74 protein-coding genes, 1 tRNA gene, 1 pseudogene and 2 riboswitches (1 of these 78 only partly in view) are annotated in these 84,762 nt (G+C 66.3%); of the genes and pseudogenes, 46 read left to right on the forward strand and 30 right to left on the reverse strand.

What is annotated here, in order from left to right; all coding sequences use genetic code 11:
• The 3 genes from gltB to pyk all read left to right on the forward strand — a co-directional run.
• A protein-coding gene (gene gltB, locus LOC59_RS06645) for a glutamate synthase large subunit (RefSeq protein WP_229971115.1) crosses the window boundary here: on the forward strand, positions 1-2,751 show its 3' portion. It extends 1,836 nt beyond the left edge of the window; 2,751 of the gene's 4,587 nt are visible here — the last part of the coding sequence; its start codon lies beyond the left edge, outside the window; its stop codon occupies positions 2,749-2,751.
• Positions 2,744-4,201 carry a glutamate synthase subunit beta gene (locus tag LOC59_RS06650; RefSeq protein ID WP_227896864.1) on the forward strand — a complete coding sequence of 486 codons (1,458 nt, stop codon included), beginning with the start codon at positions 2,744-2,746 and terminating at the stop codon, positions 4,199-4,201. Before gltB ends, LOC59_RS06650 begins: the two co-directional genes overlap by 8 nt.
• A 112-nt stretch (positions 4,202-4,313) precedes the next feature.
• Positions 4,314-5,816, forward strand: a complete 1,503-nt coding sequence (gene pyk / locus LOC59_RS06655) for a pyruvate kinase (RefSeq protein WP_227896863.1) — start codon at positions 4,314-4,316, stop codon at positions 5,814-5,816.
• Between the two features lie 70 nt (positions 5,817-5,886).
• Here the strand turns inward: pyk and LOC59_RS06660 are convergent, their stop codons facing one another.
• Positions 5,887-6,492 carry an ANTAR domain-containing response regulator gene (locus tag LOC59_RS06660; RefSeq protein WP_227896862.1) on the reverse strand — a complete coding sequence of 202 codons (606 nt, stop codon included), beginning with the start codon at positions 6,490-6,492 and terminating at the stop codon, positions 5,887-5,889.
• Between the two features lie 128 nt (positions 6,493-6,620).
• Here LOC59_RS06660 and LOC59_RS06665 point away from each other — a divergent pair.
• Positions 6,621-6,705: transfer RNA gene (locus LOC59_RS06665), tRNA-Leu, on the forward strand.
• Between the two features lie 68 nt (positions 6,706-6,773).
• On the opposite strand, the pseudogene LOC59_RS06670 reads toward LOC59_RS06665, so the two are convergent.
• Positions 6,774-7,988, reverse strand: a pseudogene (locus LOC59_RS06670) (MFS transporter); the annotation flags it as partial.
• Between the two features lie 51 nt (positions 7,989-8,039).
• Entirely contained in the window at positions 8,040-8,978 is a 939-nt protein-coding gene (locus tag LOC59_RS06675; protein WP_227896861.1) for a 5'-3' exonuclease, read from the reverse strand.
• A 130-nt stretch (positions 8,979-9,108) separates the two neighbouring features.
• On the opposite strand from LOC59_RS06675, the gene LOC59_RS06680 reads away from it, so the two are divergent.
• From LOC59_RS06680 to LOC59_RS06690, 3 genes are read left to right on the forward strand one after another with little or no spacing between them, the layout of a single operon-like run.
• Complete coding sequence (locus LOC59_RS06680) at positions 9,109-9,933, forward strand: SDR family NAD(P)-dependent oxidoreductase (protein WP_229971116.1); 825 nt, start codon at positions 9,109-9,111, stop codon at positions 9,931-9,933.
• 47 nt (positions 9,934-9,980) lie between these two features.
• On the forward strand, positions 9,981-11,030 hold the full coding sequence (locus tag LOC59_RS06685; RefSeq protein ID WP_229971118.1) for an NAD(P)/FAD-dependent oxidoreductase: 1,050 nt from the start codon (positions 9,981-9,983) through the stop codon (positions 11,028-11,030).
• 13 nt (positions 11,031-11,043) lie between these two features.
• Complete coding sequence (locus LOC59_RS06690) at positions 11,044-11,544, forward strand: NUDIX domain-containing protein (RefSeq protein WP_229971120.1); 501 nt, start codon at positions 11,044-11,046, stop codon at positions 11,542-11,544.
• Here LOC59_RS06690 and LOC59_RS06695 read toward each other — a convergent pair.
• Positions 11,480-12,646, reverse strand: coding sequence for a winged helix DNA-binding domain-containing protein (locus LOC59_RS06695; protein WP_229971122.1), 1,167 nt, complete (start codon positions 12,644-12,646; stop codon positions 11,480-11,482). The two genes, LOC59_RS06690 and LOC59_RS06695, sit on opposite strands and share 65 nt — an antisense overlap.
• Positions 12,647-12,697: 51 nt before the next feature.
• A complete protein-coding gene (locus LOC59_RS06700) occupies positions 12,698-13,930 on the reverse strand; it encodes an ROK family protein (protein WP_229971123.1) in 1,233 nt (410 codons plus the stop codon).
• Positions 13,931-14,030: 100 nt separating this feature from the next.
• On the opposite strand from LOC59_RS06700, the gene gap reads away from it, so the two are divergent.
• A complete protein-coding gene (gene gap, locus LOC59_RS06705; protein ID WP_229971125.1) occupies positions 14,031-15,041 on the forward strand; it encodes a type I glyceraldehyde-3-phosphate dehydrogenase in 1,011 nt (336 codons plus the stop codon).
• 82 nt (positions 15,042-15,123) lie between these two features.
• On the opposite strand, the gene LOC59_RS06710 is transcribed toward gap, so the two are convergent.
• Entirely contained in the window at positions 15,124-16,752 is a 1,629-nt protein-coding gene (locus LOC59_RS06710; RefSeq protein ID WP_229971128.1) for an SLC13 family permease, read from the reverse strand.
• Positions 16,753-16,943: 191 nt separating this feature from the next.
• Between LOC59_RS06710 and LOC59_RS06715 the strand changes: the two genes are divergently transcribed.
• Complete coding sequence (locus tag LOC59_RS06715) at positions 16,944-18,014, forward strand: tartrate dehydrogenase (RefSeq protein WP_229971129.1); 1,071 nt, start codon at positions 16,944-16,946, stop codon at positions 18,012-18,014.
• 1 nt (position 18,015) lies between these two features.
• Here the strand turns inward: LOC59_RS06715 and LOC59_RS06720 are convergent, their stop codons facing one another.
• The 4 genes from LOC59_RS06720 to LOC59_RS06735 form a co-directional block, all read right to left on the reverse strand.
• Positions 18,016-19,437, reverse strand: coding sequence for a cryptochrome/photolyase family protein (locus LOC59_RS06720; protein ID WP_229971131.1), 1,422 nt, complete (start codon positions 19,435-19,437; stop codon positions 18,016-18,018).
• Positions 19,438-19,520: 83 nt separating this feature from the next.
• Positions 19,521-21,443, reverse strand: a complete 1,923-nt coding sequence (locus LOC59_RS06725; RefSeq protein WP_229971133.1) for an FAD-binding monooxygenase — start codon at positions 21,441-21,443, stop codon at positions 19,521-19,523.
• Between the two features lie 179 nt (positions 21,444-21,622).
• Positions 21,623-22,393 carry an IclR family transcriptional regulator gene (locus LOC59_RS06730; RefSeq protein WP_229971135.1) on the reverse strand — a complete coding sequence of 257 codons (771 nt, stop codon included), beginning with the start codon at positions 22,391-22,393 and terminating at the stop codon, positions 21,623-21,625.
• A 9-nt stretch (positions 22,394-22,402) separates the two neighbouring features.
• Positions 22,403-24,307 carry an ABC transporter ATP-binding protein gene (locus tag LOC59_RS06735; RefSeq protein WP_229971215.1) on the reverse strand — a complete coding sequence of 635 codons (1,905 nt, stop codon included), beginning with the start codon at positions 24,305-24,307 and terminating at the stop codon, positions 22,403-22,405.
• Positions 24,308-24,496: 189 nt separating this feature from the next.
• Between LOC59_RS06735 and LOC59_RS06740 the strand changes: the two genes are divergently transcribed.
• From LOC59_RS06740 to LOC59_RS06755, 4 genes are all read left to right on the forward strand, one after another.
• Positions 24,497-24,991, forward strand: a complete 495-nt coding sequence (locus LOC59_RS06740; RefSeq protein ID WP_229971137.1) for a GNAT family N-acetyltransferase — start codon at positions 24,497-24,499, stop codon at positions 24,989-24,991.
• Positions 24,992-25,083: 92 nt separating this feature from the next.
• Positions 25,084-25,542: a MarR family winged helix-turn-helix transcriptional regulator gene (locus LOC59_RS06745; protein ID WP_227917092.1), complete on the forward strand. Its 459-nt coding sequence runs from the start codon at positions 25,084-25,086 to the stop codon at positions 25,540-25,542.
• A 168-nt stretch (positions 25,543-25,710) separates the two neighbouring features.
• Complete coding sequence (locus LOC59_RS06750; RefSeq protein ID WP_227917091.1) at positions 25,711-27,138, forward strand: ABC transporter permease; 1,428 nt, start codon at positions 25,711-25,713, stop codon at positions 27,136-27,138.
• A gap of 88 nt (positions 27,139-27,226) precedes the next feature.
• Positions 27,227-28,465: a pyridoxal phosphate-dependent aminotransferase gene (locus LOC59_RS06755; protein WP_229971139.1), complete on the forward strand. Its 1,239-nt coding sequence runs from the start codon at positions 27,227-27,229 to the stop codon at positions 28,463-28,465.
• Here the strand turns inward: LOC59_RS06755 and LOC59_RS06760 are convergent.
• Positions 28,462-29,253, reverse strand: a complete 792-nt coding sequence (locus LOC59_RS06760) for a putative protein N(5)-glutamine methyltransferase (protein ID WP_229971141.1) — start codon at positions 29,251-29,253, stop codon at positions 28,462-28,464. The two genes, LOC59_RS06755 and LOC59_RS06760, sit on opposite strands and share 4 nt — an antisense overlap.
• A gap of 96 nt (positions 29,254-29,349) precedes the next feature.
• Between LOC59_RS06760 and LOC59_RS06765 the strand changes: the two genes are divergently transcribed.
• From LOC59_RS06765 to LOC59_RS06795, 7 genes are all read left to right on the forward strand, one after another.
• Positions 29,350-29,760 carry a TOBE domain-containing protein gene (locus tag LOC59_RS06765; protein ID WP_227896846.1) on the forward strand — a complete coding sequence of 137 codons (411 nt, stop codon included), beginning with the start codon at positions 29,350-29,352 and terminating at the stop codon, positions 29,758-29,760.
• Positions 29,760-30,545 carry a molybdate ABC transporter substrate-binding protein gene (gene modA / locus LOC59_RS06770; protein ID WP_229971143.1) on the forward strand — a complete coding sequence of 262 codons (786 nt, stop codon included), beginning with the start codon at positions 29,760-29,762 and terminating at the stop codon, positions 30,543-30,545. The genes LOC59_RS06765 and modA overlap by 1 nt, the downstream gene beginning before the upstream one ends.
• A 4-nt stretch (positions 30,546-30,549) precedes the next feature.
• The gene (locus tag LOC59_RS06775) at positions 30,550-31,377 is read left to right on the forward strand and encodes an ABC transporter permease (protein ID WP_229971217.1); all 828 of its coding nucleotides are present in this window, start codon (positions 30,550-30,552) and stop codon (positions 31,375-31,377) included.
• On the forward strand, positions 31,374-32,459 hold the full coding sequence (locus LOC59_RS06780) for a sulfate/molybdate ABC transporter ATP-binding protein (RefSeq protein ID WP_229971144.1): 1,086 nt from the start codon (positions 31,374-31,376) through the stop codon (positions 32,457-32,459). The genes LOC59_RS06775 and LOC59_RS06780 overlap by 4 nt, the downstream gene beginning before the upstream one ends.
• A gap of 84 nt (positions 32,460-32,543) precedes the next feature.
• Positions 32,544-33,212: a response regulator transcription factor gene (locus LOC59_RS06785; RefSeq protein ID WP_229971146.1), complete on the forward strand. Its 669-nt coding sequence runs from the start codon at positions 32,544-32,546 to the stop codon at positions 33,210-33,212.
• 7 nt (positions 33,213-33,219) lie between these two features.
• Positions 33,220-34,461, forward strand: a complete 1,242-nt coding sequence (locus tag LOC59_RS16745) for a sensor histidine kinase (protein WP_229971148.1) — start codon at positions 33,220-33,222, stop codon at positions 34,459-34,461.
• Positions 34,462-34,533: 72 nt separating this feature from the next.
• On the forward strand, positions 34,534-35,019 hold the full coding sequence (locus LOC59_RS06795) for a hypothetical protein (protein WP_227896841.1): 486 nt from the start codon (positions 34,534-34,536) through the stop codon (positions 35,017-35,019).
• Position 35,020: 1 nt separating this feature from the next.
• Here LOC59_RS06795 and LOC59_RS06800 read toward each other — a convergent pair whose 3' ends face one another.
• Positions 35,021-35,920: a macrolide 2'-phosphotransferase gene (locus LOC59_RS06800; protein ID WP_229971150.1), complete on the reverse strand. Its 900-nt coding sequence runs from the start codon at positions 35,918-35,920 to the stop codon at positions 35,021-35,023.
• A 156-nt stretch (positions 35,921-36,076) separates the two neighbouring features.
• Positions 36,077-36,194: riboswitch (SAM riboswitch) on the forward strand.
• Between the two features lie 78 nt (positions 36,195-36,272).
• Here LOC59_RS06800 and LOC59_RS06805 point away from each other — a divergent pair.
• The 4 genes from LOC59_RS06805 to hrpB all read left to right on the forward strand — a co-directional run bounded on the left by LOC59_RS06805 (position 36,273) and on the right by hrpB (position 41,625).
• Entirely contained in the window at positions 36,273-37,148 is an 876-nt protein-coding gene (locus tag LOC59_RS06805) for a MetQ/NlpA family ABC transporter substrate-binding protein (RefSeq protein WP_442860572.1), read from the forward strand.
• 96 nt (positions 37,149-37,244) lie between these two features.
• The gene (locus tag LOC59_RS06810; RefSeq protein ID WP_229971152.1) at positions 37,245-38,249 is read left to right on the forward strand and encodes a methionine ABC transporter ATP-binding protein; all 1,005 of its coding nucleotides are present in this window, start codon (positions 37,245-37,247) and stop codon (positions 38,247-38,249) included.
• Position 38,250: 1 nt separating this feature from the next.
• Entirely contained in the window at positions 38,251-38,910 is a 660-nt protein-coding gene (locus tag LOC59_RS06815; protein ID WP_227896838.1) for a methionine ABC transporter permease, read from the forward strand.
• Positions 38,911-38,985: 75 nt separating this feature from the next.
• Positions 38,986-41,625 (forward strand): ATP-dependent helicase HrpB, encoded by a 2,640-nt coding sequence (gene hrpB / locus LOC59_RS06820; protein ID WP_229971154.1) that lies wholly within the window; start codon positions 38,986-38,988, stop codon positions 41,623-41,625.
• Positions 41,626-41,640: 15 nt separating this feature from the next.
• Here hrpB and LOC59_RS06825 read toward each other — a convergent pair whose 3' ends face one another.
• Both LOC59_RS06825 and LOC59_RS06830 read right to left on the reverse strand, forming a co-directional pair.
• The gene (locus LOC59_RS06825; RefSeq protein WP_227896836.1) at positions 41,641-42,153 is read right to left on the reverse strand and encodes a CarD family transcriptional regulator; all 513 of its coding nucleotides are present in this window, start codon (positions 42,151-42,153) and stop codon (positions 41,641-41,643) included.
• 258 nt (positions 42,154-42,411) lie between these two features.
• Positions 42,412-43,314 carry a LysM peptidoglycan-binding domain-containing protein gene (locus LOC59_RS06830; protein ID WP_229971156.1) on the reverse strand — a complete coding sequence of 301 codons (903 nt, stop codon included), beginning with the start codon at positions 43,312-43,314 and terminating at the stop codon, positions 42,412-42,414.
• Positions 43,315-43,317: 3 nt separating this feature from the next.
• Positions 43,318-43,492: riboswitch (cyclic di-AMP (ydaO/yuaA leader) on the reverse strand.
• A gap of 307 nt (positions 43,493-43,799) precedes the next feature.
• Here LOC59_RS06830 and LOC59_RS06835 point away from each other — a divergent pair.
• Entirely contained in the window at positions 43,800-44,471 is a 672-nt protein-coding gene (locus LOC59_RS06835; RefSeq protein WP_227896834.1) for an MBL fold metallo-hydrolase, read from the forward strand.
• Between the two features lie 43 nt (positions 44,472-44,514).
• On the opposite strand, the gene LOC59_RS06840 is transcribed toward LOC59_RS06835, so the two are convergent.
• The 6 genes from LOC59_RS06840 to LOC59_RS06865 form a co-directional block, all read right to left on the reverse strand.
• On the reverse strand, positions 44,515-44,949 hold the full coding sequence (locus tag LOC59_RS06840) for a hypothetical protein (protein WP_227917082.1): 435 nt from the start codon (positions 44,947-44,949) through the stop codon (positions 44,515-44,517).
• 118 nt (positions 44,950-45,067) lie between these two features.
• Positions 45,068-45,709 carry a hypothetical protein gene (locus tag LOC59_RS06845; protein ID WP_227896832.1) on the reverse strand — a complete coding sequence of 214 codons (642 nt, stop codon included), beginning with the start codon at positions 45,707-45,709 and terminating at the stop codon, positions 45,068-45,070.
• The gene (locus LOC59_RS06850; protein ID WP_227917080.1) at positions 45,706-46,392 is read right to left on the reverse strand and encodes a hypothetical protein; all 687 of its coding nucleotides are present in this window, start codon (positions 46,390-46,392) and stop codon (positions 45,706-45,708) included. The genes LOC59_RS06845 and LOC59_RS06850 overlap by 4 nt, the downstream gene beginning before the upstream one ends.
• Positions 46,389-47,237 (reverse strand): ABC transporter ATP-binding protein, encoded by an 849-nt coding sequence (locus LOC59_RS06855; RefSeq protein WP_227896830.1) that lies wholly within the window; start codon positions 47,235-47,237, stop codon positions 46,389-46,391. Before LOC59_RS06855 ends, LOC59_RS06850 begins: the two co-directional genes overlap by 4 nt.
• A complete protein-coding gene (locus LOC59_RS06860) occupies positions 47,227-48,222 on the reverse strand; it encodes a FecCD family ABC transporter permease (protein WP_227917078.1) in 996 nt (331 codons plus the stop codon). Before LOC59_RS06860 ends, LOC59_RS06855 begins: the two co-directional genes overlap by 11 nt.
• A 122-nt stretch (positions 48,223-48,344) precedes the next feature.
• Positions 48,345-49,499, reverse strand: coding sequence for an ABC transporter substrate-binding protein (locus tag LOC59_RS06865; protein WP_229971158.1), 1,155 nt, complete (start codon positions 49,497-49,499; stop codon positions 48,345-48,347).
• A gap of 358 nt (positions 49,500-49,857) precedes the next feature.
• On the opposite strand from LOC59_RS06865, the gene LOC59_RS06870 reads away from it, so the two are divergent.
• From LOC59_RS06870 to LOC59_RS06880, 3 genes are all read left to right on the forward strand, one after another.
• A complete protein-coding gene (locus LOC59_RS06870; RefSeq protein WP_227896827.1) occupies positions 49,858-50,106 on the forward strand; it encodes a hypothetical protein in 249 nt (82 codons plus the stop codon).
• A 294-nt stretch (positions 50,107-50,400) separates the two neighbouring features.
• Positions 50,401-51,756 (forward strand): TrkH family potassium uptake protein, encoded by a 1,356-nt coding sequence (locus tag LOC59_RS06875; RefSeq protein WP_229971160.1) that lies wholly within the window; start codon positions 50,401-50,403, stop codon positions 51,754-51,756.
• A gap of 13 nt (positions 51,757-51,769) precedes the next feature.
• Positions 51,770-52,444, forward strand: coding sequence for a potassium channel family protein (locus LOC59_RS06880; RefSeq protein WP_423722196.1), 675 nt, complete (start codon positions 51,770-51,772; stop codon positions 52,442-52,444).
• Positions 52,445-52,482: 38 nt separating this feature from the next.
• On the opposite strand, the gene LOC59_RS06885 is transcribed toward LOC59_RS06880, so the two are convergent.
• From LOC59_RS06885 to LOC59_RS06900, 4 genes are all read right to left on the reverse strand, one after another.
• A complete protein-coding gene (locus tag LOC59_RS06885; RefSeq protein WP_227896824.1) occupies positions 52,483-52,740 on the reverse strand; it encodes a metal-sensitive transcriptional regulator in 258 nt (85 codons plus the stop codon).
• Between the two features lie 304 nt (positions 52,741-53,044).
• Positions 53,045-53,701 (reverse strand): hypothetical protein, encoded by a 657-nt coding sequence (locus LOC59_RS06890; RefSeq protein WP_229971162.1) that lies wholly within the window; start codon positions 53,699-53,701, stop codon positions 53,045-53,047.
• A 127-nt stretch (positions 53,702-53,828) separates the two neighbouring features.
• Positions 53,829-56,114 (reverse strand): alkaline phosphatase, encoded by a 2,286-nt coding sequence (locus LOC59_RS06895; protein WP_229971164.1) that lies wholly within the window; start codon positions 56,112-56,114, stop codon positions 53,829-53,831.
• Positions 56,115-56,263: 149 nt separating this feature from the next.
• Positions 56,264-56,884, reverse strand: a complete 621-nt coding sequence (locus LOC59_RS06900; RefSeq protein ID WP_227896821.1) for an L-threonylcarbamoyladenylate synthase — start codon at positions 56,882-56,884, stop codon at positions 56,264-56,266.
• Between the two features lie 99 nt (positions 56,885-56,983).
• On the opposite strand from LOC59_RS06900, the gene LOC59_RS06905 reads away from it, so the two are divergent.
• Positions 56,984-57,379, forward strand: coding sequence for a hypothetical protein (locus tag LOC59_RS06905; protein WP_227896820.1), 396 nt, complete (start codon positions 56,984-56,986; stop codon positions 57,377-57,379).
• Here LOC59_RS06905 and LOC59_RS06910 read toward each other — a convergent pair.
• Positions 57,376-57,795 carry a VOC family protein gene (locus LOC59_RS06910; protein WP_227896819.1) on the reverse strand — a complete coding sequence of 140 codons (420 nt, stop codon included), beginning with the start codon at positions 57,793-57,795 and terminating at the stop codon, positions 57,376-57,378. The two genes, LOC59_RS06905 and LOC59_RS06910, sit on opposite strands and share 4 nt — an antisense overlap.
• Before the next feature lie 232 nt (positions 57,796-58,027).
• Between LOC59_RS06910 and LOC59_RS06915 the strand changes: the two genes are divergently transcribed.
• From LOC59_RS06915 to LOC59_RS06930, 4 genes are all read left to right on the forward strand, one after another.
• Entirely contained in the window at positions 58,028-59,245 is a 1,218-nt protein-coding gene (locus LOC59_RS06915) for an MFS transporter (RefSeq protein ID WP_227896818.1), read from the forward strand.
• A gap of 53 nt (positions 59,246-59,298) precedes the next feature.
• Positions 59,299-60,318, forward strand: coding sequence for a non-homologous end-joining DNA ligase (gene ligD / locus LOC59_RS06920; protein ID WP_229971166.1), 1,020 nt, complete (start codon positions 59,299-59,301; stop codon positions 60,316-60,318).
• 95 nt (positions 60,319-60,413) lie between these two features.
• A complete protein-coding gene (locus tag LOC59_RS06925) occupies positions 60,414-61,034 on the forward strand; it encodes a malonic semialdehyde reductase (protein WP_229971169.1) in 621 nt (206 codons plus the stop codon).
• 147 nt (positions 61,035-61,181) lie between these two features.
• Complete coding sequence (locus LOC59_RS06930; RefSeq protein WP_227917062.1) at positions 61,182-61,946, forward strand: glycosyltransferase family A protein; 765 nt, start codon at positions 61,182-61,184, stop codon at positions 61,944-61,946.
• A gap of 50 nt (positions 61,947-61,996) precedes the next feature.
• Here LOC59_RS06930 and LOC59_RS06935 read toward each other — a convergent pair whose 3' ends face one another.
• On the reverse strand, positions 61,997-62,941 hold the full coding sequence (locus LOC59_RS06935) for an alpha/beta fold hydrolase (RefSeq protein ID WP_227917061.1): 945 nt from the start codon (positions 62,939-62,941) through the stop codon (positions 61,997-61,999).
• Between the two features lie 131 nt (positions 62,942-63,072).
• On the opposite strand from LOC59_RS06935, the gene LOC59_RS06940 reads away from it, so the two are divergent.
• The 4 genes from LOC59_RS06940 to galK all read left to right on the forward strand — a co-directional run bounded on the left by LOC59_RS06940 (position 63,073) and on the right by galK (position 67,119).
• A complete protein-coding gene (locus tag LOC59_RS06940; RefSeq protein WP_227917058.1) occupies positions 63,073-63,918 on the forward strand; it encodes a class I SAM-dependent methyltransferase in 846 nt (281 codons plus the stop codon).
• 77 nt (positions 63,919-63,995) lie between these two features.
• Positions 63,996-64,808, forward strand: a complete 813-nt coding sequence (locus LOC59_RS06945; RefSeq protein ID WP_227896812.1) for a lysophospholipid acyltransferase family protein — start codon at positions 63,996-63,998, stop codon at positions 64,806-64,808.
• 11 nt (positions 64,809-64,819) lie between these two features.
• On the forward strand, positions 64,820-65,968 hold the full coding sequence (gene galT / locus LOC59_RS06950) for a galactose-1-phosphate uridylyltransferase (RefSeq protein ID WP_229971170.1): 1,149 nt from the start codon (positions 64,820-64,822) through the stop codon (positions 65,966-65,968).
• Positions 65,965-67,119, forward strand: a complete 1,155-nt coding sequence (gene galK, locus LOC59_RS06955) for a galactokinase (RefSeq protein ID WP_227896810.1) — start codon at positions 65,965-65,967, stop codon at positions 67,117-67,119. The genes galT and galK overlap by 4 nt, the downstream gene beginning before the upstream one ends.
• 29 nt (positions 67,120-67,148) lie before the next feature.
• Here the strand turns inward: galK and LOC59_RS06960 are convergent, their stop codons facing one another.
• On the reverse strand, positions 67,149-67,790 hold the full coding sequence (locus LOC59_RS06960) for an SDR family oxidoreductase (RefSeq protein ID WP_227896809.1): 642 nt from the start codon (positions 67,788-67,790) through the stop codon (positions 67,149-67,151).
• A gap of 231 nt (positions 67,791-68,021) precedes the next feature.
• Between LOC59_RS06960 and LOC59_RS06965 the strand changes: the two genes are divergently transcribed.
• The 5 genes from LOC59_RS06965 to lpdA all read left to right on the forward strand — a co-directional run bounded on the left by LOC59_RS06965 (position 68,022) and on the right by lpdA (position 75,608).
• Entirely contained in the window at positions 68,022-69,545 is a 1,524-nt protein-coding gene (locus tag LOC59_RS06965; RefSeq protein WP_227896808.1) for a carboxylesterase/lipase family protein, read from the forward strand.
• A 46-nt stretch (positions 69,546-69,591) separates the two neighbouring features.
• Positions 69,592-71,229 carry an ABC-F family ATP-binding cassette domain-containing protein gene (locus LOC59_RS06970; protein WP_229971172.1) on the forward strand — a complete coding sequence of 546 codons (1,638 nt, stop codon included), beginning with the start codon at positions 69,592-69,594 and terminating at the stop codon, positions 71,227-71,229.
• 877 nt (positions 71,230-72,106) lie between these two features.
• Positions 72,107-72,379 (forward strand): hypothetical protein, encoded by a 273-nt coding sequence (locus tag LOC59_RS06975; protein ID WP_227896806.1) that lies wholly within the window; start codon positions 72,107-72,109, stop codon positions 72,377-72,379.
• A 221-nt stretch (positions 72,380-72,600) separates the two neighbouring features.
• Positions 72,601-74,118: a carboxylesterase/lipase family protein gene (locus LOC59_RS06980; protein ID WP_227917052.1), complete on the forward strand. Its 1,518-nt coding sequence runs from the start codon at positions 72,601-72,603 to the stop codon at positions 74,116-74,118.
• 89 nt (positions 74,119-74,207) lie between these two features.
• Entirely contained in the window at positions 74,208-75,608 is a 1,401-nt protein-coding gene (gene lpdA, locus LOC59_RS06985; protein ID WP_227917051.1) for a dihydrolipoyl dehydrogenase, read from the forward strand.
• Positions 75,609-75,620: 12 nt separating this feature from the next.
• Here the strand turns inward: lpdA and LOC59_RS06990 are convergent, their stop codons facing one another.
• The gene (locus tag LOC59_RS06990; RefSeq protein WP_229971174.1) at positions 75,621-76,382 is read right to left on the reverse strand and encodes a pyrimidine reductase family protein; all 762 of its coding nucleotides are present in this window, start codon (positions 76,380-76,382) and stop codon (positions 75,621-75,623) included.
• Positions 76,379-77,320: a dihydropteroate synthase gene (gene folP, locus LOC59_RS06995; protein WP_229971228.1), complete on the reverse strand. Its 942-nt coding sequence runs from the start codon at positions 77,318-77,320 to the stop codon at positions 76,379-76,381. The genes LOC59_RS06990 and folP overlap by 4 nt, the downstream gene beginning before the upstream one ends.
• Before the next feature lie 97 nt (positions 77,321-77,417).
• Here folP and LOC59_RS07000 point away from each other — a divergent pair, with 97 nt between their 5' ends.
• The 3 genes from LOC59_RS07000 to LOC59_RS07010 all read left to right on the forward strand — a co-directional run bounded on the left by LOC59_RS07000 (position 77,418) and on the right by LOC59_RS07010 (position 80,523).
• Positions 77,418-78,494, forward strand: a complete 1,077-nt coding sequence (locus LOC59_RS07000) for an ATP-dependent DNA ligase (protein WP_227896802.1) — start codon at positions 77,418-77,420, stop codon at positions 78,492-78,494.
• 169 nt (positions 78,495-78,663) lie between these two features.
• Positions 78,664-79,098 (forward strand): acyl-CoA thioesterase, encoded by a 435-nt coding sequence (locus tag LOC59_RS07005; protein ID WP_227896801.1) that lies wholly within the window; start codon positions 78,664-78,666, stop codon positions 79,096-79,098.
• 129 nt (positions 79,099-79,227) lie between these two features.
• On the forward strand, positions 79,228-80,523 hold the full coding sequence (locus LOC59_RS07010) for an MFS transporter (RefSeq protein ID WP_229971176.1): 1,296 nt from the start codon (positions 79,228-79,230) through the stop codon (positions 80,521-80,523).
• A 39-nt stretch (positions 80,524-80,562) separates the two neighbouring features.
• Here LOC59_RS07010 and LOC59_RS07015 read toward each other — a convergent pair whose 3' ends face one another.
• On the reverse strand, positions 80,563-82,824 hold the full coding sequence (locus tag LOC59_RS07015; protein ID WP_229971178.1) for a glycoside hydrolase family 3 C-terminal domain-containing protein: 2,262 nt from the start codon (positions 82,822-82,824) through the stop codon (positions 80,563-80,565).
• Between the two features lie 202 nt (positions 82,825-83,026).
• Here LOC59_RS07015 and LOC59_RS07020 point away from each other — a divergent pair, with 202 nt between their 5' ends.
• Entirely contained in the window at positions 83,027-84,682 is a 1,656-nt protein-coding gene (locus LOC59_RS07020; RefSeq protein WP_229971180.1) for an ABC1 kinase family protein, read from the forward strand.
• Positions 84,683-84,762 lie beyond the last annotated feature (80 nt).

Consider the following 84,762-nt stretch of genomic DNA (forward strand, 5'->3'; position numbering starts at 1 on the left):
ATCAGCGAAATCTGCGAGAAGGTCTCCGGCGCAGTCAACCGCGGCGTGGAGTACATCGTGCTCTCCGACCGCGACTCGAGCGCCCAGTGGGCACCGATTCCGTCCCTGCTCCTGCTCTCCGCCGTGCACCACCACCTGCTCAAGAGCGCCAACCGCACCAAGATCTCCCTGCTGGTGGAGGCCGGAGATGTCCGCGAGGTCCACCACGTGGCGGTCCTGATCGGTTACGGCGCTTCGGCGGTGAACCCGTACCTGGCCATGGAAAGCTGCGAGGAACTGGTCCGCAACGGGGACATCACCGGTGTCACCCGGGAACAGGCCGTTACCAACCTGATCAAGGGCCTGGGCAAGGGCGTCCTCAAGATCATGTCCAAGATGGGTATCTCCACGGTGGCCTCCTACTGCGGCGCCCAGACGTTCGAAGCGATTGGCCTCGGCCAGGAGCTCGTGGACGAATTCTTCCACGGCACCCAGACCCAGCTCGGCGGCGTCGGGCTGGATGTGATTGCTGCGGAGAATGCGGCACGCCACACCAGTGCCTACCCGTCTGACGAGATCGAGGAACCGCACCGCAGCCTGGATAACGGCGGCGAATACCAGTGGCGCCGTGAAGGCCCGCCGCACCTGTTCAATCCGGAAACTGTTTTCCGCCTGCAGCACTCCACGCGCGAACGGCGCTACGACGTGTTCAAGGCCTACACCCGCGGCGTGGATGACCAGGCCAAGGACCTGATGACGCTGCGCGGCCTGCTGGACTTCAAGACGGGGGAGCGTCCGCCTGTTCCGCTGGAGGAAGTCGAACCGGTTTCCTCGATCGTGAAGCGGTTCTCCACCGGCGCGATGAGCTACGGCTCCATCTCGCAGGAAGCGCACGAGACCCTGGCGATCGCCATGAACCGGCTGGGCGCCAAGTCCAACACCGGTGAAGGCGGCGAGGACGTGGACCGCCTCCTGGATCCCGAGCGCCGCTCCGCCATCAAGCAGGTTGCCTCCGGCCGTTTCGGCGTGACCAGCCTGTACCTGACCAATGCCGATGATCTGCAGATCAAGATGGCGCAGGGCGCCAAGCCCGGCGAAGGCGGCCAGCTGATGGCGCAGAAGGTCTACCCGTGGGTGGCCAGCACGCGCCACTCCACTCCCGGCGTCGGCCTGATCTCCCCGCCCCCGCACCACGACATCTACTCGATCGAGGACCTGGCGCAGCTGATCTACGACCTGAAGCGGGCCAACCCGTCCGCCCGGGTCCACGTGAAGCTTGTCTCCGAAGCCGGAATCGGCACCGTGGCAGCCGGCGTGACCAAGGCGAAGGCCGACGTCGTGCTGGTGTCCGGGCACGATGGCGGCACCGGTGCCTCGCCGCTGAACTCGCTGAAGCACGCCGGTGCTCCCTGGGAGCTCGGCCTCGCCGAAACCCAGCAGACCCTGATGCTCAACGGCCTGCGCGACCGCGTGGTGGTGCAGGTGGACGGCCAGCTCAAGACCGGGCGCGACGTCGTTATCGCCGCCCTGCTGGGCGGCGAGGAATTCGGATTCGCGACCGCCCCGCTGGTGGTCTCGGGATGCATCATGATGCGCGTCTGTCACTTGGACACCTGCCCGGTGGGCGTGGCAACCCAGAATCCCGAGCTGCGCGCCCGCTTCTCCGGCAAGCCGGAGTTCGTGGTGAACTTCTTCGAGTTCCTGGCTGAGGAAGTGCGTGAACTGCTGGCCGAACTCGGATTCCGTTCCCTTGAGGAAGCAATCGGCCACACCGAAATGCTGGACACCAAGGCAGCAGTGGACCATTGGAAGGCCGACGGCCTGGACCTGGAGCCGATCCTGCGCGGCCACGAAGTGGACCCCGGTGCACCGCTGCGCAACCTGGTGACCCAGAACCACGAACTGGATGCGCACTTCGACAACAAACTGATCGAGATGAGCGCCGACGCACTGCAGAACCGGCAGCCGGTGCGGATCACGCTGGACGTGGTCAACACCGACCGGTCTGTGGGCACCATGCTCGGCCACACGGTCACCAAGACCTTCGGAACCGACGTGCTGGCAACAGACACGATCGACATCACGCTGACCGGCCAGGCCGGCCAGTCGCTGGGAGCGTTCCTTCCGGCCGGCATCACGCTGCGCCTGTTCGGTGACTCCAACGACTACGTGGGCAAGGGGCTTTCCGGCGGACGGATCATCGTCCGCCCGGACCGTGCCAACGTCTTCCCTGCCGAGCGCAACGTCGTGGCCGGAAACGTGATCGGTTACGGCGCCACCAGCGGCGAGATGTTCCTTAGCGGCCAGGTCGGCGAACGCTTCCTGGTCCGGAACTCCGGTGCCACCGCCGTCGTCGAGGGAATCGGCGACCATGGCTGCGAATACATGACCGGCGGCCAGGCACTGGTCCTGGGCTCCACGGGACGGAACTTCGGTGCCGGCATGTCCGGCGGCACCGCGTTCGTGGTGGACCTCGACCGCGCCCGGGTCAACAAGGACGCCATGGAGTCCGGCGAACTGCTGCTTCTGCAGCCCGACGCCGAGGACGTGGACATTGTCCGCGGCCTGCTGCTCAAGCATGTCGAGGAAACCGGCTCCGCGCTGGCGTCCTCGCTGCTGGAGGACTTCGAAACGACTGTTTCCCGCATAACCAAGGTGCTGCCGCGCGACTACGCGGCAGTTCTCGATGCCCGCGCCTCCGCGGCTGAAGCAGGGCTGGACCCTGACGGCGCCGAAGCATGGACCAAGATTCTGGAGGTAACCGGTGGCTGACCCACGCGGATTTCTGAAAGTGCGCGAGCGCCAAACCCAGCCGCGCCGGCCCGTACCTGTACGCATCATGGACTTCAAGGAAGTCTACGAACGGCAGGAAAAGGGTGTACTGAAGGAGCAGGCCGGACGCTGCATGGACTGCGGCATCCCGTTCTGCCACCAGGGCTGCCCGCTGGGCAACCTCATTCCGGAATGGAACGACCTCACCTGGCGGGACAAAGGCCAGGAAGCGATCGAGCGCCTGCACGCGACGAACAACTTCCCCGAGTTCACCGGCCGGCTCTGCCCGGCGCCCTGCGAGGCCTCCTGCGTGCTGGGAATCAACCAGCCCGCCGTGACGATCAAGCAGGTGGAAGTTTCCATCATCGACCAGGCCTTTGACGAGAACTGGGTTGTTCCGCATGCTCCGGAGCGGCTGACCGACAAGACCATCGCCGTCGTCGGCTCCGGACCTGCGGGCCTGGCTGTGGCCCAACAGCTCACCCGGGCAGGCCACACCGTGGCCGTGTACGAACGCGATGACAAGATCGGCGGCCTGCTGCGTTACGGCATCCCCGACTTCAAGATGGAGAAGGACCAGATCGACCGCCGGCTGGACCAGATGCGCGCCGAAGGCACGCGCTTCCGCACCGGCGTCGAAGTGGGCAAGGATATTTCGTGGGAGCAGCTGCGCCGCCGGTACGACGCCGTAGTGGTTGCCACCGGTGCCACAGTTCCGCGCGACCTGCCCATTCCCGGGCGTGAACTCTCCGGCGTGCACTTCGCGATGGACTACCTGGTGCAGTCCAACCGTGCCGTTGCGGGGGAGAAGGTCAAGAACCAGATCCACGCCGAGGGCAAGCATGTGGTGATCCTGGGCGGCGGAGACACCGGTGCTGACTGCATCGGCACCGCGCACCGGCACCAGGCAGCGTCGGTAACCACGCTGGCGATTGGCCAGCAGCCGCCGGCGGAGCGGGCGGCGCACCAGCCGTGGCCGATGTACCCGACCCTGTTCGAGGTTGCCAGTGCCCACGAAGAAGGCGGTGAGCGGACCTATCTTGCCTCGACAGTCGAGTTTGTGGGCGAGAACGGCAAGCTCACGGGCGTAAAGGTCGCGGAGACCGAGTTCGTGGACGGAAAGCGCCTGCCGAAGGCGGGAACCGAGCGGATCATCCCCGCGGACCTTGTGTTCCTCTCCCTGGGCTTCACCGGACCGGAACCGGCAGGGCTGGCCGAACAGGTGAACGCCGAGTTCGACGAGCGGACCAACGTGAAGCGCGACGGGTACTACATGACGAACACGCCCGGCGTCTTCGCCGCCGGTGACGCGGGCAGGGGACAGTCCCTGATCGTCTGGGCCATTGCCGAAGGGCGGGCCTGTGCGGCCGCCGTCGACAAATGGCTCGAGGGCTCCACCCGGCTTCCCGCGCCGGTTGCACCGACGGACCGGGCCATCGCCCCGCTGTAAAGATAGAGACGGACGCCAAAGGCGCCGGACCCCGGTCCGGCGCCTTTGCCGCAGCCACGGGGGAGTGCTCCCATGACTGCGTAAAAGGAATCGGACGACTAGGGTAGGACATATGAGACGCGCAAAGATTGTTGCAACCTTCGGACCCGCTATTGCCAGTTACGAAAACACCGTGGCCGTGCTGCGTGCGGGGGTGGACGTAGCTCGCATGAACATGAGCCACGGCGATCATTCCGTCCACAACACCACGTACGAAAACGTCCGCCGGGCCTCCGCTGAGCTCGGGAAGCCGGTGGGTATTTTTGCGGACCTCCAAGGCCCCAAGATCCGGCTCGGCCGGTTTACGGACGGTCCGCATTTCCTGAACCGCGGCGATGTCTTCACCATCACCGTTGAGGACGTGCCCGGCACCGCCGAGCTTTGCTCCACTACGTACAAGGGCCTTCCGGGTGACGTGAACGTTGGCGACATCCTGCTGATTGACGACGGCAAGGTCGCGCTGCGCGCCACGTCGGTGGACGACAAGCAGGTGGTCACCGAGGTGACCGTTCCCGGACCGGTGTCCAACAACAAGGGCATCAACCTGCCCGGCGTGGCAGTCAACGTGCCCGCCATGAGCGAGAAGGACGAGGCAGACCTCCGCTGGGCGATCCGCCGCGGCGTGGATATGGTTGCGCTCTCCTTCGTCCGCAATGCAGCCGATGTGGTGCGGGTCCACGAGATCATGGACGAAGAAGGCCGGCGCGTTCCGGTTATCGCCAAAATCGAGAAGCCGCAGGCCGTCGCGGCGATCGAAGAGATCATCGACGCCTTTGATGCCATCATGGTCGCCCGCGGGGACCTCGGCGTCGAGCTGCCGCTGGAAGATGTTCCGATGGTCCAGAAGAACGCCATTGAGCTGGCCCGGCGCTGGGCCAAGCCCGTGATCGTGGCGACCCAGGTCCTGGAATCAATGATCGAAAGCCCGCGGCCGACCCGCGCCGAGGCTTCCGACTGCGCCAACGCAGTGCTGGACGGCGCGGACGCCGTCATGCTCTCGGGCGAAACCTCCGTGGGTAAGTACCCGATCGACACGGTCAAGACGATGGCACGGATCATCGAATCCACCGAAGAGCACGGCCTGAACCGTGTCCCCCCGCTGGGCAGCAAGCCGCGCACCCGGGGCGGTGCAATCACCCGCGCCGCAGTGGAAATCGCCGACCAGCTGGACGCCGCATGCATCTGCACGTTCACCCAGTCCGGCGACTCGGCGCGCCGGCTTTCCCGCCTGCGGCCGAAGAAGCCGGTGTTTGCCTTCACCCCGGTGGAATCCACCCTGAACTACATGTCGCTGTTCTGGGGAATCCGCCCGCTGCTGGTCGAATTCGCCGAACACACTGACACGATGACCGCGCAGGTGGACCGCAAGCTGCTGGAGAACGGAATCGTGGAGGAGGACGCCATGGTGGTTATTGCTGCCGGATCGCCTCCCGGACAGGCCGGCTCCACCAACCTGCTGAAGGTCCACCGGGTTGGTGACGCCGCGGATGCCGGTGAAAGCCGCCGCCGCGAGAAGGAAAAGGTCGGCCCCTGGCCGGTCAAGGAAGCCAACAAGGGCAAGGCCAAGCCCATCTAGGCGCCAGGCCCACGCAAAAGTCCCCGTCCGGAACCATCCGGACGGGGACTTTTGCGTTGCCGCTTTGGCCTTAGTTGACCTGGTTGATGATGGTCTCAGCAACCTCGCGCATGCTGAGGCGGCGGTCCATGGAGGTTTTCTGGATCCAGCGGAAGGCTTCCGGTTCGGTCAGCCCCATCTTGGTGGTGAGCAGGCTCTTGGCCCGTTCCACGAGCTTGCGGGTGGCAAACTGTTCCTTGAGGTCGGTGACCTCATCCTCCAGCGCCTTGATTTCCTCATGCCGGGAGAGGGCGATCTCGATGGCGGGAATCAGGTCCGCAGGGGTGAAGGGCTTGACCACGTAGGCCATGGCACCGGCCTCACGCGCCCGCTCCACCAGTTCCTTCTGGCTGAACGCCGTGAGCAGCACAACGGGCGCGATGCGGGCCTTGACGATGGCCTCAGCAGCGGTGATGCCGTCCATGACGGGCATCTTCACGTCCATGAGCACCAGGTCCGGCTTGAGCTCGTTGGCCATCTGCACGGCCTTCTCGCCGTTGTCTGCTTCACCGACTACGTCATAGCCTTCGCCGGTCAGGATCTCCACGATGTCGAGGCGGATCAGCGTCTCGTCTTCAGCAACGAGGACGCGCCGCGCGGGGGTATTGGACGGTACGGGCTCGGATGACTCAGACACAGATGCTCCTCTAAAGACGACAGCACTACCGGTGGCGCCGGCAGTTCACGAAATCAGACTATCTGCATGTAGAGTAGTTTCGCGCCCAACACGGTAGATCAGAACGTTTGATCAACATCACAGGGCCTGCCCGAATGGCGGAATTGGCAGACGCGCTGCACTCAAAATGCAGTATCGAAAGGTGTGTGGGTTCGAGTCCCACTTCGGGCACCAACGGCAGTCCAGGCAATGACGACGGCGACCAGCAGCACAGCCGCGTAGCCCAGGCCGGAGTACCCCGCCGCGGCAAGCACCGGCCCGGCCAGCGCCCCGCCGAGCGCCCCCGCGACGTTCATCCCCAGATCCGAAATGCCCTGGACCGCCGTGCGGTCGGGAACGGCCACCGACTCGGATACCAGGGCCGATGCCGACACCACCGAGGCAGACCAGCCCAGCCCCAGCAGGACCAGGCTGACGGTCACCACCGCGGAGGACTCTGACCCGGTTCCAGCGAGGATCAAGGCAGACAGCAGCAGGAGCTGTCCTCCCAGGATGACCTTCCGGCGTCCGGTTCTGTCCGAGAGCCAGCCAAAGACGGGGGAGAGCGCGTACATTCCGGCGATGTGCAGGCTGATGGTGAAGCCGATGATGCTGATGGCCGCACCATGGCTGGCCAGGTGGACCGGGGTCATCGACATCAGCGCGACCATCACTGCGTGGCTGAGGGCAATGACCGCGACGGCATACCGTGCCGCCGGGGCATGCCGGAGGACCGAGAGTCCGCCGCGCCTGGGCCGGGAGGGGCCCGGGTCCGGAACCCCGCCGCCGGTGCCGTCGTCGTCGCCCCCGGCGTCGTCCCCTGACTGCCGCTTTACGGCCAGCAGCGGATCCGGGCGAAGCCCGGAGAGGTAGACCGCCGCCGCGGCCAGCTGGGCTGAGAGCGAAAAGACGAAGGCACCCGTCAGCGGAGGCAGTCCCAGGGCAGCGCCGACGACCTCGCCCGGGCCAAAAAGATTCGGTCCGAGGACTGCGCCGATGGTGGTGGACCACAGCACCACGGACAAGTCTTTGCCCCGGGTCGCTTCCGTGGCCAGGTCACCAGCGGCGAACCGGGCCTGCAGGCTGACGGCGCTTCCGGCACCAAGCAGCGCCAGCCCTGCGAGCAGCAGGGGGAAGAAGCCGGTGACGGCCGAGCCGATGGCGGTGATGGAACCAGCCGCCGCGATCAGGACTCCGGTGGAGAGCGAGACCCGGCGGCCGGACGTCTGCGCCAGCCGGGCCAGGGGAACCGCTGCCGCTGCCGCCCCCAGTGTGCTCATGGTGGCCGCCATGCCGGAGAAGGCGGGGGAGCCGGAGAGCTCTGCGGCAAGGAGGGCGCCCAGCGACAGGGTCGCGCCCATGCCGACCCCGCCCAGGATCTGGCCCGCCACGAGCACGGACAGTACCCGCCGCCGCGTGGGGAGGGCGGGCGCCGCCGTCGTCTTGTTCCTGCGTGCAGCCACCGTCAAACCGTTCATCTGTGCCGTTGTTGTCTTCGGCAGGATATCCCGGACTTGCCGCCGGATCGGTTAGCCCGTCGAGTCCAGGGACTCGATCAACCGGCGGACCGAACCGCCGAGGTTCCATTCCCCGGCGAGTGACTCGAGTTCGGTTCGCCGGTCTCCGGTCACCGGCGAAAGCCGGGCGCCGGCGTCTTCCGGGGACGGAACGTCAAGGTCCCGGACAATCCGCACGACGCTCGGCGCGGAGGCGAGGTAGTCCGCTGCAGCGGTCAGCTTCGCGCGCATGGCCGAGGACAGTTCACTGCTTCGGTCTTCCACTGCGGCCAGCAGGGACTCCAGCGTGCCAAACTCAGCAAGCAGGGACGCCGCGGTCTTCTCGCCGATGCCGGCTACGCCGGGAAGGCCGTCGGAACTGTCGCCGCGCAGCGTCGCGTAGTCGGCGTACTGCTCCGGCAGCACGCGGTATTTGGCGACGACGGCGGCGTCGTCCATGTCCTTGAGGTTCTTCATTCCGCCCGCGGTGTAGAGCACCCGCACCTGGCGTGCGTCGTCAATGACCTGGAACAGGTCCCGGTCGCCGGTGACGGCGTGGACCGGCATCGTGGCCTGCGCGGCGTAGCTGCCGATCACGTCATCAGCCTCGTAGCCGGGAACGCCGACCACGGGTATACCCGCCAGGGCGAGCATCCTGCGGATCAGCGGGATCTGGGCCTCGAGCGCGTCCGGAACCACCTCGACGTCGGATCCGCCGTCAACCACGCGCGCCACCCGGTGCTCCTTGTAAGAGGGGAGCAGGTCCACCCGCCACTGCGGCCGCCAGTCATCATCCCAGCACGCCACCAGGTGTGTGGGGGAAAATTCAGCAGTGAGCCTGGCGATCATGTCCGCCAGTCCGCGCACGGCGTTGACCGGCGTTCCGTCTCCGCGGCGGATCGAATCGGGCACTCCGTAGAACGCGCGGAAGTACAGCGAGGCGGTGTCCAGAAGCATCAGGCGATCAGGCATAGCCCGATCCTGCCACGGAAGCGCGCCGTCGTGGGCGCTTCCCGGGTGCCTTGTGCGAATGGATACCGTTCCCGCCAAGGCGCCGCTAGTGTGGGACCGTCTCGCCCGGTTCCCAGGAAAGCAGGCCTGCATGGCTCCCAAGACCATCGTGATCACCGGCGCGTCCGACGGCGTAGGCGCGGCCGCAGCGCGCCGGCTCGCCAAGGACGGGCAGCACGTCGTGATCGTCGGGCGTTCGCTGGAGAAGACGGCCGCCGTCGCTGCGGACACCGGCGGTGAGTACTTCACTGCCGATTTCGCCGACCTGGGCCAGGTCCGCAGCCTTGCCTCCGACCTGCTGCAGCGCTACCCGCGGATCGACGTCCTGGCGAACAACGCAGGCGCCATCTTCGGAAAGGAACGTCAGGTCACAGTCGACGGACACGAAATGACGTTCCAGGTGAACTACCTGGCGCCGTTCCTGCTCACCCGCCTCCTGACCGACCGGCTGCTGGAGTCCAAGGGCACGGTGATCAACACCTCCAGCCTGGGCAACCGGCTGTTCGGCCACGTGGACCTCGACGACCTGGAACAGGAACGCGGCTACAGGCCACACAAGGCGTATGGCGACAGCAAGCTGGAGCAGATCCTCTTCACCGAGGAATTCGACCGGCGCTACCGTGCCGCCGGAGCCACGTCCACCTCCTTCCACCCGGGCACCATTGCCTCCAGCTTCTCCAATGCGCCGGGCACTGCGATGCACGCCGCCTATGCTTCGCCGCTCAAGAGGTTCCTGGGGACACCGGAGAAAGGCGCCCGCACCCTCGTGTATTTGGCGGAAGGGACCCCGGGAGAGGACTATCCGACCGGAAAGTACTTTGTCCGCTGCAAGGTGGCCCGGCCGAATAAGCAGGCCGGCGATGCTCTCCTTGCCCTCGGTCTGTGGAACAAGTCCGTGGCCATGCTGGAGGGGTAAAGCCCGAAAGCTGCCCGGGTGCGTGGCGGGCCAGCAGGTGAAGCGTCATGCAGCGCACAGGTGAAGGATTGGAGTTCGGAATGGAATCTGCGGGGCAGGACAGCACGGGCACTGGAAACGGCAGGCCGGCAGCCGGGGAATACGACGTCGTCGTCATCGGCGGCGGAGCAGCCGGACTCAGCGGTGCCCTGGCGCTGGCACGTGCCCGCCGCACGGTCCTGGTGGTCGACGCCGGCGAACCCCGCAATGCTCCCGCCTCCCACGTTCATAACTACCTGGGTCAAGAGGGCGCACCGCCGGCCGAACTGTATGCGGCCGGCCGGCAGGAGGTCCTGCAGTACGGGGCGGAATTCGTCCAGGGCCGGGTGGAGACCGTAGGACGGATCGACGGCGGCGGATTCAGTGTCCGGCTCGGCACCGGGGACACGGTGCGGGCACGCCGAATCCTCGCGGCTACCGGCGGGGCGGACCGGCTGCCGGACGTCGAAGGGGTCCGGGAGCACTGGGGCACAGGCGTGCTGCACTGTCCGTACTGCCATGGCTGGGAGGTCCGGGACAAGGAGATCGGGATCCTGGCCGTTGACATGGCCACGGCCGTGCACCAGGCGCTGATGTGGCGGCAGTGGAGCGAGCACGTCGCACTGTTTTTGCACACCGCCGGGACGCCTGACGCAGAGCAGGCCGAGCAGCTGGCCGCCCGCGGGATCCGTGTGGTTGAAGGAGAAGTAATCCGGGTCGAAGGGCCGAAGAAGGTCACCGGGCTGCGCCTGGCCTCGGGGGCGCTGGAACCCTGCGACGCCGTCGTGGTCTTTACCCGGGTGCAGGCCCGCGCCGGCTACCTGGCAGGTGTGGGGCTGGAGGTCGTCGAACAGTTCGCCGGGGAGATCCCGACCGGCACCGCCGTGCCGGTCAAACCGAACGGCGCTACCGAGGTGCCCGGCGTGTATGCCGCCGGAAACGTCGCCGAACCCATGGTCCAGGTCATCGCATCAGCCGCTGCGGGAATGTCCGCCGGGGCCGCGATCAACATGGATCTCATCACCGAGGATATCCAGCAGGCGGTTGAGTCCGCGGCACGGTCTGTCCGGAGCGGTTAGCAGGGGGACATCCGTGATTTCCAGTGCGGGGATCCTGCTGTACCGGCGCGTCAAGCCCGGCGAAGAAGCCGGGCGGGACAGTGCCGCCCTGCAGGTGTGGATCGCGCACATGGGCGGGCCGTTCTGGGCGCGGAAGGACGATCATGCCTGGTCAGTTCCCAAGGGCGAGTTCGTTCCGCCCGAAGATGCCCTGGCGGCCGCGAAGCGGGAGTTCGGCGAAGAGATGGGCTGGCCGGCTCCCGACGTCGAATACCGGCTTCTCGGTACCTTCCGCCAGTCATCGGCCAAGACCATAACGGTCTTCGTTGCCGAAGCGGATATCCCTGACCGGCAGACCAGCAGCAACACCTTTGAACTTGAATGGCCGCCACGGTCCGGGGCGCTGCGGAGCTTCCCCGAAGTCGACCGGGCCGGCTGGTTCACGGTGGCCGAGGCGCGGACCAAGCTCGTCAAGGGGCAGGTGCAGCTCCTGGATGCCCTGGCCGGGCAGTTGCCAGGTGGTGCTGAACGGTGACCGGGGTGCCGAGGTACTGCCCGTAACGGGCGGCCGCCCGGCCGACGGCGTTCCAGTCATGGTCGCTCACGGGGGAGAAGGGCTGCACGGTAAGCGCCGTACCGGCACGTGTGGCCTTGCGGGACCACAGCCCGGCGACCCGGCCGCGCAGCACGAGGGTGGGCTTGAAGACGCCGTTGTTGCCCGGGACGGTCAGCGGAGCATGCTCGGGCTCAAGGGCTGCGCTGCGGTCCTGGTAACCCAGCAGGTATTCGTCGAAACCGGGCAGCAGGAGGGCGGTTTCCCGGCGGGAGCGTTCCCGGCCGGCCGCGGCGGGCGTCCCAGTGTGCAGCTGCCAGTGCACGGTCCCGCAGTACTCAACTTCCTCGAGTTCACCGGACACCTCAGCGATCCCGGAGCGGATCGACGTCAGGGGCAGTTTGCTCCACCACGCGATGTCCGCGGCTGTTGCCGGGGAACGGCCCGTAAGGTACCGGCGCACCAGCTCACCCAGGGCATCCGGACCGCTCAGGTCCCGGCGCCGGGTAACCCAGTCGTCAAGCAGGACGAAGAGCTGCTCCTTGCCCTCCATCGGACCCAGTACCGTGGTTCCGGAAATGCTGAGGTGCCACAGCAGGTGGTAGCCGCGCTGGCCGGCAGTTGAAATGCCGGCGGACTCGAACAGGAGCAGCAGATCCCCGCGTCCCAGCCGGTTCCCGCCGGCAAGCGCCCGCTCGGTGAGCTTCCGCGCCTGTTCCAGTGTGCCGTCGTCGAGCTCCAGTTCCTCCCGGCGCCGGGCGGCGGAGCGCAGCGTGCGTTCAGCGGTGAGCTTGAGGATCCAGTGAACGTCCGCGGCGCGGAGCATATGGAGTGTCCCGCGGAAGGGCCAGCTGCGGACCAGCGTGCCGTCGTCAAAGGCAGCCATAACGTCGGGAAGGGACGCGCCGGAACGCAGCCCGAGGGACCAGAGCGCCCCGGGGAGGTCCTGGCCCTGCAGGGCGAACAGGCGGTCCACGGCACCGGCGGGTCCGCCCAGGTCGGCAGGCGGTCTGCCCAGGGCATGGCTGGCAGCGCGACGGCGCAGCATTTCAGCGCGTCCGATGGTCTCCAATCGGCTCTCCATGCTGCTCTCCGTCCTATGCGGCGCAGGGAAGTCCCCGCAGGCGTGGAAAGTCTAGGCCAGCGAACCGTCCTGGGGGGCCGTTCCCCGGACGGATCCGGGGCGGAGGTCCAGGAGGCGGGACTCCACGTGGTCGAGCGCCAGCCGGACAGCACCGGTGGCGACCAGCATTTCACCCAGTTCCGAGACCGCCAGGCGCGGAGGATCCGGTACGTATTTGGCCAGCTCCTCGGTCATGACCGGAAGCAGTGCTGTAGCCGAAGCGGCAACGGCACCGCCGAGGACAATGATGCGGGGGTCAAAGAAGGTGGACACCAGCGCCAGTACCCGGGCCATCCGCCGGCCGATCCGGTCGAGGATCTCCGCTGCGGTGCCGTCCCCGGCTGCCGCTGCCTCGAAGACATAGCGGGCCGACACACGGTTGGTCTGCGTTCCCACCAACCGGCGAATCATCCCGTCGTGCCCGGCATCCAGGGCAGCTGTGCCCCAGAGGCGCGCCAGCTTGGCGATGCCGTCCTGGTTCCCGACGCCGTCGACCAGTTCCAGGCCTCCCATGGTTCCGGCACGTCCGCGCGCTCCGTGGACCAGCCGCCCGGACTCGATGACCCCGGTACCCAGGCGTTCACCGGCCAGCACCACGGCCAGGTTGGCCTCGCCGGCGCCCGTGCCTCGCCAGCGTTCGGCGAGGGCGGCAAGCTTTGCATCGTTCTCCACCAGGACCGGCCAGCCGAAGCCGTCGCGGAACTCCTGCGTGAGTCCGAGGTCGAACATGGGAGCCAGTTCCTGCCCCGGTGCGATGCTGCCCTCCGGTGTGACCTGGGCGGCGATACCCAGAGCCGTGCCCAGCACGGCGGAGGCCGGCACTCCGGCTTCCTCCAGGGCCTGCCCCACGGCGGCGATCACATCGGAACGGCGGTCGGCTGGTGTTCCGCCGTGGCGCGGGAACCGGGACTCGGTACCGCCGACGACGGTTCCGGCAAGGTCGGCCACCACAACTCGCACGGTGGCCAGGCCGACGTCGAGTCCCAGGACATATCCGGCGCTCTCGTTGAATTCAAAGCGGCGCGCCGGACGGCCCTTTTGCCCGCCCGCGCGGGGAGAAGGTGTCTCCCGGGCCCAGCCCCGGGCGATGAGGTCGTCACAGACTGCCATCACCGTGGCACGTGTAAGGCCGGTTGCGTCGATGAGGTCGGTTCCGGTGGCCGAAGGCACCGAGCGCAGCACGTCCAGGACGGAGCGCAGGTTGGTGCGGCGCAGAAGCTGTGGGGTGCTGGCGGCGGTGTCCAAAGTTAGGGCCCCTTTGACGAGTGGCGGGAATAACAGCATAATTGTACTAGTTTATATATTTAGTCTCTAAATATAATCCTCAAGCCTTCAGGAGGCACTTGTGAGTATTCGAGTCGGAATCAACGGTTTTGGCCGCATCGGGCGCAATTTCCTCCGCGCCGCCCTGCACAGCGAGAACGGTTTCCAGATCGTTGCCGTCAATGACCTGGCAGATCCGGAACTGCTGGCGCACCTGCTCAAGTACGACTCGGTTGCCGGCCGCCTCCCTGAAGACGTGCGCGTCGTCGACGGTGATCTCCAGGTGGGGAACCAGACCATCAAGGTTCTGGCTGAGCGCGATCCGGGCAGTCTGCCCTGGCGTGACCTCGGTGTGGACATCGTGATCGAATCCACCGGCCTGTTCACCAAGGCCGCCGACGCCGAAAAGCACATTGCGGCCGGCGCCCGCAAGGTCTTGATCTCCGCTCCGGCCAAGGATGAGGACTTCACCGTGGTAATGGGCGTAAACGACGGCGACTACGATCCCGAGAAGCACAACATCATCTCCAACGCGTCCTGCACTACCAACTGCCTGGCTCCGATGGCGGATGTACTGAACCGTGAATTCGGCATTGAGCAGGGCCTGATGACCACCATCCACGCCTACACGGCAGACCAGAACCTGCAGGATTCCCCGCACCGCGACCTTCGCCGGGCCCGTGCCGCCGCCGTGAATGTGATTCCCACGTCCACCGGCGCAGCCAAGGCCATTGGCAAGGTTCTTCCGGAACTCAAGGGCAAGCTGGACGGCTACGCCATGCGCGTTCCGGTGCCCACCGGTTCCGCCACGGATCTGACGGTCACAGTCAGCCGGGAAACCACGGCCGCAGAAGTGAACGAGGCCTTCCGCGCCGCTGCCGCTTCGGACCGCTGGTCCGGCATCCTCACCTACACCGAAGATCCGATCGTCTCCTCGGACATCGTCGGGGATCCGGCGTCCTGCATCCTTGACGCCGGCTTGACCAAGGTCCAGGGCAACCAGGTGAAGATCGTGGGCTGGTACGACAACGAGTGGGGTTACTCCTCCCGCCTGGTGGACCTCACCGCGCTGGTGGCCTCCAAGCTCAGCTAAGGCCTTTCCCCTCAAGCGAGATAACAGAAACTGCCCGTTAGAGCGCTCTAACGGGCAGTTTTTGCTATCTCATTGGGGTGGCTCAGGCACCGATCCCGACCAGGCCAACCATCAGCGGGAGCAGCGCGATGATCAGCGCCGCTCCAAGGATGTCGAAGACCAGGCCGGTGCGGATCATCCGGATGATCGGTACGGCGCCGGAGCCGTAAACGATGGCGTTCTGCGGGGTGGACACCGGAAGCATGAAGCCAAACGACGCAGCGAACGTTGCCGCCAGGGCAGGGACAAACGGGTCCAGGCCCATTGCTGTGCACAGAGGTATGACAATGGGAACCACGACGGCGGCGGAGGCGGTATTGCTGGTGGTCTCCGATATCAGGATGGCCAGCAGCGTGGAGAATGCGGTGATGGCGAAGAGGCTGGTGATGCCCAGGCTGTCCGAGGCGGCGTTGCCGATGGTTTCCGCGAGGCCTGTCTCGGCCAGCAGGGCACCGAAGATGATGCCGGTACCGAAGAGCAGGATGGTTCCCCAGTCGATCCTGGCTGCATCAGTCCAGGTGAGTGTGGCTTTGCGTTCCTTCCAATTGGTGGGAAGGATAAACAGCAGCGAAGCTCCGAGTACAGCGACGATTCCTTCATCCAGCCGGTCATCCAGGAAGGCGTAGGCTTCGGACTCGGTGCCGGCAATCAGGGACGCCACAGCCGGGGTCAGCCAGAGGAGAACCGTGGTGCCGAAGGCTATCAGTGTGTTGATTTCCGCCCGGCTCATTTTCCCGTGCTCGGCCTTCTGCTCCCGGATGTAATCCTCCACACCCTCGATCCGGCGCACCTCGGGACGGTTCAGCAGGAACATGACCAGCGCCAGGATCACGAACATCCCCAGGCACAGCGGTGCGGCGGCCGCCATCCACTGCGCGAAGGAAATCCGTTCCCCGGTTGCCTCCTCGATCAGGCCGCGTCCGATCAGGTTCGGCGGGGAACCAACCGGAGTCAGAAGCCCTCCCACGCTCGCTCCGTAGGCGAGCATAAGCATCAGCGCGGCACCCACCCGCAGCCGCAGCGGATCGAAGTCGGGTTTCACCTCGCCGCGGTCCTGCATCAGCTTGGCGATGACCACCAGGATGCCCAGCGCAGTCGGCAGCAGCATGGCAACCGTGGCGGTATTGGAAACGAACGCCGACAGCAGGCACGTGATTGCACCGAAGGCGATGATCACCCGGTAGGTCGAACGCCCGACGCCGGGCAGCGAGAGCACCGCAAACGCCAGGCGCTGCGCCAGGCCGTGTTTCAGCATCGCCTGCGCCAGGATGAACGCGCCGATAAACGTAAAGATAGTGGTGGAACCGAACGGAGCCAGTACGGCCGTTGACGGCGCAACGCCCAGAATGACGACGGCGGCGACCCCGATCAGCCCGCCCACCGGAATCGGGACCGGCTCGCAGATCCACAGCACAATGACACCGAGCAGGATGGCGGCCAGCAGCTGCTGGGTGGAGTCCATGTCCGAGGGCCAGAGGGCAAAGATGATGGTGGCCGCCGGGGCAAGGAAGAACCCGAGCGTTTGCCGGGCCCGCTCGAACCGTTCTTCGCGCGGGGACAGAGTCTGTTCGCTCAGGCTTCGGAAGGTGCGTCCGCCGAGCAGTGCCGCTTCGACGTCGGTGCGGGCCGGCTGCCCGCCGCCCGTCCGCGAGGGGGAGAGATCCTGGGACATCCTTGCCTCCATTGGCTGGCGCGGGTGATGTGCAGCCAAAGGTAGTCCCGTCCCCGCTCAGGCCGGAAGGGCAGCGGCAGACATACCGGCCTGGACATGGGAACTTCCGTGCCTGGTTGAGGATTGGGTTAGGCTCCCGGGTCCAGAGGCTGGTCTTCGGGGCATGGCCGCTGGCGGAGGGGAGAGGGCAGATGGAAAGCTGTTTTCGGATCGCGGTGATTCCGGGGGACGGAATCGGGGCCGAGGTAATCGCTGCCGGGCAGCAGGTGCTGGAGGCGCTGGCTAAACGTTCGGGCAGCTACGGGTTTGAGTGGATCCCGTATCCGTGGGGCAGCGCGTACTATGCCGAGCACGGTGTCATGATGGACGCCAAGGGCCTGGAATTGCTGCAGGACTCAGACGCGATCTACTTTGGGGCTGTCGGCTGGGAGAACGTGCCGGACCACACCAGTCTTTGGGGCCTGCGCTTGAACATCACGCAGAACTTCGACCAGTGGGCGAACATCCGCCCGGTGAAATTCCTGCCGGGCATCGACTCCCCGCTGCGCACGGACACTTCGGGCCTGGACTGGATTGTGGTGCGGGAGAACTCGGAGGGGGAGTACGCCGGGCTGGGCGGACGCAATCTCTCCGGCCGCGGACCCGGCAATGAGGTGGCGGTCCAGACGGCGCTGTTTACCGAAACCGGCTGTGAGCGGATCATCCGGTTTGCCTTTGACCTGGCACTGACCCGGGCTGTTCCGAAAGTCTCCTCCGTGACCAAATCAAATGCGCAGCAGTACGGCATGGTGCTCTGGGATGAAGTGTTCCGCCGGGTCGCCGCCGACTATCCGGGCGTCGAAACCGAGAGTGTGCTGGTCGACGCCATGAGTGCCAGGTTTGTGCTGGCCCCGCAGAGCCTGTCCGTGGTGGTCGCATCGAACCTGTTCGCGGACATCCTCTCCGATCTGGGCTCAGCGCTGGCAGGCAGCCTGGGCCTGGCCGCCAGCGCCAACCTGAACCCGGAGCAGCGGTTTCCGTCCATGTTCGAGCCGGTTCACGGGTCCGCTCCGGACATCGCCGGACGCGGCATCAGCAACCCGGTCGGGGCGATCGCCAGCGCGGCGCTGATGCTGGACCACCTGGGGCTGCCCGGGGAGGCCGGCAAACTGGAGGCGGCTATAGAGGCGGTGGCGGCGTCGGGCATTAAGACGCGCGACGTCGGCGGCACGGCCGGCACGCAGGAAGTCACCGACGCCATTATCGCCGCTCTGGGGCAGTGAGTCAGCGGATGCTCTCGTATGCGTCAAGGGCGTGCCGGCGGGATTCCCTCAGATCCACGAGAGGTTCGGGATAGGCCGGGGTCATCGCGTCGGGCACCCAGCGGGAGATGTAGGCGCCGTCGGGATCAAAGCGCTTCGCCTGGGTTTCCGGATTGAAGATCCGGAAAAACGGTGCTGCGTCCGCACCGGATCCGGCGACCCACTGCCAGTTGGCGGGGTTGCTCGCAGGATCCGCATCCACCAGGGTTTCCCAGAACCATTCCTCGCCCACCCGCCAGTGCACGCCGAGGTTCTTGACCAGGAAGCTGGCCGCGACCATTCGCACGCGGTTGTGCATCCAGCCCATGCTCCAGAGCTGGCGCTGGCCGGCGTCGACCAGCGGGATGCCCGTGAGCCCGGCCTTCCAGGCATCCAGCGGGTCGAGTCCATCCGGGCGTGATGCTTGCCCAGGACTGTCCCCGGAGTGGCCGCGCAAAACCGGCGGGGTCACCGGGCCTGATCCTTCCGGCCATTCCCAGGGGAAGGCATCAAAGGCAGGGCGCAGGTTCTTCACGGCGAGGTCCGGGTTGTGGAAGAGCTGGTGCCAGCAGAATTCGCGCCAGCCGATCTCCGTGCCGAACACCTCCGGCCCCGCCCCCGTCCCGCGCACCGTGGACAGTGCGTGCCAGACCTGGAACGGACTCACATGCCCCCACCTCAAATAGGGGGAGAGCCTGCTGGTTCCGGGCTTCGCCGGCCGGTCCCGGCCGTCGTCGTAGTCCTGCACCGGACCGTCGAGGAAGTCACTCAGGGCCGCGAGTCCTGCCGCTTCCCCCGGCGTCCAGGCCGCGGCGAGGCCGGCAGACCAGTCGGGGTGCCGGGGCAGAAGGCCCCAGTCCTCCAGATCTTCACCGGAGGGGAACCCCGACGGCGGTGCGGCGGCTTTCGCCGGGGCGTCGAGGGGACCGCGGAAATCCAGCGCGCTGACGGCCCGCCAGAACGGCGTGAAGACACGGTACGGCCCGCCCTGCCCGGTGCGCACTGTCCACGGTTCGTGCAGCAGCGAGGCCTGGAAGCTTTCCGCGTGCAGGTCAGCTCCGGCGGCCCAGTCCTTGACCGCGGTGTCCACCGTGCGTTCCGGCCCGCCGTAGCGCCGGTTCCAGAAAATCCGCTCGGCGCCGGCCGCCCGCGCAAAAGCGGGGACGACCTCGGCTGCCGGCCCCCGCAGCAGGACCAGCGGGATGCCCAGCGCGCCGAGATCCTCGCGCAGTACCTGCAATGCGTGGTGCAGCCACCACTTGGCGGCCGAACCGAGCGGACGGATGCCCGGTGATTCCTGGTCCAGGACGTAGAGGGCTATGGTGCCGCCCTCGTGTGCTGCAGCCAGGAGTGCAGGATTATCCGCGGTGCGCAGGTCGTCACGGAGCCAGGCGAGGGAGACCACGTGCAGGTTTCCTTTCACTGGGCAGTTCGGCGGGGCTAGTACGACCCTACGCGCGGAAAGGACCGGCGCGCCGGTCCCGATTGTTAGTCCCGTGCCTCCAGCAGGATTCCGGCAAAGAAGTCCACCACCTCCTGGTACCCGTCCAGGGGAAGGACATGCGCGACGTACTGGTCCGGGCGGACCACCACAAGGGCACCGGCGCTGCGGTCGATGCCCCGCGCGTCGAAGATATCCGCAGCGCGGGGATTCGGAGTGAACACACGCTCGTAGTCGATCAGGCCATACGGAGCCCTGCGGGGCAGCAGGAGCGCCGGCAGGTCGGCCACGCTGATATCACGGTGGCCCTGCTGGTACACGGCCCGCACGTCGAAGACTGCATCTGAATCTGAGCCTGCAGGTGTGTAGCGCAGGAGCGGGGACGCCGAATCCTCAGCCAGGAAGCGGCACAGGCCGGCGAGGCGGGAGTCCGGATCCGTTGGCGCAGCGGCGTCGGCAAAGGCGTAGAGCCGCCACCGTCCGTCAGCCTGTGCCTGGTGGCCGAGTTCCAGCGGCTTTGCGTCCGCCAGCCGGATGACCGGAGCCGAGTGGAAGCGCTCCCCAACCGGGAAGCCGGTGGCCAGCTGCTGGTAGGTGCCCGCGCCGGTGATCAGGTTCTGCGGATACTCCGTGGCGAAGCCGGCCGTGAAGCGTCCGCCCTGGGTGAAGATGGCCTGCCGCTCGGCGGCGTCCATTCCTCCGGCCTCCGGGTTGGCGGGGTCCTTGGGCTTGGCAGCCATGGCGGTGGACCACAGCAGATCGAAATCGATCAGCTTCTGCGCGATCTCCTGCCGTTCGCCGGAGTAGGTGTCGAGAAGGGATTCCGGGCTGCGGCCCTGGAGCACGGCTCCGAGCTTCCAGCCGAGGTTGAAGCCGTCCTGCATGGAGACGTTCATACCCTGGCCGGCTTTGGCCGAGTGGGTGTGGCAGGCATCCCCGGCGATGAACACGCGCGGGGAGCGGCTGCCGCGTTCCTGCGGAGCGACGTCGTCGAACCGGTCTGCCACGCGCTGGCCAACCTCGTACACCGACCACCAGGCAATGTCCTTGACCTCCAGCGTGTACGGGTCCAGGATCTTGCGGGCTGCTTCGATGATGCTGTCGGCGGTAAAGCGGCTGCGCGCCCCGCGGTCGGCGGGGTCAAGGTCACCCAGGTCCACGTACAGCCGCACCAGGTATCCGCCTTCGCGGGGAATGATGAGGATGCTGCCTCCGGAGGCGGACTGGATGGCGGACTTCATCCGGATGTCCGGGAAGTCCGTCACCGCCAGGACATCCATGACGCCCCAGGCATGGTTCCGGGCATCGCCGCGCAGTTCGATGCCCAGGGACTTCCGGACCGCAGAGCGGGCGCCGTCGCAGCCGACGACGTACTTGGCCCGCACTTCGACTTCCTCGCCCGCGTCCGGCCCCTCGGTGCGGCGCAGCGTCACCGTGACGGGATACTCGCCGTCAGTGCCAACGACGACGTCGGCTGCTTCCAGCCCGTAGTCCGGCTCGAGGCGGGTGGGGGAGTTGCGCATGTACTCGAGCAGGTAGTCCTGCATGCGTGCCTGGTTCACGATGACGTGCGGGTATTCGGAGAGGCCGTCGGCAACATCCTGGACCCTGCCGGTGCGCTCAATCCCGCTCCCGGTGCCTGCCGGTCCCCAGAAGGTGGTCTCATTGACCCAGTACGCTTCCCGGACCAGCTTGTCGGCCAGCCCGAACGCCTCGAACATTTCCACCGTGCGGCAGGCAACGCCGTCGGCCTGTCCCTTCGCCAGCGGACCGCCCCGGCGCTCGACGACGCGGGTGGTGATGCCGGGGAACGCGGCGAGCTGGGCGGCCAGGACCACGCCGGCAGGTCCGGTTCCGACAATGAGGACGTCGACTTCGGCGGGAAGCGGACCCTGGCCGTTTTCCCGGCCGGGTGCGGCCGGCCGTACATCGGGATCGCCGGGACGGTAGCCGTCGGAATAGAACTGCACTGTTGCTCCTGAGCGTGGGCGGATCCACTGTGGATCCGAAAACGTGAACGCCCGCCCCGGGCGCGCTGGAACAACGTTAGTGACCCATGCAACAACCCTGCACTTAGATTCTGCTGAGCAGAATTTATGCGGACAGCTGGATGCGACCGCAGGCCGATGCCTTAGGGCCGCGCCGCAGCTTAGGGAAGCGCCGCGTGCAGCTCCCGGCACGCCTTTGCGAGCGCTCCGGTTACTGCCGGGTCCTGGAGCTGCGCAGCCCGGGACAGCGGTGCGCTGATGGAGAGGGCAAGGGTGGCCGGCTGATGCGGCGCACGCACCGGTGCTCCCACGGCGGCGAGGTCCGGTTCGGTCCGGCCGAGGTTGGCGGCATAGCCCTGCCGGCGGATGGCCTCCAGCTCGTTCAGCAGCTGGTCCAGCTCGCCCGGTGCCATCGCAGTGCCGCCTCTTTGGGCCTGGCGCGTGCAGACCGCCGCGGCCATCTGGTCCGGGAGGGTGGAGAGCATGGCCTTCCCGGCGGAAGAGAGGTGGACCGGCAGGACAGTTCCGGCCCGGTTGCCAACCCGGAGCAGCTGGGGTCCTTCGACTGTTGCCAGGTAGCGGGCGGTGGCACCGACCCGCTCCACGAGGTTCACGGTCTCGCGGACCTCGGCTGCCAGGGCTTCGAGATAGGGACGCGCGGCGGCAATCAGGGCGCGCTCCTGGCCGGCCGCAGGATCCGGGCGGAGGGCCGGACCGGCGCAGTAGCGGTGCTGGTCATCCTGCAGGGCAAACCCGCGGTAAACGAGAGTCGACATCAGCCGGTGCGCCGTCGAGGGTGCCACGGCCAGGGCCTTGGCGGCATCGGCGATCCGCAGCCACTCCCGCTCCTGCAGCAGCAGGATCAGCTGCAGGGCCCGATCCACGGAGTCGACGGCGTAGCCGGGTTTCTTGACGATTCGTATGTTCTGCACAGCAGAATCCTAACTGCCCGGCACTGCGGCGCCCGGGTTCTTCTCCGAGAGCTGCCCGCCCGTGTGTGCCTGGTCAGACCGGGCGGCCAGCCGGGCGAATGCGCCGCCGGCAGCGCGCAGTTGGGCCGCTGTTCCCCGCTCCACGATGCGTCCGGCTTCCAGCACCACCACCTGGTCGGCAGACTCGACGGTGGAGAGGCGGTGGGCGATGGTCAGGGTGGTCCGCCCGGCGGAGAGCTGCTCCAGCGCCAGCTGCACCTGGGCTTCGGTGGTGTTGTCCAGTGCCGAGGTGGCTTCGTCCAGGACCAGTACCGGCGGATTGCGGAGAATCGTCCGGGCAATGGCCAGCCGCTGCTGCTCCCCGCCGGAGAACCGGTGTCCGCGTGCGCCCACCAGGGTGTCCAGCCCGTCGGGAAGGGCGCCGATGGCGTCGGCGATCCGGGCTGCCCCGAGTGCCTGCCAGAGCTGCTGGTCCGTGGACCCGGGTGCGGCGAGCAGCAGGTTTTCCCGGACCGATGCATGGATCAGGTAGGTCTCCTGCGACACCACTCCGACAATCCGGGAAAGGTCCTGGGCGTCCAGTTCCCGGACGTCGATGCCGTCGATCGTCACACGCCCGCCCACGGGATCGTTCAGGCGCGGAACCAGTGACGCAAGAGTGCTTTTGCCGGAACCGGTGGACCCGACGACGGCGGTGGCAGAGCCGGCGGGAAGCGTGAGACTGATGCCGTGCAGGACGGGCGTTCCGCCGTCGTACGCGAAGTCAACGTTCTCGAACCGGACGTCGCCGCGCACTGCGGCGGCGTCCACGTGCACAGGATGGGCGGGGGCCTTCAGCTGCGGCTCAAGGTCCAGGTATTCGAAGATGCGGCTGAAGAACGCCAGCGCGGTAACCCACTGGACACCGATGTCCAGCAGTCCCATCACCGGCCGGAAGATTGCGGCCTGCAGGCCGGTGAACGCAACCAGCGTGCCGATGGTCATGCCGCCGTTGGCGGCCGGAAATCCTGCGGCCAGGTAGATGACGGCAGGGATCGCGGCGAAAACTACCTGCATGGTTGCCATCCGCCAGCGTCCGGCGAGCTGGCTGCGCAGCTCCAGCCCCACCAGGTTCTGGGAGCGGGCGGTAAAGCGTTCGGCATCACGGGGGATGGTTCCCAGCGTTTTGGCCAGCCGGACGCCGGAGACCGAAAGTCCTTCTTCGACCTGGGTGTGCAGGTCGGCGAGTTCGCGCTGGCGTTCATCGGTGACGGTTCGGCGGAGCTTGGCGACCTTGCGGGAGAGCCAGGTGGCCGGCGGCAGGACCACCAGGGAGATGAGGCTCAGTCCGGGGGAGAGGGCAACCATGGCCGCCGCGGTGGCGACCGTGGTGGTGAGGTTTGAAGCTACGCCGGTCGCCGTCGTGGTCACCACGGACTGCATGCCCGAAATGTCGTGCGTGAGGCGGGACTGGACTTCGCCGCCGCGTGTGCGGGTGAAGAAGCCAAGGGATTGTGCCTGCAGGTGGATAAAAAGATTGACGCGCAGGGTGTGCATGACCTGCTGGCCCATTTTCGTGGCCAGCCAGGTCTGCACCACGCCAATGGCGGACGTGAGTGCGGCGACGCCGATCATTGAGGCTGTGAGGATGCCCAGCAGCCGGATGTCCTGGTGTGGCAGGGCGTCGTCGATCACGGCGCGGACCAGGAAGGGCTGGGCCAGGTTGACCACGGAGGCTACGGAAATCAAGGCCACAACGACGGCGATGGTCTTCTTGTGCGGGGCGAACATCGCGGCGATGCGCCGCAGGCTGACGGGGTGCCGCTTCAGTTGCTTCTTATCTGCGGGGTTCAGCCGGGCCGGGCCGCGTCCGCCGCCTCCGCCTCCGCCTCCGGGACCGGAGGTTCCGGGCACGGCGCCGGGTCCGTCGGGCATTCCGGCGCCTGGGCGTTCACGGGTGTTGTTGTGCAGGGCCAAAGGTTCCTCCTAGTGCGAATCCGGGCGTCCGCGCGCTGGCGTCGTTCGGCCGAATATGTAGAGGTTACCTCATTATGTGGTTGAGGGATAGAAGTGAGGGTCGTGTCACAGATGGTGGCAACGCGCAGCTGTCCGTAAGTTGTACGCATGACGCTTGCGCTGCGCCGCGCGGACTTCTCCGATCCGCGCCTGCCTGTCTTCCTGCAGTCCCACCTGGATGAACTGCGTCCCACTGCGCCTGCCGAAAGCCGGCACGCCCTGGACCTCACAGGTCTCCGCCAGCCCTCCGTTCGCCTGTGGGTGGCCTGGGACGGAGAGGCCATTGCCGCCACGGGGGCCCTTGCGGTCCTGGAATCGGGGCACGAGGAACTCAAGTCCATGCGTACTGCGCCCGGGATGCGCGGCCGCGGACTCGGGCGCCTGATGCTGGGGCATCTGCTGGAGGACGCGGCTGCCCGGTCCGTCGAGCGGGTTTCGCTGGAGACCGGAAGCATGGAGTTCTTCGCGCCGGCACGCCGGCTTTATGAGAGCGCCGGTTTCGTTCCCTGCGATCCGTTTGGAGGATACAAGGAGGATCCCAACAGCGTCTTTATGAGCCTGACCCTTTCTGCGCCGGCCAGTCCGAAGGTCCTCAGGCGCTGAAGGCGGGGGGCGTTTAACCGTAAGCCCATCGGACTCGAGGTACCGCGGCTACCTCACAGTGTGGCTGCTCACCGAATGGCTAGACTGGGGGAATGCCGAACTCCGATGCCGATTCCGCTGCCCTGGGCGAGCTGATGCACGCCGCCTTCCGCGGCCTGCGGGGCCGCTGGATCCAGCAGCTGGCACCTTTTGAGCTGACTCCGCACCAGTACCGGGCGCTCAACGCCATGGGGCGCAACGCGGACGACGGCGGGATGCGGCTGAAGGATCTCGCTGACCGGCTGCGCATCGCGCCGCGCTCGGCCACCGAAGTCGTGGACCAGCTCGAGGCCAAAGGCCTGGTGGAGCGCGGACCCGATCCGTCCGACCGCCGGGCCACGCTGATTGCCCTGACGCCGGCAGGGACCCGGATGCGCGAAGGAGTCCGCAGGGACCGCGCCCGCGAAGCAGATGAGTACTTCGCCGCGCTCTCGGCCGATGACCGCTCGGAACTGGCACGGATCCTCGGGCAGCTGGCCGGGGATATGCCGCGGCGGCACCCAAAGCCGTAATACCTGCCTGGTAACCCGGGTTCCCGGAGGATCCGAAGAAATATCCGGGCGCGGGGCGTCGGCCGCCCACGGCATCTGTTCCTTCGGGTTCCGGCTCCCGTACCGTCGATAGGGACAGTGCTCCGGCCGCCTGCGCGGTGCATGTTAGCCAACTGGGAGGTAGTTCCCATGCCCTCATCCGTTCCCGGCGATTCCGGCGGAAGCAAAGCAGCCCATAGTCCGTCCGGCGCCACAGGCAGCAGGATCGGGACGTACCTGTCTCCGCGGACGTGGCTGCTTCCACTGTTTGTCCTGCTGCTCCTCGGCGGCACAGGTTCAGCCTTGTACATTGGCGGACTCGGAAGTCCCTCAGGCCATCTGGAACATGTCCCGGTTGCCCTGGTGAACCGCGACGGCGGTACTGATGCCGGCGGAACCCAGGAGGACTTCGGCCAGGACCTGGCCGGGACGCTGAAGGAAAACTTCGACAAGACGGACGACTTCGATATGCGTCCCCTGAGCTGGGACGAGGCCCAGGCCCAGCTGCGGTCCGGGCAGGTTTATGCGGCAGTCGTGCTGGAGGAGGACTTTTCTGCCGACGCCGTCGGCCTGGTCTCTTCGAGCCTCACGGACACGGAAGCAACACGGCCGCACATCACGTTCTACACCAACCCGCTCGCCAGCCCGCTGGGCAGCCAGCTGGCAGCCGACGCCATCGTACCGGCACTGGACGAAGCCAGCCGGAACCTCGGCGAACAGCTGGAGGATTCAGCCGAGCAGGCCCGCGCTGTTGCCCAGGAACGGCAGGGAGCGGAACTTACGGAAGCCGGCGTTCCGGAAGAGGTGCAAAGCCAGCTGGCGCCGCAGCTGAACGGAACATCAGCGGCAGTGCTGAGCGATCCCATCGAGATCACTGAGCGGCCTTTCGAGAAGCCGCAGGAAGGATCTGCACTGGGCATGGGCGCGTTCTTCTACTCGGTGCTCCTGATGGTGGTGGGGATCAGCGGATCGGTGGCGCTGCACTTCCTCCTCGATTCCCGCCTCGGGGTCCTGCCCATTGAGCTGGGACCGCGGTTCCGCCGCGGACCCCTCCTCCGGCCCGCACGCTGGGCAACATTCCTGCTCAAATGGGGAATCGTGCTGGTGGCGGGACTGCCCACCGCGGGACTGATGATGTGGATTGCCTCCGCCGTCGGCATGCCCATTCCGCACGGCGGCTGGTTCTTCTTCAGCACCTGGCTGTGCCTGGCAACCGTTTCGGCCGTGACGTTCGGACTCATCACCCTCTTCGGCAGCGCCGGAATGATCCTGTCCATGATCTACATCGTGTTCATGGGCCTGCCTGCCGCCACCGGTGTGGTTCCGCTGGAGATGCTCCCGGGGTTCTTCAAGTTCATTGCCCGCGGGGAGCCGCTGTACCAGATGACCATCGCGAACAAGGCCATCCTCTACTTCGACGCCCAGGCAGGCGCCGGCCTGCAGGCAGGACTGATCGGCATGGGCGTCATCATCCTGGTGTTCGTTGTGGCCGCATTGGTTGCCGGTGTGGTCTATGACCGCCTGCTGGGCACCCGTGCCGCGGACCTGGAGCTGGATAAGCGGGCGGCCCGTCACTGATGCCCGGAGCAGGGGCGTCCAGGCACGGATGTCCGTCATGGAACCGGACGGGTTTGGCCCAAGGTGCCCGCAGTGGGAAAATCCGAAGATGCGCCCCATGCAGAACTCCAGCCGTTTGCAGAACATCCGCTACGACCTCCGTGGACCCGTGCAGCACGTGGCCAAACAGATGGAAGCTGCGGGCCAGAGAATCCTGAAGATGAATCTCGGAGACCCGGCACCGTTTGGACTGGAAGCGCCGGAATCGATTGTGGTGGACATGATCCACCACCTGCGCGGCGCCCAGGGGTACAGCGACTCCAAGGGGATTTTCTCCGCCCGGACTGCTATTTCGCAGTATTACCAGACGCGCGGACTCATGCAGATCGGTGTGGAGGACATCTACATCGGCAACGGCGTGAGCGAGCTGATCTCCATGACGCTGCAGGCCTTCCTGGAACCGGGGGACCAGATCCTGATCCCGTCCCCGGATTATCCGCTGTGGACAGCCTCCGTGATGCTCTCCGGCGGGGAGGCTGTGCACTACGCCTGCGATGAAGAGAACAACTGGTGGCCGGACATGGCTGATCTAGAATCCAAGATCACGGACCGCACCCGGGGCATCGTGATCATCAACCCCAATAACCCCACCGGAGCCGTCTACCCCCGCGAGATCCTTGAACAGTTCGTGGACCTGGCCCGCCGCCATGAGCTGGTGCTCTTCTCCGACGAAATCTACGAGAAGATCCTCTACCGCGGCGCCGAGCACATCCACACCGCCTCAGTAGCGGGGGACCTGCCCGTGCTGACCTTCTCCGGCCTTTCCAAGGCGTACCGGATGCCCGGCTATCGTGCCGGCTGGGTAGCAATCACCGGAAAGCGGTCCGACACCGCGGACTACCGGGAATCCCTGGAACTCCTGGCGTCCCTGCGCCTGTGCCCCAACGTTCCGGCACAGCATGCGATCCAGACATCCCTGGGCGGGTACCAGAGCATCGACGACCTCGTGAAGCCCGGTGGCCGGTTGGCCGAACAGGGTGAGCTGGCGTGCCGTCTGCTGAACGAGATCCCGGGAGTCAGCTGCGTTCCCGCAGCCGGAGCGATGTACCTGTTCCCGAAGCTGGACCCGGCCATGTACCCGTTCGACGACGATGAGAGGTTTGTCCTGGACCTCCTCGAAGAGCAGAAGATCCTGGTCTCCCAGGGCACCGCGTTCCATTGGCCCGAGCCCGACCATTTCCGCTTCGTGATCCTGCCTGCGGAAGATGACATCCGCGATGCCGTGAACCGGATCGCGGAGTTCCTCGCCGGCCGGCGCCGCACCCTGGACGCGCAGGGTGCTGCCTAGCCCAGGACTCCGCAGAGAATCGTCGCCCCGGCATCCTCGTTCCGCCGGATCGCGGCGGTGAAGCCGGCCGCAGCCAGCTCAGGCGAAAGCCGCGGAGCCTGCTCTTCGCTGCATTCCAGCAGCAGCTGCCCGCCGGCTGCCAGCCATGCCGGAGCTGCCGCCGCGATGGCCCGCAGGACAGCCAGCCCGCCGGCTCCGCCGTCCAGGGACAGCCGCGGTTCGTAGCGGCGGGCTTCCTGAGGCAGGAAACCCATTTCTTCCGTCGGGACGTACGGCGCATTGGCGACGACCACGTTAAGGTGTCCGCGAAGCCTGTCCGGGAGTGCCGAGAACAGGTCGCCCTCCCAGACAGCTGCCCGTCCGGCCAGGTTCCCCCGGGCACAGGCCACCGCCTCAGGGCTCCGGTCGGCAGCGTGGAGTTCGGCCTCCGGCATGGCAGCGGCCAGGACAGCGCTGATGGCCCCCGAGCCGCAGCAGAGGTCCAGGACCACGGGGGAGGGCAGGGTGCGGGCTGCCGTAACCGCCGCACCGGCGAGGAACTCCGTCCGCCGCCGGGGGATAAATACCCCCGGAACGACGGCGATCCGGAGGCCGCAGAACCCTGCCCAGCCCAGGACGTATTCCAGCGGCTGCCCGGCCAGGCGCCGCCGAAGAAGCTCCTCCGCCTCCGGGGGTGAGGCGGCAGCACCGGCAATCAGGGCCGCCTCTTCCTCTGCGTACACACAACCGGCCGCGCGGAGCTGCGGCGAGTACAGGTCCGCCAGTGCCTGCTCCTCCGCTTTCTCCATCCGGTGCCCTCTTCCTGCGCCGTCACGGTTACAAAACACCGCACTTATCTTTCCAATCTCTGGAATACGACGCATCTGCGGAGTTATGGTCTATTCATGCCTAGCTTGAGAGTTGCCGAAGCAGCCCGGTTCCTCGGTGTCAGCGACGATACCGTGCGCCGCTGGATTGAGAACGGTACCTTGACCGGTATCCGCGATGCCAGCGGGCGCCAGGCCGTCCAGAGTTTGGAACTGGCACGGCTGGCACGCAGCCAGGCACAGCTGCCGGCTGATCCGGCGGAGAGTGTCTCCTCGGCCCGAAACCGCTTTGTTGGCCTGGTGACCGACATCGTCATGGACAAGGTCATGGCCCAGGTTGAGCTGCAGTGCGGGCCCTTCCGGGTGGTTTCACTCATGAGTGCCGAAGCTGTCCGGGAACTGGGGCTGGAACCCGGATCCACGGCCACCGCGGTGGTCAAGGCAACGAACGTGATTGTGGAAGTCCCGCCGGGAAAGAAGCAGGTGTAATGCCCGAACGGTTCAGCCGCGCCGGGTTCCTTGTTCCGGCCCTGGCGGCGGTGCTTGCACTGGGTGCCTGCGCGGACACGACGCCGGCCGCCGGGCGCGGAGGCGAGCTCACGGTCTTCGCAGCGGCGTCGCTGTCCCGTCCCTTCACCGAGCTTGCGCAGGATTTTGAAGCCGCCCATCCCGGAACCACGGTGCGGCTGAATTTCGCCGGCTCCTCCGACCTGGCCGCGCAGCTCGTGGCCGGAGCCCCGGCGGACGTGTTCGCGGCCGCCGACGAAACGAACATGGCCAGGGTCCTGGAGGCGGACCTGGCAGCCGGCGAGCCTGCGGACTTTGCCGCCAACACGCTGACCATAGCGGTGCCGCCCGGCAATCCGGCGGGGATCACCGGGTTCGGCGACCTGGCAGCTCCGGGAGTCCAGGTGGTGATGTGCGCCGTTCAGGTGCCGTGCGGCGCTGCCGCAGAACGGATCGAAGCGGCTTCCGGAACTGCCCTGTCCCCGGTGAGCGAGGAATCGTCGGTGGCCGGCGTGCTGGGCAAGGTCAGTTCAGGTGAAGCCGACGCCGGCCTGGTCTATGTCACGGACGTCAAAGCGGCCGGGAGCAGCGTTGAGGAAGTACCTCTTCCCGAGGCCGCGGATGCGGTCAACAGGTACCCGATCGTCCGCCTTTCCGGATCCGGCAAAAGTGACGGCAACAGTGACGCTGCCGATGCCTTCATCCAGTACGTAGTGGGCAGCCAGGGACAGTCTGTGCTGCGAGGGGCCGGTTTTGGTGCTCCGTAACAGCATGGCGCCGCTGCCGCCCTGGATTCCGGGGGTAGCCGCCGTCGGGGCCTTGTTCCTGCTGCTTCCCCTCGCCGCGCTCACCGCGGCCGTGAACTGGTCAGAGTTCCTTCCGCTGATCACCTCCGAGTCCTCGCTGGCCGCCCTGTCCCTGAGCCTGCGGACCGCGGTGGTGAGTACGCTGCTGTGCATCCTCCTGGGCGTTCCGCTGGCCCTGGTCCTGGCCCGGACGCAGTTCCCGGGAAAAAGGCTGGTCCGGGCGCTGGTGCTGCTGCCGCTGGTGCTGCCTCCGGTGGTAGGCGGCATCGCACTGCTGTACACCTTCGGCAGGCAGGGGCTGCTGGGCGGGGTGCTGGAGGTCTTCGGTATCCAGGTTGCCTTCTCCACCGCTGCTGTCGTGCTGGCGCAGACCTTCGTGGCCCTGCCGTTCCTGGTCCTGAGCCTCGAAGGTGCTCTGCGGACCGCGGGTACACGCTATGAAGCAGTCGCAGCCACGCTCGGCGCGGCGCCGTCGACCGTACTGCGCAGGGTCACCGTGCCGCTGGTGGTTCCCGGCCTGGTCTCCGGGGCGGTCCTCTCCTTTGCCCGCTGCCTCGGTGAATTCGGCGCAACCCTCGCCTTTGCCGGCAGCCTGCAGGGGGTCACGCGAACGCTGCCGCTGGAGGTCTACCTGCAGCGGGAGAGCGACGCCGATGCCGCCGTGGCTCTCTCACTCGTCCTGGTGGCGGTCGCCGTGACAGTGGTGGGGCTGACCTACCCCGGCGCCGGCCGGGCAGGGCAGCGGCGGACGTCCCGGCCTGCCGGAACTGCTCCGGCGGAGGTCCGGAAATGAGCCTGCACCTGAGTGCAACCGTTCCGCAGCGGGGGGTTGACGTCGACCTGCGCCTGGCGGAGGGCGAGACGGTGGCGCTGCTTGGCCCCAACGGCGCCGGGAAATCCACGGTGGTCTCCCTGATCGCCGGGCTGGTGCATCCGGAGGCCGGCCGGGCCGAACTGGGCGGCCGGACGCTCTTCAACCTCGCCGGGTCCCGGGGTACCTGGGTCCCCGCACACCGCCGCGGAACGGCACTGCTGGCCCAGGAACCGCTGCTTTTTCCACACCTCAATGTCCGGGAGAACGTGGCGTTCGGACCGCGCAGCACCGGATCGTCAAGGAAGACCGCCCTGGCCGCCGCGGACCGCTGGCTGGCCGAAGTGGACGCCGCGGACCTCGCCCGGCGCCGTCCCTCCGAACTCTCCGGCGGGCAGGCCCAGCGCGTGGCCCTGGCACGCGCCCTCGCCGCCGAACCCGCACTGCTGCTGCTCGACGAACCCATGGCGGCGCTGGACGTGGAAGCGGTGCCCCTGATGAGGCGGCTGCTGAAACGGACCCTGGCCGGCCGGAGCGCGCTGATCGTGACGCACGACGTGCTGGACGCGCTGACCCTCGCGGACCGGGTGCTGGTGATGCAGGAGGGCAGGATCGTCGAGTCCGGCCCCGCCGCCGTGGTGCTCCGCCGGCCCCGAAGCCAGTTCACCGCGAGCCTGGCGGGATTGAACCTTGTGGCGGGAATCCGGAAGTCCGGCGGGTTCGTGGCCGGGGATTTTACCCTTCCGGGCGTCCTGGCCGAGCCGGCGGCCGGGGGCGAAGGAGCGCGCTGGCTGGCGGCGTTTTCGCCGACGTCCGTGGCGGTGCATCCTGCCGGTCCGGTGCATCCCGGCGTTGTGCATCCTGCCGGGCCGGGCGGAGGGGTGCACTTCCTTTTCCGTGCCCGCGTCACGGACCTGGAGCCGCAGGGGGACCGGATCCGGGTGCGCGCAGGAGGGCTCGCTGCTGACATTTCACCGGGGCGGGCGGCTGAACTGGGACTCGACCCGGGGCAGGACGTGGTCCTGGCCCTGAATCCCGAAGCCATGGAGCTCTACCCGGAATAGCACTCGCGCAGGTATTGGTCCGCGGCAGCCGGTTCCTGCCTGGTCCCTGAACATCTGCCCTCCCGCGGCCCTATACTCGCGAAGATGGAGGACCAACCGAGGATCCTTGTGGTGGAAGATGACCGGGCCCTTTCCCGGATGCTGGTAGAGATCCTCGAATCCGTTGGCTATGCCGTCACAACGGCCTTCGACGGTCAGCGTGCCCTGCATCTTGGGCTGACCCGGGAGTTCGATGTGCTGCTGCTTGACCGCGGGCTGCCCGCCATCGAAGGCCTGGATGTCCTGGCACGCCTGCGCAGCCGGGGCGTTGGCGTTCCCGCGCTGGTGCTTTCCGCCCTGGGCAACCCGTCGGACCGTGTGGAGGGCCTGGACAGGGGTGCCGAAGACTACCTGGCCAAGCCGTTCGACGTCGATGAACTGCTGGCGCGGCTGCGCGTCCTGCGGCGCCGGACCATCCGCGAGGTGCCTGTCCTGCCGGTGCCCGGCGGAATGTTCGACGCCGCCGGGCGGACCGTGACCACGGGAGCCGGGGCGGTGGTGGTCCTGTCGGAACGCGAAGCTGCGCTCCTGGAGCAGCTGGCCAGGCGCCCCGGACAGGTTTTCCCCCGCGAGGACCTGCACGCCCTCGTGTTCCCGGACGCCGACGACGACGGCGTCGTCGACACGTATGTGCACTATCTGCGCCGGAAACTGGGCAGGAACGCGGTCCTGACCGTCCGGGGGATCGGCTACCGCCTGGGCCGGCAGGAATAGGTCTGCCGTGGCAAGGGCACTGCGCGGGGAACGGAGTGAACTCCGCCGGGCCTCGGTACGGCTGGCGGTCCAGTTCACCGCGCTCATCGTGGTGCTGCTCTCGCTGGCCGGCGCCGTCGTCTACTACCTCGCCGCCGCCGGGAGCGAGGAAGCCCTCCAGCAGCGGCTGGAGGCCGCCGTCGAACTGGATAACCCGCGTGATGCTCCGCTGGACGTTTTCCTGGCGGTCTTGAACCGCGGCAGGCTGGAAGTCTCCCGGGACGTGCCTTCGGGCCTGCCGGTGGCCAGCTCGCTGTCGGCCGTTGCGGCAGGAGCAGGCAGCATCGAAGAAACCGTGGAGGCAGACGGCACAACCTACCGCGTGCTGACGGCGCAGGAGAGGCGCGGCCGGGTTGTCCAGGCCGCCGTGGATACACAGGAAACACGGAACCAGCTGAACCGCCTGTTATTCGCGCTGACAGCGGCCGTGGTGGGTTCGGCAGCGGTGGCGGCACTGTTTTCAGTTCTGGCCGCGCGGGCTGCCATGCGCCCGCTGGCCCGCGCCCTCGAGCTGCAGCGCAGGTTCGTCTCTGACGCCAGCCATGAACTGCGCACGCCGCTGACCCTGCTGAGCACCCGGGCCCAGCTGCTGCGCCGGCGCGCCGCGGGGCAGGCAGGCGGAGCGTCTCCCGGGGAGCTGGACCGCCTCATTCAGGGGCTGGATGAGGTGGTGGCAGACGCAGGGGTCCTCACCGGAATCCTGGACGACCTGCTTGTTGCCGCGGATCCGCGAAAGCCCGGGACGCTGGAAGAGGTGGATCTGGCAGCCGTTGCCCGGCAGACAGCCGCCGCCTTCGGCCCCGCCTTTTCCGACCGGGGCCTTGCCCTGCACACCCAACTGCCGGACGTGCCGGTGCTTGTCCTGGGCAACGAAGCGGCACTTCAACGGGTCTTCACCGCGCTGTTGTCCAACGCTCTGGATTTCGGGCGGACGGAAGTTACCGTCTCCGTAGCCGCGCGGAACCGCGACGCCGTGGTCACGGTGGCAGACGACGGCCCGGGGCTGCCGCCGGAGCTCGCCGGAGCACTGTTCGACCGCTTCTCCTCGGTACGCCCGGCCCCGGCAGGGCACACCCGGCACTACGGCCTGGGCCTTGCGCTGGTCGCAGAAATCGCCGCACGGTTCGGCGGATCAGTCAGCGCTGAACCGGAAACAGGCCAGGGCGCCGTCCTGGTGGTGCGGCTGCCCCTATCCGCACGGGGCTTCTAAGAATCCTCGAAGAATCGCGGCGTTGGATAGATGGCGTAGGAATATCCAAACTCAAGGGAGGTGTCACCAATCGTGGCGATTGGGAGCAAAGCGAAGAAGGTCATCATCTGGACCGCCAGCGGTCTGGCCGCCGCCGGCCTGCTCGCCGGAACGTTCTTCACGGGTATGGCCGTTGGGGACAATATGGAGACTGCATCGGTGACGTCCGAACAGGAGCAGGGCCAGGACCAGGGCCGCGGCGGCGACCGGGAACGGCGCGGGCCCGAAGACGCCCAGGAGCGCGACGGCGGCAGTGACGAAGCCCGGCCGGATCGGCAGGACACCCAGGACGGGGATGATCCGAAGCCCGGCAAGGAGAATGCTGACGGCCAGGCCGACGAAGGCCGGGAAGACGGACAGCACGACGACGGGGCCGATGGCGGTGACCGCGGTGATCGGGAAGATCGGGACGGCGACCGCGGCAAGGGCGGAGGCCACGGCCGCGGCGGCCACCACGGCGACGCCCCCGAGGACGGCGACGCGCCTGAGGAATCAGAGACTCCGGCGGAACAGTCCTGACTTAGGACGGCAGCAGTTGCGCGGAGGCTGTCTCGCGGTGCGCGGGTTCGCCGGAGGCGAGGGCAAACAGCGCGTAGTTCAACGGGCCGGCCGCTATCAGCGCCGTGCACCGTTCGGCAAGGTGCGGCTCGGTGAGCCCTGTCGCGTCCTGGTACCAGCGGACCACGTCGTCGAGGGAACCCGGCGAGATGAGGTGCACGTACATAAACTCCAGGGCCGGGTCACTCACCTTCGCCGTGGTCCAGTCCAATACGGAGACGATCCGTTTGGCGTCATCGAGCAGCAGATGCGCGGGATACAGCTCCCCATGGGTCAGCACCGTCCGCTGCGGCCAGAGCCGGTCATCGGCCAGCCACTGTTCCCAGCCGGCCAGCAGCTCCGGGGCGATGCGGAACTCGGCGCGCACCTGTTCCAGTCCCTTCGACCAGTGCCGGCGGACGCCGTCGGGAGTCTCGGCCGGGATGCCCGCGGCGGCCGCGGCCGCCGCGTCCATCCCGTGCAGCGACGCGATCAATCCGGCCAGGGAGTGGAGGTACGTCGGATCCGACGGGTCAAAGTGCCATTCGGGCTGGTTGTCCGGGTCCACCGTGAGCCCCGGGCTGCCCGGAAGCAGGGGATAGGCAATGAGGTCCGAACTCTGGATCTTCCATTCCGGAACCGCTGCAGGAAGGCGCGGACGCACGAAATCCAGGATCGCCTGCTCGCGTTCCTGGCCGGCGGCAACGTCCGCGCGCCGTGGGATCCGAAGTACCCAGTCCCCGCCGTCCGGTGCGGAGGCGAAAGCGACCCGGTAATCCAGTCCGGCTTCGTTGAAACGGACGGTGCCTGGTTCCAGGGCGAGTCCGTGCCGTGCTGCCAGAGTGCATATATCGGCTGCCGTCAGATCCCGCGCTTCGCTCATGGCTTCCTTTTCTCCCTTTCTCCCGGTTTCCAAGGCCCCGCCCGGGGCTGGTTCCGTGACGTCCTGTTACGCAGGATGTCATGTGCCACTGCATAAGTCGTCATAAAGCAGGCGCGTTTTGGTTACGTGGCCCAGATGTTCCTAGCCTAGGGACGGAATCAAGAGTTCCAGCCAATGGCCCTGGCCGGCTGGACAGCAACCCTCTCGTCGTAGCGGGGTGCTCCAGGTGATGATTCGGCCTCGGCGGAGACTTTCCGCGAGGCAAGTACGGCGCCGGCACTGCCCTCCAGCGGCCTGCGCCTCCACCTTGTCCGCGGAGCGCCGCGGACCCTTTTGGGAGAAGAGCCACACCATGAAACTCAGCAGAATCCTGGCGATTGCAGCCGCCCCGCTCCTGGCACTGACGATGGCCGCCTGCGGCTCAGCCTCCGGGGACGAAGGCACTGTGAAGATCGGCGTGGTTGGAGCCAGCGATCCGTACTGGGCCACCTACAGCGAGGCCGCGAAGGCGGAAGGCATCGACGTCGAAATCGTTGACTTTGCCGAGTACACGCAGCCGAACCCGGCACTGACCGAGGGCGAACTGGACCTGAACCAGTTCCAGCACATCATCTACCTGGCCCGCTACAACGTTGCCAGCGGCGGAGACCTCACACCGATTGGCTCCACGGCCATCTACCCGCTGGGCCTGTACTCCACCCAGTACGATTCGGTGGAAGACATCCCCGAGGGCTCGACGGTGGCGGTGCCCAACGACGAAAGCAACCTGGCCCGCGGCTTGCTGGTGCTGCAGTCAGCCGGGCTGGTCAGCCTCAAGGACGGCGGCAGCGTCTTCGCGACCCTTGACGACCTCGACGAAGCCAAGTCAAAGGTCAAGGTGACCACCCTCGAGGCTTCCCTGACCCCCACGTCGCTTCCCGACGTCGCAGCAGCGATCGTCAACAACGACTTCGTCGAAGACGCGGGCCTCAAGGCCGAAGACGCCATTGCCCAGGACGATCCGTCGGATCCCAAGGCCATCCCGTACGTCAACATCTTCGCAGCGCGTGCCGGCGAGGAGGAGAACGAGACCTACCTCAAGCTCGTGCAGATCTACCAGGAAACGCAGGCTGTCCAGGACGGTGTCCAGGAGGCTTCAGGCAACACCGCCGAATTCCTGAAGGTCCCGGTCCAGGACCTGCGCGATTCGCTCGCCGAGGTCCAGCAGGACATCGAAAACCTGGACTAGTTCCTGCCCGTTCCACCGCGTCCCGGGGGGGGGGGGGGGGGGGGGCGGGGGGGGGGGGGGGGCTCGGGAAACCACGCCCGCAACTCCCAGCGCGACGTGTCCAAGACCTACCCGCCCGCCCGCCGGGGCGAAGAGCCGGTCACGGCGCTGCGGGACATCAACCTGGAGATCGAAGCCGGCGAAATCTACGGAATCATCGGCTACTCCGGAGCGGGAAAAAGCACCCTGGTCCGGTTGATCAACGCGCTGGAGACTGCAACCTCCGGCGACATCACGGTCGACGGCCGGCAGGTCACGGGCGTCCCGGAGCGGCAGCTGCGGCAGCTGCGCCTGGACATCGGGATGATCTTCCAGCAGTTCAACCTCTTTAACTCCAAAACCGTCCGCAACAACGTGGCCTATCCGCTGCGGGTAGCGGGCCGGAGCAGGGCTGAAATTGCCGCACGGACCGCCGAGCTCCTGGACTTCGTGGGACTCACGGACAAGGCGGACAACTTCCCGGAGCAGCTCTCCGGCGGGCAAAAGCAGCGCGTGGGCATTGCCCGCGCCCTGGCAGCGTCGCCCAAGATCCTCCTCGCAGACGAAGCCACGTCGGCCCTTGACCCGGAGACCACGCATGAGGTCTTGGAACTGCTGCGCCGGGTGAATCGCGAGCTGGGCATCACGATCGTGGTGATTACCCACGAAATGGACGTCATCAAGAACCTGGCCACCAAGGTCGCCGTCATGGACGGAGGACGGATCGTGGAACAGGGTGAAGTGTTCGAGGTGTTTTCCAACCCCCGCGAGGAATCCTCACGGAAGTTCGTTTCCACTGTGGTCCGGGGCGTTCCTTCAGCGGCCGACCTGGCGACGCTGCGAAACAGGCACGAGGGAAGAATGGTCACCCTGTCCTTCCGGGACGGCGGCGCGTCCCAGTCGGACGTGTTCGTTGAACTGGCAGCCGCCGGAGTGGAGTTCGAACTGGTCTACGGCGGCATCAATGACATTTCCGGCCGCGCGTTCGGCCACCTGACGCTGGCGCTCAAGGGCGCCGACCAGGCGATCGACGGCGCCCTTGCCGCCGTCGGGCACGGCATCAAAGTGACGGAGCTGAACTGACATGGAAGACCTCATACCCCTGACCCCGCAGCTGTGGACTGCTATCGGAGAGACCCTCTACATCGTGGGCCTGAGCCTCCTGTTCGGCGGAATCGGCGGACTGCTGATCGGCATGGGCCTCTACACGACGCGCCAGGGAGCGCTGCTGGCCAACCGTGCGGTGTTCGGCACGCTGAACGTCCTCGTGAACATCTTCCGGCCCATCCCCTTCATCATTTTCCTGGCCGCGGCCCAGCCGCTGGCCCGCTCCGTTACCGGCAGCGGGATCGGCAACAACGCGATCATCTTCACGCTGTCGCTTGCCGCAGCATTCGGCATCAGCCGCATCGTGGAGCAGAACCTGCTCACCGTGCAGCCCGGAGTCATCGAGGCAGCGCGGTCCATCGGTGCCGGGCGGCGGCGGATCATCTTCACGATCCTCATTCCGGAGGCACTTGGTCCGCTGATCCTGGGCTACACCTACATCTTCGTGGCCCTCGTGGACATGTCCGCAGTGGCCGGCTACGTCGGCGGCGGGGGACTGGGCAACTTCGCCATCCAGTACGGCTACCGGCAGTTCAATCCGGTGGTCACCTGGGCCGCCGTCGCAGTCATCATCGTCCTGGTGCAGCTCGTGCAGTTCCTGGGCAATCAGGCGGCCCGAAAGGCGCTCCGCAGGTAGCAGCTCACCTCAGATCACCGTCCCGCCGTGGCGGAGGTGCACGGGACGGTACGCACGGGAGGGGAGAATGGTGGGGTGAGTGTTCCTGGACCGTCTGCCGCCGGCTATCAGAGCGGGCCTTTTGACCTGGACCGCATCGGTGCCGGGCTGGTCTTCGCGCGTTCGCTTTCCGAGCTGGCCGCTGCGCTGCGGGAGAGCGGGAACGCCGTCGTCCAGGCGCCCCCGGGTACCGGTAAAACCACCCTGGTGCCCCCGCTGGCTGCCAACCTGGCAGCACGGACTGAGGGCCCCCGCCGGGTAGTGGTGACCCAGCCGCGGCGGGTTGCGGCCAGGGCGGCAGCCCGGCGGCTGGCGGCGCTCGACGGCGGGGCCGCAGGCGGTGCCGTCGGCTACACCGTCAGGGGCGAAAGCCTCGCCGGCCCGGACAACGTGGTGGAATTCGTGACCCCGGGCATCCTGCTTCGCCGGCTCCTGGCTGATCCTTCGCTCCAAGACACCGCTGCCGTCGTCCTGGATGAGGTCCATGAGCGCGGCCTGGAGTCCGATCTGCTGGTGGGCATGCTGGCCGAAGTACGGGAACTCCGTGAAGACCTGATGCTCATCGCCATGTCAGCGACGCTGGAAACCTCTCGCTTCGCCGAGATCATAGCCGCTGAAAGCTCAGTTTCCCCGGCGCCGGTGATCGACTGTCCCTCGGTCCTTCATCCCCTGGACGTCCGCTGGCAGCCCACCAGGGCCGCCCGCCTGGACGAGCGCGGAGTGACGCGCGGATTCCTGGACGAACTTGCCGGAATAGCGGCAGACGCCCATGCCCGCGCGCTGGCAGCGGACCCGGAAACTGACGCACTGGTCTTTGTTCCCGGTGCCCGCGAAGTCTCGCACGTGGCCTCCCGGCTGAAGCACCTGGCCGGAAACGCTGCCGACGTGGTGGAACTGCATGGACAGGTACGCCCGGCAGAACAGGACCGCGCAGTTTCCGGACGCCTGCCGCACGGTCGGCCGCGGATTATCGTGGCAACCTCACTGGCCGAGTCCTCCCTGACTGTGCCGGGAGTACGGCTGGTGGTGGACTCCGGGCTGGCCCGTGAGCCGCGGCGCGATGCAGTCCGGGGAATGTCCGGCCTGGTCACCGTCAGCTGTTCCCGGGCCTCGGCGCAGCAGCGTGCCGGCCGTGCAGCGCGCCAGGGCCCCGGAACAGTGGTCCGCGCCTATCCGGAGGCCGCGTACGCCGCCGCTCCGGCGCAGGCCACGCCGGAAGCCGCCGCCGCGGACCTTACGACGGCTGCCCTTCTCCTGGCCTGCTGGGGAACTCCCGGCGGGCGCGGATTGAGGCTTCCCGACCCGCTGCCGCCGGCTGCCGTCGCAGACGCGGAGAAGGTGCTGCGCGGCATCGGAGCAATCGACAGTCAAGGACTGGCGACGCCCGCCGGCCGGAAGCTGGCGCGCATCCCTGCAGACCCGCAGCTTGCCCGCGCCCTGCTGGACGGAACGCGCGTGATTGGTGACCGGGCCGCGGCGGAAATCACCGCCATGGTTGCCGGCGACTACCGGCCGGCGGGCTCTGACCTTGGGCGGCTCCTCTCCGGCCTGCGGGCAGGAACCGAACCCGGAGCCAGTGCCTGGTCCATTGAAGTGCGGCGCATGGAACGCCTGGCCCGTACACACGCCCTGGATTCAGGGACCGGCAGCGACAGCCGGACCGGGCATCAGCGTGAACCTTGGGAATCCGTGGGCTACATGGTGGCGCTGGCGTTTCCGGCGCGGGTGGCCCGCCGGGTGGCGGGGAGCGCGGGGGACCAGTACCTGCTGGCGTCAGGAACGCGTGCGGGCCTGCCTCCGCAGAGTTCGCTGGCTGGCCGTGAATGGCTGGCGATCGCCGACGTCACGCGTGCCCAGGGGAGGGCCGCTGCCGGCACCGGCGCCGTCATCCGGGCCGCTGCTCCGCTGGAGGCGGGCACGGCGGAGGCCGCGGCGTCGCATTTGCTCAGCGAATCCGTGACCGCTGTCTTTACGAACGGGAAGGTTGCCGCACGACGGCAGCGGCGGCTGGGCAGCATCGAGCTGGAGTCCACGCCGGTCCGGCCGACACCCGCGGAGGGCCGCACCGCCGTCGCCCAGGCACTGCAGCGCGAAGGGCTGGGGATCCTGGGATTCTCGCCTTCAGCTGATGCCCTGCGGCGCCGGCTGGGGCTGCTGCACCGGCTGGTGGGTGCGCCCTGGCCCGATGTTTCCGAATCTGCCCTGCTCGAGCGCGTCCAGGAATGGCTGGGCCCGGAACTGGAGGATCTGTCCCAGGGGGCACGCGCCTCCGGGGTGGACCTGCTGGATCCGCTCCGGCGCCTGCTGCCGTGGCCCGAGGCCGCACGGCTGGAGGAACTCGCCCCGGAGCGCCTCTTGGTTCCCAGCGGCTCCAAAGTGCAGATCACCTATCCGGAAGTGGACGACGACGGCGGCAGGCCGGTGGTGGCGGTGAAGCTTCAGGAATGCTTCGGCTGGGCAGAGTCTCCGCGCTTGGCCGGCGGCAGGGCGAGGATCCTCTTTCACCTGCTGTCCCCGGCAGGCCGGCCGCTGGCCGTCACCGATGACCTGGCGTCCTTCTGGGCCGGGCCGTACAGCCAGGTGCGTGCCGAAATGCGCGGACGCTACCCCCGGCATCCGTGGCCTGAGGACCCCTGGTCCGCCGTGGCGACGGCCCGGACGAAGGCCCGGATGTAGAAAAGGACGGACGGCCTACGTGACAGGCTCCGCCAGGGAGCTGCCGGCCGGGGCCCATACGCCGTCAAGCACCGCGGAGGCTTCCTCTTCGGATACGGCCAGGGAGAGCGAAATCTCGGTCAGCAGCGGCCGCCGGGCATGGCGGAGCATGTCCCGCTCTGCGTGGGAAAGCCCTTTGTCGAGCGACCGGAGCGTGAGGTTGCGGACCACCCGCGCCACGTCATTGATGCTGCCGCTGGCCAGCAGTTCAGTGTTTTCCTTGAACCGCCGGGACCACTGTGCTTCTTCTGCATCGGCTGCACCTTTGAGGATTTCCATCAACTGCTGCAGTTGGGTTCCGTTCAGGACACGGCGCAGGCCGACGTCGCCCGCCTTGTCCTTGGGCACCCATACCTGAAGCTTGTTGGCGTGGATTTCCAGGACAAGGTACTCAGTCTCGACTCCGCGCACCTTGCGCGTGGCGACCCTGAGGATCGTTGCGGGGCCGTGATGGGGATGGACTACTGTCTGTCCTTCGTTAAACGTCAATGTGTTTCCCTTTGGCTGCATCGAAGCCGGTCTTGTGGGGGCGGCTGCCTGTCAGGCAGGAGCGTTCAGGGGACGCCTGCAACGCGAGTCTCACCGCTTTATTATTTCATGCTTCGGCCGAGTGGTCGCGGGTAGGACGGGAGGCGGGGTGCGCTTTCCGGCTTTTCGCCGCAGGCTGCTCAGCAAACGCGGAACGCCCCTTCCCTTGGCAGGGACGGGGCGTTCCGCGGGGCGGCAGCGAAGGCGCTGCACGCCTCCTTAGGCGCGGTAGTACACCGGGCCGGAGCCAACGTTGGCGGACTGGACAACCGTCTGGCTGCCGTTCCAGCCGCTGTGGATGGCCTGGCCGTTGCCGATGTAGATGGCGATGTGGGCCAGGCCCATGCCGCCGTCGGCGTAGTAGATCATGTCACCGGGCTCGGGGGTCGAAACCGGGGTGCCGTAGGCAGCCAGCTGGGCGGGTGCCAGATCGCCGACAGTGTGGCCAATGGATCGGAGTGCCTGCTCCACCAGGACGGTGCAGTCCTGTGCGGCGCCGAGCTGGGCGTAGGCGGAGCTCAGCATGCTGGCGTTGCCGCCGATGGATGCAGCGGGCGCTACGGAGGTGGCCTGCGTGCTGACCGCGTAGTCCGTGTAGGTTGCCGGCGCCGGTGCAGCGAAGGTTTCCACCGGTGCGGTGTAAGTCTGGACCGGAGCGTAGGCCGCGGCTGGTTCAACAGCAACAGCAGGGGCTGCGGCTTCACCGGCGACGGTGATGACGTCGCCCGGGTAGATGATGGACGCCATGGACAGGCCGTTCAGGGCGAACACGCTGTCGAGGGAAACGCCGTAGTTGGCGGCGATCTGGCTCAGTGTGTCCCCGGCGACAACGGTGTGCGTGGTGGCTGCCACAGCTGCGGGAGCTTCGGTTACCGGCGCTGCAACGGGCTCTGCCACGGGTGCGGCCTGGACCGGTGCGGCTACGGGTGCTGCAGGGGCGGAGTCGTTCACAACGACGCCGGCCTGGGCAGGGGCTGCCATGCCGAACATGAGGCCGGAGCCTGCTACGACGGCTGCGGCGGTTCCGCCGATAGTCCGGGCTTTGCCCGGAGCGACCTTTGCGATGGTGGTCCAGACGCTGGTCTGGGCACAGTGGCGTCCGCGATTGGTTTTGATGAACAAGGAATTACCTCTCCCTATACCTGCGAGGTGAGCTGTCGGGTTCGGATGGGAGTCACCCGGCGAACGGTTCTCAACCGTCCGGCTTAACCCCAAGGATTCGAAAGGACCCAAAAAATTGGTTCCCCCGCCCCTGCCGTCGTGGTGCAAAAGGGTCCTTGGCTAGCGGCAGAGTTAGGTAACAAGCCAAGGCGCCGCATCAGGTTCTGCGGCATGCCAAGGACACTAACAGGCATTCCATTTGTATTGCAATTCGGTAACGACGGCGTGTTGCCATTGTGTTCTGTAGATCACGCAGGTATTAGAGCAGCGAGCTTATCTTTCCTGTCACTGCAGCCACTTGGGCACTGGGCTCCCAACCCAGGTGCCAACTCCAAACAGCCCCGGAGAATGTCCGCTTTCCATGGGTCATTTTGGGTTTAGGGGGTCCGCGCCGGGCTGGCGGGAATACGCTTGAAGGCCCGGAACTGCAACGAAGGAGGCGCGCGATGAGCGAACAATCCGGTGAGGGCGGGACGCACCTGCCCGTTGAAGAGGTGGTGCGGGAAGTGGTCATCCCCGCCGGGGTTGCCGGTGCTGCCGAACTGGTTATGGACGTGCGGTGCTATGCCGTGGCACAACCAGCCGGCATCGTGATCATTGACACAGGATTGCCCGGAACGGAGGACGGCATCGCGGCTGCCGTCGAGGCGTTGGGGGGAACGTTCGCGGACGTAAGGGATATCGTGCTAACCCACCTCCATATGGATCACGTGGGATCACTCTTTGCGGTTGCTGAGCGGGCGCCGCACGCTGCGATCTACGCCGGCGGTCCGGACTCCATGGATATACGTGCCCCGAGACGGGTGACGCCGATAAGCGAGGGGGCTGTCATCCAGGACTTTGGGGTGCTAGCCACTCCGGGCCACACGAAGGGCCACGTGAGTCTCTTCCACGAGCCAACCGGAACCCTGTTCATGGGTGATGCCGCGGGTACGGAGAGTGGCGAAGTGATCCGGGGGCCGGAGGCCTTTACGGCGGATGCCGCACTGGCTGAAGAGTCGCTGGAGCGGATTGCGGACCTGGGGCCGGATCGGATTCTCTTCGCGCACGGCGCCGAGGTGGCTTCCCCGGCTGATGCCCTGGCCCGGATGGTCGGCGGACCGTACCGCCAGGGCTAGACTTCCGAGACCTGCCTGGCGAGACTCACCTGAGCGGAAGAACTCACCGGGGGTCTGGCCCGGTTCCGCCGTGCAGTGAGCCAGACCGTGCAGTGAGCCAGACGAAGACTGCGCCGGCGGCGGTGGTTAGCACAGCTGCAGCCAACAGCAGGCCCGTGGGTGCAGTGCCGGACGAGACTCCGGCATACAGCAACCAGCACACGGCCAGCGCGAGACCGGCAGCGATTGCGCAGAATCGTGCGGATTTTCCCGCGCCCGCGCTGAGGAAGGCGGCCACACTGGCCGGGCATGCGAAAGAACCGCCCAGCACTGCACCGCCAATCAGGGTCCAGAGGATAAAGCGGGCCTCCTCGCCCGGCTCAACCGCGGAGGCGAAGCGCTGCTGGTAGTTCAGCAGGGCCAATGCCATGCCTGCGAGGGCGCCAAGCGGGATCAGGAAAAAGACAGACTTGCGGGCCCGGGCGGGCGTGTTGCTCATGTGTCAACTCTAGCCGGGTCAACCACTCCCGCCCGGGCAGCAACGCTTCCCAAGGTTTCCCTTCCGGTGCCGGGGCGTCCAAAGCTCCCGGCACCGGAAGCGGATCCAGACAGCGGACCTAGGCAGCGGCGGACGGCCGGTGGGTGGCGGAAACCCAGCGCAGCAGCGAGTAAAGCAGCTGGGTGGCACCGGGCATAAAGCCCGAACCGTGGTGGTAAACCGGGTCCATGGTGGTAACCAGCAGGCGGGCGGGCTGGTTCACCTCATCCAGGTACAGGAGGGCCCCGCTATCCGTGCCGTCCTCTTCCATGGTGACCAGCGAGCGGGCACCCTCCGGGGGGTGCAGCAGCCCGTGGTGGTGCCAGTCCACTGCGCGCCGGGTGAAGAACTCCCACAGGGGGTCCTCGGGCAGGCGCATCCTGGTGCCGGTATCCGTACCGGTCCGCCAGGCCCAGAAGACGGTGGGGCGGAAGGTATAACCGACGCCGGGAAGCCAGTCCTCGACGTTGTTTTCGCCAAGTATGATCACGGTTTTGCCCGCGTCCTGGAGCGCTGCGCGGACAGCGGGTTCAAAGCGTGCCCGCTGCCCGGGGTGCAGCCGGTCGGCAACCAGTACAACGTCCAGTTCCGCCAGATCCTCGGGGGCGGAACCGGGCAGATAGACCGATTCGATCCGGTACGGCTGCAGCGCCGGGTCTTCAAGCGTGCGCAGCGCCGGGAAGGTTCCGCAGTGCAGCAGGCCGATGCGTGGAGTGTTCATGCTGATACTTCCTCGGGAGTGCGGGAGCCGATGGTGCCGGTCCCGGCACTCAGCCATGTGACCAGGTTCGGGCCGAGCCTGCTGGAGCTGTAGCGCTCGTCCGCAAAGCCCTCGAGATCCAGGCCGCCATGGACCAGCACCTCGCCCTTGCCCAGCGGATAGGTGTAATCCAGGGGAAGGGAGTTCGGGCCGATGCCCGTGACGGCCGCTGCGCCTTCGGGCAGCGGGGAATGGTAGCCGCGGCCGTAAAAGCCGGCCACCCCGATTTCCTGGAGCTGTTCATACGTGTGGACCCCGGGGACACCCGTGCGGAAATGCAGGTCCCGGTAGTCCACGCCGTTCCAGACGGGGTGATCGGAAAGGGCATGCGGGCGCAGGTCCCAGGGGCTGCGGTAGTCCAGCTTCAGCCACCGGCACAGGCCGTCGATGAAAGGCAGGACCACTTGGCCGTTGACCAGCACGCGTCCGCCGTCACGGACAAACCCGGTCAGGTGTTCGCGGTGCCGGTGCAGCATGACGTGGTCGGCAGCGCCGCTGATGATCAGTGCGCCGGCGGAGAGGATTTTGATGCGCCTGGCCGGATCGGCGAGGTCGTAGGCGTCGGTGTCCTCAATGGCGCCGCGCCATCCGGGTTCAGCGAGCCCGCGCATGGGGGTTGATCCGGTCAGCCGGATGATGGTCATGGGAGGTCCTTTCGGAGGTCGACGGCGCAGGTGCGCCGGCAGGAGGGACCGAAGTCGGGAACCGCAATGGTGCGGTTCCCCGAGACAGTGTCAACGGTCGGAGTGCAGATGGGCAGCCCGTAAACATCGGACAGCGCCGGCCCGGTCAGGAGGTCCTCCACCGGTCCCCAGCGGGTGTCGTGTGCACCGACGAAGAGCAGGGCATTGCGGGAAACATGCAGGGCGTGGTCCGGGTGGTGCGTGGTCATGATGACACCCATGCCCTCAGCTGCCAGGGAATCCAGCACGGTGAGCACCCTGGACTGGTTGCGGAGGTCCAGCGCCGAGGCCGGCTCGTCGAGCACCAGCAGCTCCGACCCGGACGCCAGTGCGCGTGCGATCAGGACCAGCTGGCGCTGTCCGCCGGAGAGTTCAGAGTAGTGCCGGTGCGCCCAGTCAGCTGCGCCCACGCGTTCCATGGCGGCGCCGGCCGCTTCCCGGTCCTCGCTGCGCGGCACCTGATAAGCGCGGAGGTGGCGGGTGCGGCCCATCAGCACCATGTCCTCGACGGTAAAGTCGACGCCGGAGCCGTGGTCCTGCGGTACGTAGCCGATCGCAGGTCCGGCTGAGAGAGTCCCCTCCACCGGTTTGAGCAGCCCGGAAAGGCATTTGAGCAGGGTGGTCTTGCCGCGGGCATTCGGTCCCAGGATGGAGAGGATTTCTCCGCGTTCCATGCTGAAGCCCAACCCGCGGAAGAGCCAGGGGCGCAGTTTGGAGTAACGGAACCCCAGGTCGTGGACCTGCAGCAGTGCAGATCCGGCGCCGGCAGCGGATACTGCCTTCGGGAGCAGCGACTTAGTTTCCATCGAACATTGCCTTCTTCTGTGAGCGGGCGAGCAGGGCCACGAAAACGGGTGCACCGATGATGGCCGTCAGGATGCCCAGTGGAATTTCGCTGCTGGTGATCGACCGGCTCAACGTGTCGATCAGGATCAGGTAGGTTCCGCCGAGCAGCAGCGACACAGGGAGCAGCACGCGGTGGTCCGAACCCACCCAGAGCCTGGCCAGGTGCGGAACCACCAGCCCAACCCAGCCCACGGCACCGGCGACGGCGACTGTTCCGGCGGTCATGAGTGCCACCGCACAGAGCAGGAGAAGCCGCGAGCGGTGCGGATTGACGCCCAGGGCCGCGGCGTCGTCGTCCCCCAGGGAGAGGACGTTGAGGCGCCAGCGCAGTGCCAGGACCACAATGGCACCGACTCCGATCGGAACCAGTGCGATCAGTACCTTCTCGTAGCTGGCCGCTGCAATCGAGCCCAGCAGCCAGTGGACGATCGAGGGGAGCTCCGAATAGGGGTCCGCGATGTACGTCATGAAGGAGACGAGGGCATTAAAGAAGGCGGCGACGACGATCCCGCCAAGGACGATCATGAGCATGCGCCCGCCCTGCCCGAGCCGGGCGAGGAAGAGCACAAACGCCAGGGCCGCGAGGCCGAAGCCAAACGCACCGCCCACCATCCAGCCGCCCGACAGGCCCAGCGTCAGGACAAGCACGCCGCCGAACGAGGCGCCGGACGTGACTCCGATAATGTCTGGACTCACCAGCGGGTTGCGGAACAGGGCTTGGAGGCAGGCTCCGCCCAGGGCCAGCGCCCCGCCGACCAGGAAGGCCAGCAGCACCCGCGGCAGGCGCACATCCATGATGACGGTGGCCTCCTGGTCGGTCCACGTCCGCCGGAGCAGGCCTTCGCCGCCGGGGAACAGTCCAGTGGCTTCACCGGCAAGGATCCGCAGGATCTCGTTCGGCGGAACCCAGTACCGGCCCACGGCCATGGAAACGACGCCAACCATTACCAGCAGTAAGGCGCTGATGAGAACCGGATGGCGGCGCAGCAGTCCGTTCGGCCGTGCAGACCCGGCGGGCCCGGGGGTCCCGGACGTTGACGCCGGAGCGTTTTCCCTGAGGCGCACGGTTACGCTTCGAAAACGTTGTAGCCGGCGCTGGCGCGGTTCATGTCCAGCCGCAGGGCGGCGTCGATCTGCTTCTCGGAAACGTCGTAGTTGTAGAGGTAGCTGATTTTCTCCCGCATCGTTGCGCGCAGGTTGTGGTCCGTGAGTTCGGGGTGGTACAGCTCGGCGGCCCACTGCCACATCAGCGGCGACTCGGCACAGGGCACCTCCCAGCGGTATCCGCCCAGCGGTGCCTTGTAGACGCGCTTGTTGCGGACAGCGGAGACGGAAGCCAGGGAAGAATCCGTGTAGACGTCGGCCGGGGTACGGGCGTCGAAGCCGCCCAGCGTGATGACCTCCGGATCCCACTCGATCAGCTGTTCGGCGCTCACGGTGTTGTCCGTGGACACATTGTCCGCCGCCATGTTCTGCCCGCCGGCCAGTTCCATCCAGTAGTGCATGTAGGAGGCCTTGTTCGAAGCGGAGTAACCCTCACCGGACTGTCCCAGATGGACAACCCGTACCGGCGCGGAGACGGAGGCCAGTTCGGTCTCCAGCCGCTCGATTTCCGCGTGCATCCAGTCGGTGATTTCCGTTCCGCGCCCGGGCTTGCCGAGGATGTCTGCGAAGAGGTGAACCCAGGTCTCGAGGTACTCCTGAGTTCCATAGAGCAGGCAGACGGTCTTGAAGCCGGCGTTCTCGAGCGGCTCCACGAGTCCGTCGCCCTGGTCCGCCCACTGGAAGACGACGTCGGGGGCCAGTTCGGTGATGGTCTCAATGTTGGGTGTGAAGCTGGAGGGGGAGATGGTGGTGGTCGCCTTGGCTTCAGGGAAGATCTCACCGAACAGCCCCTGCTGGTTGGCCTGCAGGGTGGACTCGTTGATGCCCACGATCCTGCCGTACCCGCCGTCAACGGCCGCGATCATGGACGGTGACGGAATGACCGTGGTGGCGATCCGCTGAACGGGTGCATCGAACGTGATCGTCTTCCCCCGCATGTCGGTGACCGAGAACCCCGTGCCCGACGCCGCTGGGGAACCTGTGCCGGATGCAACGGTTTCCCGGGTGGAGCAGGCGCCGAGGGCGAGGGTGAGCAGTCCCAGGCCCGCCCCGCCCAGCAGGGTTCGGCGGGACGTGAGGGACTGCGTGGGGGTAGGGCGAGACAACTTGGACTCCATTCGGACAACATACGTTGGTGAGGCTTACCTAACGGAAAGACAGAAATCCATATTAGCCAACAAAAGTGTGACGTTATCCAATGTGATGCCTGCGCCCAGGAAGTGAGAGGGAGCTAACAGGCTCGCTTTTTATGAATTACTCAGAATAACTGGTACGGTCGTATCAACGTTGCAGCACCTGGTGCGGTCCTCCAAGACCAGCAACACTCCCAGGCGCTTTCCCGATGGCCTATGCCGCAGCGGGATCTTCGCGCCGTACTTTTCGCCGGACCACCCCCGCTTTGCCGGGACGGCTGTCCGCCCCCAATTCCCACACACCGGGCAGCGTTGCCAACGCCACGCCCCAAGGAGATACCCCATGTTCAAAACCAAAAACCAGGCCCCGGATTCCGCCCGCTGCGCAGGGTTCACCAGCCCCTTCGGCGGCAGCTACGTGGCTGCCTTCGACCGGCCGCAGGCGGTACCGGGGACCAGCGGAGGCAGCTACACGGGCGCCCTCTCCCGGGAGGCCCAGGGGTACGGCGTCGACAACTATGTAGCGCGTTTTGATGCCCCGGCATTCTCTGCCGGCGGCCGCCGGGGCAGCTACGTCGACGTCGAGTCCTAACCTCCCGGCCTACCGGCGGTGCGCAGGTTGGCCAGTGACGGGACCCGCCCCTGTATGCCCTGGGCCATCCGCGTTCCTGCCCTGATGGAACGGCCCGGGCCACACGGCCAATCCTCGACGCGCTTCACGATGATATGTGCTGCATTTCGTGAAGGCCAACGGCAAGACCCGCCGAAAGTCTTCAAGCTGTCCGAGCTGGAGCTGGCGCCCGGCCCCGGCTGCTTTGAGACCGCGCCCGCGTTCCTGGTGCGTGCGCCTTGACCCCGCCGGAACAACGGGGCGTACTGTCGATGTGTGGCTGAGAGCCCAAAGCCTGGACCCGCCGGGAGGATGTCCCGGCCCTCACAGGTGGTCTTCCTGGGGTTCGTTGTAGCTGCGCTGTGCGGAACGGGACTGCTGATGCTGCCGGCGTCCGTTGCTGGTCCGGGGGTGGTTTCCTTTTCCGACGCGCTCTTCACCTCTGTTTCCGCACTGTGCGTGACGGGTCTTTCGGTTGTGGAAACTCCCGTCTACTGGTCGGGCTTCGGGCACGCCGTCATCCTGGCGCTCATTCAGGTCGGCGGGCTCGGCGTCATGACCTTTGCCTCCATCGTCGGACTGGCTGTGATGGGCAGGTTCCGGTTCCGGTCACGTCTCCAGGCCATAGCGGAGAGCCGAAGCCCCGAGCTGGACAGCGCCCCCAGGGTGATTGCCGGCGTCGTCCGCATCTCCCTAATCACCGAAGGCGCCGTGGCTCTTCTGCTCGCGCTCCGCTTCTGGCTGGGTTACGGCAAAGGGCCGGGGGAAGCGGCGTGGCTGGGGATCTTCCACGCCGTTTCGGCCTTCAACAACGCCGGTTTCGCGCTGTTCAGCGGCAACCTGGAGGACTTTGCCTCGGACCCGTGGGTCTGCCTGCCCATCGCGGCAGCCGTCATCATCGGAGGATTGGGGTTTCCTGTCCTGGTCCAGCTTCGCCGCGCCTGGGGCCGGCCGCTGGCGTGGACCATTAATACCCGCATGGTGCTCTGGGGAACGCTGATCCTGCTTCCGGCCGGCACCCTCTACATAGCTGTCTGCGAGTGGAGCAATCCCGCCACCCTGGGAGCCCTGGACTGGCCGTCACGCATCCTTGCCGCGTTCTTCATGTCAGTCCAGACCCGCACCGCGGGTTTCAGCAGCATTGACGTTGCTGACATGGACCCGCTCTCCTGGGCGGGGATGGACGTGCTGATGTTCATTGGGGCGGCGCCCGCCGGAACCGGGGGAGGGATCAAGATCACCACCTTTGCCGTACTGGTGTTCATGGTCGCCGCCGAGCTTCGGGGGAATGCCGAGCTCACCGCCCTGGGCAAGGCGCTCCCCGCGTATGCCACACGCCAGGCACTCGCCGTCGTCCTTCTCGCTGGCGCATTGGTTGGTGTTTCCACCCTGGTGCTGATGGCGATCAGCGACTACACCCTGGACCGGGTGCTCTTCGAGACGATTTCCGCCTTTGGCACCGTTGGCCTCTCGACGGGCGTGTCTGCGGACCTTCCGGTGCCGGGAGAGCTGATTCTGGTCATACTGATGTTTGTGGGCAGGCTCGGCCCCCTCCTGCTGGCATCAGCGCTGGCATTCCAGGAGCGGAAGCTGCAGTACCGCCTCCCGGAGGAAAGGCCGATCATTGGCTAGGCTCAAGATCTTTATGGGACGGGACCTGGACCGGGTTACCGATACCGACGCTGTTGCCGTCATCGGACTGGGGCGGTTCGGGCAGTCCCTTGCCCTGGAACTCATGGCCAGCGGTGTGGACGTGCTGGGCATCGATGGCCAGCAGGACGTAGTGCAGCGCCTGGACGGCAGGCTCACCCATGTAGTCGCTGCCGACGCGACCAGGGCAGAAGTGCTGCGGCAGCTTTCCGTTCCCGAATTCGACCGCGTTGTGGTTGCCATCGGCGGGGATGTCGCAGCCAGCATCCTGACCGTATCCCTGCTGCTGAGCTTCGATATCCCGCAGATCTGGGCTGAGGCAGTCAGCGAACCGCACGGCACGGTCCTGCAGCAGCTCGGAGTGCATCACGTGATTTACCCCGAGAAGGACATGGGGCGGAGGGTGGCCCACCTGGTGCAGGGAAGCATGCAGGACTACATTCCGGTGGGCGGGGACTTCGCCGTCGTTGAGACATCGCCGCGCCGGGCCGTGGCGGGCTCGGCGATCTCCGAAGCGCAGACGCGGCGGCGTTTTGGCGTGGAGATCGTCGCCATCCGCAAGAACGGCGGCGGCTGGATGTTCGCGGATCCGGATTTGTACATCGAAGAGGGCGACGAACTGCTGATTGCCGGGCCAACCCGCAAGGCGGAGGCCTTCAGCCGCTTGTAAGCCCGGCGCCGCACCCGGATCATCATGCCGGTGCAGCCTCAGGCGAGGGACATAAAGAGCTTCTGCATTTCCTTGCGGTCCATCGACGGGTTCTCACTCGTGAGGCACTGCTCAAGCCCGGAAGCGATGATGGCGAAACCGGCCCGGTCGATCGCTTTGGAGACAGCGGAGAGCTGCGTAACGATGTCCTTGCAGTCACGGCCCTCTTCGAGCATGCGGGTTACGGCCGCGAGCTGGCCCTGGGCGCGCTTGAGCCGGTTGATGATGGGGGCGGTGTCGTCGGTTTCGAGCTGCATATGTGTACTCCTGGTTCTGTTCCGGTCCATCGTATACCCCCTCGGGTAATTTGCATACCCCAGGGGGTATGCGTACCGTTGTCGGCATCCGGGACAAACGTCCGGGTTTGTGTTTTATGAAGGAGAACATCATGTGCCGTGCAGTCAATTGCCGCAGCTGCGGAAAGTCCACCTGGGCCGGATGCGGCAACCATGTCCAAGAGGTCATGAGGCACATCCCCAAGGCTGAACGCTGCACCTGCGATCCCAACGCACCCAAGCAAAAGGATGCCGGATCGGGCTGGTTGGCGAAGCTGTTCGGCCGCTAGAGTCCGCGGACGCCGTCGGGCAGATCAGGCGCGTCGAATTTCTGGCGGTCGCACTCCGCCTGCAGCGCGGGATACGTCTGCGCTATGAGGTCCAGGATGCGGTTGCGAACCACGAGGTAAGCCTCGCCGACACCCACCACTCCCTTGAACCCCTTGAGCTCTTCCTCGTAGGAAGTCTGCCTGTGCCTGAGGTAGTTCACGCTCATACGGTCCCGACGGGCCTGGGACGTGCGCGGACCCGCGGGTGACTGGTTCCGGCGCAGCCGGGCGTTGTAGTGTTCCAGCGCCTTCGCCTGCACCTCGTCCCAAGGCTCGGGGACAATCCGGAGTTCCAGGCTGTGCGCCAGCGCCACGGCTTCCTTCTTCTTTTCCAGGGCCCGTTCCCGGGCGGCCACCTGCCGATTGCGGGACGCTTCCCGGGCCCGGCGGAACTCCTCGGTTTCCTCGACAGACTCCACTCGCTCCATGGCATAGAGCTTCATGGGGGCAGCCTTGCGGGAGAAAGGATTGCGGGCCGTCCGGTCGGGTTCAGGAAGAAACGCCTTGATCTGGGTGTCGGTCCACCCGCGGTCCTTCTTCAGGTCCGCCGCAATGAGGAACCCTTCGCTCCCGGCGGGCTTTGGTCGGGGCGGATGGTGCTTTCCTCGGGACATTGCGGCTTCTTACATCTGGTGCGGAACAGGGCGTCCTCCAGTCTAGTGAGGGTGCAGGCAGCCGGCGAAAAGCGCCGCACCCGTTGCCTGCCCGGGTGCGGCGCCGTCGTTCGTTGGCCTGCCGTGGCTAGGAACCTCCGTAGGCCCGCGGCAGCTTAATGCCGCGTTCCTCCATGACCAGCCGCAGCCGGGTCGGGTAGTCAGTGATGATGCCGTCCACGCCGAGGTCGATGAGGTAATTCATGACGGCCGGGTCGTTGACGGTCCAGGGGACAATCTTCAGGCCGAGCTCATGCGCCTCGGCGACCATCTGCCTCGTCACCGAGGTGTAGATGGGGGAAATGACGTCGTATCCCTGTGCTGCCGCGGCCTTGGCGATCGAGCCGTCATAGTCATCGATGTCGATTCCGCCGAGGATCGGCGCTGCACCTGGCTGCCCGATTTCCAGCGTCTCCGGCGCGGCTGCGAGCGCCACCCGGGGCAGGTTGGGAGCAAGCCGCCCCACCAGGTTCAGTGCAGACCAGTCGAACGACTGGACCGTAACCCGGTCCGACATGCCCGAGCGCCGGATTTCGCGAACCACCGCACGGGTCAGTGCGGCCATTTCCGGGCCGCCGGCGCGTCCATCCTCCACCTTGGTTTCGATGTTGAAGCCGACGCCGCGGGCCCTCATCTCCCGCACGAGGGCAAAGACGTCCCTGAGCTCGGCGATCCTGTTGCCTTCCACGACCTGCTGCTCCGGATAGCCCGGAAGCTGCTGGAAACCGCAGTCCAGGGTCTTCAGCTGCGCCAGTGTCAGTTCCGCCACCCGGTCACCCACATAGGGGAACTCCGGGTCGTTTGCGGTGGCCGGTGCGGTGTCGCGGCATTTGGTGTCCAGGATGACGTCGTCATGCCAGACGATGACGGCTCCGTCCTGGGAGAGGTGCGTATCCAGTTCCAGGGTGCTGACGCCCAGCTCCAGGGAGTGCCGGAAGGCGGCCAGCGATTCCTCCGTATATTCGCCCCGGCCTCCGCGGTGGGACTGGAGGTCCAGGGTGGAGCGTTCGACGCCGGCCCGCATCTGCCCGACCATGACGTCGAAAATGTGCGTGTCCTCGTAGAACCCGCCCAGCTGGGAGGAACCGGGACCCATCGCGGTCAGGGGGACGTCGAGTGCGGTGTGCCCGTCGGTCGTCCAGTCCACCGAGAAGACCTGATCCGAGTTGGCCACCGGCAGCGGACCGTCCTCAGCGGAAATGCCGTCGCCGGACTCATCTTCCTCGTCGTTGAAGGCTTCGATGGTCATGCCGCCGGTCTGGTGGTCGCCGACGACGATCAGCAGGGTGTTGCCGTCGGCTTCTGCGAAGTTGCGTGCCACCTCGACTGACTGTTCAAAGGCGATGCCGGCCTTAATCGTCAGTTCGGCGTCGTTGACGTGTGCCATTGAATCGATGCCCTCGTCCTCCACCATGAGGAAGAACCCGGCGTCGTCGTTCCCGCCGCCGCCTCCGCCGCCGTGGCGGGCTGCGGCAGCCCCGGTGTCCGGTGCCGTCAGCAGCTCAAGTGCCTTTTGGGTCATGGTGGTCAGGGGGATGGTGGGCTCGTAGATTTCCTCGACGTCGTCGCCGTACTGGAACATCTCTTCATTGGCGAACAGGCCCAGGACCTTGGGCCCCTGCGCCTGCAGCAGTCCCGCTTCGTCCCAGACGTACTCGTAGCCGTCTGCCTGGGCCTGTTCCACCAGGTTTACTGTTCCAGTGCTTTCCTCCGCGGGGTCTTCGGGCGGGTTGTCCGGATACTTGCCCGGGTTGCCCACCGGGTACCAGTGGTCCTCGCCGCCGCCCAGAATGACGTCCGGCCGGCTCGACTCGAGGAACTGGCGGGCAATTTCGCTCTGTTCGCCGCGGTCAGCAACATGGGCCCCGAAAGCTGCAGGCGTGGCGTCGGTGACCTGAGCCGTAGTCACCAGCCCGGTGGACTTGCCCAGTGCCGCCGCGATTTCCAGTGCGGTGGGAACGGGAACGCCGTTCAGGTCGACGCCGATCGCACCGTTGTAGGTCTTCACTCCGGTGGACATGGTGGTTGCCGCCGCGGCCGAGTCGGTCACGAACGTCTCCGGGTCTGCCGAGTTGGTGTGGACCAGGCCCAGCTCGGGCAGCGAGTCCATGACGAGTTCACCGGTAAGGCCAACATGGGAGAGCCGGATGGCGTTGCGCTGCGCAGTTCCCATTCCGTCGCCGACCATCAGGATGATGTTCTTCGCGGCCTGCGGTTCCTGCGGGGTTTTATCCTTCCGGTGCCCGGCCTGTTCCAGTCCGGCACCTGCCGACGGATCGTCCGGCGGAGCAGTGGCAACGGTGCCTCCGCTGCAGCCGGAGAGTATGAGACCGCCCAGTATCGCCGTCGTTACGGTCAGTTTTCTCTTGTTCATTTGTGTTTTCCCGTCTCAGAGTGCGCGAGTGGTGACGCCTTCCCCCCCTGTACAAGTGGGTCAACACTCAATACGCAAGACAGGACTGTCAACAGCAGGACACAAATCCAGCGGGTCCGTCCGGACAGATTTCCGGCCGGCTTCAGGGCCTACTCGAACCGGGACGGATCCCCGGTGCCGACGCGCACTACTTCTGCGATGCCGGAGGAATAGTCGATCACGGTTGTCGGGTCGGGGCCGCAGTGGCCGGAATCCACAACGCCGTCCACCTCGTGTTCCAGCCGGTCCTGGATTTCCCATCCCTCCGTCAGGGCTTCCTCCTGGCCAGGCAGCAGCAGCGTGCTGGACAGCAGCGGCTCACCGAGATCTTCCAGGATCGCCTGCACCACCTTGTGGTCCGGAATCCTGACGCCCACGGTCTTTTTCTTGGGATGCAGCAGCCGCTTGGGCACTTCCTTGGTGGCGGGCAGGATGAACGTGTAGCTGCCCGGCGTCACCGACTTGATGGCCCGGAAAACATCGTTGTCCAGCTGGACAAACTGTCCCAGCTGGGCAAAGTCGCGGCAGACCAGCGTGAAGTGGTGCTTGGCATCCAGCTGGCGGATAGTGCGGATCCTGTCCAGCGCGTCCCGGTTACCCACCTGTGCACCCAGGGCATAGCAGGAGTCCGTGGGATAGGCGATGAGCCCTCCGTCGCGCAGCATAGCCGTGATCTGGCTAACGGTGCGCGGCTGGGGATTGTCCGGATGAAGATCGAAATAGCGGGCCATCCCATGAGCTTACGCGGCGAGGCCAGCGTATGGGTGCTGTGCGGGGCCAGCCGCGCTGTGGGGCTGGACTGCCCGGAGAGCCGGAACCATACTTCCGGCATGAGAACACCAGAGCCGGTGCGGTCCACCCGGGAGAAAAGCCTCATTCTCCTGGAGGCAGCTGTTGGAGCAGCGTCGCTGGGCTCCGGAACGCTCCTCGCCCTGCGCCCGGACGGAGCCTTCCTCCATTCCGGTCCTTCGGCACTCCGGCGCACCCCGTTCCACAGCTGGCGGGTGCCGGGACTGCTCCTTGCTTCCGGGTTCGGCGGGGGATACCTCCTGGCAGCCCTCCTGCAGCTGCGCCGGCACCGCTATGCGCGGGCAGTTGGCGTGGCAGCCGGGTCGGCTCTGGTGGTGCTTGAGGCCTGGGAGGCCGTGTGGATCGAGTATCAGCCGCTGCTTGCCCTCTATGCGGCCGCCGGAGGGGCTGTGGCGGCGCTGGCCTGGAAAGGCTAGGAGTCCTCGGGTGTTTCGATGGACACCATCCAGCTCGTGCCGAACCGGTCCGTCAGCATGCCGAAGAGGTCACCCCACGGGGCCCGCTCGAGGGGCACCTGCATGGTGCCGCCGTCAAGCAGCCGGTCCCAATAGCCCCTCAGCTCGTCTGCGTCTGTGCCGCTGAGGGAGATGGAGTAGCTGCTGCCTTCATCAAGCTCCATGCTGTTTGGTGTATCCGAACCCATCAGGACAAACCCGTTGTCCGTGGTGAGGGAGGCATGCATGATCTTCTCGGCCTCTGAAGGATCTTCACTGGCCTGCATTTCCCCGTACGAGGTCATCTCCAGTGTTCCGCCAAAGACATGCTGGTAGAAGGACATCGCTTCGGCGGCGTTATCCCGGAAACTCAAATAGGGGTTCATGAGGCTGGACATAGCGAGGTCCCTTCAGGTTGGTCCTGACTCGACGGGTGGGGCTCTGATGGATCAAAAGTATGCACTTGGACACACCGCGGCGGAAGGGGGACCCAAAAAACCGTCTCCGACAGGGGGTTCGGCTGCGGTGCCTTCGTCCCGGAGGCACTTCCCGGTCCCGGCCGGGGCGTAACGTGGAAAAGTTGGGTTAGGCAACCTAATTCATTTCTGCGGGACGTGAGACGGAGTGCAAGTGGCAGCAGGCCAGACGGAAGAGAACCGGCAAGGGGTGCAGGGGAGGCTGTGGAGTAAGCCGTTCAGCCTCGCCATAGGAGTGAACTTCTTTATCTCCCTGGTGTTCTACCTGCTTATGACCTCTATGGCCCTCTATGCGGTCCAGCGGTTCTCCGCCTCCGACACGGCTGCCGGGCTGACGGCCGGCACGTTTGTGCTCGGTGCCCTGGCCGCGAGGATCTTCGCAGGGAAGTTCCTGGATTTCATGGGCAGGCGCCGCATGCTGCTCACGGGACTCTTTTTCTATACTGCGGCCTCGCTGCTCTATATCCCCGCTGACAGCCTGGCACTCCTGATCGCTATCCGGGTTATTCACGGCGCAGCGTTCGGGATGGCCAGCACGGCTATCAGCGCATCCGTCATGGCGCTCATTCCGGCAGGGCGCCGGGGCGAGGGAACGGGGTACTTCAGCATTTCCAATACCCTGGCGACCGCCGTCGGGCCCTTCCTGGCGGTGCTCCTGGTGGACCGCACAAGTTACGACGTCCTGTTTATGGTCACCACAGGCTGCGCAGGCGCAGCCCTGGCGGTGGCTTTGCTGCTCCGGCTGCCCGAACGCACCCTGACACCGCATGAACTGGCAGCCAAGTGGCGGATGCGTCCCTCGGACATCTTCGAGCCGCGGGCGGCAGCCATCGCCTCGGTAATGCTCGTGGCCGGGGTGGCCTACTCCGGAGTGCTCACGTTCCTGAATTCCTATGCCCAGCACCGGGACATGGTGGCAGCCGCCTCGGCCTTCTTCCTGATCTATGCCGGAATCGTCCTGGTCTCACGGTTCGTGGTGGGCAGGATCCAGGACTCGCGGGGCGATAACGCCGTCGTGTATCCGATCCTGGCGTCCTTCGCTCTCGGGCTGGGCCTGCTTGCGTGGGCTCCGAACGGCGCGGTGCTTGCCGTGGCCGGCGCCTTTGTGGGGTTGGGTTTCGGTGCGCTCATGCCCACCGCACAGGCAATTGCGGTCACGGTGGCTCCCGACCACCGGATTGGGATCGCAACCTCCACGTTCTTCCTGGTCCTGGATGCCGGCATCGGCCTCGGGCCGTTCCTGCTGGGGCTGCTCATTCCGCTGACCGGCTTTACCGGCATGTACGCCGTCCTGGCCGGGGTGGTTGTCGTTTCCATGGTGCTCTACCACTTCGTCCACGGCCGCAGCCAGCAGCCCGGGGGAGCGCGATAGCCCAGCGGCTGCACAACGCTGACAAGGCGGCACCGGCAGGATAGCCTGCCTGAATGGCAGCGAAGGCGACAACCATTTCCGTGCCCGGGCCCGACGGCGAGCGCGAAGTCAGGATCTCCAGTCCGGACCGCGTCCTGTGGCCGGAGCTTGGGTTCACCAAACTCGATTTGGCCGAATACATCAAGGCGGTTGGTCCGGCGTTCGTTGCCGCCAACGGGGACCGGCCGCTTTCGCTGCAGCGGTTTCCGGAAGGAATCGACGGGGAGCAGTTCTTCTCCAAGAATCCGCCCAAGGGTGCCCCGGCCTACGTACGGGATGTCATGGTGGTCTACCCAAGCGCCCGTTCCCACCCCCAGCTGGTCATCGACGAGCCCGCCGCGGCTGTCTGGGCGGTGCAGATGAACACCGTCGTCTTCCATCCGTGGCCCTCCCGTGCCGGCAACTCCGATAACCCCGACCAGCTGCGGATCGATCTTGACCCCCAGCCCGGGACCGATTTCGACGACGCAGTCCCTGCCGCCCTGGCGCTGCGGGAGGTGCTCTCCGAAGCCGGCCTGGATGCCTTCGTCAAAACATCGGGCAACCGCGGACTCCACGTCTTCGCACCCATCGAGCCTGTCCGTGAGTTCCAGGATGTCCGGCACGCAGTGATCGCCGCAGCCCGGGAACTGGAACGGCGAATGCCCCAGCAGGTGACGACGTCGTGGTGGAAGGAAGAACGCGGCGAAAAAGTGTTTGTCGATTTCAACCAGGCGAACCGGGACCGGACCATGGCGGGTGCCTACAGTCCGCGCGCGCTGGCGCACGCACCTGTTTCCACGCCGGTCACCTGGGATGAACTGGAAAGCGTGGATCCCACAGCGTTCACCGTCCTGACCGCGCCTGGGCGCCTTGCTTCAGTGGGGGACCCCTGGGCAGCAATGTATGAGGAGCCGGGGGCAATCGACGTCCTGCTCCGGTGGTGGCAGCGCGACCTCGACGCCGGGTTGGGAGAACTGCCGTTCCCGCCGGACTACCCCAAGATGCCGGGGGAGCCGCCGCGGGTCCAGCCAAGCCGCCGCAGGATGGAGTAACACCGGTGACTTAAATCACACTGGCAACGGGAAGCCCCGGGCATGGCTGACTGTTAACAATGAGTGGCAATTGCACCAGACAGAAAGCAGCACTCATGAGCATCAGCAGCACCGACTTCCAGAACGAGTTCGTCGTGGACAACGCAGCCCTGGACACTCTCTTCCTGGAGGCCCGCACAGCAAACACCTTCAGTGCCGAAGAGGTTACCGATGAGCATCTGCGCGCGATCTATGAGCTGACCAAGATGGGTCCGACGTCGATGAACATCCAGCCGATGCGGATCACCTGGGTGCGTTCCGGGGAAGCACGGGAGCGGCTCGTGAAGCACATGGCCGAGGGCAACCAGGCAAAGACTGCAGCAGCCCCGGTGGCAGCGGTGCTCAGCTTCGACACCGAATGGCATGAAGGCTTCCCGACCTTCTTCCCGCACGCTGCGGACCGTAAGGCCATGTTCGACGGCAACGAGGAACTGCGCACCGTCATGGGCAACAACAACGCTCACATGCAGGCTGCCTACTTCATCATGGCCGTCCGCTCCGTTGGCCTGGCCGCCGGCCCGATGGGCGCTTTCGATGCCGCGGGCATCGATGCCGAGTTCCATTCCGGCACCAGCCAGCGCACCTTCATGGTCGTCAACATTGGCAAGCCGGGCGAGAATGCCTGGTTCGACCGCCTTCCCCGTTACGACTTCGATGCCGTAACCACCACCGTCTAGTTTTTTCCAGACGGGAAAGGACCGGCTTCGGCCGGTCCTTTCTGCGTTTCCGGCACGCATTCCGCCCGCTGCGGCCCCGGACCCCTGTGCCGCCTTCTCCGCCAAGGGCAGGGGTGGGAGGATGGCAATGCCTGAAAGGCAGGACACATGGCGACAATCACCGTGGTAATCCCTTCCCGAAATGATGCACCGTTCCTGGCCCGTTGCCTGGAAGCGCTCAGCCACCAGACCAGGCCGCCGGATGAAACCCTCGTTGTGGACAACGGATCCACTGACAACACTGCCGCTGTCTGCGAAGCAGCCGGCGTCCGGAGAATCACCGAAGACGTGCCGGGGATAGCGGCGGCCACTGCGTGCGGTTTCGATGCCGCCAGCGGTGATGTCCTTGCCCGGCTCGACGCCGATTCGGTACCCCCGGCTGACTGGCTTGAGCGGATGGAAATCCTGCTGGGGGCCACAGGCGAGCTCACGGCCGTCACCGGACCCGGGGATTTTTACGGCGGTAACCGGCTGACCCGGTGGATCGCCGAGCATCTGTACATTGCAGGCTACCGCTGGTCCATGAACCTGCTGCTCGGCCACCCTCCGCTCTTTGGATCGAACTTTGCCATGCGCGCCTCGATGTGGAAGCGGCTGAGCGAGTCAGTCAAGCGCAGTGACGAACGCATCCACGACGACCTTGACATCAGTTACCACGTCGCACCGGATATGGATGTGGTGTGGGACGACTCCCTCCGTGTGGGAGTGAGTGCCCGTCCGCTGGAAAGCTGGAAGGGACTTGGGCGGCGCCTGTCCATGGCATGGCATACCTTCCGCGCTGAATTCGCGGAGGAAGCTCCGCTGAAACGGCTGCGGACGCGGCGGCAGCGGGCTGCGGCCAACGACGGCGCTGCGGCGCCGGAAACGGACTGATCCGCGCTGATCCGCACGCCGGCATGGACGTTAGGCCGCCGGCATGGACGTTAGGCCGCCGGCTTGGAGGCCCGTTCATACAGCGAGAGCAGATCCTGGGTGAGCTGGTGCGGATTCGTCTCGCACGGACTGTGCCCTCCCCGGTAGACGGCCAGCCGGGCGCCGACGGCGGACGCAAAGTCAGCATGTTCCTGGTTTGGCCAGATGTCATGCTCACCCACCGCCACGAGCTTGGGAACGGCGGACTGGGCCAGCTGGGCGCCAAAGTCTGGAACATCGCGCAGCAACCCCATAATGTCCTGGATCGACCGGCGGCGGGTAAGGGCAAAACGCTGGTGGACGAAGCGCATCCTGGCCGGCGGGACCCGGACAAAATTCCGCTTGACGCCCCAAACGATCAGCGAGGCGCTCAATTTCGCCGGCACCAGCCGAGCGAACGGACCCAGGACCGGAACTGCCCGGAACGACAGGCCGGCGACCGGCGGTGTGCTCATCAGAACGAGGCTGCGGAAAGCGTCTGGCGAGCGGAGCAGTCCCAGTGCCGAGACGACACCGGAAAACGAATGTCCCAGCACGTGTGCGGGGCCGTTCAGCCCGGCGAGGATAGTCAGCAGATCCTCTACGTAGAGCCGGTAGTCGTAGTGCCTGCCGGGCGGATCCAGGTGCTCGGGGCCGGCCGCTGCGGACTCATACTGTCCGGCAATGTCGTAGGACAGGACGTAGTAACCGCTCGCCGCCAGCAGCGGCATGACCAGCGAAAAGTCTTCCTTGGACCCCATCACGCCGGGCACGAGCACGACGGCGGGAGCGGCAGGGTTCCCCATCGCCAGGGCAGCAAGTGATCCGCTGGGAGCCGGGAGCTGAAGGCGGCGGGAACCGGCGGGCGGCACCGACCAGTCGATATCGGGGAGACGGGAGTCCAGCACGGCAGCAGGTGGGGAAACACCCCAGGAACCGCCGTCGGACGCGTTCCAGCGGTCCTCCAGGGAAGCCATACCTAACGATAGCCAGCACCGTGCCGGGCCGGGACTACGGGAGAGCCTTTACACCTCCAGAAGCGAAGATCAGAATGACGGCATCCAACTGCAGCCGCAGCGGAGACACTTCCCACCCCAGGAGGGTAATCATGGAACTCCCTACGCCCCGGCCCGTTCCGGACCAGGGCATCAAAGACAAGCACCGCAAGCTGTGGGCCCTGGGTGACTACGGTGCAGTTGCCCGTGAGGTTATTCCTTCCCTGGGTCCCATCCTGGTCAACGAGGCCGGAATCGGACCGGGGGACTACGTCCTGGACGTTGCTGCGGGCACAGGCAACGCCGCCATACCGGCTGTTGCCACCGGCGCCTCAGCGGTGGCCCTGGACCTCACGCCCGAACTTATCGAGCTGGGCAAGCTCAATGCACCCCAGGGCGGAGAGGAACTTCAATGGGTAGTGGGCGACGCCGAGGATATTCCCTTTGAATCAGGAACATTCGACGCCGTGATTTCATGCGTTGGCGTCATGTTTGCCCCGAACCACGGGCAGGCTGCCGCTGAACTGGCCCGGGTCACCCGTGAAGGCGGGACCGTGGCGCTGCTGAATTGGACCCCGGAGGGCTTCATCGGGGAGATGTTCAAGATCATGCGTGAATACCAGGTGCCGGCCCCGCCCGCATCACCCGGACCGCCCATGTGGGGCCATGAGGACTATGTTGCCTCGCTCATGGACGGGCTGTTGGAAGGGCTGGTCAGCCGGCGGGAGGTCCTGACAGTGAAGAGGTTCGCTGAGCCGGACCACTTCCGCGAATTCTTCAAATTGAACTACGGTCCCGCCGTCGGGGTGTACCGGGGCCTGGGCCAGGATGAGGAGCGGAGCGCTGCGCTGGACCGCGAACTCTCCGGGCTGGCCGAACGGTACGCGCGGAGCACGGAGGACGGAATGGAGATGGACTGGGAGTATCTCCTCCTGCGCGGCAGTGCGCTTGGATCCTGACCTGCTGACGTTTTTCTACGCGCTGGGCCGGGGATAGACTCTGACGTGCACCTCTCGTCCGAGCTTAGGAGTCGACCTTGTCCCGGAAACGCCGGCCCAATAAGTACGTTTACCGCTCGATCGTGATGGCTGGCGTGGCAGCGGTCAAGCTTTTCCGTGTCCCGGTCATCGCTTCGGGAGTTGAGCACTTTCCGGCCGATGAGGTCATCAAGGGCCTGGACCGCAAAGTGGTGCCCGGCAAGGGTGCCGTTGTTGCCATCACGCATTTCGGGTACCTCGACTTCGTGTTTGCCGAATACCTGATCTGGAAGCAGATCAAGGTGCACATGCGCTACCTGGTCACCAAGAAGGCAGCCCGGAAGAAGTTTGTCGGTGCGGTTTGTGAATGGTGCGAACACATTGTGGTTGACCGTTCAGACGGCGCAGCCGCTTACGTCGAGTCGGTGGAGAAACTGCACCGCGGGGACTACCTCGCAGTGCTTCCGGAGGCAGGCGTGAGCCGGAGCTTTACGGTCCGGCAGCTGAAGACAGGCGCCGTCCGGATGGCGGCCGAAGCAGGCGTGCCCATCATTCCGGTGTCGGTGTGGGGCGGACACCGCATGCTGACACGGGGCCATGGCCTGAGCCTGAAGGCAGTGTGGAAGACCCCTGTCCGGATCCATGTGGGCGAACCGCTCCGGGTAGATCCGAACGCCTCAGTTGCCGAGGAAACCGCACGGCTGCAGAAGGTGCTGCAGGCCGGAATCGACGAATGCATTGACACGTATCCGGAAGAGGCGCCGGCCGGTGCCTGGTGGATGCCGGTCAGCCGGGGCGGCTCGGCCATGACTCCGGAAGAGCAGATCATCCTGGACGAGGCGGACCGCGCCAAGTACAAGATCACCGGCTAGCGGGTTCGGCGATGTCCTCTGACCGCCGGGCATCGGTCCCTGTCCGCACCCGCCTTGCTGACGGCCGGGAGCTGCTCTACTTTTTTGACGGCGACGGCGGGCGGCCACACGCGTCCCTCCCGCAGGACAGCCGGGAGCTGCCCGCGAGGCCTGCGACACCCGAGCTGCGCTATGACCGGCTGCTCGGGGAGTGGGTTTCCTACGCGGCGCACCGCCAGTCCCGCACGCACCTGCCGCCGGCCCGGGAATGTCCGCTCTGCCCGTCCTCGGATACACGTGCCACGGAAATTCCGGCGCCGGACTATGACGTGGCAGTCTTCGAGAACAGGTTCCCGGCCTTCGGCCCGGAGACCGGCGGTGCACTGCGCCCTCCGGATTGGGCTTTCGAGGAGTTTCCCGCCGTCGGGCGCTGCGAAGTGGTTGCTTTTTCCGCCGACCATGCAGCGTCCTTTCCCGGCCTGACGCGCCAACGGGTCCGGACCGTGATCGATGCCTGGACGCACCGGACGGCCGAGCTTTCCAGGCTTGCGGGGGTTGGACAGGTCTTCATCTTCGAGAACCGCGGTGCCGAAATCGGCGTCACCCTGCACCACCCGCATGGGCAGATCTATGCGTATCCGTTCCCCACGCCGCGGACGCTCACCCAACTGGAGAGCGCCCGACGGTACCGGGCTGAGGGGCGGGGCGAGCTGTTTGCGGACCTCCTCGCAGACGAGCTGGCCGACGGCCGGCGGATCGTGGCACGCGGCCGCTACTGGACCGCCTATGTTCCCTATGCGGCGCGGATGCCCCTTGAGGTCCACGTAGTCCCGCACCGTTCCGTCCCCGACCTGCCGGCCCTGAGCCATGAGGAGCGCGAAGAGCTCTCGGGGCTCTACCTGGATGTCCTGCAGCGGATCGAAGCGCTGTATCCCACACCCACCCCGTACATTGCGGCCTGGTACCAGGCTCCGGTGAACCATCCGCTGCGCGGGCAGTACCGTGTCCACCTCCAGGTCACGTCGCCTCGCCGGGCTGCCGGCAAGCTGAAATACCTGGCCGGGTCCGAAGCCGCCATGGGGGCCTTCATCGGTGACGTCATCCCGGAAGACACCGCTGAACGCCTGCGCGGAGCACTGCCGCCGTTCGCGGCCTCCCGGGCCGCGGAGGATGAGGCATGACGACGCCGGTGCAGGCAACAGCCGAGCGGTTCCGGAAGCTCTACGGCAGGGCGTCGGCCGGCCTCTTCTCCGCGCCGGGACGGGTGAACGTGATCGGGGAACACACCGACTACAACCTCGGGTTCGTCCTGCCGGCCGGCATCAACCGGCGGGCCCGGATTGCCGTTCTGCCGCGGGGGGACGGTGTCCTGCGGATGGCCACCACCGGCACCGGGGACCCGGCCGAGAGCACAGTTGCGGAGCTTGGTCCCGGGATGCTGCAGGGGTGGAGCCGCTATGTTGCCGGCGTGCACTGGGCGTTTGGACTTCGCGGGGTTGCGGTGCCGGGCATGGACATCCTGCTGGACTCCGACGTCCCGGCCGGGGCTGGGCTTTCCTCATCCGCGGCGATCGAATGCGCGGTGGCGCTGGCCGTCAACGAATTTTCCGGGGCAGGGCTTCCGGCGGAGGACCTGGTGCTGCTGTGCCAGCAGGCTGAGAACGACTTCGCGGGCGCACCCACCGGCATCCTGGACCAGTCCGCATCGCTGCTGTCCACGTCGGGGCATGCTCTCTTCCTTGACTGCCGGACCCGCGAATCGCGCCACGTCCCGCTCGACCTGGCGGGGGAAGGGATGGCCCTGCTGGTCATCGACACCAAAGTGAGCCATGCGCATGACTCCGGCGGGTACGCGGACAGGCGGGCGGATTGCGAACGGGCCGCCGCAACACTTGGGCTGGGGTCCCTCCGTGAGATCAGCCTGCCCGACCTGGTGCTGGCTGCACCGTCCCTGGATGCCCTTGCCTACCGCAGGGCACGGCATGTGGTGAGCGAGAACGCGAGGGTACTCTCCGTCGTCGAACATCTTGAAGCCGGCAGGCGGGCAGCGGGGCTGGGCCCGTGGCTTGCCGCCAGCCACGAATCCCTCCGGGACGACTTCGAGGTTTCCTGTCCGGAACTGGACCTTGCAGTGGAAGCCGCCATGGCGGCGGGAGCAGCCGGAGCGCGGATGACCGGTGGCGGCTTCGGCGGATCGGCGATCGCCCTGGTGCCGGCGTCCGACGCCGCGAGGATCGGATCAGAGGTCTGCCGTGCCTTTGCCCGGGCGGATTTTCTCGTCCCCGAAGTTTTCGAGGTGGTACCGGAAGACGGAGCGCGGCGCGAGTTCTAAGAACCGCCGCCGGCTCCGCGTCGGTCCGGCTAGCCGATGGCCTCGCGGATGGGGGTATCCCCGTTGATGAACTCAATGAACTGCCCGATGGTGCCCGGACGTTCCAGTACCTGCGCGGCAACTGCCGCAACATCCGTGCGGGAGACACTTCCGTCCTGTCCGGGGCCAACGCTGATTGCTCCGGTACCGGGATCGTTGGTCAGGGCGCTGGGTCCCAGGATGGTCCAGTCCAGCCCGCTGCGCCGCAGGTAGTCGTCCGCAGCTGCCTTTGACTCGGCATAGGCGTAGAAGGGGTTGTCCTCGGGAACGCCGTGATCCTTGCCGGCACCCATGTAGGAGACCATGACGTAGCGGTTCACCCCTGCCTGTTTGGCGGCGTCGATCGACCGGATCGCAGCATCACGGTCCACCGCGTACGTCCGTTCCGGCGAGCCGCCGCCGGCACCGGCGGACCACACCACCGCATCATGGCCGACAAGCTTCTCAGCGATCGCGCCGGAGTCCAGCTGCTCCACGTCGGCCACAACGGGAGCCGCTCCGGTGGACTGCACTTCGGCCACATGGTCGGGATTGCGGAACAGTGAGGTGACCTGGTGTCCGTTCGAAGCCAGGTCCTTGGCCAGCTGAAGGGCCACCTTGCCGTGTCCGCCGATAATTGCCACTCGTGCCATGTTGTTCCTCTCGTAGGGACGTCCTCAATCGCCCAGGGGCGTCCCCAAAAGCATAAGCATACTTATGGTTGCTTTGTCGAAACCCATGCCTGCAGCTGCCCCAAAGGGCACCTTAGCCACATCAGAGCCTTTCCGGCCGGGAGGTATGGTGCCGGTCCGGTGTGCTGGCTAGTATCCGAAATGGCTCCGCGGCACCCAGCGGCCAGCCGACGCCGGGCCGAAAGGATGCCTATGTCTACTGCAACCGCGGAAGCAGACCTCACCGTCCAGACCGCCGAGGGGCCTGTCCGCGGCAAAACAGCCGGCGGTACCCGGACCTGGCGCGGAATTCCCTACGCAGCACCTCCCATCGGTGAGCTCAGGCTGCGCCTGCCCCGCCCGCCGGCACCGTGGCGGGACGTCCTGGATGCAACGGACTTTGGGCCCTGGGCTCCCCAGCGGACACGCCGTCTGCTGGGAGGGGCGTCCCCCGGAACGCCGAGGAGCGAGAACTGCCTCACCATTAACGTCACCGCTCCCATGCAGCCCTCCGGGGACCCGTTGCCGGTGCTGGTTTTTTTCCATGGCGGGGCCTTCACCTCGGGTTCCGGCGCGATGGGCATCGCTGACGGGTCCGGGCTGTCTGCTGGCGGCAACGTCGTCCTCGTGTCCATGAATTACCGGCTGGGTGCCCTCGGCTTCATGGATTTCCGTCCCTATTCCACACCGGAGCGGACGTTTGACGTGAACGTGGGACTGGCCGACCAGATCGCCGCCCTGGAGTGGGTGCGGCGCAATATTGCGGCGTTCGGCGGAGACCCGGGAAACGTCACGATCTTCGGCGAATCGGCAGGAGCCATGTCCGCGCTGACGCTGATGTGCATCCCGTCTGCCGCTGGCCTCTTCCACCGGGCGTTCCTGCAGAGCCCTGCACCGTCGTCGGCCTACGGTCCGGAACTGGCATCCGGATTCGCCTCGGAACTGCTGGGCCTGCTTGGCGTTGGATCCGGAGGTGCAGCCGAAGCCCTGGCGGAAATCCCCGCTAATGCACTGGTTGACGCGGCAACGCAGCTCTCGAAGAAAATCATCCCTGATGCCTATCCCGGAGCGCTGAGCTTTGCGCCCGTCGTTGACGGATCGTTCCTGCCGCTTCACCCCATCGATGCCTTCGAGCAGGGCCGGGCAGCAGCTGTTCCCATGGTGATCGGAACGATGGAAAACGAAGGAACCCTGTTCGAGAAATTGGACGACGTCCTTCCGACCAACCAGGCGCGCATTGAGAAAATGTTCGAGTTGACTGCACCCGGGCTGCGGGACCAGGTCATTGCCGGCTACCGCGGCTACCCGCATAAGAAGCAGGCAGTTGAAATTGGGGGAGACGCCGTGTTCTGGCACCCGTCCATCCAGGTAGCCCAGGCGCATGCAGAACACGCGGCGACCTGGTCCTACCGGTTTGACTACGCTCCACGCACGGCCAGGGTGGCGGGACTGGGGGCTACCCACGGGCTGGACCTTGCCGCGGTGTTCGGCACCTACGATTCCGGCCCCGGCAAGAACCTGGTGAGGCTCGGGAACAAACGGACCGCGGCCAATGTCGCCCACCGATTCCAATCCGCGCTGCTCCGCTTTGCGCGGACCGGTGCTCCGGGGCCAATGTGGCCGAAGTACGACCAGACATCACGCCGGACCAAGATCTTTGACCGGTATGACCGGATTGAACTTGACCCCCGCGCCAGCAGGCGGAAAGCCTGGGACGGTTACCGCGGCTGGCGCTGATTTCCTCTGTGCCGGGGCCTCCCCGCCGGGCACATAAGATTAACCAATGACCGCTACACTCGTCGCCCGGGAACTTTCCGGCGGCCACGCCCACCGCGTCCTCTTTTCACATCTCTCCCTCACGGTGGGACCGGGCGACGTCGTCGGGGTGGTAGGTGCCAACGGCGCCGGAAAGTCCACGCTGCTTCGAATCCTGGCAGGCGCGGCCGAGCCGATGGCTGGCACCGTTGAACGGCATCCAGTGGATGCCTTCGTTGGCTGGCTTCCACAGGAACACGAGCGGGTCGAGGGTGAAACCGTGGCCGGCTACATCGCCCGCCGCACCGGGGCAGCCGCTGCCACCGCTGCCATGGAGGCCGCAGCAGACGAACTTGGCGCAGAAACCGCGGGCAGCGGGGACCGGTACGCGGCGGCACTGGAGACCTGGCTCGCCTCCGGCGCCCCCGACCTGGACGAACGGATGCCTGCCGTGCTGGCCGAGCTGGGCCTGGATGTTGGTCCGGAGGCCCGAATGACGGGGCTTTCCGGCGGACAGGCAGCCAGGGTATCCCTGGCTGCCCTGCTGCTCAGCCGCTTCGATATCGTCCTGCTCGACGAGCCCACCAATGACCTGGACCTGGACGGACTGGCCAAGCTGGAGGAGTTCGTCCGCGGGCTGCGCGGCGGCGTCGTCCTGGTGTCGCATGACCGTGAGTTCCTGGCCCGCTGTGTGACCACTGTGGTGGAGCTGGACCTCACCCAAAACCAGGTAGCAGTGTACGACGGCGGCTACGATGCCTTCCTGGAGGAACGTGCCGTGGCCAAGCGGCACGCGAGGGAAGCGTACGACGAGTTTGCCGGCCGCAAGGCAGACCTTGTGGCCAGGGCCCGGACGACGCGGGAATGGAGCTCCCAGGGTGTGCGGAATGCCATGCGGAAATCCCCGGACAATGACAAGATCCGGCGCAAAGCAAGTACTGAGTCCTCCGAGAAGCAGGCCCAGAAAGTTCGGCAGATGGAGTCGAGGATCGCTCGGCTGGAGGAGGTGGAGGAGCCGCGGAAGGAATGGCAGCTCCAGTTCAGCATTGCTCCGGCGCCGCGGTCCAGTTCTGTGGTGGCGACCCTGAACGAAGCTGTGGCCCGAAAGGGCGATTTCACGCTCGGGCCGGTGTCCCTGCAGGTCAACGCCGGGGAGAGGATCGGCATCACGGGCCCCAATGGAGCAGGAAAGTCGACCCTGCTGGCGTTGCTGCGCGGCATCCTGGAGCCTGAGGCAGGAACGGCGTCGCTCGGTGCATCCGTGGCGGTGGGGGAGATCGACCAGCTGCGCGGACAGCTTCCCGCCGGAGAGCGGCTCGCTGATGCTTTCGAAGCATGCGTTCCCGAGATGACTGCCGCGGAAGTGCGGACCCTCCTGGCGAAGTTCGGGCTGAAGGCAGATCAGTCGGGCAGCCTCGTGGGAGCGCTTTCCCCCGGGGAGCGGACCCGGGCCGCGCTGGCACTCCTCCAGGCCCGCGGGGTGAACCTGCTGATCCTCGATGAACCCACCAACCACCTCGACCTTCCCGCCATCGAGCAGCTGGAGGAAGCGCTGGAGAGTTACGAGGGCGCGCTGCTGCTGGTCACCCACGACCGCCGGATGCTGGAGAACGTGCGTCTGGACCGGCTCTGGAATGTTGAGGCCGGGCGCGTCAGCGAAAGCTAGCCGGCCCTCCTGTTGCCACATCCGTCTCACCCGTAACGTCGGCTGGGAATCCGTGCACGGCCGCTCTCCGGCTACACCCTGCTATGGGAACAGTGGCGACGCGGAGACAGCACCACGCCGGCGCTGCAGTTTGGGTAAACGCTGCTTTGGGTGCGGAAACACTGCGCTTTGGGTTCGGAAATAATGCGTTCCGGGATTTCGCTGCACCCTGTGACACGGATTCGCTGCGTTTCGGGACAAACCGGTCGTTCGGGGAAAATCTGGCCAAGGCGCCGCGCAGCAAATTCCCACAGCAACCGAATCATCCCTAAACGCAGCAAAACCGGACGGGCGCCAGAATGACTGACATGAGTCACGGGAACACTGGTTCCCATGCCCGCAGTGACAGGACCCAGCAGCGGTTCGCGGCGTTCGGTGGAACCTGGCGGTGTTCGGCGGAATAGGGGACGATCCGCGAACAACGGCCCGATCAGGTGAGCGCTTTGACTGTACGGCGCCCGGAATCCGGTTCCTCACTGCGACGCCTGGCGGGAGCCGAACTGACCTGGGCGGTTGCACTGAGGGATCCTCTGCTGCACAAACGCTGTTATGGCTCCGCCGCAGATTCCTTTGCCGCAATGACGTCCCGCTGACCGGCCCAAAACGACATCATTGCAGCAACAAATGGAAAACGACCGCTCTAAACTGCGTTACTGCGTCAACGGATGCGAATCTGGCCCCGGCTACGGTCTCGCCACTGAAAGCGGCCCTTCACAGTGGGACTTTTTGTCCGGGGGCTGTGGCGGATGTTAAAGATGTGATAATAGTTTCCTAAAGGGCGTTCACTGTCTCATGGATGATCAACAGTGACGCCGTCTCTCAGGGGAAAGAAGTTGTTATGGCTTCGATGAGCGCATGGATGACAGCTCAGCCAAGGTCGAATTACCAGCGTGCCACCAACAGGACGCCGGCAGCACTGCGCATCATTGACGCGCCGGTCCTGCTTACTGTCTGGATGCTCTGCGTCCTGACAGACTGGTCGACGCCGGCAAAGGTGGCGCTGAACGCCGCAGCAGTTGCGCTGCTCTGCCTCAAGGAAGTTGCCGTCCACCGGCATCTCCGCCACCAGGCTCCGGCCCGCAACCTAGTCCTGGTCCCCGCTCCGGCGTAGTCACGTCCCCGCTCCGGCGTAGTCACGTGGCTTTCCGGCCACCGGCTCTGGCCCTCATCGGCCAAGAAGCCTATCGTTGATAAGCGCGGTACGGTTCCCGGGTTGCCTGTACGGCATCCGGTTATTGCTCCGGAGTTCGCTTTTGCTCCCTCAGTACTTTCCTTCGGGTTCCGTCCAAGACGGCGCAGTGATGCGTTCTCCCCGGCGGAAGCAGGCGAAGCATGTCCCTGGACATATCAGCCCTGGAAGTTGAGACGGCAAACGGATGGGTCCGCGGAATCGTGGACGACGGCGTACGCACCTGGCGGGGGATCCCCTACGCCGTGCCGCCCCTGGGCAGCCTGAGGCTGCGGGCACCGCAGCCGCCGGAGAGCTGGCCGGGAGTGCGGGACGGCTCCCAGTTCGGTCCAATCCCGCCCCAGTGGCGGGGAATCGCGCTGACCGGCTCGCGCCGCCGTCCGCTGATGAGCGAGGACTGCCTGACGGTCAACGTGAGTGCACCGCTGGAGCCGCCGTCGAAGCTGCTTCCGGTTCTCGTGTACTTCTACGGGGGAGCGTTCAGCTCCGGTTCCTCGGCAGTGCGCACCTACCGCGGCGCCAACCTGGTCCGGACCGGCGACGTCGTCTACGTCTGCCTCAACTACCGGATCGGCGCCCTCGGTTTCATGGACTTCACGTCCTTTTCCACCCCCGAGCGTCCCTTCGACGCCAACGTCGGCCTGCGGGACCAGGTCGCTGGCCTCGCCTGGGTCAACCAGAATATTGCCGCGTTCGGCGGCGACCCGGACAACGTCACGATCTTCGGCGAGTCCGCCGGGGGGATCTCGGTGACCGCCCTGATGTGCATACCGTCCGCGGCACCCTATTTCCACAAGGCGTTCGCGCAGAGTCCAGCCCCGTCCGGAGTGTACTACCCAGACATGCATGAGCAGTGGGCACTGGACCTGCTGGAGATCCTCCGGATTGACGAGGCACACGCAGCGCAGGCCCTGGACAGTATTTCCGCGGCGAAGCTGGTAAACGCCACCCGGGAAATGACTTCGAAGATTGGGCCGGTGCAAATGCCGGGCTCGCTCAGTGTTTCTCCCGTGGTCGACGGGAACTTCCTGCCGCGCCATCCCATAGACACTTTCCTGGAGGGAGAGTCCTCACCGAAACCGCTTGTCCTGGGAACCATGGCACAGGAGGGCGCGCTGTTCGCGAAACTGGACAACATCCTGCCCTCCACCCCGGCCCGGCTCGAGCGCATGTTTGCCGGAACCGATCCGGCCGCCAGGGACCGGATTGTTGCGGCCTACCCCGGATACCCGTCCAAGGAGCGGTCCATTCAAATCAGCGGTGACCTCGTCTTCTGGTATCCCAGCCAGATGGTGGCCGAAGGCCATTCCCGGGTAGCGCCCACCTGGACCTACCGCTACGACTTCGCCACAAGGCTCATGAACCTTCTGGGTTTTGGGGCAACACACGCTTTTGACGTTCCCGTCATGTTTGGCGAGACGAATAAGCGGACGATGCGTGCGCTTTCGCTGCTGGGCGGCATGGATGCCCTTAGGGAACTTTCCGCACGGTTCCAGGGATCGCTGATCAGCCTCGCCAAGGACGATTTGCCGGGCGAGGACTGGCCGGAATACGAGGAACTCAACCGGCATACCCGCATCTTCGACACGGAGGACAGGATCGAATCGGATCCGTTCCCCGAGCGCCGCGAAGCGTGGAAGGGGTACAGGGGGTATGTATGAGCCGTCTCCATCCATGGAGTAGCGGGCCTGCCCGTGAGAGTGTTAAGCAGACTTATGGTTATGTCCTTCAGACCTGACGAGGAGCCAGCATGAGTTCACATTACGACGTCGTTGTCCTGGGAGCGGGGCCCGGCGGCTACGTAGCGGCGATCCGGGCGGCCCAGCTGGGCCTGAGTGTTGCCATAGTCGAAGAGAAATACTGGGGTGGAGTGTGTCTGAACGTGGGCTGCATTCCGTCCAAGGCCCTGCTGCGGAACGCTGAACTGGCCCAGATCTTCACACGCCAGGCTGGCGAGTTCGGGATGCACGGAGAGGTGAGCTTCGACTATGGGGCCGCTTACGACCGCAGCCGGCAGGTGGCGGACGGACGGGTCAAGGGCGTCCACTTCCTGATGAAGAAAAACAAGATCACGGAATACGACGGACGCGGCGTGTTCAAGGACGACCACAGCATGGAAGTCACGCTGTCCTCCGGAGGCACTGAGGAAATCACGTTCGACAACGCCATCATCGCCACCGGAGCCACGGTCAAACTCCTTCCGGGTGTGGAACTGAGCGAAAACGTGGTCACCTACGAAACCCAGATCCTCAGCCGTGACCTGCCCCGGAAGATGGTGATTGTGGGTGCCGGCGCCATCGGCATGGAGTTCGGCTATGTCCTGCGCAGCTACGGTGTCGATGTAACCATTCTCGAGTTCATGGACCGTGCCCTGCCGAACGAGGACGCGGACGTTTCCAAGGAGATCACCAAGCAGTACAAGAAGATCGGGATCCCCATCCATACCTCGGCGAAGGTGGAGACGGTCACGGACAACGGATCGTCCGTTACGGTCAAGTACACGGACAAAAGCGGCGCCGAACAGAGCATCGATGCCGACCGGGTGATGATGTCTGTGGGCTTTGCTCCGCGATTGGAAGGCTTCGGCCTGGAAACCACCGGAGTGGAAGCCACTGACCGGGGCGCAATCGGCATCGACGACTACATGCGCACGAACGTGCCCCACATCTTCGCGATCGGAGATGTAACCGGGAAGCTCCAGCTGGCGCACGTCGCCGAGGCCCAGGGCGTTGTTGCGGCGGAAACGATCGCGGATGCCGAGACCATGCCGCTGGGCGATTACCGGATGATGCCGCGGGCGACGTTCTGCCAGCCGCAGGTTGCCAGCTTTGGATTGACGGAAGCGCAGGCACGCGACGAGGGCCACGACATCAAAGTCGCAGTTTTCCCTTTTACCGCCAACGGCAAGGCCCACGGCCTCGGCGAACCCGTCGGTTTCGTGAAGCTGATCGCGGACACCGCCTACGGAGAGCTGCTGGGCGGGCACATGATCGGCCCGGACGTCTCTGAACTGCTGCCGGAACTGACACTGGCGCAGAAGTGGGACCTCACGGCGGCGGAGCTGGCGCGGAATGTCCATACGCATCCAACGCTGAGCGAGGCCCTTCAGGAAGCCTTCCACGGACTCACGGGCCACATGATCAATTTCTGAGCCCTCAGCAGCTTAGGACCCGGGCCGGCGGTACCGCAGCAGGAGGGTGTCGCCGCCCTGGAGAACATGTACCAGCGCGAAGTGCTGCAGCGGGGTTTCCGGCGCTCCGGATGTGATCCTCGGAGCGCTGCCGGCGGTCATCCCGGGGCTGAGCGTGAGGCAGAGTTCATCGACCAGTCCGGCAGCCTGGAACGTGCCGAACAGCCTGGGACCGCCTTCGCACAGGATGCGGGAAAACCCCCGGTTCTCCAGCTCCCGCACCGCGAGCGCCGGCTGAACATCCCTGGCGCCCGCCGCGATGACGTCGGCAACTTCCGCCAGCGCCGTCCGCCGGTCCGCGGGGGCACCCGCGGAGGTGAGCAGGAGCGGGCGCACCGGGGCCTGGCTGAACAGCGGTCCGTCCGGATCAAGGTCCAGGCTCCCGGAGACGATCGCTGTTGCGGGGTGCGGCGCCATTCCGCGGGCTGCGCGCCAGGCCTGTCCCTGCCGGTCCAGGAGTTCCCCGGCATACCCTTCGGCCCGCACGGTTCCGGCGCCCACCAGGATGACATCAGCGCTCCGTCGAAGCAGGTTGAAGACCCGATGGTCCACACTGTTGCCCAAACCGCCGGACCGGCCTGCCACAGCGGCGGCACCGTCCAGTGAAGCCACAAAGTTGAAGCGCACCAGGGGCTGGCCGGGCGCTTCCCCGTGGCTGTCCCACGCATAGGCCGCCAGCAGGTCTTCGTCGCTAAGCTCCGCGGCGGATCCGGCCGCAGTGACCGGTGCGCTCACGCTCCGCGGTCCGGTTCATTGGTGTCGCCCATGTTGTGCCGCAGGTAGGCCGGCTGACGCCATCCGAGGATCGCCTCAGTCATTCTGATGGTCCTGGCCGCAGCAGGCACGTCGTGCATGCGCAGGATCCTGGCTCCGTTCATGATGCTCGCCACGGCTGCCGCGAGGGTTCCTTCGGTCCGCTCGGACTTGGGTGCATCCAGCGTCTCTCCGATGAAGTCCTTGTTGGAGACGGCCGCCAGCACCGGGAAGCCCAGCTCCGCGATCCGTGCGAGGCCGCGGGTGATCTCCAGTGAGTGCAGCGTGTTCTTGTTCAGGTCATGGCCGGGATCAATGATGATCTTCTCTGCAGGAACACCGAGTTCCTGGGCGTATGCGGCGCGTCGGCGCAGGAACTGCGCGACCTCGGCTGCGACGTCCTGGTACTGCGGCCGGGGATACGGTGTGCGGGGCACGGCAAGGCTGTGGGTTATCACCAAGTGGACCCCTGCGGCAGCTGCCACCCGGGCAAGGTCCGGATGGTGCAGCCCGCTGGTGTCGTTGATGACCGTGGCGCCTGCCTCAATGGCGGCCTCGGCGACTGCCGGGAGGAACGTGTCTGCCGAGATCACGGCGTCGGTCTGTTCCCTGACAGCGCGGATTACGGGTACCACCCGGGCGGCTTCTTCCGCCGCACCGAGGGCCGGCCCCGGAGCGAACGGGACACCGCCGATGTCGACCCAGTCGGCGCCGTCGTCGACAGCCTTGAGCGCGGCCTGCAGCGCAGCGCCCAGGGCGAACGTCCGTCCGCCGTCGAAAAAGGAATCCGGGGTCCGGTTGATGATCGCCATCAGCGCCACACGTCGGCTGAAATCGAGTGTCCGTGCCCCGATCCGGTGGACGGGGTGGAGCAGCGGCGGTTCATAGGGCCGGGTTGGAACGGCCGATGCGCCGCCCATATTGGCGGCAGGCACCTCTGCCGCGCTTTTCAGACTCATATTTGCATCCTACGGTGGAGCACACCAGGACATGGCCCGCCCCGAAGGAAGGTACCCGATGGAACTGCCGCTGCAGCCCCCCGTGGAGCCCATGCTGGCCAAGGCCGTAGACCGGATTCCCGAGGGCAGGTACGCGTATGAGCCGAAATGGGACGGTTTCCGCGCCATCGTCTTCCGTGACGGCGGCGAGGTGGAGATCACCAGCAGGAACGGCCGGGCCATGAACCGCTACTTTCCAGAGCTGGTGGAAGCGTTCCGGAAGGGCCTGCCGGAGAAGTCCGTCGTGGACGGCGAGATCATCCTGGTCAGCGACGGGGGCACACGCCTGGACTTCGACCTCCTGCAGCAGCGTATCCATCCAGCGGCCAGCCGAGTGGAACTCCTCGCGCAGCAGACCCCGGCTTCCTTTGTGGCCTTCGACCTCCTGGCCCTGGGGAACACGAACCTGGCCGATGCTCCCTTCCGGGAGCGGCGCGCCGCACTCGAGCAGGCCCTCGGCGCCGCCGGCGGCAGGCTGCACCTGACCCGCCAGACCCTGGATCCGCAGACGGCTGCCGAATGGTTTGAGCTGTTTGAAGGCGCCGGCCTGGACGGTGTGGTGGCGAAGGACCTGGCCGGCCCGTATGAGCCCGGGAAACGGTCCATGTATAAGATCAAGCACCGGCGGACGGCTGATTGCGTGCTTGCCGGCTACCGGTTGCACAAAAGCGGCGATGACCGGATCGGCTCACTGCTGCTTGGGCTCTACGACGACGACGGCGTGCTCGCCAACGTGGGTGTGGTGGGGGCCCTGCCGATGCAGCGCAGGAAAGAACTCTTCGAAGAACTGCAGCCCCTGGTCACCTGGGACAGCTCCCATCCCTGGACCCAGGCCGGGCAGGACGCCGGAACGCGCACACCCAGGAACGCCGAAGGCAGCCGGTGGAGCGGCACCAAAGACCTTTCCTTTACGCCGCTTCGCCCCGAACGGGTGATCGAGGTTGCCTACGACCATATGGAGGGCGACCGCTTCCGGCACCCGCCGAGCTTCGTCCGCTGGCGTCCCGACCGGGAGCCTGAATCGTGCGGTTATGCCCAGCTGGATGAACCGGTCCGCTTCGACCTGGCAGACGTTCTGCAGGCGCCGCCGGGGTAGCGGCTGCTTCTTGACATGGTTGGACCGGCTGGACCACCCCAGCGGCAGGGTTCCGTGGCGGGTACGCGTGCGATGCTTTGCGATGCATCTGCGATGCATGAGACAACGGGCTGTGGCCGTGCTCTCCCGTGGCCATGAGCGGTCACGGAGCGGAGATACGCTGGGAAATATGCAAGAAGGCAACATTAATTTCCATACCCGCAAGTGGGTTCGGCCGGAGGACCTAAACGCGAACGGCACGCTTTTCGGCGGCTCGCTGCTCCGCTGGATCGATGAGGAAGCAACCATCTATGCGATCCTCCAAATGGGTAACGGCAGGGTCGTGACGAAGCTGATGTCCGAAATCAATTTCGTCAGCTCAGCCCAGCAGGGCGACCTGATCGAAATGGGGCTGCGCGCCGTAAAATTCGGCACCACGTCCCTGACCATGCAGGCCGAAGTACGGAACATGATCACCCGATCGAGCATCCTCACGATCGAACGGATCGTGTTCGTCAACCTTGACGAACATGGACGGCCGGCGCCCCATGGTTACACGGACATCACCTACGACCGCGACCGGCTCCCCACTCATCACCTGCCCTCCGTGCCGCCCGTACCCTAGGACCGGTCCCAGGAACCGCCACGGGACGTAACACGGCGCGTTAGGCGTGCCGGCGGGCCCCGCAGCTGAAAGAATCCGAGCAGGCCGGTCGAGTTCGGCCGGTACGGTTCTTGAGCGAAACGGGTAAGGATGCACAGCAACAGCCCCGCTGCCACCGGGCGGGACGGAAGACAGCGGACTCCCCGCCTCATGTTTTGGGGCGCCCTGACCGGGATGGTGCTCATTGCCCTAAACCTGCGGGGACCGATTGTTGCGCCCGCGCCAATTCTCGGCATCCTCCAGGATCAGCTGGGCATGTCAGTGCAGACCTCGGGGCTGCTGACGGCCCTGCCCATCGCGTGTTTTGGTGTGGTGTCCTTCTTGGCGCTGCCCCTGCTGCGCCGCGGAGGGCCGGACCAGGCCATAGCCCTGTGCCTGGCAGGGATCCTGTTTGGAACGCTGCTGCGTTCCTCAGGCGGAACCGGGCTGGCGCTGGCCGGGACGGTTGTCATTGGTGCGTCTATCGCCGTCGGGAACGTCCTGGTTCCGGTGATCATCAGGCGTGACTTTGCGCCCGCGCGCGTGCCGCTCGTAACCGGGGTCTACACCGCCGCAATGAATATCGGTTCCATGATCACGCTCATCCTCACAGCTCCGCTTGCCGAGGCAGTTGGCTGGAGGACAGCCATGGTGGTGTGGAGCGCGCTGGCCCTTGCCGCAGCACTGGCGTGGCTCTCACTCGTCGGCTGGCGGGTTTTTCTCCTCGGCACGCAGAAGGAAGACCCGCCAGGAGGTACCGGCAGCACCGGAGAGGCCGGAGGCCCGGCCGGAACCGAGCCGGACGCGCCGCCGCAGGACACCCAACGGTCTGCCTGGCGAACACCCCAGGCCTGGGTCATGCTGATTGCGTTCAGCGGGCAGGCCTTTTCGTTCTATGCCGTCTCGACCTGGCTGCCCACGATGCTGACAGATCTGCTCGGTCTGGATACCGCGGGTGCCGGGGCCGGATCCTCCCTGTTCCAGGGACCGGCGATTGTCGGAGCCCTGGCCGTTCCGCTGCTCTCCCGCCGGTTGAGGATCCGGACCCTGCTGTGGCTGACCTGCGCGGCCTGGGCGGCGCTTCCAGCTGGCCTGCTGCTGGCACCCGCGGCCTGGCCCGTCTGGGTCACCCTGGGCGGTGTCGCGCAAGGTGCCGGAATCACCGTCCTGCTGCTGATCCTCGTGCGGATGGGCGGCTCGGGCCGGCAGGCGGGACAGCTCTCCGCCATGGTGCAGGGCGGCGGCTACCTGGTCGCTGCCACCGGTCCCGTGGTCCTGGGCACACTGCACAGCGCGTCTGGCAGCTGGATCCTTCCCCTGGCGGTCGTGGGGATCAGTATCGCTGCGCTGTTCTTTGCGGGCTCTGCCGCCGCCAAGGTGTCCGACGGCGCCCGTCGCCCGGCGTAGGCCCGACCGCGCGGGCCGGCTCCGGAGCACGTCCGTTCTTCAGTCCGCGGCGCCCTCTGCGAGTTCCCGCGCCAGCCGCGCTGCCTGCTCGGCGCCCAGCGGAGCGCCGGGAAACCTCCCCAGCCGATCCAGCGGAAGGCTGCCCATCAGACTGAGGGCCGCTGAGAGTGAAGCGGCTGCCGCCGGGTCACCGTTCCCGCCGCTGGAGCCTGTGAGCGACTCCAGGAGAACGCGGGCAGCCCGGGGGTCCGCCAGCCACTGGTTGACCGGCGAAGAGGCGGTTGGAAGGGGAGATGGCCCGCTGCCTTCCACCTCGATCATTTCGCTCAACCTGATGTCGCGCGAGGATGATCCCACTTTCAGGAGGTAGGCGCCGCTGTCCGTTACCCATGACCGGGTACCGGCATCGAAGCGGTCCAGGCTTCCGGCAGCCAGGTCGAAGGTGACGCGGGTGCTTTCTCCGGGATCAAGCTCCACCCGGGAGAAACCACGCAGTTCCTGGGCGGGCCGCGGGACGCCGTTTGGTGGCCCGCCCACATAGAGCTGCACCACTTCCGCGCCCGCCCGGCCGCCGGTGTTGGTGACGGTGACGGTGACACAGACCCGCACCGCGGCTCCGGTTCCAGTTCCCTCGGCCGTGGCTTCCAGGCCGGTGTAGTCAAAGGAGGTGTAGGAAAGCCCGTGGCCGAAGGGAAAGGCAACCGGCATCTGCCGGGTGTCGTACCACCGGTACCCAACCAGCAGGCCCTCGCCGTACCGGACCTCGCCGTCCTCACCGGGGAAGTTGCCGAAGGCAGGGGTGTCCTCGATAGAGAGCGGAAACGTCTCAGCCAGCTTTCCCGAAGGGTTGACGTCGCCGAGGAGGATGTCCGCCACGGCCTCTCCGCACCCCTGCCCGCCCAGCCAGCCTTCCAGTACAGCCGGCACCTGAAGCGCCCAGGCCGTGGTCACGGCGGAGCCGTTGAAGAGGACGACTGCCAGGTCTTCCCGCTCCGCCGCAAGGGACGAGAGGAGCTTGAGCTGGTTTTCCGGCAGGTCCAGGGATACCCGGTCAGCGCCCTCCGTTTCAGCCGAATCCGGCAGTCCCAGGAACACGACAACCTGGTCGCCGTCCGCTGCCGCTGCTACAGCCTCCGCCGCCAGCGCGTCACCGTCCGTCCCGCCACCTTCCTCCAACACATAGCCTGCCGTGAAGCGTGCCTCCGGAACCCGCGCCGCCAAGGCGTTCCACGGGGTGCTGGGCCGTACGGGGTTAACCCGCGATGATCCGCTGCCCTGGTACCTGGGCGTCCTCGCCAGCTCACCGATCACCACCAGGCGCCGCTGCGCGCTGAACGGCAGGACGCCGCCGTCGTTTTTCAGGAGCACCATGGACTGCACCGCAGCACGCCTCGCCAGCCGGTCATGGGCAGCGTAGCCGGCCGGGCCGGACACCTTGTCCGCAGTGCGCTCGCCCAGGACCCGGAGGCGCTCCACCGCGGCGTCCACATCACCGGGTGAGACCAGTCCGGCATCCAGCCCCGCAAGGACTTCGCGGGGCCCGATCCCGTTGGAGGCGGGCATCTCCAAGTCCAGTCCGGCCGCGAGCGCAGCGGCCAGGTCTGTCACGGCACCCCAGTCGGAGACAACGACGCCGTCAAAGCCCCATTCGTTCCGCAGGACCTGTGTGAGCAGCCAGGGGTCCTGGGCTGCGTGGAAGCCGTTCAGCTTGTTGTATGCCGCCATGATCGTCCAGGGCCGGGCCTGCCGCACGACCATTTCGAAGGCCCGCAGATAGAGCTCCCTGAGAGTCCGCTGGTCCACGATGACGTCGACAGTCATCCGGTCCGTCTCCTGGTTGTTGGCAGCGAAGTGCTTCGGGCAGGCAGCGACTCCCTGGGACTGGACACCACGGACCCACGCGGTCCCGAGCAGCCCGCTGAGCAGCGGATCCTCGGAAAAATACTCAAAGTTGCGCCCGCCCAGCGGGGTGCGTTTCAGGTTCAGGCCGGGTCCCAGCAGGACATCCACCCCCTGTGCGGCAGCTTCCAGTCCCGCGGCCCGGCCAAGTTCAGCCAGCAGCTCGGGGTTCCAGGAGCTGGCGGTGGCACACTCGGAGGGAAAACACGTTGCCGGCGCGGATTCACCCAGGCCCAGGTCCGGACTGTCCACGGAGCGGCGTACTCCGTGGGGGCCGTCGGTCAGCACCAGGGGCCGCACCCCGGCACCGGCCGATCCCCGGGTGTTCCAGAAGCCCTCACCGGAGAGCAGCCCAGCCTTCTCTGCGGGGGTCAGGCCGTTCCGCGGATCGTGGGTTGGCATGGAAGAGCCTCCTGCATGGATTCCGTACTGCCGGCGTGGCCCGAGTCTAGGCGCGGGGCCGTCCGTGGCGGAAGGGCTTTACGGTGATGCACCGCCGGTTCCGCCGGTGGGCAGTCCTGACCTGTTGCTGGCCTGCGGGCAGGGCTATCGTTCGAATAGATCCGTGGAACGTCCTGTTCCGCCTCGAGGGGAGAAGAGGGCGATGAAATCCCAGTTTGACCGGTACCGGCAGATCGCCGAGATTCTCTACCGCAACGGATTGGGCTATCTGGTTTCGGTGTCCGGCCTGGAAGCCAGGATCCCGTTCCGCCGGCAGTCCGCGCAGGAGGCTGCCCGCGTTGACAGCCCCGAATACCTGCGCCGGGCCCTCGAAGAGCTCGGGCCCACCTTCGTCAAGCTGGGCCAGTTGCTTTCCACGCGCGCAGACCTGCTTCCGCCCGAGTACATGGAACAGCTGGCCAAACTGCAGGACAGGGCCGCACCTGCCGCGTGGGCGGATGTCCACGCCGAGCTGGAGCGGGAATTCGGAAAGGATCCGCTCAGGATGTTTTCGGCGTTCAACACGACGCCGATTGCCAGCGCTTCCATTGGCCAGGCCTACGCGGCCACGCTGCCGGACGGAACCGACGTCGTCGTCAAGGTTCGCCGGCCCGGCATCGGCCCGACGGTGGAATCAGACCTGGCGATCCTGCAGTCGCTGGCGGGGCACGCCAGCAGGCGATGGGAAGCAGCCAGGGACTACGACGTCAAGGGATTCATCGACGAGTTCGCCGATACCCTGCGCCAGGAAATGGACTATGCCCAGGAGGGAAGGAACGCCGACCGTTTTGCGGTCAACTTCGAGAACGACGCGGCAGTGCTCATCCCGCATATTTACTGGGAGCACAGCACCCACAACGTCCTGACCATGCAGCGGATGTACGGGATGAAGGTGACGGACACCAGGGCGCTGGACGCAGCAGGAATCGACCGCAAGGCGCTTGCCGCCACGGCCGCCAATGCGGAAATGAAAATGGTCTTCGAGGACGGTTTCTTCCACGCTGACCCCCATCCCGGGAACATCTTCGTGCAGCCGAATGCGCAGATCGGGCTGATCGATTTCGGCATGGTGGGGGAGCTGGATGACAAACTGCGCGGTCAGCTCTCGGCGCTGTTCGTCGCGGTCATCCGGAAGGACCCCGACCGGATGGCTTCTGCCCTGCTGCGGATGACCGTCACACGGGTCCGCCCGGACCGGGTGAAGCTCCGGATGGACCTCGCGGCCCTGATCCGGCTGTACTCGAACCGGACGCTCAAGGACGCACCGGTGGGCAGGATCATCAGCACCGGCCTGGGGATCATCCGCAACCACCATCTGCAGCTGCCGCGCGAAATAGCCCTGCTCATGCGCATGCTGATCATGACTGAGGGAATGGGCGAAGTGCTGGATCCCGAATTCAGCATGGGCAAGACCCTTGCGCCCTATGCCAAGCGGATGACCGTGGAGCAGCTGAACCCGGTCAACTACGCGAAGCGCCTCGGCAAGGCCGGGGGAGAACTGCTGGAGCTGGGGGCGGACCTGCCGGGCCAGCTCCAGCGGCTGGTCAATACGCTGGACTTCGAAGGCATGGAGGTGCACCTGCGTGCCGGGGACCTCGTCCCGCTGGTGGAGCGCCTGGAACGCGTGGGCAACAGGATGGTGGCTGCCATCTTTGCGGCCGCCTTCATCCGCGGCGTGGGCGAATTGACGCTGGGCGACGCCGACCGCTGGCGCAGCTGGCAGGCTCCGTTGATGGGCGCCGGGCTGGCGTCAACGGGCGTGCTGGGCGGCTACCTTGCCTGGTCGGCACGGAAACAGCGGCGGCTGGACGCCGGCTGACCAAAGAAAAGGAACGGCCGGGCCCCCCCGGCCCCGGGGGCCCGCCGGTGGTGGGGGGGGTCGCACCCCCTGCCCCGCTC

The organism is Arthrobacter sp. zg-Y916, from assembly GCF_020907385.1.
Taxonomy (GTDB): Bacteria; Actinomycetota; Actinomycetes; order Actinomycetales; family Micrococcaceae; genus Arthrobacter_B; species Arthrobacter_B caoxuetaonis.

Excerpts from the sequence above, each read along its gene's own strand:
- LOC59_RS06980 (WP_227917052.1), top strand. The coding sequence starts at position 72,601 with ATGTCCCTGGACATATCAGCCCTGGAAGTTGAGACGGCAAACGGATGG.
- LOC59_RS06880 (WP_423722196.1), top strand. The coding sequence starts at position 51,770 with ATGGGACGGGACCTGGACCGGGTTACCGATACCGACGCTGTTGCCGTC.
- LOC59_RS06925 (WP_229971169.1), top strand. The coding sequence starts at position 60,414 with ATGAGCATCAGCAGCACCGACTTCCAGAACGAGTTCGTCGTGGACAAC.
- LOC59_RS06845 (WP_227896832.1), bottom strand. The coding sequence starts at position 45,709 with ATGAACACTCCACGCATCGGCCTGCTGCACTGCGGAACCTTCCCGGCG.
- LOC59_RS06975 (WP_227896806.1), top strand. The coding sequence starts at position 72,107 with ATGGCTTCGATGAGCGCATGGATGACAGCTCAGCCAAGGTCGAATTAC.
- LOC59_RS07015 (WP_229971178.1), bottom strand. The coding sequence starts at position 82,824 with ATGCCAACCCACGATCCGCGGAACGGCCTGACCCCCGCAGAGAAGGCT.
- LOC59_RS06935 (WP_227917061.1), bottom strand. The coding sequence starts at position 62,941 with ATGGCTTCCCTGGAGGACCGCTGGAACGCGTCCGACGGCGGTTCCTGG.
- lpdA (WP_227917051.1), top strand. The coding sequence starts at position 74,208 with ATGAGTTCACATTACGACGTCGTTGTCCTGGGAGCGGGGCCCGGCGGC.
- LOC59_RS06715 (WP_229971129.1), top strand. The coding sequence starts at position 16,944 with ATGGAAAGCTGTTTTCGGATCGCGGTGATTCCGGGGGACGGAATCGGG.
- LOC59_RS06865 (WP_229971158.1), bottom strand. The coding sequence starts at position 49,499 with ATGGAGTCCAAGTTGTCTCGCCCTACCCCCACGCAGTCCCTCACGTCC.
- LOC59_RS06745 (WP_227917092.1), top strand. The coding sequence starts at position 25,084 with ATGCCGAACTCCGATGCCGATTCCGCTGCCCTGGGCGAGCTGATGCAC.
- LOC59_RS06905 (WP_227896820.1), top strand. The coding sequence starts at position 56,984 with ATGAGAACACCAGAGCCGGTGCGGTCCACCCGGGAGAAAAGCCTCATT.
- LOC59_RS06760 (WP_229971141.1), bottom strand. The coding sequence starts at position 29,253 with ATGGAGAAAGCGGAGGAGCAGGCACTGGCGGACCTGTACTCGCCGCAG.
- LOC59_RS07010 (WP_229971176.1), top strand. The coding sequence starts at position 79,228 with ATGCACAGCAACAGCCCCGCTGCCACCGGGCGGGACGGAAGACAGCGG.
- LOC59_RS06910 (WP_227896819.1), bottom strand. The coding sequence starts at position 57,795 with ATGTCCAGCCTCATGAACCCCTATTTGAGTTTCCGGGATAACGCCGCC.
- LOC59_RS06800 (WP_229971150.1), bottom strand. The coding sequence starts at position 35,920 with ATGAGCGAAGCGCGGGATCTGACGGCAGCCGATATATGCACTCTGGCA.
- LOC59_RS06890 (WP_229971162.1), bottom strand. The coding sequence starts at position 53,701 with ATGTCCCGAGGAAAGCACCATCCGCCCCGACCAAAGCCCGCCGGGAGC.
- LOC59_RS06835 (WP_227896834.1), top strand. The coding sequence starts at position 43,800 with ATGAGCGAACAATCCGGTGAGGGCGGGACGCACCTGCCCGTTGAAGAG.
- LOC59_RS06805 (WP_442860572.1), top strand. The coding sequence starts at position 36,273 with ATGAAACTCAGCAGAATCCTGGCGATTGCAGCCGCCCCGCTCCTGGCA.
- LOC59_RS06765 (WP_227896846.1), top strand. The coding sequence starts at position 29,350 with ATGCCTAGCTTGAGAGTTGCCGAAGCAGCCCGGTTCCTCGGTGTCAGC.
- LOC59_RS06965 (WP_227896808.1), top strand. The coding sequence starts at position 68,022 with ATGTCTACTGCAACCGCGGAAGCAGACCTCACCGTCCAGACCGCCGAG.
- LOC59_RS06960 (WP_227896809.1), bottom strand. The coding sequence starts at position 67,790 with ATGGCACGAGTGGCAATTATCGGCGGACACGGCAAGGTGGCCCTTCAG.
- LOC59_RS06940 (WP_227917058.1), top strand. The coding sequence starts at position 63,073 with ATGGAACTCCCTACGCCCCGGCCCGTTCCGGACCAGGGCATCAAAGAC.
- LOC59_RS06850 (WP_227917080.1), bottom strand. The coding sequence starts at position 46,392 with ATGACCATCATCCGGCTGACCGGATCAACCCCCATGCGCGGGCTCGCT.
- LOC59_RS06855 (WP_227896830.1), bottom strand. The coding sequence starts at position 47,237 with ATGGAAACTAAGTCGCTGCTCCCGAAGGCAGTATCCGCTGCCGGCGCC.
- LOC59_RS06840 (WP_227917082.1), bottom strand. The coding sequence starts at position 44,949 with ATGAGCAACACGCCCGCCCGGGCCCGCAAGTCTGTCTTTTTCCTGATC.
- LOC59_RS06780 (WP_229971144.1), top strand. The coding sequence starts at position 31,374 with ATGAGCCTGCACCTGAGTGCAACCGTTCCGCAGCGGGGGGTTGACGTC.
- ligD (WP_229971166.1), top strand. The coding sequence starts at position 59,299 with ATGGCAGCGAAGGCGACAACCATTTCCGTGCCCGGGCCCGACGGCGAG.
- LOC59_RS06735 (WP_229971215.1), bottom strand. The coding sequence starts at position 24,307 with ATGCCCGACGGACCCGGCGCCGTGCCCGGAACCTCCGGTCCCGGAGGC.
- modA (WP_229971143.1), top strand. The coding sequence starts at position 29,760 with ATGCCCGAACGGTTCAGCCGCGCCGGGTTCCTTGTTCCGGCCCTGGCG.
- LOC59_RS06885 (WP_227896824.1), bottom strand. The coding sequence starts at position 52,740 with ATGCAGCTCGAAACCGACGACACCGCCCCCATCATCAACCGGCTCAAG.
- LOC59_RS06970 (WP_229971172.1), top strand. The coding sequence starts at position 69,592 with ATGACCGCTACACTCGTCGCCCGGGAACTTTCCGGCGGCCACGCCCAC.
- LOC59_RS06755 (WP_229971139.1), top strand. The coding sequence starts at position 27,227 with ATGCGCCCCATGCAGAACTCCAGCCGTTTGCAGAACATCCGCTACGAC.
- LOC59_RS06860 (WP_227917078.1), bottom strand. The coding sequence starts at position 48,222 with ATGGTTGGCGTCGTTTCCATGGCCGTGGGCCGGTACTGGGTTCCGCCG.
- LOC59_RS06785 (WP_229971146.1), top strand. The coding sequence starts at position 32,544 with ATGGAGGACCAACCGAGGATCCTTGTGGTGGAAGATGACCGGGCCCTT.
- LOC59_RS06775 (WP_229971217.1), top strand. The coding sequence starts at position 30,550 with ATGGCGCCGCTGCCGCCCTGGATTCCGGGGGTAGCCGCCGTCGGGGCC.
- LOC59_RS06710 (WP_229971128.1), bottom strand. The coding sequence starts at position 16,752 with ATGTCCCAGGATCTCTCCCCCTCGCGGACGGGCGGCGGGCAGCCGGCC.
- LOC59_RS06900 (WP_227896821.1), bottom strand. The coding sequence starts at position 56,884 with ATGGCCCGCTATTTCGATCTTCATCCGGACAATCCCCAGCCGCGCACC.
- LOC59_RS06675 (WP_227896861.1), bottom strand. The coding sequence starts at position 8,978 with ATGCCTGATCGCCTGATGCTTCTGGACACCGCCTCGCTGTACTTCCGC.
- LOC59_RS06750 (WP_227917091.1), top strand. The coding sequence starts at position 25,711 with ATGCCCTCATCCGTTCCCGGCGATTCCGGCGGAAGCAAAGCAGCCCAT.
- LOC59_RS06930 (WP_227917062.1), top strand. The coding sequence starts at position 61,182 with ATGGCGACAATCACCGTGGTAATCCCTTCCCGAAATGATGCACCGTTC.
- LOC59_RS06895 (WP_229971164.1), bottom strand. The coding sequence starts at position 56,114 with ATGAACAAGAGAAAACTGACCGTAACGACGGCGATACTGGGCGGTCTC.
- LOC59_RS06685 (WP_229971118.1), top strand. The coding sequence starts at position 9,981 with ATGCAGCGCACAGGTGAAGGATTGGAGTTCGGAATGGAATCTGCGGGG.
- folP (WP_229971228.1), bottom strand. The coding sequence starts at position 77,320 with ATGGGCGGCGCATCGGCCGTTCCAACCCGGCCCTATGAACCGCCGCTG.
- LOC59_RS06815 (WP_227896838.1), top strand. The coding sequence starts at position 38,251 with ATGGAAGACCTCATACCCCTGACCCCGCAGCTGTGGACTGCTATCGGA.
- LOC59_RS06740 (WP_229971137.1), top strand. The coding sequence starts at position 24,497 with ATGACGCTTGCGCTGCGCCGCGCGGACTTCTCCGATCCGCGCCTGCCT.
- LOC59_RS07000 (WP_227896802.1), top strand. The coding sequence starts at position 77,418 with ATGGAACTGCCGCTGCAGCCCCCCGTGGAGCCCATGCTGGCCAAGGCC.
- LOC59_RS07020 (WP_229971180.1), top strand. The coding sequence starts at position 83,027 with ATGAAATCCCAGTTTGACCGGTACCGGCAGATCGCCGAGATTCTCTAC.
- LOC59_RS06870 (WP_227896827.1), top strand. The coding sequence starts at position 49,858 with ATGTTCAAAACCAAAAACCAGGCCCCGGATTCCGCCCGCTGCGCAGGG.
- LOC59_RS06695 (WP_229971122.1), bottom strand. The coding sequence starts at position 12,646 with ATGGAGAGCCGATTGGAGACCATCGGACGCGCTGAAATGCTGCGCCGT.
- galT (WP_229971170.1), top strand. The coding sequence starts at position 64,820 with ATGTCCTCTGACCGCCGGGCATCGGTCCCTGTCCGCACCCGCCTTGCT.
- pyk (WP_227896863.1), top strand. The coding sequence starts at position 4,314 with ATGAGACGCGCAAAGATTGTTGCAACCTTCGGACCCGCTATTGCCAGT.
- LOC59_RS07005 (WP_227896801.1), top strand. The coding sequence starts at position 78,664 with ATGCAAGAAGGCAACATTAATTTCCATACCCGCAAGTGGGTTCGGCCG.
- LOC59_RS06680 (WP_229971116.1), top strand. The coding sequence starts at position 9,109 with ATGGCTCCCAAGACCATCGTGATCACCGGCGCGTCCGACGGCGTAGGC.
- galK (WP_227896810.1), top strand. The coding sequence starts at position 65,965 with ATGACGACGCCGGTGCAGGCAACAGCCGAGCGGTTCCGGAAGCTCTAC.